The sequence below is a fragment of the Acinetobacter portensis genome, assembly GCF_023158935.1.
Lineage (GTDB): Bacteria > Pseudomonadota > Gammaproteobacteria > Pseudomonadales > Moraxellaceae > Acinetobacter > Acinetobacter faecalis.
Genome location: NZ_CP096121.1, coordinates 57,672 through 173,014 on the forward strand (window position 1 = coordinate 57,672; position 115,343 = coordinate 173,014).

105 protein-coding genes and 9 pseudogenes (2 of these 114 cut by a window edge) are annotated in these 115,343 nt (G+C 37.6%); 49 read left to right on the top strand and 65 right to left on the bottom strand.

Annotated elements, in window-relative coordinates; translation table 11 throughout:
- Nucleotides 1-1,076 (bottom strand): IS3 family transposase gene (locus MZO21_RS13085; protein ID WP_089024817.1). Its coding sequence is split into 2 segments (ribosomal slippage): nt 1-824 and nt 824-1,076, totalling 1,131 coding nucleotides; it reaches 54 nt to the left of the window's first position; the frame shifts between segments, so codons are not numbered across the junction.
- An 80-nt stretch (nt 1,077-1,156) separates the two neighbouring features.
- Nucleotides 1,157-1,965 (bottom strand): annotated as a pseudogene (locus MZO21_RS13090) (IS3 family transposase); the annotation flags it as partial.
- A 130-nt stretch (nt 1,966-2,095) separates the two neighbouring features.
- Between MZO21_RS13090 and MZO21_RS15150 the strand changes: the two are divergent.
- Complete coding sequence (locus tag MZO21_RS15150) at nt 2,096-2,242, top strand: hypothetical protein (RefSeq protein ID WP_348984808.1); 147 nt, start codon at nt 2,096-2,098, stop codon at nt 2,240-2,242.
- A 66-nt stretch (nt 2,243-2,308) separates the two neighbouring features.
- Here MZO21_RS15150 and MZO21_RS13095 read toward each other — a convergent pair whose 3' ends face one another.
- Nucleotides 2,309-2,623 (bottom strand): BrnA antitoxin family protein, encoded by a 315-nt coding sequence (locus tag MZO21_RS13095; RefSeq protein WP_004728120.1) that lies wholly within the window; start codon nt 2,621-2,623, stop codon nt 2,309-2,311.
- On the bottom strand, nt 2,610-2,897 hold the full coding sequence (locus MZO21_RS13100) for a BrnT family toxin (RefSeq protein WP_000438825.1): 288 nt from the start codon (nt 2,895-2,897) through the stop codon (nt 2,610-2,612). Before MZO21_RS13100 ends, MZO21_RS13095 begins: the two co-directional genes overlap by 14 nt.
- A 520-nt stretch (nt 2,898-3,417) precedes the next feature.
- On the opposite strand from MZO21_RS13100, the gene MZO21_RS13105 reads away from it, so the two are divergent.
- A protein-coding gene (locus MZO21_RS13105) for an IS3 family transposase (protein ID WP_089024817.1) occupies nt 3,418-4,547 on the top strand; the annotation gives its coding sequence in 2 pieces (ribosomal slippage) (nt 3,418-3,670 and nt 3,670-4,547; 1,131 coding nt in all).
- 27 nt (nt 4,548-4,574) lie between these two features.
- Here the strand turns inward: MZO21_RS13105 and MZO21_RS13110 are convergent.
- Nucleotides 4,575-4,988 (bottom strand): hypothetical protein, encoded by a 414-nt coding sequence (locus MZO21_RS13110; RefSeq protein ID WP_248104159.1) that lies wholly within the window; start codon nt 4,986-4,988, stop codon nt 4,575-4,577.
- A 274-nt stretch (nt 4,989-5,262) separates the two neighbouring features.
- Between MZO21_RS13110 and MZO21_RS13115 the strand changes: the two genes are divergently transcribed.
- Entirely contained in the window at nt 5,263-5,574 is a 312-nt protein-coding gene (locus tag MZO21_RS13115) for a BrnT family toxin (RefSeq protein WP_038350243.1), read from the top strand.
- Nucleotides 5,537-5,851: a BrnA antitoxin family protein gene (locus MZO21_RS13120; protein ID WP_038350244.1), complete on the top strand. Its 315-nt coding sequence runs from the start codon at nt 5,537-5,539 to the stop codon at nt 5,849-5,851. The genes MZO21_RS13115 and MZO21_RS13120 overlap by 38 nt, the downstream gene beginning before the upstream one ends.
- A gap of 216 nt (nt 5,852-6,067) precedes the next feature.
- Here MZO21_RS13120 and MZO21_RS13125 read toward each other — a convergent pair whose 3' ends face one another.
- Nucleotides 6,068-7,348, bottom strand: a complete 1,281-nt coding sequence (locus tag MZO21_RS13125; protein WP_248104157.1) for a cation diffusion facilitator family transporter — start codon at nt 7,346-7,348, stop codon at nt 6,068-6,070.
- A gap of 89 nt (nt 7,349-7,437) precedes the next feature.
- Here MZO21_RS13125 and cadR point away from each other — a divergent pair, with 89 nt between their 5' ends.
- Together cadR and MZO21_RS13135 are read left to right on the top strand one after the other, a co-directional pair.
- The gene (cadR, locus tag MZO21_RS13130; RefSeq protein ID WP_000550240.1) at nt 7,438-7,830 is read left to right on the top strand and encodes a Cd(II)/Pb(II)-responsive transcriptional regulator; all 393 of its coding nucleotides are present in this window, start codon (nt 7,438-7,440) and stop codon (nt 7,828-7,830) included.
- Between the two features lie 93 nt (nt 7,831-7,923).
- Nucleotides 7,924-8,307 (top strand): annotated as a pseudogene (locus MZO21_RS13135) (IS6 family transposase); the annotation flags it as partial.
- Between the two features lie 70 nt (nt 8,308-8,377).
- Here the strand turns inward: MZO21_RS13135 and istB are convergent.
- The 6 genes and pseudogenes from istB to msr(E) form a co-directional block, all read right to left on the bottom strand.
- Nucleotides 8,378-9,151: an IS21-like element ISAba8 family helper ATPase IstB gene (istB, locus tag MZO21_RS13140; RefSeq protein WP_001053379.1), complete on the bottom strand. Its 774-nt coding sequence runs from the start codon at nt 9,149-9,151 to the stop codon at nt 8,378-8,380.
- A complete protein-coding gene (istA, locus tag MZO21_RS13145; RefSeq protein WP_130128030.1) occupies nt 9,151-10,170 on the bottom strand; it encodes an IS21 family transposase in 1,020 nt (339 codons plus the stop codon). The genes istB and istA overlap by 1 nt, the downstream gene beginning before the upstream one ends.
- Nucleotides 10,171-10,294: 124 nt before the next feature.
- A complete protein-coding gene (locus tag MZO21_RS13150) occupies nt 10,295-10,999 on the bottom strand; it encodes an IS6 family transposase (RefSeq protein WP_005028420.1) in 705 nt (234 codons plus the stop codon).
- A gap of 64 nt (nt 11,000-11,063) precedes the next feature.
- A pseudogene (locus MZO21_RS13155) lies at nt 11,064-12,053 on the bottom strand (ISNCY family transposase); the annotation flags it as partial.
- A 252-nt stretch (nt 12,054-12,305) separates the two neighbouring features.
- Nucleotides 12,306-13,190 (bottom strand): Mph(E) family macrolide 2'-phosphotransferase, encoded by an 885-nt coding sequence (locus tag MZO21_RS13160; RefSeq protein WP_000155092.1) that lies wholly within the window; start codon nt 13,188-13,190, stop codon nt 12,306-12,308.
- Nucleotides 13,191-13,245: 55 nt separating this feature from the next.
- Complete coding sequence (gene msr(E), locus MZO21_RS13165; RefSeq protein WP_000052512.1) at nt 13,246-14,721, bottom strand: ABC-F type ribosomal protection protein Msr(E); 1,476 nt, start codon at nt 14,719-14,721, stop codon at nt 13,246-13,248.
- A gap of 472 nt (nt 14,722-15,193) precedes the next feature.
- On the opposite strand from msr(E), the gene MZO21_RS13170 reads away from it, so the two are divergent.
- The 3 genes from MZO21_RS13170 to tnpC (MZO21_RS13180) all read left to right on the top strand — a co-directional run bounded on the left by MZO21_RS13170 (nt 15,194) and on the right by tnpC (MZO21_RS13180) (nt 17,588).
- Nucleotides 15,194-15,577, top strand: a complete 384-nt coding sequence (locus tag MZO21_RS13170) for a transposase (RefSeq protein WP_019836977.1) — start codon at nt 15,194-15,196, stop codon at nt 15,575-15,577.
- On the top strand, nt 15,574-15,909 hold the full coding sequence (gene tnpB, locus MZO21_RS13175) for an IS66 family insertion sequence element accessory protein TnpB (protein WP_004780063.1): 336 nt from the start codon (nt 15,574-15,576) through the stop codon (nt 15,907-15,909). The genes MZO21_RS13170 and tnpB (MZO21_RS13175) overlap by 4 nt, the downstream gene beginning before the upstream one ends.
- 74 nt (nt 15,910-15,983) lie before the next feature.
- Nucleotides 15,984-17,588, top strand: a complete 1,605-nt coding sequence (gene tnpC / locus MZO21_RS13180) for an IS66 family transposase (RefSeq protein WP_248129700.1) — start codon at nt 15,984-15,986, stop codon at nt 17,586-17,588.
- A 145-nt stretch (nt 17,589-17,733) separates the two neighbouring features.
- On the opposite strand, the gene nadS is transcribed toward tnpC (MZO21_RS13180), so the two are convergent.
- From nadS to MZO21_RS13195, 3 genes are all read right to left on the bottom strand, one after another.
- Nucleotides 17,734-18,006, bottom strand: coding sequence for a NadS family protein (nadS, locus tag MZO21_RS13185; RefSeq protein WP_000369781.1), 273 nt, complete (start codon nt 18,004-18,006; stop codon nt 17,734-17,736).
- Nucleotides 17,999-18,319, bottom strand: a complete 321-nt coding sequence (locus MZO21_RS13190; protein WP_000897307.1) for a type II toxin-antitoxin system RelE/ParE family toxin — start codon at nt 18,317-18,319, stop codon at nt 17,999-18,001. Before MZO21_RS13190 ends, nadS begins: the two co-directional genes overlap by 8 nt.
- Nucleotides 18,320-18,442: 123 nt before the next feature.
- On the bottom strand, nt 18,443-19,768 hold the full coding sequence (locus MZO21_RS13195) for an ISNCY family transposase (RefSeq protein WP_139850444.1): 1,326 nt from the start codon (nt 19,766-19,768) through the stop codon (nt 18,443-18,445).
- 177 nt (nt 19,769-19,945) lie between these two features.
- Here MZO21_RS13195 and MZO21_RS13200 point away from each other — a divergent pair, with 177 nt between their 5' ends.
- Nucleotides 19,946-20,365 carry an SMI1/KNR4 family protein gene (locus tag MZO21_RS13200; RefSeq protein ID WP_248104014.1) on the top strand — a complete coding sequence of 140 codons (420 nt, stop codon included), beginning with the start codon at nt 19,946-19,948 and terminating at the stop codon, nt 20,363-20,365.
- A gap of 79 nt (nt 20,366-20,444) precedes the next feature.
- On the opposite strand, the gene MZO21_RS13205 is transcribed toward MZO21_RS13200, so the two are convergent.
- The 3 genes from MZO21_RS13205 to MZO21_RS13215 form a co-directional block, all read right to left on the bottom strand.
- Nucleotides 20,445-20,726, bottom strand: a complete 282-nt coding sequence (locus MZO21_RS13205) for an addiction module antidote protein (RefSeq protein ID WP_000985609.1) — start codon at nt 20,724-20,726, stop codon at nt 20,445-20,447.
- Nucleotides 20,727-21,029 carry a type II toxin-antitoxin system RelE/ParE family toxin gene (locus MZO21_RS13210; RefSeq protein ID WP_000286964.1) on the bottom strand — a complete coding sequence of 101 codons (303 nt, stop codon included), beginning with the start codon at nt 21,027-21,029 and terminating at the stop codon, nt 20,727-20,729. It abuts the gene before it with no gap.
- A 96-nt stretch (nt 21,030-21,125) separates the two neighbouring features.
- Nucleotides 21,126-22,201, bottom strand: a protein-coding gene (locus tag MZO21_RS13215) for an IS3 family transposase (protein WP_085946061.1) whose coding sequence is annotated in 2 segments (ribosomal slippage) — nt 21,126-21,949 and nt 21,949-22,201 — 1,077 coding nt in all. Because the reading frame shifts where the segments join, the coding sequence is not laid out codon by codon here.
- A 272-nt stretch (nt 22,202-22,473) separates the two neighbouring features.
- Here MZO21_RS13215 and adeR point away from each other — a divergent pair.
- Nucleotides 22,474-23,202: an efflux system response regulator transcription factor AdeR gene (adeR, locus tag MZO21_RS13220; protein ID WP_032073130.1), complete on the top strand. Its 729-nt coding sequence runs from the start codon at nt 22,474-22,476 to the stop codon at nt 23,200-23,202.
- Nucleotides 23,192-24,298, top strand: coding sequence for a two-component sensor histidine kinase AdeS (gene adeS / locus MZO21_RS13225; protein WP_032073131.1), 1,107 nt, complete (start codon nt 23,192-23,194; stop codon nt 24,296-24,298). Before adeR ends, adeS begins: the two co-directional genes overlap by 11 nt.
- Nucleotides 24,299-24,401: 103 nt before the next feature.
- Here the strand turns inward: adeS and MZO21_RS13230 are convergent, their stop codons facing one another.
- The 3 genes from MZO21_RS13230 to MZO21_RS13240 all read right to left on the bottom strand — a co-directional run bounded on the left by MZO21_RS13230 (nt 24,402) and on the right by MZO21_RS13240 (nt 30,294).
- Nucleotides 24,402-25,916: an MFS transporter gene (locus MZO21_RS13230; RefSeq protein ID WP_032073148.1), complete on the bottom strand. Its 1,515-nt coding sequence runs from the start codon at nt 25,914-25,916 to the stop codon at nt 24,402-24,404.
- Nucleotides 25,917-26,029: 113 nt separating this feature from the next.
- Complete coding sequence (locus MZO21_RS13235) at nt 26,030-29,131, bottom strand: multidrug efflux RND transporter permease subunit (RefSeq protein WP_032073149.1); 3,102 nt, start codon at nt 29,129-29,131, stop codon at nt 26,030-26,032.
- Nucleotides 29,131-30,294 (bottom strand): efflux RND transporter periplasmic adaptor subunit, encoded by a 1,164-nt coding sequence (locus MZO21_RS13240; protein ID WP_032073150.1) that lies wholly within the window; start codon nt 30,292-30,294, stop codon nt 29,131-29,133. The genes MZO21_RS13235 and MZO21_RS13240 overlap by 1 nt, the downstream gene beginning before the upstream one ends.
- Nucleotides 30,295-30,720: 426 nt before the next feature.
- Here MZO21_RS13240 and MZO21_RS13245 point away from each other — a divergent pair.
- Together MZO21_RS13245 and MZO21_RS13250 are read left to right on the top strand one after the other, a co-directional pair.
- Nucleotides 30,721-30,924, top strand: a pseudogene (locus MZO21_RS13245) (LysE family translocator); the annotation flags it as partial.
- Between the two features lie 63 nt (nt 30,925-30,987).
- Entirely contained in the window at nt 30,988-31,692 is a 705-nt protein-coding gene (locus MZO21_RS13250) for an IS6-like element IS26 family transposase (RefSeq protein ID WP_001067858.1), read from the top strand.
- 211 nt (nt 31,693-31,903) lie between these two features.
- Here the strand turns inward: MZO21_RS13250 and MZO21_RS13255 are convergent, their stop codons facing one another.
- The 5 genes from MZO21_RS13255 to MZO21_RS13275 form a co-directional block, all read right to left on the bottom strand.
- Nucleotides 31,904-32,197, bottom strand: coding sequence for a type II toxin-antitoxin system RelE family toxin (locus MZO21_RS13255; protein WP_000221358.1), 294 nt, complete (start codon nt 32,195-32,197; stop codon nt 31,904-31,906).
- Nucleotides 32,187-32,432 carry a type II toxin-antitoxin system RelB/DinJ family antitoxin gene (locus MZO21_RS13260; RefSeq protein ID WP_000246755.1) on the bottom strand — a complete coding sequence of 82 codons (246 nt, stop codon included), beginning with the start codon at nt 32,430-32,432 and terminating at the stop codon, nt 32,187-32,189. Before MZO21_RS13260 ends, MZO21_RS13255 begins: the two co-directional genes overlap by 11 nt.
- Nucleotides 32,433-32,628: 196 nt before the next feature.
- Nucleotides 32,629-33,978 (bottom strand): chromate efflux transporter, encoded by a 1,350-nt coding sequence (gene chrA / locus MZO21_RS13265; protein WP_001060713.1) that lies wholly within the window; start codon nt 33,976-33,978, stop codon nt 32,629-32,631.
- On the bottom strand, nt 33,975-34,901 hold the full coding sequence (locus MZO21_RS13270; RefSeq protein WP_026055779.1) for a chromate resistance protein ChrB domain-containing protein: 927 nt from the start codon (nt 34,899-34,901) through the stop codon (nt 33,975-33,977). The genes chrA and MZO21_RS13270 overlap by 4 nt, the downstream gene beginning before the upstream one ends.
- A 114-nt stretch (nt 34,902-35,015) precedes the next feature.
- Nucleotides 35,016-35,582, bottom strand: coding sequence for a recombinase family protein (locus MZO21_RS13275; RefSeq protein WP_000678311.1), 567 nt, complete (start codon nt 35,580-35,582; stop codon nt 35,016-35,018).
- Between the two features lie 731 nt (nt 35,583-36,313).
- Here MZO21_RS13275 and MZO21_RS13280 point away from each other — a divergent pair.
- The 4 genes from MZO21_RS13280 to MZO21_RS13295 are packed head-to-tail and all read left to right on the top strand — an operon-like array spanning nt 36,314 to nt 41,108.
- The gene (locus tag MZO21_RS13280) at nt 36,314-37,327 is read left to right on the top strand and encodes a nucleotidyltransferase domain-containing protein (protein ID WP_005006358.1); all 1,014 of its coding nucleotides are present in this window, start codon (nt 36,314-36,316) and stop codon (nt 37,325-37,327) included.
- Between the two features lie 9 nt (nt 37,328-37,336).
- Nucleotides 37,337-38,995: a ThiF family adenylyltransferase gene (locus tag MZO21_RS13285; RefSeq protein WP_005006360.1), complete on the top strand. Its 1,659-nt coding sequence runs from the start codon at nt 37,337-37,339 to the stop codon at nt 38,993-38,995.
- Entirely contained in the window at nt 38,980-39,480 is a 501-nt protein-coding gene (locus MZO21_RS13290; RefSeq protein WP_005006362.1) for a Mov34/MPN/PAD-1 family protein, read from the top strand. Before MZO21_RS13285 ends, MZO21_RS13290 begins: the two co-directional genes overlap by 16 nt.
- A gap of 2 nt (nt 39,481-39,482) precedes the next feature.
- On the top strand, nt 39,483-41,108 hold the full coding sequence (locus MZO21_RS13295) for an SAVED domain-containing protein (RefSeq protein ID WP_005006366.1): 1,626 nt from the start codon (nt 39,483-39,485) through the stop codon (nt 41,106-41,108).
- 146 nt (nt 41,109-41,254) lie between these two features.
- Here the strand turns inward: MZO21_RS13295 and MZO21_RS13300 are convergent, their stop codons facing one another.
- Entirely contained in the window at nt 41,255-41,581 is a 327-nt protein-coding gene (locus tag MZO21_RS13300) for a hypothetical protein (RefSeq protein ID WP_005028412.1), read from the bottom strand.
- Between the two features lie 145 nt (nt 41,582-41,726).
- Here MZO21_RS13300 and MZO21_RS13305 point away from each other — a divergent pair.
- The 4 genes and pseudogenes from MZO21_RS13305 to tnpC (MZO21_RS13320) all read left to right on the top strand — a co-directional run bounded on the left by MZO21_RS13305 (nt 41,727) and on the right by tnpC (MZO21_RS13320) (nt 45,231).
- Nucleotides 41,727-42,649 (top strand): annotated as a pseudogene (locus MZO21_RS13305) (IS5 family transposase).
- Between the two features lie 121 nt (nt 42,650-42,770).
- A complete protein-coding gene (gene tnpA, locus MZO21_RS13310; RefSeq protein ID WP_000364662.1) occupies nt 42,771-43,199 on the top strand; it encodes an IS66-like element accessory protein TnpA in 429 nt (142 codons plus the stop codon).
- On the top strand, nt 43,196-43,531 hold the full coding sequence (tnpB, locus tag MZO21_RS13315; protein WP_000618090.1) for an IS66 family insertion sequence element accessory protein TnpB: 336 nt from the start codon (nt 43,196-43,198) through the stop codon (nt 43,529-43,531). Before tnpA ends, tnpB (MZO21_RS13315) begins: the two co-directional genes overlap by 4 nt.
- 74 nt (nt 43,532-43,605) lie before the next feature.
- Nucleotides 43,606-45,231: an IS66 family transposase gene (gene tnpC, locus MZO21_RS13320; protein WP_046023745.1), complete on the top strand. Its 1,626-nt coding sequence runs from the start codon at nt 43,606-43,608 to the stop codon at nt 45,229-45,231.
- 144 nt (nt 45,232-45,375) lie between these two features.
- On the opposite strand, the gene MZO21_RS13325 is transcribed toward tnpC (MZO21_RS13320), so the two are convergent.
- The 8 genes from MZO21_RS13325 to MZO21_RS13360 form a co-directional block, all read right to left on the bottom strand.
- Nucleotides 45,376-46,752, bottom strand: coding sequence for a hypothetical protein (locus tag MZO21_RS13325; RefSeq protein ID WP_005005738.1), 1,377 nt, complete (start codon nt 46,750-46,752; stop codon nt 45,376-45,378).
- A gap of 3 nt (nt 46,753-46,755) precedes the next feature.
- Nucleotides 46,756-51,981 (bottom strand): AAA domain-containing protein, encoded by a 5,226-nt coding sequence (locus tag MZO21_RS13330; RefSeq protein WP_005005740.1) that lies wholly within the window; start codon nt 51,979-51,981, stop codon nt 46,756-46,758.
- Nucleotides 51,982-52,875: 894 nt separating this feature from the next.
- On the bottom strand, nt 52,876-53,682 hold the full coding sequence (locus tag MZO21_RS13335; protein ID WP_010591556.1) for a hypothetical protein: 807 nt from the start codon (nt 53,680-53,682) through the stop codon (nt 52,876-52,878).
- 228 nt (nt 53,683-53,910) lie between these two features.
- Complete coding sequence (locus MZO21_RS13340) at nt 53,911-55,551, bottom strand: LPD1 domain-containing protein (RefSeq protein WP_005005743.1); 1,641 nt, start codon at nt 55,549-55,551, stop codon at nt 53,911-53,913.
- An 18-nt stretch (nt 55,552-55,569) separates the two neighbouring features.
- On the bottom strand, nt 55,570-55,953 hold the full coding sequence (locus tag MZO21_RS13345; RefSeq protein ID WP_005005744.1) for a hypothetical protein: 384 nt from the start codon (nt 55,951-55,953) through the stop codon (nt 55,570-55,572).
- 6 nt (nt 55,954-55,959) lie between these two features.
- Complete coding sequence (locus MZO21_RS13350) at nt 55,960-56,727, bottom strand: hypothetical protein (protein ID WP_005005745.1); 768 nt, start codon at nt 56,725-56,727, stop codon at nt 55,960-55,962.
- A gap of 1 nt (nt 56,728) precedes the next feature.
- Nucleotides 56,729-58,021: a hypothetical protein gene (locus MZO21_RS13355; RefSeq protein ID WP_024160812.1), complete on the bottom strand. Its 1,293-nt coding sequence runs from the start codon at nt 58,019-58,021 to the stop codon at nt 56,729-56,731.
- A gap of 120 nt (nt 58,022-58,141) precedes the next feature.
- The gene (locus MZO21_RS13360; protein WP_005005747.1) at nt 58,142-58,660 is read right to left on the bottom strand and encodes a hypothetical protein; all 519 of its coding nucleotides are present in this window, start codon (nt 58,658-58,660) and stop codon (nt 58,142-58,144) included.
- A gap of 74 nt (nt 58,661-58,734) precedes the next feature.
- On the opposite strand from MZO21_RS13360, the gene MZO21_RS13365 reads away from it, so the two are divergent.
- On the top strand, nt 58,735-59,088 hold the full coding sequence (locus MZO21_RS13365; RefSeq protein WP_005005748.1) for a hypothetical protein: 354 nt from the start codon (nt 58,735-58,737) through the stop codon (nt 59,086-59,088).
- 99 nt (nt 59,089-59,187) lie between these two features.
- Here MZO21_RS13365 and MZO21_RS13370 read toward each other — a convergent pair whose 3' ends face one another.
- On the bottom strand, nt 59,188-59,934 hold the full coding sequence (locus tag MZO21_RS13370) for a hypothetical protein (protein WP_005005749.1): 747 nt from the start codon (nt 59,932-59,934) through the stop codon (nt 59,188-59,190).
- Between the two features lie 60 nt (nt 59,935-59,994).
- On the opposite strand from MZO21_RS13370, the gene MZO21_RS13375 reads away from it, so the two are divergent.
- Nucleotides 59,995-60,357, top strand: coding sequence for a hypothetical protein (locus MZO21_RS13375; protein ID WP_005005750.1), 363 nt, complete (start codon nt 59,995-59,997; stop codon nt 60,355-60,357).
- 313 nt (nt 60,358-60,670) lie between these two features.
- Here the strand turns inward: MZO21_RS13375 and MZO21_RS13380 are convergent.
- Both MZO21_RS13380 and MZO21_RS13385 read right to left on the bottom strand, forming a co-directional pair.
- Nucleotides 60,671-61,803 (bottom strand): IS3-like element ISAba14 family transposase gene (locus MZO21_RS13380; RefSeq protein ID WP_223155595.1). Its coding sequence is split into 2 segments (ribosomal slippage): nt 60,671-61,551 and nt 61,551-61,803, totalling 1,134 coding nucleotides; the frame shifts between segments, so codons are not numbered across the junction.
- 53 nt (nt 61,804-61,856) lie between these two features.
- On the bottom strand, nt 61,857-62,117 hold the full coding sequence (locus tag MZO21_RS13385; protein WP_248104228.1) for a hypothetical protein: 261 nt from the start codon (nt 62,115-62,117) through the stop codon (nt 61,857-61,859).
- Nucleotides 62,118-62,319: 202 nt separating this feature from the next.
- Here MZO21_RS13385 and MZO21_RS13390 point away from each other — a divergent pair, with 202 nt between their 5' ends.
- The gene (locus tag MZO21_RS13390; RefSeq protein ID WP_119065088.1) at nt 62,320-63,171 is read left to right on the top strand and encodes a RepB family plasmid replication initiator protein; all 852 of its coding nucleotides are present in this window, start codon (nt 62,320-62,322) and stop codon (nt 63,169-63,171) included.
- Nucleotides 63,168-63,398, top strand: coding sequence for a hypothetical protein (locus MZO21_RS13395; protein ID WP_005028396.1), 231 nt, complete (start codon nt 63,168-63,170; stop codon nt 63,396-63,398). The genes MZO21_RS13390 and MZO21_RS13395 overlap by 4 nt, the downstream gene beginning before the upstream one ends.
- On the opposite strand, the gene MZO21_RS13400 is transcribed toward MZO21_RS13395, so the two are convergent.
- On the bottom strand, nt 63,399-63,683 hold the full coding sequence (locus tag MZO21_RS13400) for a hypothetical protein (RefSeq protein ID WP_034619196.1): 285 nt from the start codon (nt 63,681-63,683) through the stop codon (nt 63,399-63,401).
- A gap of 232 nt (nt 63,684-63,915) precedes the next feature.
- Between MZO21_RS13400 and aph(3'')-Ib the strand changes: the two genes are divergently transcribed.
- The 4 genes from aph(3'')-Ib (at nt 63,916) to MZO21_RS13420 (ending at nt 67,807) form a co-directional block, all read left to right on the top strand.
- Nucleotides 63,916-64,719 carry an aminoglycoside O-phosphotransferase APH(3'')-Ib gene (aph(3'')-Ib, locus tag MZO21_RS13405; protein WP_001082319.1) on the top strand — a complete coding sequence of 268 codons (804 nt, stop codon included), beginning with the start codon at nt 63,916-63,918 and terminating at the stop codon, nt 64,717-64,719.
- Nucleotides 64,719-65,555, top strand: coding sequence for an aminoglycoside O-phosphotransferase APH(6)-Id (locus tag MZO21_RS13410; RefSeq protein WP_000480968.1), 837 nt, complete (start codon nt 64,719-64,721; stop codon nt 65,553-65,555). The genes aph(3'')-Ib and MZO21_RS13410 overlap by 1 nt, the downstream gene beginning before the upstream one ends.
- A complete protein-coding gene (locus MZO21_RS13415) occupies nt 65,459-67,003 on the top strand; it encodes a MobA/MobL family protein (RefSeq protein ID WP_005028401.1) in 1,545 nt (514 codons plus the stop codon). Before MZO21_RS13410 ends, MZO21_RS13415 begins: the two co-directional genes overlap by 97 nt.
- Nucleotides 67,004-67,609: 606 nt before the next feature.
- Nucleotides 67,610-67,807 carry a RepB family plasmid replication initiator protein gene (locus tag MZO21_RS13420; RefSeq protein WP_248104226.1) on the top strand — a complete coding sequence of 66 codons (198 nt, stop codon included), beginning with the start codon at nt 67,610-67,612 and terminating at the stop codon, nt 67,805-67,807.
- A gap of 17 nt (nt 67,808-67,824) precedes the next feature.
- Here the strand turns inward: MZO21_RS13420 and MZO21_RS13425 are convergent.
- Nucleotides 67,825-68,409, bottom strand: a pseudogene (locus MZO21_RS13425) (IS3-like element ISAba14 family transposase); the annotation flags it as partial.
- 100 nt (nt 68,410-68,509) lie between these two features.
- On the opposite strand from MZO21_RS13425, the gene MZO21_RS13430 reads away from it, so the two are divergent.
- The 8 genes from MZO21_RS13430 (at nt 68,510) to MZO21_RS15175 (ending at nt 76,546) form a co-directional block, all read left to right on the top strand.
- Complete coding sequence (locus MZO21_RS13430; RefSeq protein WP_248103612.1) at nt 68,510-70,297, top strand: hypothetical protein; 1,788 nt, start codon at nt 68,510-68,512, stop codon at nt 70,295-70,297.
- Nucleotides 70,298-70,603: 306 nt separating this feature from the next.
- A complete protein-coding gene (locus tag MZO21_RS13435) occupies nt 70,604-72,091 on the top strand; it encodes a SulP family inorganic anion transporter (protein ID WP_248103615.1) in 1,488 nt (495 codons plus the stop codon).
- A gap of 14 nt (nt 72,092-72,105) precedes the next feature.
- Nucleotides 72,106-72,957, top strand: a complete 852-nt coding sequence (locus tag MZO21_RS13440) for a universal stress protein (RefSeq protein ID WP_248103617.1) — start codon at nt 72,106-72,108, stop codon at nt 72,955-72,957.
- 286 nt (nt 72,958-73,243) lie between these two features.
- On the top strand, nt 73,244-74,107 hold the full coding sequence (locus MZO21_RS13445; protein ID WP_248103620.1) for an AraC family transcriptional regulator: 864 nt from the start codon (nt 73,244-73,246) through the stop codon (nt 74,105-74,107).
- A gap of 101 nt (nt 74,108-74,208) precedes the next feature.
- Nucleotides 74,209-74,775 carry a carboxymuconolactone decarboxylase family protein gene (locus tag MZO21_RS13450; RefSeq protein WP_248103622.1) on the top strand — a complete coding sequence of 189 codons (567 nt, stop codon included), beginning with the start codon at nt 74,209-74,211 and terminating at the stop codon, nt 74,773-74,775.
- Nucleotides 74,776-74,845: 70 nt separating this feature from the next.
- Nucleotides 74,846-75,625: a haloacid dehalogenase type II gene (locus tag MZO21_RS13455; RefSeq protein WP_248103624.1), complete on the top strand. Its 780-nt coding sequence runs from the start codon at nt 74,846-74,848 to the stop codon at nt 75,623-75,625.
- A 121-nt stretch (nt 75,626-75,746) separates the two neighbouring features.
- A complete protein-coding gene (locus tag MZO21_RS13460) occupies nt 75,747-76,349 on the top strand; it encodes an RNA polymerase factor sigma-70 (protein ID WP_248103626.1) in 603 nt (200 codons plus the stop codon).
- Nucleotides 76,350-76,384: 35 nt separating this feature from the next.
- On the top strand, nt 76,385-76,546 hold the full coding sequence (locus MZO21_RS15175; protein WP_432613363.1) for a zf-HC2 domain-containing protein: 162 nt from the start codon (nt 76,385-76,387) through the stop codon (nt 76,544-76,546).
- Nucleotides 76,547-76,596: 50 nt separating this feature from the next.
- Here the strand turns inward: MZO21_RS15175 and MZO21_RS13465 are convergent, their stop codons facing one another.
- Together MZO21_RS13465 and MZO21_RS13470 are read right to left on the bottom strand one after the other, a co-directional pair.
- Nucleotides 76,597-77,307 (bottom strand): cytochrome c biogenesis CcdA family protein, encoded by a 711-nt coding sequence (locus MZO21_RS13465; RefSeq protein ID WP_248103627.1) that lies wholly within the window; start codon nt 77,305-77,307, stop codon nt 76,597-76,599.
- Nucleotide 77,308: 1 nt separating this feature from the next.
- Entirely contained in the window at nt 77,309-77,722 is a 414-nt protein-coding gene (locus tag MZO21_RS13470; RefSeq protein ID WP_248103630.1) for a thioredoxin family protein, read from the bottom strand.
- A gap of 213 nt (nt 77,723-77,935) precedes the next feature.
- Here MZO21_RS13470 and MZO21_RS13475 point away from each other — a divergent pair, with 213 nt between their 5' ends.
- Nucleotides 77,936-78,472 (top strand): peroxiredoxin-like family protein, encoded by a 537-nt coding sequence (locus MZO21_RS13475; RefSeq protein WP_248103633.1) that lies wholly within the window; start codon nt 77,936-77,938, stop codon nt 78,470-78,472.
- Between the two features lie 10 nt (nt 78,473-78,482).
- Here the strand turns inward: MZO21_RS13475 and MZO21_RS13480 are convergent, their stop codons facing one another.
- The gene (locus MZO21_RS13480; protein WP_248103635.1) at nt 78,483-79,238 is read right to left on the bottom strand and encodes a YiiX/YebB-like N1pC/P60 family cysteine hydrolase; all 756 of its coding nucleotides are present in this window, start codon (nt 79,236-79,238) and stop codon (nt 78,483-78,485) included.
- A 160-nt stretch (nt 79,239-79,398) separates the two neighbouring features.
- On the opposite strand from MZO21_RS13480, the gene arsS reads away from it, so the two are divergent.
- The 7 genes from arsS (at nt 79,399) to MZO21_RS13515 (ending at nt 86,832) form a co-directional block, all read left to right on the top strand.
- On the top strand, nt 79,399-80,367 hold the full coding sequence (gene arsS, locus MZO21_RS13485) for an arsenosugar biosynthesis radical SAM (seleno)protein ArsS (protein ID WP_248103636.1): 969 nt from the start codon (nt 79,399-79,401) through the stop codon (nt 80,365-80,367).
- 1 nt (nt 80,368) lies between these two features.
- Nucleotides 80,369-82,519, top strand: a complete 2,151-nt coding sequence (locus MZO21_RS13490; protein ID WP_248103638.1) for an FAD-dependent oxidoreductase — start codon at nt 80,369-80,371, stop codon at nt 82,517-82,519.
- The gene (locus MZO21_RS13495; protein WP_248103640.1) at nt 82,516-83,310 is read left to right on the top strand and encodes a DUF547 domain-containing protein; all 795 of its coding nucleotides are present in this window, start codon (nt 82,516-82,518) and stop codon (nt 83,308-83,310) included. Before MZO21_RS13490 ends, MZO21_RS13495 begins: the two co-directional genes overlap by 4 nt.
- The gene (locus MZO21_RS13500) at nt 83,307-83,978 is read left to right on the top strand and encodes a TIGR04283 family arsenosugar biosynthesis glycosyltransferase (RefSeq protein WP_248103642.1); all 672 of its coding nucleotides are present in this window, start codon (nt 83,307-83,309) and stop codon (nt 83,976-83,978) included. The genes MZO21_RS13495 and MZO21_RS13500 overlap by 4 nt, the downstream gene beginning before the upstream one ends.
- Nucleotides 83,971-84,594, top strand: a complete 624-nt coding sequence (locus tag MZO21_RS13505) for a TIGR04282 family arsenosugar biosynthesis glycosyltransferase (RefSeq protein ID WP_248103643.1) — start codon at nt 83,971-83,973, stop codon at nt 84,592-84,594. Before MZO21_RS13500 ends, MZO21_RS13505 begins: the two co-directional genes overlap by 8 nt.
- Before the next feature lie 65 nt (nt 84,595-84,659).
- The gene (locus MZO21_RS13510; protein WP_248103645.1) at nt 84,660-85,697 is read left to right on the top strand and encodes a methyltransferase domain-containing protein; all 1,038 of its coding nucleotides are present in this window, start codon (nt 84,660-84,662) and stop codon (nt 85,695-85,697) included.
- Nucleotides 85,698-85,719: 22 nt separating this feature from the next.
- Entirely contained in the window at nt 85,720-86,832 is a 1,113-nt protein-coding gene (locus tag MZO21_RS13515) for an inorganic phosphate transporter (RefSeq protein ID WP_248103648.1), read from the top strand.
- Here the strand turns inward: MZO21_RS13515 and mtnP are convergent.
- From mtnP to MZO21_RS13595, 16 genes and pseudogenes are all read right to left on the bottom strand, one after another.
- Nucleotides 86,827-87,690, bottom strand: coding sequence for an S-methyl-5'-thioadenosine phosphorylase (gene mtnP / locus MZO21_RS13520; RefSeq protein WP_248103651.1), 864 nt, complete (start codon nt 87,688-87,690; stop codon nt 86,827-86,829). The genes MZO21_RS13515 and mtnP overlap by 6 nt on opposite strands.
- 106 nt (nt 87,691-87,796) lie before the next feature.
- Entirely contained in the window at nt 87,797-88,456 is a 660-nt protein-coding gene (locus MZO21_RS13525) for a sterol desaturase family protein (RefSeq protein ID WP_248129702.1), read from the bottom strand.
- 121 nt (nt 88,457-88,577) lie between these two features.
- Nucleotides 88,578-88,829 carry a DUF3330 domain-containing protein gene (locus tag MZO21_RS13530; RefSeq protein ID WP_248103657.1) on the bottom strand — a complete coding sequence of 84 codons (252 nt, stop codon included), beginning with the start codon at nt 88,827-88,829 and terminating at the stop codon, nt 88,578-88,580.
- A 102-nt stretch (nt 88,830-88,931) separates the two neighbouring features.
- A pseudogene (locus MZO21_RS13535) lies at nt 88,932-89,552 on the bottom strand (hypothetical protein); the annotation flags it as partial.
- 70 nt (nt 89,553-89,622) lie between these two features.
- Nucleotides 89,623-90,752 (bottom strand): IS3 family transposase gene (locus MZO21_RS13540; protein WP_089024817.1). Its coding sequence is split into 2 segments (ribosomal slippage): nt 89,623-90,500 and nt 90,500-90,752, totalling 1,131 coding nucleotides; the frame shifts between segments, so codons are not numbered across the junction.
- Nucleotides 90,753-90,843: 91 nt separating this feature from the next.
- Nucleotides 90,844-91,656 (bottom strand): annotated as a pseudogene (locus MZO21_RS13545) (transposase); the annotation flags it as partial.
- Nucleotides 91,649-92,764 (bottom strand): TniQ family protein, encoded by a 1,116-nt coding sequence (locus MZO21_RS13550; RefSeq protein ID WP_248104148.1) that lies wholly within the window; start codon nt 92,762-92,764, stop codon nt 91,649-91,651. The pseudogene MZO21_RS13545 and the gene MZO21_RS13550, both read right to left, overlap by 8 nt.
- A 29-nt stretch (nt 92,765-92,793) precedes the next feature.
- Nucleotides 92,794-93,714 (bottom strand): TniB family NTP-binding protein, encoded by a 921-nt coding sequence (locus MZO21_RS13555; protein WP_000417085.1) that lies wholly within the window; start codon nt 93,712-93,714, stop codon nt 92,794-92,796.
- 4 nt (nt 93,715-93,718) lie between these two features.
- Nucleotides 93,719-95,629 carry a Mu transposase C-terminal domain-containing protein gene (locus MZO21_RS13560; RefSeq protein ID WP_248104146.1) on the bottom strand — a complete coding sequence of 637 codons (1,911 nt, stop codon included), beginning with the start codon at nt 95,627-95,629 and terminating at the stop codon, nt 93,719-93,721.
- A complete protein-coding gene (locus MZO21_RS13565) occupies nt 95,630-96,340 on the bottom strand; it encodes a TnsA endonuclease N-terminal domain-containing protein (protein ID WP_248104144.1) in 711 nt (236 codons plus the stop codon).
- A 151-nt stretch (nt 96,341-96,491) separates the two neighbouring features.
- Nucleotides 96,492-97,060: pseudogene (locus tag MZO21_RS13570) on the bottom strand (IS3-like element ISAba14 family transposase); the annotation flags it as partial.
- A gap of 37 nt (nt 97,061-97,097) precedes the next feature.
- Complete coding sequence (locus tag MZO21_RS13575) at nt 97,098-98,033, bottom strand: hypothetical protein (RefSeq protein WP_005028393.1); 936 nt, start codon at nt 98,031-98,033, stop codon at nt 97,098-97,100.
- Between the two features lie 15 nt (nt 98,034-98,048).
- Nucleotides 98,049-98,828, bottom strand: a complete 780-nt coding sequence (locus MZO21_RS13580) for a M48 family metallopeptidase (RefSeq protein WP_005005756.1) — start codon at nt 98,826-98,828, stop codon at nt 98,049-98,051.
- Nucleotides 98,821-99,309 (bottom strand): hypothetical protein, encoded by a 489-nt coding sequence (locus MZO21_RS13585; RefSeq protein WP_005005757.1) that lies wholly within the window; start codon nt 99,307-99,309, stop codon nt 98,821-98,823. The genes MZO21_RS13580 and MZO21_RS13585 overlap by 8 nt, the downstream gene beginning before the upstream one ends.
- A 9-nt stretch (nt 99,310-99,318) precedes the next feature.
- A complete protein-coding gene (locus tag MZO21_RS13590) occupies nt 99,319-99,828 on the bottom strand; it encodes a hypothetical protein (RefSeq protein ID WP_005005759.1) in 510 nt (169 codons plus the stop codon).
- 5 nt (nt 99,829-99,833) lie between these two features.
- A complete protein-coding gene (locus tag MZO21_RS13595) occupies nt 99,834-100,256 on the bottom strand; it encodes a hypothetical protein (RefSeq protein WP_005005760.1) in 423 nt (140 codons plus the stop codon).
- Between the two features lie 164 nt (nt 100,257-100,420).
- On the opposite strand from MZO21_RS13595, the gene MZO21_RS13600 reads away from it, so the two are divergent.
- Entirely contained in the window at nt 100,421-101,074 is a 654-nt protein-coding gene (locus MZO21_RS13600) for a hypothetical protein (RefSeq protein ID WP_005005764.1), read from the top strand.
- 65 nt (nt 101,075-101,139) lie between these two features.
- On the opposite strand, the gene MZO21_RS13605 is transcribed toward MZO21_RS13600, so the two are convergent.
- The 6 genes from MZO21_RS13605 to MZO21_RS13630 form a co-directional block, all read right to left on the bottom strand.
- A complete protein-coding gene (locus tag MZO21_RS13605; protein ID WP_005005767.1) occupies nt 101,140-101,652 on the bottom strand; it encodes a hypothetical protein in 513 nt (170 codons plus the stop codon).
- 7 nt (nt 101,653-101,659) lie between these two features.
- A complete protein-coding gene (locus tag MZO21_RS13610) occupies nt 101,660-102,790 on the bottom strand; it encodes a hypothetical protein (protein WP_005005771.1) in 1,131 nt (376 codons plus the stop codon).
- Nucleotides 102,791-103,475: 685 nt separating this feature from the next.
- Nucleotides 103,476-104,285: a hypothetical protein gene (locus MZO21_RS13615; RefSeq protein WP_248104030.1), complete on the bottom strand. Its 810-nt coding sequence runs from the start codon at nt 104,283-104,285 to the stop codon at nt 103,476-103,478.
- Between the two features lie 161 nt (nt 104,286-104,446).
- Nucleotides 104,447-105,049: a hypothetical protein gene (locus tag MZO21_RS13620; protein ID WP_005005776.1), complete on the bottom strand. Its 603-nt coding sequence runs from the start codon at nt 105,047-105,049 to the stop codon at nt 104,447-104,449.
- Entirely contained in the window at nt 105,042-106,832 is a 1,791-nt protein-coding gene (locus MZO21_RS13625) for a hypothetical protein (protein WP_005005779.1), read from the bottom strand. Before MZO21_RS13625 ends, MZO21_RS13620 begins: the two co-directional genes overlap by 8 nt.
- Before the next feature lie 167 nt (nt 106,833-106,999).
- Entirely contained in the window at nt 107,000-107,476 is a 477-nt protein-coding gene (locus tag MZO21_RS13630) for a hypothetical protein (protein ID WP_005005780.1), read from the bottom strand.
- Between the two features lie 1,692 nt (nt 107,477-109,168).
- Here MZO21_RS13630 and MZO21_RS13635 point away from each other — a divergent pair.
- Both MZO21_RS13635 and MZO21_RS13640 read left to right on the top strand, forming a co-directional pair.
- Entirely contained in the window at nt 109,169-110,803 is a 1,635-nt protein-coding gene (locus MZO21_RS13635) for a hypothetical protein (protein WP_005005782.1), read from the top strand.
- Between the two features lie 31 nt (nt 110,804-110,834).
- On the top strand, nt 110,835-115,343 hold the 5' portion of the coding sequence (locus tag MZO21_RS13640) for a strawberry notch C-terminal domain-containing protein (protein ID WP_005028698.1). Its footprint extends 2,124 nt past the window's final position; 4,509 of the gene's 6,633 nt are visible here — the first part of the coding sequence; its start codon is at nt 110,835-110,837; the stop codon falls past the right edge of the window.

Consider the following 115,343-nt stretch of genomic DNA (forward strand, 5'->3'; position numbering starts at 1 on the left):
CTTATTCAAGCTTGAATGAGGACGTATCGTGTTATAAAAATCCAAATATTCAGCAATTGATTGTTTTGCTTGTTTAACCGTATCGTAAGCCTTCAAATAGACTTCCTCATGCTTCACACTGCGCCATAAACGCTCAATCATTACATTATCCATCCATCGTCCTTTCCCATCCATACTGATACGGATATTTCGCAATTTTAACTCATTCAAAAATGCCTCGCTTGTGAATTGACTGCCTTGGTCTGTATTAAACACCTCTGGACAACCATATTTCACAATTGCTTCTTGCAACGCATCTATGCAAAAGTCTGTTTCCATACTGATCGATACACGATGAGCCAGTACTTTACGACTATGCCAATCTATAATTGCACACAGATAGACAAAGCCTTTAGCCATAGGAATGTACGTGATATCTGTACACCAGACTTGATTAGAGTGATCGATGACCATGTTTTTCAACAGATATGGGAAAATACGGTGTGCAAGATTAGGCTTACTGGTATTGGGTTTTGGATACAAGGCATGTATTCCCATCAAGCGCATTAAACGTCGGACTTTACGCCGACCTATTTTATGTCCTTGACGCTGTAGCATATCTCTTATCATTCGACTGCCCATAAATGGGTAGTCGAGATGAATTTCATCGATTAGACGCATCAAACTCAAATCAGTTGATGAAATCTCTTTGGGCTTGTAATACAACGTACTGCGATTGATTTGAATCAATTGCGATTGTTGTCGTACCGAAAGTTGATGGGTCTTATCGATCATTTTTTGCCGCTCAGCTGCCCTATTTTTCTGAGCGCACCTTCTAAAAAATCAATTTGCAATGCCTGATGTCCTATCTTGGCATGTAGAGCTTTGAGGTCAATCTCAGGTTCTTGTTGTGCTGTTGGTCGTGAAAAAATATTGATTGATTGCTCAAGCAGTTGATTTTTCCAATCAATTATTTGGTTTTGATGTAAGTCGAATTGAGTAGAAAGTTCAGCGAGTGTGTGGTCGCCTTTAATTGCTGCGAGAGCAACTTTAACTTTAAACTCTGCTGAATGATTACGACGTTTTCTTCGTGTCATGGTTGACTCCAAAAACAAGCATTTCCCATGCTTATTGGGGAGTAGATTATCACTTATAGGCGTGGTCTAAAATCCTAGAACCACATCACAATTGCTTCTTGCAACGCATCTATGCAAAAGTCTGTTTCCATACTGATCGATACACGATGAGCCAGTACTTTACGACTATGCCAATCTATAATTGCACACAGATAGACAAAGCCTTTAGCCATAGGAATGTACGTGATATCTGTACACCAGACTTGATTAGAGTGATCGATGACCATGTTTTTCAACAGATATGGGAAAATACGGTGTGCAAGATTAGGCTTACTGGTATTGGGTTTTGGATACAAGGCATGTATTCCCATCAAGCGCATTAAACGTCGGACTTTACGCCGACCTATTTTATGTCCTTGACGCTGTAGCATATCTCTTATCATTCGACTGCCCATAAATGGGTAGTCGAGATGAATTTCATCGATTAGACGCATCAAACTCAAATCAGTTGATGAAATCTCTTTGGGCTTGTAATACAACGTACTGCGATTGATTTGAATCAATTGCGATTGTTGTCGTACCGAAAGTTGATGGGTCTTATCGATCATTTTTTGCCGCTCAGCTGCCCTATTTTTCTGAGCGCACCTTCTAAAAAATCAATTTGCAATGCCTGATGTCCTATCTTGGCATGTAGAGCTTTGAGGTCAATCTCAGGTTCTTGTTGTGCTGTTGGTCGTGAAAAAATATTGATTGATTGCTCAAGCAGTTGATTTTTCCAATCAATTATTTGGTTTTGATGTAAGTCGAATTGAGTAGAAAGTTCAGCGAGTGTGTGGTCGCCTTTAATTGCTGCGAGAGCAACTTTAACTTTAAACTCTGCTGAATGATTACGACGTTTTCTTCGTGTCATGGTTGACTCCAAAAACAAGCATTTCCCATGCTTATTGGGGAGTAGATTATCACTTATAGGCGTGGTCTAAAATCCTAGAACCACATCATTAGAAACTCCTAATCAAAATTGTACTAAAGTAAATAACCTTATAAAAAAACATACAAAAGAATTAGATAATAGAATTAAGCAATTAACCTCCTTCAAGAAACAATTAGATGACTTAGAAAATCTTTGTGGGGATAATCGTAAAATTGAGAACTGTTATATCATCAAAAAATTAGAAATGAATAGCTGAAATTCCCCTCAATTTAACATAATGGGCGTTATGCGAAGTCAAAAATGGGAGCTTAAGCTCCCATTTTTATTGATGATTTTTTAATTCTTTCAGCATAGCATCCCGTAAAATTTCATTCATTCGTGTTTGATAACCTTTGCCTTGTGCTTTGAACCAAGCAAGTACATCAGCATCTAACCGAATTGAAGTTTGTTGCTTCACTGGGCGGTAAAATTGATTTTGGCGTACAGCACTGCTCCAATCGGTAATTTCAGGAATATCTGATAGATCTAGCTGATCATCAGGAACCGTGCCTTTAGCAAGCAAGCGTTGAATTTCAGCATCTTGCTTCTCACCAAATTTCTCATTCAGCTCTTTGCGTGAGTATCTAACCATGCTCATATTTGTTTCGCTCCGCTTTAGTCACTTGCCTTGCACTAATGATTCGTATGATTTCACAGTCATCTTCATCAAAAATGGTGTGAGCCACCAATAACATTAGTACGCCTTTAACTCGTCCAATGGTTTGCCAACGTTCTTCACCATCGGTATGTCTGTCTTGGATTGAGATCCGTAATGGATCTTCAAAAACAAGGCTTGCAGTTTCGAAAGAGATATCATGCTTTTTCTGATTCTTTCGATTCTTAGCCTCATCCCATTCAAAATACTGTTCCATAAAAAACATTCAAATTTGTATATACAATAATGTATCACAAAATTGTATAACTCAAGTTGAGAAGCGTAATTTTTAGTCAAATTTATTGGCAAGAACTATCAAAACTGCTCATAAAAAAGCCGACTTGTTTCCAAGTCGGCTTTTGAACATCATCGAGCAAATAATTTATATCATAAGTTTTTGATTTTTATATTTTTCAATTTGTGCATTTCGTATAACGCCCATTATGTTAATTTTAGTTTTCCTTAATACGACAAAAATATCTACTTCATTTCACGAGAATTTCTTTTGCTAAAAGTTCTTCTTTCGTTACACCGAAATATCTTATTTCTAATTTAGGCCTGCCTAACATCTTTAAAAGATTGTTTTCATCATTTATATTTTTTATAGCTTTGCTTACACAATCAATTACGTCATTAGTTTTAGAAATAGTGATGTGGTTCTAGGATTTTAGACCACGCCTATAAGTGATAATCTACTCCCCAATAAGCATGGGAAATGCTTGTTTTTGGAGTCAACCATGACACGAAGAAAACGTCGTAATCATTCAGCAGAGTTTAAAGTTAAAGTTGCTCTCGCAGCAATTAAAGGCGACCACACACTCGCTGAACTTTCTACTCAATTCGACTTACATCAAAACCAAATAATTGATTGGAAAAATCAACTGCTTGAGCAATCAATCAATATTTTTTCACGACCAACAGCACAACAAGAACCTGAGATTGACCTCAAAGCTCTACATGCCAAGATAGGACATCAGGCATTGCAAATTGATTTTTTAGAAGGTGCGCTCAGAAAAATAGGGCAGCTGAGCGGCAAAAAATGATCGATAAGACCCATCAACTTTCGGTACGACAACAATCGCAATTGATTCAAATCAATCGCAGTACGTTGTATTACAAGCCCAAAGAGATTTCATCAACTGATTTGAGTTTGATGCGTCTAATCGATGAAATTCATCTCGACTACCCATTTATGGGCAGTCGAATGATAAGAGATATGCTACAGCGTCAAGGACATAAAATAGGTCGGCGTAAAGTCCGACGTTTAATGCGCTTGATGGGAATACATGCCTTGTATCCAAAACCCAATACCAGTAAGCCTAATCTTGCACACCGTATTTTCCCATATCTGTTGAAAAACATGGTCATCGATCACTCTAATCAAGTCTGGTGTACAGATATCACGTACATTCCTATGGCTAAAGGCTTTGTCTATCTGTGTGCAATTATAGATTGGCATAGTCGTAAAGTACTGGCTCATCGTGTATCGATCAGTATGGAAACAGACTTTTGCATAGATGCGTTGCAAGAAGCAATTGTGAAATATGGTTGTCCAGAGGTGTTTAATACAGACCAAGGCAGTCAATTCACAAGCGAGGCATTTTTGAATGAGTTAAAATTGCGAAATATCCGTATCAGTATGGATGGGAAAGGACGATGGATGGATAATGTAATGATTGAGCGTTTATGGCGCAGTGTGAAGCATGAGGAAGTCTATTTGAAGGCTTACGATACGGTTAAACAAGCAAAACAATCAATTGCTGAATATTTGGATTTTTATAACACGATACGTCCTCATTCAAGCTTGAATAAGGCAACACCAAATGAATTTTATGATCGACATTTACCAAAAGTAATGGCAGCATAATTTAAATATTTAGAGCGGATTTATCACTTATAAAACTAGATTGAGTGGTCTAATTAACGGAACCACATCAATAGCTTCTTTTTCAGATACTTGATCGCTTACTTTTCGAGATATTAAGTCATCAAAATATATCCTATATTCTTCACAAACTAGATAAAAATAAGGGTCTAATCTATCTAAATCATATTCAGATTCAAAGGGTTTACGATCTAATAAATCTTTTTCAGGATAAATAATCAATTGTCCTGCATCGAACCAAAACTCCACAGAAAAATTATCAAACTCAATTCCATTTAAATCATTACTAAAATTTTGAAAATACTGTAATAAAAGATTTTCTATATCCTCTAAAAACTCTTTATTCTTAATATCAAATATTAAAGATTCATTAGAAATAGCTTTGATACAATCTTCTTGAATATCTAACCCCTTTAAAGTCATTTTTACTCCATTTAAATTTTTAGGTTTTGGTGCATTAAGAATTTTGATTAACTTAACATAATGGCGGTTATACGCAATACACTTGTATATTAATATAAATATCAGATACTTAATAAAAACTTAAAAAGCCAAAAATGCCCAAAAAGCCGATTTTGAAACAAAGCGGCTTTTTTATGTTCGATTCTGTAATATTTTGCCAATAAAAAATGGAACAACTTTGCAAAATTTACAATTTTGTATTAACATTTTTGTATTAACAAAAAGCGATGCAACTATGGAAATTGAGTTTTCATGGGATGAGCATAAAGCAGAAACAAACCTCAAAAAACATGGTGTAGCTTTTGAAGATGCAACCTTAGTTTTTTATGATGCTCATGCCGTCTTCAAACAGGATCGCTTTGAAAATGGTGAATATCGTTGGCAAGCGATAGGTCTCGTACACGGGCAGACAGTTTTATTGGTGGCTCATACTGTACAAGATCATAATGGGATTGATCATATCCGTATTATTTCAGCACGACAGGCAGAGAAAAAAGAGAGGAAACAATATGAGCAAAACCGTTACCTACAAAATGGATTTGAATAATCCTCCTGTTTTGTCTGAAGAACAAAAGGCAAGACTGGAAGCGTTAGCTAAACGTCCAGACAGTGAAATCGATTTTTCAGATATTCCTGAACTTGATGACAGCTTCTGGAAAAATGCAGTGCAAAATCCATTTTACAAGCCGACTAAACAAGTAACTACGGTTCGCATCGATGCAGATGTCATGCAGTGGCTAAAAGCCCAAGGCAAAGGCTATCAAACACGAATGAATAAAATTTTACGGGATGCCATGCTTAAAGAATTAAAAAATCATCAATAAAAATGGGAGCTTAGGCTCCCATTTTTGTGTTGTTGTTGTGTTTCGCATAAGAGATTTTATGTTAAATAGCCCTCAACAGAGGGCTATTTTTAATACTAAAAATTACATGCTTTTAAGACATAAGGATTCATATGCTGCACCTTTAGCTAAAACAGTCTTCAGCTTACCATTCGTGGTTATTTGCAATAGTGCCAAATAGATTCATTTTCGATACTCTTACTTCAAAGCCAAAATCTTTCGGGCACCATTAAGTACGAATAAAGAAACCAGTATGCCAATGATTAAGTCTGGATAAGCTGATCCCGTCCACGCCACGAGTACACCGGCAAATATAACGCCCATATTTACGACAACGTCATTCGCCGAGAAAATCCAACTGGCTTTCATATGTGCGCCATCTTCTCGATGACCAGAAATAAGATATAAGCATGTCACGTTAGCTATAAGTGCGAGCAGGCCAATAACAATCATGAGCGTTGATTCTGGCTCGCTTCCAAACATGAATCGTCTAATGACATCAACAATCACGATAACAGCAAGTAATAACTGAATCCAACCTGCGAAATGGGCTGCTTTTATTTGATATTTCGCAGCTTTTCCGACGGCATATAGCGCAATACCATAAACGGCTGCATCGGCAAACATATCTAGAGAATCAGCAATCAATCCTGTAGACGCAGCAATAATACCGCTGATGAATTCTATAAAGAAAAGTAGAGCATTAATACCTAATAACAGTTTAAGTACTTTAGCTTGTCTCACAGGATCAGGTTCATTAGGTATATCGCCTGAAGAAAGCTGTGTTTCATCAAGTTTCGCCCCAAAACCCAGTCCTTCGAGTTTAGCCGTAATTTGCTGAATCCCTTCATTATGGAAGACTTTCAGTTTTCGATTGGGAAGATCAAAAGTAAGACCTTTAACTGCTTCAATATCTGCAAGAGCCATACGGACCATTTGCTCTTCAGCAGAGCAATCCATTTTAGGAATGGTGTAGGTACTTGTTTGCTTAGCCTGTTGATTGCTTATATAAGTTTCAGTCTTCACAAGCTTTGCACCAAAACCCAAAGCTTCAAGTTTGGTGGTTATATTTTCATCTTTTTGATTATGTAGAACCTTTAAATAACGGTTAGGTAAATCAAAGATGAGTTTTTGAACACCATCAATTGAAGATAGCGCCATACGAACCATCTGTTCTTCCGCAGAACAATCCATTTTGGGAACTAAGTATTCACTCATGTAGTGCGAATTTTTTAAAACGTCTTCAGTGCTTAAATTTTCTTTGGGATCAGAACCACAACAGGATTGAGCGGTATCTTCACAACTGTTTGAAGTGTTACAGCAAGGAGATGAAGATTTTTTTTCTTCCTCTTCACCACAACAGCTAAGCGTATTATCACAATTCTTTGAATTGTTTGCTTCTGCAATTGATGGATGATTTTCTTGTTGAGATTTCTTATCTTCGCATGGTGTTTCTTTACTACATCCACAACCACTCATAATTATACCCATTAAAAAAATTATAAACTTTGAATATTAGAATCCCTATAGTTACTATAGAGTCAAGAATCTTTGGAAATACTAACTCAATGCATTTAAAAATTGGTGAACTCTCTAAAAAAACCTCATGTTCAGTATTAACAATTAGGTTTTATGAAAAGGAAGGTTTAATTCCGGAACCGGAAAGAACGGAAGGAAATTACCGCCTTTACGATGTAGGCTATGTTGAGCGAATTAAATTTATTTTGAATTGCCGAACTTTAAATATGAGTTTGAATGAAATTCGTCAATTACTTACCTATAAAGACAAACCTGAGAAAAATTGTTCAGATGTGAATGAATTAATTGACTTACATGTCAGTGCTATCAGAGAAAATATAATCAAGCAACAAAAGCTTATTGAACAACTATCTGATTTAAGAGGTACTTGTGATGGTTTATGTACAATTGACCAATGTGGAGTTTTAAAAAATCTAGCTTGATTATCTAGACCTATGCTTTTTTCAAAAAATCGGCACTGTTGCAAATAACCACGAATGGTAAGCTGAAGACTGTTTTAGCTAAAGGTGCAGCATATGAATCCTTTCCATGGTCGGCATTTTCAGGGCGAAATCATTCTTTGGGCTGTGCGCTGGTATTGGCGTAATCCTACAGATCTGAGCTCGTGGCATATTGATGAAACCTATGTAAAAGTGAATGGACGATGGTCTTATCTGTATCGTGCAGTCGATCAACGTGGCGATACCATTGATTTTTATCTTTCTTCTAGACGTAATACCAAATCAGCATATTGTTTTCTTGGAAAAATTTTAAATAATGTGAAGAAGTGGCAAATTCCACAAGTGATCAACACGGATAAAGCACCCACATATGGACGTGCTTTATCACGGTTAAAACGGGAAGGTAAATGTCCACCAGACCTTGAGCACAGGCAGATTAAGTATAAAAATAACGTTGTCAACGGCATTCTAAAATTGACCCCTTTCACCTTACAAATGGCAAAGTAAAATTGACCCCTTTGATCGCGTATTAAGTTTCAACCTGGGGCTGAATCCCAATTCTTTTTTTATCCTTCAAACGATAACTCTCACCCGATATTTGTACCACATGACAGTGATGTAATAACCGATCTAACATCGCAGCGGTCAACGTGACATCATCTGCAAAGGATTTGGACCACTGGCTAAAGGGTAAGTTACTCGTCAATATCGTACTGCCTTTTTCATAACGCTTGGCAATCACGTTAAAGAACAGATTCGCTTCTTCACGTCCAAACGGTAAATAACCAATTTCATCGATAATCAGTAACTTTGGTCCCAGTACCGCACGTTGCATATAGGTTTTCAGTTTACCTTGCTGATAGGCTGTACTCAGTTGCAGCATGAGATCGGCGGCGGTAATGAACTTGATCTTAATGTTGTTCATGATGGCCTTATAGCCTAATGCCATAGATAAGTGCGTTTTTCCTACTCCGCTAGCCCCCAGAAACACCACATTTTCTGCTCTAGCAATAAAGCTCAGATTGAACAGTTCAATCACCTGTGATTTAGGGGCCCCTAGGGCATAATTAAAATCATAGTCTTCCAGGGTTTTGACTTGAGGCAGGCCTGAGAGTTTCATCAGTACCTGCTGGCTGCGCTGTTGCCTGGCAGCATATTCATGCGTCAAGATAGCTTCAACAAAGTCGGCATAACTTCCATCTTGACCTAATGTTTGTTGTGCATGATGTGACCATTGTGATGCGATGGCAGGCAGATTGAGCTTTTGGCAAAGCTGCTCTATACGGTCGTATTGCAGATTCATCAGGAAACTCCCAGCAACTGGTCATATACAGATAAGGGATGCTGCAAACTCTCGTAGGGCATGACATGCTGTGCTGCTGCAACAGGTACAGTGCTGGAACCTGTATCTGATTGCGGTAATGGCGTAAATTTTTGCTGCTCCTGTTGCAGTCGAACAGCCGGTTTTTCTTGCGTGGTGGCATGAATCCGCTGATTGGCGGTTTCATGCAGCCACCGGCCAATGTGGGCATTGGCGACATCAACATCTAACAGTAAACCCGAAGTCTTCAGGCTTGCTTTCAATGGCACAATAAAGCTTGATTTGAGGTATCCATTAAAGCGTTCAACTTTGCCTTTGGTCTGTGCACGGTAGGGCTTACATACGCGAGGACGAAAGCTGTATTTCTTGGCGCAGTCGAGCAGTTTGGGATTCCATTTATGCTGCCCCTCCTGATAGGCATCCCGTTCAATCATGATCGTTTTAGCGTTATCAAACAGGATTTCCTGAGGTACTCCTGCAAAGAACTGAAATGCATTTTCCAGACCATCGATCCATGCATCGGTACGTTCATGATCATAAAATTTCACGAAAGTCGCTCTGGAATACCCTAATGTTGCGACAAAGGCTTTTAAAGTCGAGTTGTTGCGTCGAATCGTGGTGAAATCTACCTGCATTTGTTGGCCAGGTTGGGTTTCAAAACGAATGATCGGTTCCGGTTTAGCAACTGGTTTTAATGTTGCAAGATATTCCCTCAAGATCCTGATCTTTCCTGGATATCCCAACCTTAAAATTTCCTGGTAGAGCACAACAGCAGGAATCCATTCAGGATGAGCTGCGTTTACACGTTTGAGTAAATAGGGTTTATATGGATCAAGAATACTTGTTCTAGGTTGTGTACGCCGATACTGAGGTGTTTCCTTCTGCCGTAAATATTTACGTACGGTATTTCGGGACACCCCCAGTTCACGACTAATGGCTTTAATAGATTTACCTTGTTGATGAAGTATTTGGATTGTCACTGCTTGCTCCAAAGTTAACATGTTGAGCAGTCCAAAATGACCGCTATATTAACCAAGGGGGTCAGTTTTTAAATGCCATTAGGGGGTCATTTTGGCACTGTTGCAAATAGAGATTTGAGTCGATGATGTTCCCTTTAAAAAGTACTTAGAGACCGAAAACCCTGTTGATTAGACACACTTCACCCTGAGGCTGACCATAATAAAATGACGATGCTTGTCCTTTACGTAGTGCACGCATGACTTCAATACCTTTAATTGTGGCATAAGCCGTCTTCATAGATTTGAATCCTAATGTGGCCCTGATGATCCGCTTTAGCTTGCCATGATCACATTCAATCACGTTATTTTTATACTTAATCTGCCTGTGCTCAAGGTCTGGTGGACATTTACCTTCCCGTTTTAACCGTGATAAAGCACGTCCATATGTGGGTGCTTTATCCGTGTTGATCACTTGTGGAATTTGCCACTTCTTCACATTATTTAAAATTTTTCCAAGAAAACAATAAGCTGAATGGGTATTTCGTCTAGCAGAAAGATAGAAATCAAGAGTATGGCCACGTTGGTCAACTGCACGGTATAGATATGCCCATTTGCCATTCACTTTTACGTAAGTTTCATCCAGATGCCATAAATGTCGATCTGTAGGATTACGCCAATACCAACGTAAACGTTTTTCCATTTCTGGAGCATAACGCTGAACCCAGCGATAAATTGTGGTGTGATCAACATTCACTCCACGTTCGGCCAGCATTTCCTGAAGTTCACGATAGCTGATGCCATATTTACAATACCAACGAACAGCCCAAAGAATGATTTCACCTTGAAAGTGCCGACCGTGGAAGGGATTCATCTGCTGTATCTCGAAATAAATAAGATATTTAGCTTATCATGTCAGCCTATTTGCAACAGTGCCATTTATCATAAGTAATCGTCAGACTATTCGTGACTCTGCGGGGTTCACGCCAAGTAAAAATATCATCTAATTCTTCGGCTGTTTCAGTGATAGACCGATGTAGATTCTTAGGATTAAAAGCCATCTTGGCGAACTTCTGATTGAACTCCTCAATGAAGCAGGGTAGCCAGACATTAGCTTGCTCAATCGAACAGATGCCTTTCAGGCGCATCTCCTTGATCAGACGGTCCTGAAGGGTTCTGTTGGCCCGTTCCACACGGCCTTTGGCCTGCGGTGAATTAGCGAAGATGATATCGATATTCAGGGTGCTGAGTACACGTCCAAACTGGGTAATCTTGGTGTCTTTCTTGCTGCTTTGATTCACTCTAAAGACTGAATGTTTGTCGCTGTAAAACGCTAAAGGCTTACCGTGCTGTTCGACATATAAGCGTGTTGAAATCATATAGTCAAAGGTTGATTCTGACTCACAGAAGCGTAAATGCTGCAATTTTCCTGTAGCATCATCGATAAACACCAGCAGACAGCATTTAGCAGCGCGTCCTTCAAACCAGTCATGGTGTGAGCCATCAATTTGGATCAGTTCACCAAAGCAATCCCGGTTGTAACGAGGCTGATACGGTCGTTTCAGGCGCTTGGATCTAGGCATCCATAAGTCAGCTGCAATCATCCAAGAACGCAGGGTTTCTACTGAAAGATCGAATCCATGTACGGTGGTAAGCTTTTCATGCGCTAAAGTGGGTCCGAAACCATGCAGTTGGTCAGAAACAATATTGAGGCACTTGAGTCTGAGTTCTTCAGGAAGTTTAGAATTGCTGATTTGGCCACGACCGGCATGGGCTAATGCAGATGGACCTTGAGCTTTGTATTTCTGCAGTAAGCGTCTGATCTGACGTTCTGAAATATGAAGTAGCTGAGCAGCCTGGGATTGAGTTATGCGTTGATCGCAGATTTCCTGCAAGACCGACAATCGTTTAAGTTCTTTATCCGACATAGACACCAACATATCAAACCGTCCGCTAAGGAAATTGCAGAAGTGCATATTCTAAAAGCGGACATTTTTACTTTGGAGAAACCGGACATTTCTATTTTGGAGTTACATATGTAATTTCGCATAAGAAATTTTATGTTAAATGATTGTTAGAAATGCCCCTTGATCGAGGCATTTTCTATAAAGAATACTAAAAACTAATTAAAGCCAACCAAGTTTCAAAACAAGGCAGTTCTCAGCAATCATATTTTTAAATTATATAACTCCCAACTGAGCTTTTGCTCCAACGATAAGGCTTTCATTTTGAGTTTCTAAGGCAAATAAACCATACATCAAAGGAGAGGCCGCTGCTCTTTCTAAAGTCTGTTCATATAGTTTATTCCAAACTTTACCCCCTAGTTTTTCATACTCGATGATTAGAGTTTTGAGGCTTTCTTCTCCAAACAAAGTTACATGCCCAGCAAAATCAATCGCTGGGTCATCTATATGGGCTGTTGACCAATCAATAACGCCTGAAACAGCTCCATCCTTTGAAGCTAGTACATGCCCAGCATATAAATCGCCATGTATAAATTGGGTGAAATCTGCCCATAGAACATCATTATCCAACCATTTTCTGTAGCGGGTTTCCAATTGCTCACTTATACCAATTTCAGATTTTACTAACTGCAAATTGTTTGCTATTTCAGGTCTTAAATCTGAAGGTTTCATAATTTTCAAATCATTTTCCCGAACTTCTTTTTCAGGAATACTATGGATTTCAAATAAGGTTTTTGCCAAAGATGTTATGTATTTCGGGCTATCTTTGTCCATATTCCAAATTATTTCATAGGTTTCAGCATCCAAATTTAAAACAGGATTATCTTTAAGTATGGGATAAGCCACTAATTCTGTAGATGAAATTCTCCAATCAGGAACCTCTACAGAAAGATGTTTTTTTACCAATTCTAAAATGCGTTTTTCTTTCTTGATTTGTTCCCTCATGCCATCACGACGAGGAATACGCAGCAACCATTGTTGCCCCTTTGTATCAAGAGCAAAAACGACCTTAAAATCAATGCCCATTTCATTGAAATTCATTTTGTCCGTAAGCAACAAGCCGTGTGCTTCAGCAAGTGATTGAATATCTTGAATTGTCATTTTTAATTTCCTTTAAAGAGTTCAATAATTAATGTTCGGATTAGATTGGCTATCATTAACAATCTCTCTCAAAAGTCTTGATGATTTTGTGGTCTTTGATCTCGTAGATAATGTCAGCAATATTATCGACCAATTGCTTGTCATGAGATACGAAGATAATAGTTCCTGCATAGGACTTCATCATTGTTTCTAATGCGGCAATACTTTTTAGGTCAAGATAGTTTCCTGGTTCATCCATAAGCAAAATATTATATTTTCCTAAAAGCATTTTGGATAAAAGCAGTTTGATGATTTCACCTCCCGATAAGTCGGATAAGTTTTTTTGAATATCATTCGCTCCGATCCCCATTGAAGCCAATACTGCACGAATTTCCGCAACTGTGTACTCGCACTCTTCCTGCATAAAGGAGAGCACAGATTTATGCGTGTTAAATTTATATCCTGTTTGTGTAAAGTAGCCAATTTCAGCTTTTGGAGATATGGTTAATCCATCAGCACGTTCTGATATCATTTTTAACAAGGACGTTTTCCCTGTTCCATTCGATCCAGTTATAGCGACTTTAGCGCCAAGCGGTATTATAAAGTTAGCGTCATCAAAGATAGTACGGCTACCAAATTTTAAGCTCAGACCATCTGCCGTAATCGGGAACTTATTGTGCAGTTCTAGGGCTGAACTTTGACGAAAACGAATAGAACGCAAATGCTCTGGTGCTTGAATATCTTCTAATGCAGCCAAACGCTTTTCCATACTCTTAGCTGCCTGATACAGTTTTCTTTGCTTGGTGCCAGTCATTTTTGCATGCCCAAGTCGTCCAGCACTTTCGGTAGAGTTTTTGGATTTTTCTCCTTTTTTCTTATTGTCTAATCGATTAGCTTGCTGGCGTTTTTCTTGCACAGCAGATTCTAATCGCTCCCGTTCCTTCATCATCAGCTCATATTCTACGGCTTGGTGTTGTCGCTCTTCTTCTTTTTGACGCAAGTAATCCGAGTAACCACCCCAATATTCCGTAATTTTACCGTCTTTTAACTCCCATATCTTGTCTACAACCATATCAAGAAAATATCGGTCATGACTGATAACAAGTAATGCTCCATCAAATGCTTTAAGTTGACCAATAAGTAGATCTATTCCATTGAGATCAAGGTGGCTGGTTGGTTCATCCGCTAGAATGCCATGTACTTGTTGGGAAAATGCGGCAGCAATTTTTGCACGAGTTTCCTCTCCGCCACTCATTGTGTCGTTTTGTACATTGGAAACACCAAGGCGAGATAACATTGCCCGGTCTTCGACCGTTTCTATTTCGATTCCGCCCAGTTGGCTGATATGTGCAAAATCACCAAAACGCTGTAATGTCGCTTCGGCTAAAACAATTTCGCCATTAAGTACTTTGAGTAAACTACTCTTTCCTGCTCCGTTATCACCCACAAGACCAATACGGTCATAAGAGTGAATTTCCAATTCATCAATATCCAAAACATCACGCCCAGCATAATCCAAGCGTATGTTTCTCGCTTTAATAATTAAACTCATTTTTATTTACTCCTGTTTAGCTCTTGAAATTTTTTATGCAGCAAACAGGATTTAGGTGAAAACAAAAGCTAGCATCACAGTGTCCTCCCAAAAAAAAAGCTATTCATCCACAGGGTGGACAAATAGCTAGTCAATTAAGTTATAACTGGAAACTATGCACTAAAAGCATACTTATAAATTAAGCATACTTTTACTTTATATATCCGCATATATTCTTAAAGACACAACAAAAGCCCACCATTATAAAATAGTGTCACTATGCAAATAGTTGTGTCTTAACGAATGCGGATAGAATGCATAAACTTACCTAAAAAATAAAATTCAGTTTTATGATAACTTTACTGTTAAAAGAAGTCTAGACAACCTTGTTTTATGCTTGGATATAAGTAAGCATCCGGCTAACACAGCCTTACCAAGCGATCCTATAAGCCTTAATTTAGTTCCCACCTAAAAACAAGTGGGGACTTAATCCATGAACATGGATATATATTCAGCAACACCTCCTGTTGCTAAAAAACGCAGAACATACAGCAAAGAATTCAAACTCAGTATTGTCAATGCCTGTAAAAATCCTAATACCTCGATCGCTTCGGTCGCACTGCAACATAGTATTAATGCCAACCTTGTCAGTCGTTGGATCAGGATCTTCAGCCATCATGATGGTGCCGTGCAAGATCCTACTCATGTGAATCCAGCATTTATTGCTTTGCCTTACACTGCTGCAATCAGCCAACCTATTGATGAGAGGATCACGTTGTGTATCACCGTGCCTCATACGAATAATGATATTCAGCTAAAATGGCAGACATCAGAAATACCTGCCTTGGCAGAATTACTCAAGGCACTTGCAACATGATCCGCATTGATGAAATCTGGTTGTCTACTCAGCCCATGGACATGCGTGCAGGTATGGATACGACCATGGCCCAGGTGGTGAGAGCCTTTGGCTACATCAAACCGCATTGTGCTTACCTGTTCTGTAATAAACGTGGCCATCGCATGAAAGTGTTGGTACATGATGGACTGGGCATCTGGCTGTGTGCCCGGCGTTTGGAACAGGGTAAATTTCACTGGGCTCAAGTTCACCAAGGTGAAACCGTGGCCCTCAGTCCGGAACAGTTACAGGCATTAATCCAAGGTTTGCCCTGGCAGAGAATTGGATTGCAGCAAGTGGTGAATATGCTCTAAACCAAGCTCGACCATTCTGCCATCCTCCAAACGTTCTATTTCATTCTCTTCATGACCTCAGGCATACTGCGGTCATGAATACACTGCCTGACTTAAACCAACTGACCCATGAACAACTGCTGGAATTTACCAGACAGTTGGCAATGCAGCATCAGTCTCTGGCACAATCAAATCAAGAATTAGAAAAATCAAACCAGCAATTGGATGCCAAAGTTCAGCATCTTTCTATTCTCAATCAAAAATACGAGCATGAACTGGCGCTGTTTAAAAAGCACAAATTCGCCCAAAAGAATGAACACTTAACGGCAAAACAAATCCATCTGTGGGATGAAGCGGTTGAAGAAGATATTGCCGCGGTTGATCTAGAACTGGAACGGCTAAATGCAGATAAAACCAATGCAGCGACACACAAAGCAACAGTCAACAAACCTAAACGTCGACCACTGCCAGATCATCTACACACCATCCGTATTGAGCATGAACCTGCATCAACCCAATGTGCTTGTGGCTGCCAACTCCGTCGTATCGGCGAAGATGTCAGTGAAAAACTGCATTTCAGACCGGCACAGTTCTATAAGGAACAGCATGTGCGTGGTAAATGGGTCTGTGATCAGTGTGACACTCTGACTCAGCAAGCGATGCCCGCCTATGTGATTGATAAAGGCATTGCTTCACCTGAATTGCTCAGCCATGTGCTGGTATCGAAGTATGCCGATCATTTGCCGCTGTACCGTCAATGTCTGATCTATCAGCGGGCGGGAATCGAACTTTCTAGATCAACTTTATCTGACTGGATAGGTCGCTGCGGTGTAGAACTGGAACCTCTGGCCAATGCCTTAAAAGAGGTGGTACTACAACAGCAGGTGCTGCATGCAGATGAAACACCGGTCACCATCATGCGGATGGGTGAGAATAATAAAAAACCGAAGAAAGGTTATGTCTGGGCCTATGCCACTACACAGTACAATCCAGTTCAGGCGGTGATCTATGACTTTCAGGATAGTCGTTCAGGCCAGCATGCTGAAGAGTTCTTGAAAGGCTGGCAGGGCTATCTAGTCTGTGATGATTACAGTGGTTATAAAGCACGCTTTAAATCAGGCGATGTCATTGAGGTGGGCTGCATGGCGCATGCACGTCGTAAATTCCATGAACTGCATGTAACTGGGAAAAGTCAGGTCGCTGAACAGGCATTAGTGCTGATTCAGAAACTGTATGCGATAGAAGCAGAGCTCAGGAAAAAGACCGATGGTACAGCGGAAGACCGCCGCGAATACCGACAACAGCATAGTCAACCAGTGATGCAACAACTATATGAATGGCTCAACCAACATCATCTGACAGTGCCATCGAGTTCTCCCACCGCCAAGGCCATCAATTACACTCTGAAGCGTTGGCCAGCTTTAAGCCGCTATCTGGATGATGGCAATCTACCGATTTGCAATAATTGGGTCGAGAATCAGATGCGTCCCTGGGCATTGGGCCGTAAGAACTGGTTGTTTGCAGGTTCGCTGCGCAGTGGACAGCGAGCGGCAAACATCATGACGTTAATCCAGTCAGCAAAGCTGAATGGCTTGGATCCGTATGCCTATTTAAGTGATGTGCTGAAAAGGCTGCCGACACATAAAGTGACCCAGATTGAAGAATTGCTGCCGCACTGCTGGAAACCTAAATCGAATTAAAAAATAGGTATGGGATTCAGCGGACGCTTACGGATATAAGGCTTATTTTAAAATAATAGTAGTGAAGATTTTCTAAAATTAACATAATACACCTTATACGAAATAAAAATGGGAGCCTTAAGCTCCCATTTTTTAAGTAATTTTTTCAAATAAGGCTTGGGTGAGCATCTAAAATTCGAATCAATGTAGCTGCTGGTCCAGTTGGATAGCGTCGTCCCTGTTCCCAATTTTGCAGGGTACGGGGGCTAATATGTAGACGTGCAGCAAATTCATTTTGGCTCAAGCCAGTTTTTTCACGTACTTCTTTAATATCAGGCAATTCGAGTTCTGTAACTCGGCTTGCTTTAACTTCTTTACGTTTGATAGCTCCAGCTTCTTTGATTGAAGCAACCAAGTCATCAAATAAGTTGTTATCCATGAAATTGCTCCTTCACGAGTTGGTGCAGAATGGCGGTTTCCTTATCTGTTAAATTATCTTTTACTGATTTTGGATAAGCCACTAAGAAAAAGATCTGATCATCCTCGGTGACCCAATAATAAATCACCCGTATCCCACCACTTTTCCCTTTGTTACCTTGAGCACAACGTACTTTGCGAATACCACCGCCATTCTTGATTAGGTCACCTCTATCAGGCTGTACCAAAAGATCTTGCTGAAGTTGACGATATTCCTCATCAGATACAAGGTCTTTAATTTGCTTGGTAAAGATGCTGGTTTCAATAAATAACATGGACTCTTTATACGTCAATGGCGTATTTGAATTTTAGCAGTTTCCATAACAAAAAACGAGAGCTGGTAGATCTCTGTTATTCCCAAGTAGAAATGTCCTACCTAATAACCAAATAGAAATGTCCTATATGGACATTTCCAAGTCAAGCACAGGATTCAGATTTCGTTGTTGAATTGCTGTTTTCTGTGCACGTCTGCTTGGCATCTTTTGAGAACGATTGCGTTTGTTTTGTTGTTCCAGTTCTTCATGCTGTTGTTGGATATGATTCAGAACAGCACCCAACCGTTTATTCTCAACAATCTCTCGCTGGTTGAGCTGACTTAATTTATCGAAGATGCTGTAATTGATCTTCCGGCCTTCATGCATGATGGCTACAGTACCATCCGGGTATTCTAGAAACTCAAGATATTTACCAATCAGCCTCTGGTTTTCTTCTGTACTCTCCAGGAGATATACACATTTATCATAAGTAATGGTCAGGCTATTGGTGACTCTACGTGGCTCTCGCCAGGTAAAAATATCATCTAATTGCTCAGCTGTTTCGGTGGCAGAGCGGTGTAAGTTCTTAGGATTAAAGGCCATCTTTGCAAACTTGAGATTGAACTGCTCAATAAAGCAGGGTAACCACTTATTCGCATCTGCAATCGAACTGATACCTTCCAGGCGCATCTCCTTGATCAGACGGTCCTGAAGGGTTCTGTTGGCCCGTTCCACCCGTCCTTTGGCCTGAGGGGAGTTAGCGAAGATGATATCGATATTGAGGGTACTGAGTACGCGTCCAAACTGGGTAATCTTGCTGTCTTTCTTGCTGCTTTGATTCACCCTAAAGACTGAATGTTTGTCGCTGTAAAACGCTAAAGGCTTACCATGCTGTTCAACATACAAGCGTGTCGAAATCATATAGTCAAAGGCTGATTCTGATTCACAGAAGCGTAAATGCTGCAATTTGCCTGTGGCATCATCGATAAAGACTAGCAGACAGCATTTAGCGGCTCTTCCTTCAAACCAGTCATGGTGTGAGCCATCGATTTGTACCAGTTCACCATAACAATCTCGGTTATATCGAGGCTGATATGGGCGTTTCAGGCGCTTGGAGCGAGGAATCCATAAATCGGCTGCAATCATCCAGCAACGCAGGGTTTCCACTGAAAGATCGAATCCATGAACGGTAGTGAGCTTTTCATGCGCTAAAGTGGGTCCGAAACCATGGAGTTGATCCGAAACAATATTGAGGCACTTGAGTCTGAGTTCTTCAGGAAGTTTGCAGTTGCTGGTTTGGCCACGACCAGCATGGGCTAATGCAGCTGGGCCTTGAGCTTTGTATTTCTGCAGTAAGCGTCTGATCTGACGTTCTGAAATATGAAGTAGCTGAGCAGCCTGGGATTGAGTTATGCGTTGATCGCAGATTTCCTGCAAGACCGACAATCGTTTAAGTTCTTTATCCGACATAGACACCAACATATCAAACCGTCCGCTTCAATAATCGCAAAAGTGCATATTCTAAAAGCGGACATTTTTACTTTGGAGAAACCGGACATTTCTATTTTGGGCTTACAATCTCGTTTCGCATAACAGCCATTATGTTAAATTGTAGTAAGAACTTTAATGCGATAGAGCAGAATGTATATGCAAAATAAGCTTGATAACATTATTCAAGAATTAAAAGAACTATCTGGGAATAGTCGTCTAAACATAGAACTACCTGATGATATTTTCATATCTGCTTATGAACGAAAAATAGGTTTTATTTTTCCAAAAGATTATAAAAAAGTTTTGAAAGAGATTAGCAATATCTTTTATGGAAAAATTGAATTAGCGTCTCTTACAGATGAGAAAGAATGCTATCGAGGGCTATCTCAGATATTAAATGATGCTAGGGAGCAAGGTCTGCCAGAAGATTGGCTACCTATTTGTGAAGATAATGGTAGTTATTATTGCCTATCTCCTAATCATAAAATTAGATATTGGACAGCAGATGGATATAGCGATGAGCAGTGGGAAGATTTAGCAGATTGGATCAAGCAAGTTTGGATAGATGGAAATTAAGAATTTCTAAAATTAACATAATACACCTTATACGAAATTAAAAAATGGAGCCTAAAGCTCCATTTTTTAATAACTTTTTTTAAATTGCTAAGCGTAAATTCAGTGCTTTTACAACTTTAATCACAGTATCAAAACTAGGGTTAACATCACCAGAAAGTGCTTTATAAAGACTTTCTCGGCCTAAGCCTGTATCTCGTGATAATTGAGCCATTCCTTTAGCTTTTGCAATGTTACCTAAAGCCTTTGCAATGAATGCGGCATCGCCATTAGATTCTTCAATACATGCTTGTAAGTAAGCCTGCATATCATCCTCTGTTTTAAGATGCTCAGCACTGTCCCATTTGCGAAGTTTAATAGCCATTTATAGCTCCTCCTCTAAATCTTGTGCCAATTGCAGGGCAAGTTTTATATCTTTACTTTGCGTAGACTTATCTCCGCCTGCTAAAAGAATAACAACCCTTTGCCCTTGCTTGCAGTAATAAATCCTATAGCCTGGCCCAAAGAAGAAACGTAATTCAGAAACACCTTCACCGACCGGCTCAGTATCTCCAAAGTTTCCATCTTCAACCCGATCAATTCGGACTTGTATGCGTCTTTTTGCCTGCTGGTCTTTTAACTTGGTGAACCAGTCATCAAAGACTTCAGTGGTATATATTGAGTACATAAGTAGAATGTATCCTATAGGATACATTTATGCAAGAAATAAACTTGATATTTGGGGGGTAATCCTCCCATAAATAACCGAAGTTAAAAGTAGAGGTTAAGCAGCCATTAGAGGTGGCTTTCCTTTGTTAGCTTGATGTGGTCTTTCATGGTTGTAATGCCACAACCAGTTTGTTGCATAATCTTGTACTTCATCCAAAGTATCAAATAAATGCTTGCTCAGCCAACTATAACGTATGGTCCGATTATAGCGTTCAATATACGCATTCTGCTGTGGCTTACCCGGTTGAATATATTCAATACGAATACCGTGCTCAGTAGCCCAGCGCACAAATTCGTGACTGATAAACTCCGGGCCATTGTCACACCGAATAACTAACGGCTTTTCTCGCCACTCCAGCAATTGATTCAACGTACGAATAACCCTGATTGTGGGCAATGAGAACCCTGCTTCAATGGCTAGGCCTTCGCGGCGGTAATCATCAATCACATTCAATAATCGAAACTTGCGACCATCGGAAAGCTGATCATGCATAAAATCTAATGACCAAACCTGATTTTCTCGGATTGGTTCTTTCAATGGTTCAGGCGCATGCCGTTTTAGTCTTCTTCTCGGTTTAATACGCAGATTCAGTGCCAACTCACAGTAAATGCGGTAAACCCGCTTGTGATTCCAGCAGCAACTCTCAACATGCCGTAAATACGAGAAGCACAAACCAAAGCCCCAATCGGAATTTTCCTCAGTGAGTTCAATGAGCTGTTCAGCAATGAGTGCATTGTCATCGCTGAGATTGGCTTGATAGCGGTAGCAGGTTTCACTAATACCAAATGCTTTACAAGCCAAACGAATACTAATGGCATGCTGGGCAACTGCCTGTTGTGCCATCTTACGCCGGCAAGATGGCTTTACCACTTTTTTGCCATCGCTTCCTGGATGATTTCGGCCTTTAATCGCTCTTCCGCATACATCTTTTTAAGTCTGGTATTTTCGGCTTCTAGCTCTTTCAGTCGAGCCATTAATGATGTATCCATACCACCATATTTGGCACGCCATTTATAAAAGGTAGCATTACTCATGCCGTGTTCACGGCAAAGGGTCGCTACAGGTGTGCCAGATTCTGCCTGTTTCAAGATGGACATGATCTGACTGTCAGTAAATTTAGATGTTTTCATGCAGAATCTCCTGCTCGTATCTTAAGAGAAAATTCTACTTTTAGATCCTATTATTTTTAGGGGGGATTACCGGGGCTCGAAACGGTGAATTTCGTATAACCGCCATTATGTTAAATGAATGATAATTGACATTTTGTTCATTAATACTGATATGCAACGAATTTTATTATATGTCACCCCTCAATTACAAATATAAATGACTGCTCGTCTAATCATCTCCATTACACAATTAAATGTTAAAATGCATAGCTACTTCATCTAAGATAAAATATATGTATCCAAATCTACAGCACAGCTTCGAAAACAGCGTCATTCTCGTTGTAGAAGATGATTATGATATTGGTGACATTCTTGAAAAATACATAAAAAATGAAAACATGCAGGTCATCCGTGCATTGGATGGACAACAAGCTTTAGAGTGCCTAAAAGCCAACTCTATCGACCTGATTCTCCTTGATATTAAATTACCCAAACTAAATGGCTGGGAAATTCTACAAATCATCCGTCAAACAAGTCATTTACCTGTCATTATGCTGACTGCCTTAGATGATCAAGTGAATAAGATCATGGGGCTAAAAATGGGTGCTGATGACTTTATTATTAAGCCATTTAACCCAAACGAAGTGATTGCACGAATACAAGCCGTACTTAGACGAAGTACAAGCCAAAATATGGAAATAACTAATATTATTCGTTATAGAAATATTGAAATTAATCCAGATCATCATCAAGTTTACATTTCAAATGGTCAAAGAAATCAGTTGCTCAACCTTACGTTAACTGAGTATAAGATACTGTTTTTGATGGCAAAAACACCGAATAAAGTCTTTACACGTAATGAATTGATCCAAAACTGTATGCCTGAAAGTGATGCTTTAGATCGCACTGTAGATAGCCATATCAGCAAATTACGCAAAAAACTTGAAGAAAATGATGTAAATGGCTTATTAATCAATGTCCGTGGCGTGGGGTATCGCTTAGATCAAAATCATGAAATTTAACTTTTTTAAAAATTCTGTTGGAATTAACTTCCAGTTTATTATCATGATGAGCCTATTCAATTTAGGCATTACGCTGTTATCTTTCATGATTGGCTATTTTGTTTATAGCTGGGCGATAAAAATAGGTTTTCTAAATACACAAGTTATTAATTCAAATGAATTTTCAGTTACCTCCGTTGACTTTATCTGGCTGTTTTTAGTGCTATTAACAGGCTTTTTTCTTTCTACTATCCTCGCCTTTAAATATGGAAAACGCTATACACAGCCAATTAGTGATTTAGCAGATGTTATTCAACAAATTCAACAAGGCAATTTAGCACTCAGAATTAAACAGCCACATCATGATATTCCACATGAAATCAAGTCTCTTATTGAGAACTTCAATGAAATGGCAAACCAACTTGAAGTATCAGTTAAGAATTCAACTGTTTGGAATGCTGCAATTGCACATGAATTACGAACACCTGTGACAATATTACAAGGTCGCTTGCAAGGTATTGTCGATGGTATATTTATTGCCGATAAAGCTTTACACCTAAGCTTATTGAACCAAGTCGAAGGCTTATCTTACCTTGTGGAAGATTTACGGACACTGACACTTATTGAAAATAAACAATTACGATTAGAACTAGAAAAGACCAATTTAAAAAATAGTATTGAAAAATGTCTGCAGATGTTTAATGAACGGTTTCATGTTAAAGGTTTAACTATTGTTTTAAATTTGACGGATAAATTGGTTTGCGTTGATATAAGAAGGATGGAACAGGTCTTTATTGCATTGTTCTCTAACTTTCTAAGATATTCGAATGCTGGAAAAATAAATATTACATCTGTAACCACAGCAGAACATTGGGTATTGACGTTTGAAGATGAAGGTCCTGGTATTGATGAATCGCATCTTAAACACCTGTTCAAACCCTTCTATCGACTGGAAGACTCTAGATCATGTCTAGATGGCGGTACTGGATTAGGCTTGGCAGTGATTGATGCAATTATTGAAGCACACCAAGGTCATATTTATTATTCTAAATCCAAAAACTTAGGTGGCAGCTGTTTTACTATTCAACTAAATCGTAAGACATCAACTCATTTATAATGTGTTAAGTTCAGATTAATACGGCTTAATTTAAACCATAAATTTAAGATAAATTGATGTCTGAACTTAACCATTCTGTTTGATGATCCTCAAATAAATTTCATCACAATGAATTCTCATCTCGATATTTAGCTAGCATAAAAAATACCACAATGGAGAGTATCCCGATGATAATCCCTGCTGTTAATAATAAATTAACATGAGCTGAACTGAAGGCAATTTTACCTGCGTTAATCAATGCTGTACCTTGTTCAACGGGTAACTGGCTCGCCACTAAATAGGTATCACCAATCGAAAGTCTGGCTTTTTCTGCTAAAACAGCAGTTAAATCTGACGGCACTTGAAGATGACTGCCAAATATATAGGCCATGAAAACACCAAATAAAGTAATACCTAGTCCTGTACCCAGTTCATAACCTGTACTTTCAAGTGAACCTGCCGCACCGCCCTTTTCTGCAGGTACTGAGCCCATGATCGCAATGGATGAAGCTGTTAAACCAATACTCAGTGTTAATCCAATCGAAGCTAAAATAAAGGGAACGATGATTCCCGGATGATGAAAATCTGAATAACTCAAACTGACCAACGCAATTGCTGCCAATATTAATGACATGGTCGCAACCAGACGGAGTCCAAATTTATTGGATAAAAAACCAGCAATAGGCCCGCCAATAGCGGCCGCAACCATAATCGGAACCATAAAAAGACCGGCTTGCAGCGGTGTTAAACGAATGACATATTGCAGCTCCATTGCCAAAGTTAACTCAACCCCTGCCAAAGCGCCTGCAGCAACCATTGCCATAATAATGCCGGCTAAAATAGCAGGACGTGAAAATAGCGAAAGATCTAGCATCGGCTGAGGAGAATTCAGCTGTTTGCGTACAAATATGGTTAATAAGCCGATAGATAAAACGACCAAAGGCAAGACAATCAACAACGACTGTTTACCGCCTAAGCCTGCTTTTAGTGCATATACAAACGAAATCAAACCGACAATCAGCAATAGCGCTTGACCAAATGCCCAATGTCCAGGGGTTATAGCTTCTTTTCGGGACAATAAGAAATAGCACATTGGTGCGACAACCAGCATGATTGGGACGTTAATCAGGAAAACTGAACCCCACCAGAAATATTCTAACAATCCCCCACCAATGAGCGGTCCAATGGCGGCACCGGCTGATCCGATTGTGCCCCAAATACCCAGCGCAATGGCACGTTCGCGACTGTCTTCGAAGGTTCTGCGAATAATACCCAATACACAGGGCATAATCATGGCACCGCCTAATGCTAATAAAGCACGTGCGGCAATCAGCATAGAAGCCGTTTGGGAAAATGCCGCAAGGACTGAGGCAATTCCAAATATAACCAAGCCAATCAGCAGAATCTTACGATTGCCGACACGATCAGCCAAAGTTCCCATCGGAACTAAAAGTCCAGCCATAAGTAATGGATAAATATCAATAATCCATAAGACTTGGTTACTTGTGGCACTCAGCGATTGGGTTAATGAGGGAACCGCAACATGCAGTACAGTCATATCAATCACAATCGGCAGAAATGCAAGCACGACAGCGAGCAATATCCACCAGCGTTTCGGATCAAGATTGGTAGCTTTCATGATTAAACCTATATTGATGGTTTATTAAATCAATTCTGAAATAAAGATGTAAATGAAAGATTTGTTGTGGGCTAAACTCGTTAACCCACAGCTTTTATTCTCAGTTTTGATGCTTAATGTGCCGCTTTACGTTTCGAGAATTTCTCAACCATGCTCATGACGACAATAAAGAAAATCGGTACAAAAATAACAGCTAGAATTGTTGCGCTGATCATGCCGCCAAAGACGCCTGTACCAATCGCTTTTTGAGTTTCAGAACTAGCGCCACTGGCAATGACTAAAGGAATAACGCCACAGGTAAATGCCAAAGATGTCATTAGGATTGGACGTAAGCGCAATTTAGCGGCTGCAACGGTTGCCTCCACTAAACCCATTCCTTCTTCTCTTAGTGCTTTTGCAAACTCAACAATCAAAATAGCATTCTTTGCAGATAGACCAATAATCGTGATCATGCCGACCTTAAAGAAAATATCATTTGGCATACCACGTAACATTACTGCTAAAAAGGCGCCAATCAACCCTAGAGGGACAACTAGCATCACAGAGAATGGAATTGACCAGCTTTCATAAAGCGCTGCCAAGACAAGGAAAACGACTAACATCGACAACAGTAATAAAAACAAGGTTTGTGATTCCGACTGTTTTTCTTCTAGAGAAATCCCAGTCCACTCATAACCCACACCTTTCGGAAGTTGTTCAATCAAATTTTCCATCTCAGTCATGGCTTGTCCTGAAGATATACCTGCTGCTGGACTGCCAGAAATACTCAATGATGGACGACCGTTGTAACGATTGTATTGTTGTGGGGAATGTTGCCAAATTGGAGTAATTATTTCAGACATTGAAACCAATTTACCGCTTTGACTGTTCACCTTAATCTGAAGAATATCTTCAATACTCATGCGTGATTTGGCATCAAGTTGCACAATGACTTGCTGCATACGGTCATGATTTGGAAAATCATTGATATACATCGAACCCATTGAGGTTGAAATAATATCGGTCACATCACTGAAATTAACACCTAATGCCTGCAATTTATCTCTATCAATTTTAAGCTGTACAGAACTGCCATCTGGCAAACCTTCAGGATAGACCTCCGCCACGATTTTACTTTGTGCTGCTAATGCTAAAAGCTGATCTTGTGCTTCTCTTAAAGCAGGCATGCCAATATTGCCACGATCTAATAATCTCAGTGAAAAACCAGATGAGTTACCCAATTCATCAATTGCTGGTGGTAACACAGACATGGTTTGACCTTCTGAACTTTCAGCCATCGCTATATTGGCATTATTCACGACTTCTTGTGCCGTAATAGTACGCTCTTCGAATGGCAATAGATTGGTAAAATACATCGCTGTATTCTGACCAGATCCACTAAAACCAAAACCTAAGACCGCCATATTGTCTTTAATCCCCGTTTCTTGGTCTAAATAATTTTGAAACTCAGCAACGACTTTACGGGTACGTTCTTGAGTTGCATCCGCAGGAAGTTGAATCGAAGTCATAAACCACCCCTGATCTTCTTCTGGCATAAACGCAGTCGGAACGTGTTTAAAACTAAAAATCAGCACAATGACAATGCCTAAGAAACATAACATTGCGAGGGTTTTATGTTTAATTACTTTAAATAAACTGCGTTCATAGCGATTGTTCAGCTTCTCAAAACTGCGATCAAACGATGCAAAAACACCCTTTTTCTGATGGTCTTGATCAATCGGTTTTAACATCGTTGCACATAACGCAGGGGTTAATGTCAGTGCAAGGAAAGCTGAGAATAAAATTGAAACCGACATGGTAATGGTGAACTGACGATAGATAATCCCCACTGAGCCTGACGCCAATGCCATCGGCAAGAATACAGCGGCTAACACTAAGGTGATGCCAATAATCGGATTGGTAATTTCCTTCATGGCTTTAGATGTGGCTTCAACTGGAGATAAGCCTTCTGTCGCCATAATGCGTTCAACATTCTCAATGACCACAATCGCATCATCGACAATAATCCCGATCGCAAGCACCATACCGAACATGGTCAGCACATTAATCGAAAAACCAGCAAGCAGCATGACTGAGAATGTGCCAAGCAATGCAATCGGTGCAACAATCGCCGGAATTAAGGTGTATCGAACATTGTGTAAAAAGATAAACATGACAATAAAAACTAATGCCATAGCTTCAAGCAATGTCATGATTACTTTTTCAATCGAGATTTTTACAAAAGGTGCAGTGTCGTAAGGTATAGAGAATTTCATACCATCAGGCAGTGCTGAACCTAACTGTTCAATTTTCGCTTTAACACCTTCTGCAGTCTTGACAGCGTTGGCACCAGGACTCATTTGTATCGCCACAGCTGTAGAGGCTTTGCCATTTTCTAAAATCGCAAAGTTATACATCTGTGCCCCGATTTCGACACGAGCGACATCCGACAGTCGAACATTGGCGCCATTTTGTTGAGCACGTAAACTAATTTTCTTGAATTGCTCTACAGTTTCTAATTGACCTTGAGCAGTTAAAGGAATAGTAATTTGTTGCCCCGTCAAAGCAGGAACATCACCAATACGACCTGGTGATATCGGCAAGTTTTGGTTTTGGATGGCTGTATTCACATCTTGAATACTCAATCCATAAGAAACCAAACGATCTGGATCGACCCAAATCCGCATGGCTTTTTCAGCACCAAAATTTTGGACTTTACCAACACCGTCAACCCGCTTTAATTCTTCAATCACATAGCGAGTCATATAGTCACTGACATCAATTTCACTATATTTGCCATTCGGTGAACTTAAGCCCACCATCATTAAAAAACCAGACGACGCAGCATCGACCATCAGCCCTTGTTGTCGCACTGTTTGAGGTAAGCGTGACTCAATGGCTTTAATTTTGTTTTGCACATCAATTTGTGCAAGTTCTACATCTGTACCTGGTTTAAATGTTGCGGTGATTGTTGCTGTTCCAGAACTATCTGAACTTGAACTGTAATAAAGTAAGTTTTTGACACCTGACATTTCCCGCTCAATCAAGGTCACAACACTATCATTCAATGTTTTTGGCGTAGCACCTGGATAGATTGCCGTAATACTAATCTGTGGTGGCGCAACACTTGGGAATCGTGCAATAGGTAACTTGGGGATGCTTAGTACACCCAACAGAATAATAAATAAAGCAATCACCCATGCAAAAATAGGACGCCTAATGAAAAATTGGGACATTATTGCTGTCCTCCATTTTCCTTAATATTTGTAGGTTGCCACTGCTTAATTTTTAATTTTTGCTCAGGCTGTATACGATCAGCCCCTTCAACAATGACTTTCTCACCTGCTTGTAACCCTTGTTTGATCACATAGTTATTTTGATAACGTTGACCAAGCTGAACAGGCTTGCTTTGCGCTAAACCTTTTTGATTAACAATCGTAACATTGGCTTTACCACTAATATCATGTTGAATCGCTTGTTCTGGAACTAGGAGCGCATTTTCAACTTGAGCTCGGCTCATATTGACTCGAACATACATGCCTGGCAAAAGTTTTTGATTTTCATTATTGGCTAAAATACGGATTGTGACATCACCCGTATCAGGATCAACTTTAGTATCCGAAAATAGGATTTCACCTGTAACGTTATAAGGTTTACCCTGACTATTTAGGATTTCAACCGTATGTTTGGTATTTGACACGTCACCTTGCTGTAAAGCTTCCTGTAGTTTTTCATAATCACTAATTGATTGCTTTACATCAACATAGACTTTATTAATCTGTTGTATTACGGCCATTGCATTAGTATCACCTTGACCAACTAATGCACCCTCAGTCACTAAGATTTCACCAATCGTTCCCGAGATAGGGGCTGTAACAGTCGCATATTTAAGATTAAGTTGTTGTCTGCTTAACATGGCTTGCATTTGCGCCACATCGGCTTTTGCTTTTTGATAATCTGCTTCGGTATTGTTGTATTCCTGCTGACTAACCGCATTTACTTTTACTAATTCAGTGTAGCGTTTTAACAGCACCTGCAAACGTGTCACCTCAGCTTGTGCACGGTTTAAAGTGGCTTGATTGCTTTTTACATCTGCCTGAAATATTTCAGAATTCAATTTAAAAAGCGGTTGACCTGCTTGCACATAAGAGCCTTGCTTAAAAAGTACTTTATCAACAATTCCACCTACTTGCGGGCGAATTTCAGCAATACGGTAAGCGACAACACGGCCTGGAAGATTTTCAATTAAATTCATGGAATGCGGTAATACCGTGATGGTACTGACAACCGCTGGTGGCATTTCTGTTGGGGACTGTTCAGCATCTTTGGCTTGTGTACAGCCGATTAAAAGTACAGTTGTAATAAGTATTGAACCTATTAAATGATAATGTGTTGACATGCTTTTTCAGAGGGGGGGTTTTAGATACTACTATTTTGAAATAGCAGTGTTTATGAATTGCTGATGTTGTGTGGAGATTGTGTGGAGATTGTGTGGAGAGATTAAAAGATTTATTTTTTAATGACACGCTTAAACAGCGTGGCTTGTAAATTAGTATAAATAATTTTGTTGTTCTACAATTTTGATCGTATCTTAGTTTTTTCTCATAGTTCATGAACTTTAAAATTCTAAACCAAGACTAATATTTATATAAGCAATTGAAAATACAATACATAGTTTCTTTATACACTTATGAAGTGAACTTTAGGTGAACATAAGTTAAATAGAAATTTTTAATTAGTTCAGCACAAACGTACAATCTTTAAGGCCTATAACTCGATACCGTTCTCTCTTTGATGTTTATTGCTATCTAATTGAGTGAACTCTGTGGAAATATTTCTTTATACATTAAGCGTTATGTATAGCCCAGGCCCTGTAAATTTTATGGGGCTAAATTCTGGCCTTACAGGTCAATTAAAAAAGACTATAGGATTTTACCTAGGCATTGGTTTCGCCATGTTGATCTTATTCGTATTGTTTGGCTATATAGGTGAAGCTGTTATTCCACATGGATTGATTCATTATATTGCTGGCACTGTTGCAAATAGTCGGTGGTGATAAACTTATCATCCCCTTTTGCTGATGGAGCTGCACATGAACCCATTCAAAGGCCGGCATTTTCAGCGTGACATCATTCTGTGGGCCGTACGCTGGTACTGCAAATACGGCATCAGTTACCGTGAGCTGCAGGAGATGCTGGCTGAACGCGGAGTGAATGTCGATCACTCCACGATTTACCGCTGGGTTCAGCGTTATGCGCCTGAAATGGAAAAACGGCTGCGCTGGTACTGGCGTAACCCTTCCGATCTTTGCCCGTGGCACATGGATGAAACCTACGTGAAGGTCAATGGCCGCTGGGCGTATCTGTACCGGGCCGTCGACAGCCGGGGCCGCACTGTCGATTTTTATCTCTCCTCCCGTCGTAACAGCAAAGCTGCATACCGGTTTCTGGGTAAAATCCTCAACAACGTGAAGAAGTGGCAGATCCCACGATTCATCAACACGGATAAAGCGCCCGCCTATGGTCGCGCGCTTGCTCTGCTCAAACGCGAAGGCCGGTGCCCGTCTGACGTTGAACACCGACAGATTAAGTACCGGAACAACGTGATTGAATGCGATCATGGCAAACTGAAACGGATAATCAACGCCACGCTGGGATTTAAATCCATGAAGACGGCTTACGCCACCATCAAAGGTATTGAGGTGATGCGTGCACTACGCAAAGGCCAGGCCTCAGCATTTTATTATGGTGATCCCCTGGGCGAAATGCGCCTGGTAAGCAGAGTTTTTGAAATGTAAGGCCTTTGAATAAGACAAAAGGCTGCCTCATCGCTAACTTTGCAACAGTGCCTTTTTATCTTGTGCAATATAACATGGGTTAACTTCATCCAAAGTAAAAAACTGCGCTGAATGGGCCAGAGCAGAATCCCGGGATGGTTAACTGAGTTCTGATCAAAACAGCATAATCTTGCTGCCTCTACACAAAAATGGGAGCTATAAGCTCCCATTTTTAGTCTTTAATTCGCTTTTTCGCTTCGTCATAAACTATGCTATCAGCTCGTTTTCCGACGGTAATGAGCAGGATAACTACCTGATCATCTTTAACTTGATAGACAAGTCGGACACCAGCTTTTAATAATTTGATTTTATAGCAACCTGCAAGATCGCCTCTAAGCATATTCTTTGGAATATGTGGCTGCTCTATGACTTTGGCTAGTTTCTTTTTAAATTGATCTCGTATAGCAACAGGGAGTTTTTCCCATTCTGCTGTAAAGTCCTTGTGACGTAAAAGCTTATAAGTCATCTAATGTGACTTCCTCAAACATCTCTTTAGGATCATTAATGCGCTTACGGACAAGAGCTAATAATTCTTCATCTTCTTCCGAAAGCAAAGCTTTTTTGACAGGCAGTTTCCCAGTCGTAGCAACATACTCAAGAATACTAGTGAAGAAATCAGTAGGTGCAATACCTTGCTCTTTAAGGATTGAATAAGATTTTTCTTTAAGGGCTTCATCGATCCTGAAGTTAACAGTAGCCATCATATTTCCCAAGTATTTAATGTACTAGGAATATTGTAATGCAAATTGCATTACAAGTCGACTTCGCATAACCACCATTATGTTAAATGGTGAGTGATTTAGTGGAATATTCTTTAATTTTTTATATGAAAGAAGATACCTTGAATCGTGTCAAAAGAAGCATAGATTTTTTATCCATACCTCTAGTGTTCATTCTTTATAGTAAAATTTTAATCGTTAAACCCACTAAAGCAGAACCGATGATGACTCTGAGCACACTTTGATTAAATTTAAATAATGCGACTACAGCTAAAATTGCAATAATGGCAGAGATATAATCAAAATTCCCTTCAAAACCCTGTGGCCAAAGCACGTGGTAACATAAAAAGAGTGCCAAATTTAAAATTACGCCCACCACGGCAGCGGTAATGGCGGTTAAAGGGGCAGTAAATTTAATTTGATTGTGTGTGGACTCTATAACAGGTGCTCCGGCTAAGATAAAGAAAAATGAGAAAATAAAAGTAAACCACGTGACGATGATTGCACCTAATGCACCTGCAATAAATTGATATTCAGCACCCAACAGCGAATGGTTATAAGCTGCTAAGAAGCCGACAAAAGCCACCACCATGATCAATGGGCCGGGAGTACTTTCACCTAGGGCTAAACCATCGATCATTTGAGTTGGGGTGAGCCAGTGATAAAAACCGACAGCGCCTTGATAAACGTAAGGCAGAACAGCATAAGCACCACCAAATGTCAGAAGTGCAGCTTTAGTAAAGAACCAAGCCAGTTGAGTATAAGAATGACTCCATCCCAAAACTGCTGTTAAAGAGATGAGTGGAATTGCCCATAAAAGTGCTGAAATTACAGTTATTTTGATCAGATGAGACCATTTAAAAACAGCATGTTCAGGTGTAGGGGTATCATCATCAATAATTGCACGTCCATAGGATTTTTGACTGGACTGATGTGCATTTAGCTTAAATAAATCAGGATACTTTTTACCGACCAAATAACCCGATATCGCTGCACATAAAACGATTAAAGGGAAAGGAATATTAAAAATAAATATTGCAAGAAAAGCGATAACTGCAATCGCCCATAGAAATTTATTCTTTAATGAACGACTGCCAATACGATACGTGGCATGAAATACAATTGCGGCAACTGCGGGCTTAATGCCATAAAACAAACCGGCAATGATCGGGACGTTGCCATATTTCACATAGACCCAAGACAGCCCAATGAGGATAAAAAGAGAAGGTAGAATAAATAAAACCCCTGCAACGATGCCACCTTTGGTTTTATGCATTAACCAGCCAATATAAGTTGCAAGTTGTTGAGCTTCGGGGCCGGGTAAGAGCATGCAATAATTCAATGCGTGCATAAAACGCTGTTCTGAAATCCATTTTTTTTCTTCAACTAACTCTTGGTGCATAACAGCGATTTGCCCGGCAGGACCACCAAAGCTAATGAATCCCAGTTTTAACCAAAATTTGAATGCTTGCCAAAAGCTGATAGATTCAATTTCTGTTTCATCTATTAAAGATGGCTTATTATTCATGTTAAATTCCTTTGAAAGTCTGCATATAAGCCATCAAAAATATGGTTTGAAAGATGGAGTAATTGATCATCATCTGTGATCGTGCTTCTTAAGCCTTGCAAGATTTTTTCAATGCCTAAGGCTTCGGCAGGCTCATTTCCCCCAACATCTAAAAAATGAACAATTTCAGCGATTTTATTTAAAGCAGGGTTTTGTAATTCAAAGCTATGCATTAACACTTCAAAAGTGACTAGATGATTGATATGGGTAAATTGGGCATCATCAAAATCAAAACCTAAGGTATCTTTGGGGCAATCATTGGGATGCTCTAACCAAATAAATTTTGCCTGAGGGTCTACAAATTTCTGAATGATCCATGCCGATGCCAAACGGTCAACCCAAGGACGCTTTCTGGTTGCCCAGATTTTATTTTGAAAATCTTGCTTGCATAGGACTTTTAATTGCTGTTCAAAATTATTGGGTTCATCGTATTCACCTAACCGGGCAATAACTTGTTCTAATCGGGTGAGTTCATTCAGTGTTTTGCTTTGATGAGTATTTGGGAAAAAATCTATTTCTATCAGTGAATTGAGGTTTTTTCTTAATTTTCGAATCTGTTTGAGATGTTCTTTTTTCTTATTTTCCTCAAGCGTATTTTGTATTTGTGAAATTTCAGTTCTCAGTTCTTCATATTCTCCAGTTCTGTCGAAAAGTTGAGCAAGGTCTAAATGTGCAGGAGGTTCAGTCTGAAAGATATAGGCATGCCCATGTTCATTAAGATGATCATGAACAACAGACTCAAATTTTTCAGAATGTGCTTCGGGTAAGAGGTAAACACCATCTCTTAAAGTTGCTGCACCATTTGACTTTAATGAACGCCAAATTCGCATTCTTGCGGTTGTGCTTTGACTGGGAAGTGATGAGATCAGTAATGATATTTTCATGTTATAAAATCAACAAATTTTGTTTATCTTATAACTATTTTAAAAGATTAAAAATAGTTTTCCTTTAATAAGAATATATGTAAAAGTCATAAAAGATTTGCTAATCCCAATAAGCTATTCACTAACTTGTAAATATCGGTATACCGCCTGACGACTAATCCCAAAAGCTTTCCCTAATGCCATTTTCGATGGATACTTCCCCTCCTTCCATGCTTGTCGTAAAGCTTCAGCTTGGTCAGGCTTTAGTTTATGCACCCGACCTTTGTACTTCCCCTGAGCAGAGGCGAGTTTTATTCCTTCCTTTTGCCGCTCTAAAATGATCTCACGTTCGAACTGTGCAAAAGCACCCATCATTTGAAGCATCAAATTATCCATCGGGGTGGATTCGGCTGTAAAAGTAATATTTTCTTTTACAAACTGGATGGCGATCCCTCGTTTGACCAGTTTATCTACTTCAGTGACCAAATCTTTTAGGCTTCGCGCAAAACGATCCATTGAATGTACAATCACCCTGTCCCCTTCCCGGACATAGTTCAACATTTCCTGAAATTTAGGTCGGTCAGTATTTTTACCTGAAGCACGGTCAACAAAAATCCGGTCGACCTCAATTCCTTCAAGTTGACGTCCAGTGTTTTGCTCGACAGAACTTACCCGGACATACCCTACTTTTTGGCCTTTCACTTTTTCACGCCCCAATTGGATAAAAATGAACAATTTCGTAAATTATAATTCTTTAACACTAAAGTTACATGTTACTTATGATTAAAAATCATTTAAATGATACATAATTTCATGAACTTTCAGATTGTAACTTTAGGGTATAGTCTAAAGTAACAGAATGAATATTCTACCCCCGATAGAAACAGCCGTACTCTGGGGGGAGATTTTTTTGATGTGCAGGTGCCGACCCTTACCAGAAGGCACTGTTGAAAATAACCACGAATCGTAAGCTGAATACTCTTTTAGCTAAAGGAGCAGCATATGAATTCTTTCCATAAAATTTAGGCTTGTATACCCAGAAAAATGTGGAACTTCTTAGGTTTCATACATGAGGATTTTGATAGGCTCACTGACTATTTTAAATTGTGTGCCTTAACTCTCTGTTCTAAAAGGCTATTCAGAATTTTTAGACTGTTTATTTTGAACATTCTTTTTACTCTGTGGTGGCGATGCCGTAATTGGACCTTGCAAGATGCATGGTCGTGTATGGGCGATGTCCAGAAAGAATTTGACTCAAAACTATTTTAGTTGGGAAGGAATGCTAAAAATTGGAGATTGATACATCTCATCGTTTGTTTAAATATTTTTTGATTAAATTTTCCCTTTAAAAATTCTATTTTTTTTAATGTCTTAACTTGTATTTAATATAGGAGATCCCCATAACAACAAAAGCACTACAGGAATACAACAATATGGCGAATCCACAAAAACACTATGCTAAGTTCCACACAAATATTCGATTAGGTCGTTATGACGAAGAAAGTACATTACGTGAAAAACGTGACCTTTTGATTAGCACCTTAAAAGATGAACTCAAAAAGGATCCAAATGGTCCTCAATTTGTTGAATACTTTAATCAAGGTAGTTATGCCTTGGGCACAGGGATTAAGCCTAAGAATGGAGATTATGATATTGATGTAGGAGTTTTATTAGATTGTGACAAAGAGGAATATGGCTCAGTAGAAATTAAAAAAATTGTTAGAGATGCTTTAACTCATTCAAATAGAACTGTAACGATCAAACGACCTTGCGTAACTGTCACTTATCTCAAAAATGGTAGTCCCGATTATCATGTAGATCTGCCCATCTACGCTGAAGACGACAAAGGCAATATGTATCTAGCTCGAGGTAAGGAATTCTCCTCTGAAGACCTTAAGACTTGGGATATTTCAAATCCTACTGAACTTACCGATACAATTTTGGGAAAATTTGAAGATGATTCAGATTTACGTCATCAGTTTAGACGATGTACTCGCTACTTGAAACAATGGCGAAATGAGAAAGGTCTAGATTTTTTTAAGAGTATTGCTATCACTACAGCTGTATATGAGCATATAACAGCTGAAGATTATGAGAATGATAATAAGGTATTACTTTCTATAGTAAATAATGTATTAGATCAATTCACTACCTTTAGCATTGATCCAGAAAATAACGAGTATTACTTCAGACTCGTAATTAATTTACCTGCACATCAAGGTGTAGACTTACTCGAAAAATTGACCCGAAAACAAATGGAGCACTTAAAATCAAAACTTGAAGATTTAAAATCATCTTTAGAAGCTGTAAATGAGGAAACTGATACAGTAGAAGCTTGCAAAATTTTAAATAAAACTTTTGGAAGACAATTCCCTATCCCTGAAATACAAGAAGTGTCCGAACCAGTAGTACAAACTTATTACACTCAAGAAGGAAAATCTGCTTAGGAAAACTCAATGTTTTTTGATAACCCAAAGTTAGACAATATTGAAAAGCTATTAAGTGAACATGGAGCTCAAAATATCCATGTCACTTCTATTACTAAGGATTGGGTTAATCTAAAATTTGATTTTCTCATTAATACACAACAGGTTTGCCTTGGTCTAATTTTTCAAAATAGAGCTAATTGGACGATACCTCCCATTTTTAGAATATTGACACGACCAATGTCTGCCTTAGATCATGTGAGTCAAAGTGGGGAAATTTGTACTACGGATCATCAAGGTGAAAACTTTGAAGGCTATAGACATAAAGAACTTATTACTGAATTCTTTGAAAGGGCTATAGATATACTCAAGCAATCTTTTATTAATTTTCAATTAAACAACCGAGTAAGCTTGTATAACGAACTAGAAGGATATTTAGGCAGCACTCAAAATATAAATGAGGATGTAATATTACATTGCGACCCTACTTCTACATTTAATTTATATGGTTGGTTAAGAAAATCATCAAAAGGGAATCATCAAATATTAGAGCATATTGATGATGGCGATAGTTCTTACATAAACCACAACCAGCTCACAAAAGTAAAAATTCATAAGATATTATTAGAAGATGCTTCTGTTTTCCCCATACCAGATATAGGAGATTATTTTAATGAGGACTATTTTCTAAAAATTGTTAATACCCTCTCTAATGAGAACAAACGATCTTTGTTAAAACAAGGCAATCATTATGCCCTAGTGGGAATTCCAAATGAACATGGATTTGCTTATGTGATTTTTTATTATGCCATTTGGTATTCTTTCAAAGAAAAAGTATCCTTCAAAGGCTTTAAAGTCTCTTTAACACAAAGAGCGTGGATAGATTATTTATTAAATAGAACGGGGCAAGAGAAAAAAACAAGACATATAGCGATTATCGGATGTGGGGCTTTAGGCTCAAAGATTGCAGAGATATTAGCTCAAACAGGCGTAAATAAATTTTCTTTCATAGATCCAGAGCTTTTAAAAACAGATAATATTTATCGTCATTCTTTAGGTTTGCAGTATGTTAATACCTATAAATCTACTTCTTTAGCTAATAAGTTTTTAATAGAAAGGCCCGGATTAACTATTTTTCCATTCGTAAGCCATGGTGAAAGCTGGATAAAATCAAAAATTACTGAAGATATTGATACTATCATCATAGCAATTGGCCATACTCCTACTGAGATTTCTCTCGTAAAAACTATTTATGAAATAAGTGCAAACATTCAAGTAATAATAGGCTGGTTAGAACCTTATGATTTAGGTGGACATTTTATTTCTTTCAATAATAAACATGTAGGATGTTTAAACTGCTTATATTTTGATGAAAAATCAAATAAAAGTCTTACCCCTATGTATAAATATGTACAATCTGGACAGCTAATTGCTAAAAATATTACAGGGTGTGCTGGTGCATTTACCCCCTTCTCTTCTTTAAATTGCATGAAGCTAGCAAGCTATATTTCTGAATATGTCCTGAATCAACAATTAGGATTTGTTTCTATTTCTGGCGACAATCAGAATGCAAATAAAAATGGAATAATTACTACCCCTTTTTATAATTCAGTAAATAATTCAAATGGAATTAATATATTGAATTTAAAAGAAATTTATAAAGAAGTATGCCCATGTTGCAATACATAACTCAAGGGAGGATTAAATGTGACACACCTACAGGCCAAGTCTTTATTATTCAAGCAAATGTTTTAAAGAGTTTAAAGCAATTTATACAATTAGAATCAGATTCTCCAGAATCGGGTGGCATTCTAATTGGAAGAACAGACATAGAAACTAAAGCTAAAATCATTGAAAGCTTTACCTCTCCTATGGAAGGAGACTGTCAAACACGTATGTCTTTCTTTAGGTCAAAGTCCCACCAATATGCTTTAATACAAGCTTGGAACGAATCTAAAAAATTCTATAATTTTCAAGGCCTATGGCATACACATCCTGAAGATGTACCAACACCCTCTCCAACCGATTTAAGGGATATAGATACTGTTCTAAATGGCATTACCAATCTTAATGACCCAGTTTTATATTTAATAATCGGAAGAGTAAAAACTGGAATCTGGATTGGTAGAAAAAATTTTAAAATCAAACTGTTAGGTTATATTGAGTTAAATTGAAAATGCAACTAGACCCATCCCTAAGTTTACAGACTTCTTTATCAGCAATAGATGATTTATCAAATGCAAATAAATATATAGAAGAAATTTTAAAGCATATTTGTATAGATTCATTAGGTGTATTAGTTGATGAAGAACGTAAAAATATAATTTTTGTCTTATTGAAAAATAAAAGCCCTGAAAGTTTTTTCCGTATAATTCTCAATTATGATGATACTTTAACTTTTGTCCGAAGATTGCTTGCCAAAAAAATTTCCATTTATGCACGCTTTCTTCAAGGTCACATAATTGATGCCCACACTCTACATGATTTTGAAAAGTTAAAAGAAACATGGAATTTAACCTCCTCTCAAGAGAGCGAAGTTAAAGATGTAGATTTTGTTCCTAGAAAGATTCCTAAACAAAAACCAAACCCTGTAAACCAATTAGAATATTTCATAAAAAGAATTTTTGATTTTGAGCATCTTACAGGTAGGGGTAACGATTTATCTGAAAAAGATAAAAACCAGATTTATCTCTCAAGTCATGGCCGATGTATGTTTAAAGGATGTGGTGCAAAATTAAACATAGATGAAATAACTGGATTTGAAGGTACATATGGCGTTTTAGCTCATAATGTTGCAGCATCAGAAAATTCTACTCGCGGTATCCCCTTCTTCTCATATCAACTATCAGATGATCCAACGAATATTTTATTATTATGTGAAAAACATCATAGGTTAATTGATAAAGTTGCTGGCGCAGAATATACAGCTTCAAGACTCTCGCAAATGAGAAGTAATTTCACAGCACAATGCGAAGATTTATTAGATTCTTTAAGCTTTACTCCTATGCCAGTGTATTTATTTTTCTGGCCCGTGAATCGCAATATTCCTCAGTCTCCTTCACGACGTGATATTGCAAGCTGCCTTCTCCCATTAAAATCTATTTTGCATAAAGATAAGACACTAATTCATGAACCATTACCAGCTCATTTAAGAGCTTCAGCTGATGAGTTCTATAAAAAGTATTTTTTAGAAGAATTTGAAGTTCAAACAGAACAATTACTTAGGGAAACTAAATTTGATGATAAGAGAGTAGCTATTTTTGGCTTCGGCCCTATGCCATGCCTAATAGCATTAGGAAGTAAATTAGGAAATAAAGGGAAATTTATACCTATGCTTATGTATAGGGATGGAAGTTGTTGGATGTGGCCTGATCTTATATGTACAACCAAAGCGTATGAAATTAATAATTTCAGTGAAATAGAAGATTGTACTGAAATTACTATTAGATTGAATCTCACTGCTGATCCAGAAACCTCTAAAAATAAGGCTGTTGAATTAGGACATCCGGTAATTAATATTACTGCTAAACCAGAATATATGGGGAATGGAGCAATAAGAAATCCTGAACGAGGACTAAGTTTCATGCAAGATATTCATGCGTTATTTCATAGTCTAACAGATAAAGGAATTACCAAAATTCATGTCTTACCATGTGCATCCAATGCTGCTTGTATATGGTTTGGACAAGCATTTGATCTGCATCATCCTGAAATGGTTATTTATGATTACTTAAATAATTCAATGGTTCCAAGACTTCAAATTCGAAATAATGGAAGCAAGAATGAAATCGCTGTAATTTAAACAGTATATTTGATAGTACTTTCATACCATTAGATTTAAATATGACATTAGTAAATGGAGTTTAGCTCTAATGGGGCTTTGTTGCATAAATATCTAAGACTATGATTTTGTTTAATTTATTTTTGGATTAAAATTTAAACAAATCCTTAAAAATCAGTATCTTGAAGAATGTTTATACAACAAAGCCGTTTTAAACTAAAAAATGTTTGTAATACTATTTTATTTAAATCACTCTGCGATCTAGGTATTAAATTTAAGACTTTCCATGGTTTTAAATAATCTTGCAGATTTTTTTGTGGTTCGAGAATATTTAAATCTTTATTAATATCAAAATTTGAGGGAATTCCATTTGTATTTTTTGCTAATAATTCCTTAACTAAATTTGTTGGAATAGCTCCATTTAAATGAACGTGTAAATCACCCTTAGGAAGATTCACTATCATATCTTCATTAATTTTTTGTAGTGCAGACATAAGTGTAGAAATTAATATAGCTGATTGAATTTTATCATAAAATCTATTTCCAAGTTATTTATTTTTAAATTTTTCTATTTCAATTCTGAATGGCTTTGTTGCACAAACCTATCTGTAAAGGGTTTTTCAGCGATATAATTTTCAAATGAAGAAGCCTACACACAAAATCTACCGCACAACCAATTGGCCCGCATATAACCGAGCACTCATGAGTCGAGGAAATATTGCCATTTGGTTTGATCCTGCTACGCAATGATATGCTCCATCAAAAGGCAAACAAGGGCGAAATCAAATCTACTCCGACGCAGCCATCCAATGCTGCTTAATGATTAAATCCTTATTCCGTCTGTCTTTACGTATGGTCACTGGCTTTGTGCAAAGTCTGATTAAACTTTGCGGATTAAATTGGATAGCTCCAGATTACACCACGCTTTGTAGAAGACAAAAGCATATTGATATTGTAATCAGTTACCAAAAAAGTAGCGATGGGCTGCATCTACTCATGGACTCTACAGGCATGAAGTTTCTAGGTGAGGGCGAATGGAAACGCAAGAAACATGGACCTGAATATCGTCGCCAATGGCGTAAACTTCATATTGGTATAGATGCTAAAACCCTACAAATACGAGCAGTTCAGCTTACAACCAATAATGTCAGTGATTCACAGGTGCTTGGTGATTTACTTAATCAGATTCCACAAGATGAGCGGATTGACTCTGTTTATACCGATGGGGCTTATGACACCAAGCAATGCCGTCAGGTCATTGCAGATCGGCAAGCGCATGCGGTGATTCCACCTAGAAAAAATGGAAAGATACAAAGAGTAGCTCGCTAGAGCGAAATGAATTACTTCGAACAATTAAACGTTTAGGCAGGACACTATGGAAAAAATGGTCAGGCTATCATCGGCGAAGTTTGGTTGAAACTAAGATGCATTGCATCAAATTATTAGGAGATAAACTCAGTGCAAGGAGTTTTGATAGCCAAGTGAATGAGATCCATGCACGTGTAGCAGTCCTTAACAGATTTACGGAATTAGGTCGACCACTTACCCAAGTTACGCCTTAAATTTGGCTCAATTAGGGGCGCTTTGCATTTCAAATCTTTGGTAAGCGTCCGCTGAACCCCACTTTTTCTAACTCATTAATACCGCGATAGTGTCCACTTAAATTTAAGTGGACACCTATTTATGGATTTAAAGACAGTTATAGACAGTGCACCAACGCTAAAAAAGCCCCGTCGAACCTTCACAGCTGAATTTAAACATCAACTTATTCAGCAATGCCAGCAGCCAGATACATCAGTGGCCAAGGTAGCAATGCAACATCAGATCAATGCCAATCTGCTACATAAATGGATTCGTCAGTCCAGATCAATGCCCCCTGCATTAAAAACCCCATCCATTCCACAGACTGACTTTCTTCCGGTCATTCTTCACCCGACTCCAGTCAAACAAGAAGCACCTCTACCACCTGTGCCAGAGAAGAAAGCTGTCGCTCATATCAGGATTCCATTACATGAGGCACCAAGTTCCGCAAGGGATCAGATGATCGAGATCGACTGGCCGGTGGAGTCAGTAACTGAATTACTGTTGCTGATCCAGGGTTTGACTCAATGATTCGTATTGATGAGATCTGGTTGTCTACCCAGCCGATGGACATGCGTGCAGGGATGGATACAGCCATGGCTCAGGTGCTGAGAGCCTTTGGCTACATCAAACCGCATTGCGCTTACCTGTTCTGTAATAAGCGTGGCCATCGTATGAAAGTGCTGGTGCATGATGGACTGGGTATCTGGCTGTGTGCCCGGCGGCTGGAACAGGGGAAATTCCACTGGGCTAAAGTTCACCAGGGTGAAAGTATGGCGATCAGCCCGGAGCAGTTACAGGCACTGATCCAGGGTTTGCCCTGGCAAAGAATCGGACTGCAGCAAGTGGTAACAATGCTCTAAACCAGGCTCATCCATTCTGCTATTCTCCAAACGTTCTATTTCCTCTGCATCATGACCTCAGGCATACTGCGGTCATGAATACGCTGCCTGACTTAAGCCAACTGACCCATGAACAACTGCTGGAATTTACCCGGCAGTTGGCGATGCAGCATCAGTCTCTAGCACAATCAAACCAGCAATTAGATGCCAGAGTTCAACATCTTGAAGTCACCAATCAGCAATTAGATTCTAAAGTTCAACATCTTTCTATTCTCAATCAAAAATACGAGCATGAACTGGCGCTGTTTAAAAAGCACAAATTCGCCCAAAAGAATGAACACTTAACGGCAAAACAAATCCATCTGTGGGATGAAGCGGTTGAAGAAGATATTGCCGCGGTTGATCTAGAACTGGAACGGCTAAATGCAGATAAAACCAATGCAGCGACACACAAAGCCAAAACCAATAAACCTAAACGTCGACCACTGCCAGATCATCTACACACCATCCGTATTGAGCATGAACCTGCATCAACCCAATGTGCTTGTGGATGCCAACTCCGGCGTATCGGCGAAGATGTCAGTGAAAAACTGCATTTCAGACCGGCACAGTTCTATAAGGAACAGCATGTGCGTGGTAAATGGGTCTGTGATCAGTGTGACACCCTGACTCAGCAAGCGATGCCCGCCTATGTGATTGATAAAGGCATTGCTTCACCTGAACTGCTCAGCCATGTTTTGGTATCGAAATATGCCGATCATTTGCCGCTGTACCGTCAACGTCTGATCTATCAGCGGGCGGGAATCGAACTTTCTAGATCAACTTTATCTGACTGGATAGGTCGCTGCGGTGTAGAACTGGAACCTCTGGCCAATGCCTTAAAAGAGGTGGTACTACAACAGCAGGTGCTGCATGCAGATGAAACACCGGTCACCATCATGCGGATGGGTGAGAATGATAAAAAACCGAAGAAAGGTTATGTCTGGGCCTATGCCACTACACAGTACAATCCAGTTCAGGCGGTGATCTATGACTTTCAGGATAGTCGTTCAGGCCAGCATGCTGCAGAGTTCTTGAAAGGCTGGCAGGGTTATCTAGTCTGTGATGATTACAGTGGTTATAAAGCACGCTTTAAATCAGGCCAGGTCATAGAGGTGGGCTGCATGGCCCATGCACGTCGTAAATTCCATGAACTGCATGTAACTGGGAAAAGTCAGGTCGCTGAACAGGCATTAGTGCTGATTCAGAAATTATATGCGATAGAAGCAGAATTAAGAAAAAAGACGGATGGTACAGCGGAAGACCGCTGCGAATACCGACAACAGCATAGTCAACCGGTCATGCAACAACTATATGAATGGCTCAACCAACATCAGCTGACGGTGCCATCGAGTTCTCCAACCGCCCGGGCGATCAATTACAGCCTAAAACGTTGGACTGCTTTAAGCCGCTATCTGGATGATGGCAATCTACCCATTGACAATAATTGGATAGAGAACCAAATGCGTCCCTGGGCCTTGGGGCGTAAGAACTGGCTATTTGCAGGTTCGCTGCGCAGTGGTCAACGAGCTGCCAATATCATGACTTTAATCCAGTCAGCAAAGCTGAATGGCTTGGATCCGTATGCCTATTTAAGTGATGTGCTGAAAAGGTTGCCAACACATAAAGTGCCCCAAATAGAAGAATTACTACCTCACCGCTGGAAACCTGAACCCCGTTAAAACTTGGCGATGGCGTTCAGCGGATGCTTACAATCTTTGTGCAACAAAGCCACTTCAAAGTAGAAATGTCTGGTCTGGATTGTTGCCACTCTAATTTGAGTTTAAAAAAGCTAGCAAATCTGCTAGCTTTTTAAGATGATTATTCTATTTTTTAGAATTTAATAAACCAAAGAAGTTCTCTCCATCGTTCTCTAAGTCTTCAAAAAACTTATAAAACGATTGGGCAATAGCCTTATTTTTGACAATAATACCCACAGGCACTGTTGTTAAAATATTTGTGGATGAATCACTAACGTGAATAATCAAAACACAAAAAGAGTCTTTCATAACCAAAAGCTCAAAATTACCGTCAAAAACTACACTACTTTCCTTAAACGTTAGAAAGTGCTTGGCTCCTGCCTCAGCTGTGATTAGTTTTTTATAACTTGCGATTGATTGTTTATCATTTCTGTATGCCACTGGTAAGAAGCATTTAAAGTTTTTGGTAATTGTGGTTGTCGATAAACGATCAATAAAATCACTAAATCTATCTGACTTACCCCAAAATTCATCTGATGGAGCTAACCAATACAGCTGTTTATCATCATTATTCTGGTCTTGATATTGTTTGATTGTTTTGAAAAACAGGTCTGAATTTTCCTTAGAATATATTGGCCCGATAAAGTATTCATTGGATTTGTGTTCTAGCTTAAATAAGCGATCTAAATTAAGCTTATTCTCGCTAAAAATAGATTCAACTGAAAAAGTATCCTCCATATCTAATTCATGGAGTACCTTTAGAATATCCTCAATATTTTGTGGCTTCTTAGCTGATCTAAGAGCAGCGTAAAGAGAATCTTCGATTTTGTTAAGATTTTCCATGTGATTAAAATCACTAATCTCTGTAGGTGTATAATTCTCATCAAGCGTCAATGGTAATGTAAAACGACGAGAATGGTCTCGCAATTTTTCCACTTGGCTCATTTTATACAGTTGCAGCTTCTTTTCATCCACTGATGGATTCAACTTAACTAATCCTTGGCTGAAATAAAATCGAAAATTTTTCTGAAACTCCTTACTAACCAAAGACTCACCATTTGAAAGGTATTGGTTAGAAGCATCTAATTTAATTGAATTTGCCCCATTGTCAGATGCGTTGGGATTAACTGGCTCAGGATTCAAGCCAATCATCTCAAAACTCATCTTTTGAATATTGTCCTCAATCTTATTTACATAAGGAATTGCACAAACATCCGAGAATGCTTTCTCAAGTCGCTGAGTCAGAGCAAATCGATCATCTTCAAGATGTTTTATCTGCATTTGTTTTAATAATTTAGTTAATAGCACATCTGTTTCATGATTAGATAACCCTAAGAACCGCGCTATTTTTTCAGCAGAAAGTGGTGCAATTACCAATAGGCGCAATACCATAGAATCAATAAAATCTAAGGTATCTGTTGTGGTATAGCTAAATGCCACATTGAATAGTTGTGATGGCAATGTAACATCTACGTCATGATAGCTTCTTAGTGAATTTTCCATGAGTTATACCCCTGCCTTTCTATATTTTTTTGATCTATTTTTATTAATGTGCGGATTGTTTTGTACTATTTTGACAATGGCGCGTTTTGAAATATATCGATATTCTAAAGTCTGATTTTCACGGCACTTGATGTAATTTAATACGCGTCCTAAAGGTAAGTTACTGTTGACTCCTTGCCACATTTCTGACGCACCAAAGATTACAAGACGATCCATTGCGCGAGATAAAGCCACGTTCACACGATTTGGTGACTTCAAAAATGCAGGAAACTTAGTTGGATCATTTCGCGTAACTGAGAGAATGATGATCTTATTCTGTTTACCTTGATAACTATCCACCGTATCAATACGCACAATTGATCTCAATGCATCTGACACTTCACACAAAGAGAAGGCTTTTCTTAACCGGTTTTTTTGCTCAGCATAGGTACAAATTACACCAATAGCAGGCTCTTTAAGGGAATCAGGCTCTGGCACTAATTTATTTAACAAGAGTTTGTCTTGGTCAATCCGCTGAAGAAAATCGATAATTTCATTAATTTCATGTGGGTTATAAATACTACTACCTTTCTCCATTTTGAAATGCTCAGCATTCCCAGTATCCACCCAAGTAACTGTTGAATTCAATTCTATTACGATGTCGGATGCATAGTTATCAGGCACAATCCGCTTTAACTTAATTTCTTTCAGCTCTTCATCACTTAAACCACGAGAATCGACAACTTCAGTTTCAAGTTTTCCTTCATAAAAACAGTCTGAAACTAATTCGCCGATGCTCGGACTCATTCGGTACTGTGACAAGAGTTCTGAACTAGCCTTTAGTCCATAATGTGAATTAAAGATACGGCCAAAGTCGCTTTGTAATTTATCTTCCAAATCATCATCTGATATCTTAAGTTGCTTAGCTAAAGCCTTTATATGATCGCTCGAATATAGTGGAGGAAGTTGGTCTTGATCCCCAACTAATAAAATACGTGCACCTGACTGCATTGCAATTGCCAATTCTGAAGCGATTGAACGTGCTGCTTCATCAATAATCACCCAATCAAATACGTGATTGGCGATTCCAATACTTTGTTGGCCAACACCAACGCATGTGCCACAGACTAATTGCCTTGTTTTGACCAGAAAACTTTCATAATTAGCATTTTGGCTTTCAATTAATGGTTCATAATCTAGGGCAATATTGATCAAGGCTTTCGCTTTAAGTCCTTCCTCATTAGATACCCCGTAGTATTGATTAAGTGCTGCGAACGTAATCATGTCGATCTTATTTAACTGGTTTAATACTGTTATCTCTTTATCATTGATACAGTCTTCCAGTTGATCCCAAAAGTCTTGATTTCCGTCAAACATGCTCTTCAGCTTATGCATTGCTGATTTGAAAGCCTGGGTATACTCTTCTAATGAGAAACTAAACTTTTGATCAAGATCATCTTGGTCGATTGACTGATACGCAGATTTAAGACTATTTAAAATAGTGACTCTGATTTCATAAAGATCGCTCAAGTATTCAGCTTCAAGTGATAAATCTTTTGCAAGCTCAAGCACTCTTTCTTTAATATTAGACTTAAACAGCTCTATCTGGCTCGTAATAATTGAGCCTGTATAGACATCTTTTAATTCAGGAGACACAGCACTCTCTTTATTGCTTATTCGAGCAATACTTAATGGTGTGTCATACTCTGTGCATAGCTGACGTATACGCTCAACACTTGTATTTACAGCTTCGTGCGACTGACTAACAATTAAGATGTTAGATACATTTTGTTTATCATAGAGATAGTGAGCCAGTATAGAGATAAATTCAGTTTTGCCGGTTCCTGGTGGTCCCTTTAATAGTGATACAGGTCCATACTTAAGCACATTACGGAACGCTTTACGTTGTAATGGATTGAGGGCTTTAACCAATTCCCCATTTTTGTATTTGTTATAGTGATCTAGATCTTCATCAGGCACTTCAATCTCATAATCTTTTGCTTCAATCACTAATGATGGTTCAAAGTAATCTACGAGATTTTCAATGACAGCCTTATTACTCAGAATATTTGTCAGAGCATCTGCACGTTTCCGATTAGATGACTTATCTGCCTTGCTTTGTAGAAACAGTGTTGCTTCTTCAGGAACTTCATTTGTTTTTTTACAAAAATCGATCCACAATTCTCCGACTTTTGATTGCGCAATATTCACCGTACCTATGCAGAAAGTGTAATCACCTCCCGCCCCAGTTTCTTTAGTGCACATTACATCGACTTTATCGGTCTTTGAAAATTTAGCTGAAACATCTTCTGCAGAGTCATAGTATGCAATAGCACTCTTTGAATCTTTAAAATGTTTGCTCGAAACTATCTTTAACGGCTCAGACAGAGTGATTGTAGGATGTGCATGACGCTCAGTCGCCATGACTTTTTTCCACAACTCTTTCGTTTCAATATCAATTAAGTGGCTATGTGTAGGCAGATGACTCATTGGCTGTGCCATAAGCTCATCAGTAGCTATAACATCGCCTATCTCTTCTTGTAATGCTTTTTGTTCACGCAGAGCCCGTAATGTTTCCTCTTTCTCTTGAGTCCTTTTGAGCTGTGCTTGCTTAAACTGTTCAATAGCATCCTTAAAGTTTTGATCTTTTGCTAAGAAGTCATTTAACTCTACAATGTTGTCACGCTTACTCATCCCAGATATCGGGTGGACTTCAATGCTAACATCAATAGTCAGATCTGCATCCCTACTAGCCTTCCACCACAGGTCTTGTTTTTTGACAAAATCAAGGAAACTTAATTGATTTTCATGGGGCTTATAAAACCCTTTTAACATGCCATTGATTCCGCTAAGTGTAAATCGAAAATCCCCCTCACTTGCTGCCTCAAGTTGGATATAAACTTTGCCGTTTTCGGGATAAATCGTAAAGGGCGTCTCAACCTTACTTGTATAAATACTAATCTGAGGAGCTTCTTTTACAATAGCACCCTTACATTCAAATGCCTCTATAAAGCGAGAATTATCAATATAGCGTACACTTGGATCTTCCATTCCTTCTATGCTCAAGGCTGTATTTAGCCAGGATAAAGTAGGATCCATTGAAGCCACATCATCCACAGCCAAGTCTATATCGTATAGATCTGCGATTAATTTCAATGCAGTAAAGTTGTCACACTGAATGACTGTTGGATCTTCAATATCAGATGGGAAATAAGCATTAGAAGAATCAGGTTGTGGTACTTCAGGATGGAAGCAATCATTAAAACTAACTTTCAAGTTTGTTTTATCTACTAGAATCTTTTCATCATCCAAGTTTCCATGTTGAAAGCCATGCTCATGAAATTTTTTCAGAGAATGCAATAACTGAAGTGAAAGTTCATTTTTTTCATCCTCAGTTAAGCCCTCAATAACCGTTGACCAAGCTTCACCCTTTACCATTTCAGTTACTAGATACACACATGCTGTGCTAGTTGATAAACCAAAATCAATAATCTTAGGAAGGTATGGCAAATTGAGAGCCTGCGTCATTTTAAGTTCTTCAAAGAATCGCTTAAAACAACTCTTTTGATAAGTTGTCATTGCAGATGCAACTTTACCCATCCATGTTTTGACTAACATGTTGCCTGATGCATAGAGTGTAAAATTTTGGTTAGCATCAATAGGCGCGCCAAATATCGGGTAACTGATATAGGTATTTGTCTGATTTAAATATGGATTCAGTACATCTGCATCAAGTTCATAACTAACTTGTTCAGCAGGTTTTTGAGCTAAGAAATCTTGGAATACTGCACATGCATTATCATATTTCCCTGTCAAAGCTCGTGTTAAAATACGCTCTAACCAGTGGTTCTGATCTCGCTCCTCAAGACTAAATTTTTTCAATGAACGTGGGCTCAGTCGAGCATTCTTCCAAATATGAAGGATTAACTGCCCTAACCAATACACATCCTTTTGTGCAGCTGTCAGCGCAAGATTCGGAAGATGAGCTGTTGTATTCAAAAATGGGAGTTCGTTAGCCAGTTCAGGGTCAATTTTCGAGGGCTGTGTTTGATCATTTGCTGCCGAAAAATTGGATAGCAATATCTCCTTTTTATAAGAGATCCACACACTATGATCACCCACATCACCATGAGTAATTCCCATTTGATGTAGGTGATTAAATTTACCAAGCAAAATCTGGAATAAATCCAATTTCTCAGATTCAGACATTTTCTCAGCATAAGCGCCGATGAATTCGTTGACTCGATAGCTGTTCTCAGGCAACTCATACAACTCATTATATTTTGATGTCATGTCATCAAGACTTGGGTTTGTAATCGGGTGCAAACAACTTTGATAAAGATCAGGCTTTTCTGTTTTAATTTTTTGGAAAACCCGGCGCTCATTGCAGATCAAGTTGAATCGATGTTGAGGCTGACTCATTCTTGAGTTACTCAACTTGAATTCATTAAAATCCCAACAACGCATTAAAGATTTTTCACCAACGATGGTCAATGAATGCGCTTTATACTCGCTATAAATCTTTTTAGGATGCGGTAAGATCAAGTCACCTCGTTCATGATTATTAATAATCAAAGAGCGTGGTTGAATTTGGTCAGGCGCAAAAATTTCATCAATAATGGCGTGATATTCTTTTTTAATATCATATATGCGACCATCACGTTCCAGATGCTTGCGGAACATATTATTAAAATTCTTCTGTTGAGCTAATTGTATAAACTCATCTATCGAAAGAATGTGCTCTAAATCTTCTGGAGGCAGGCGCGAATAATCTGCTTTACCACACATGACAACAAAGTGAGAAACACTTTGGTAATGAAATGTAATGCCCTTAGCTTTCTTTTCTGAAACTTTATCCTTTAGTTTATTAACTATAATTTGCATTTTTTTTACATTTTTAGCTACAGGGCATGAATCTTGCTCTTTATTACCTACGTACCATTTTCCTGCAACTTTTGTAATTTCCTTACCGTTCCAGTCCTTGAATTCAATGACCAAAATGTTTGCATGAGTAATAATTAGGAGATCATATTCAAATTTCTCAGAACTACCTTTCGCTACTGCTTTTTTTCCATTTTTATGCATAAATTCAAAACCAGCATATGCTCGCCAGTTTTTAGTTTTTTCGCCACGATCAAAGACCTTTTTAATCTTATCAATTGCTTTGAGTTCGTGCTCGTATATACCTGTCTCTGGATATGTAACTTTCATATTAAAAGATTCTTTATTTAAAATGTCTTGCTTTTGCACATACAACAAATAAGCGTCAAAAATGATGCTAAATTTTTATTAACATAAAGTAATGCTATATGTACGGTGTCTTTTAGAAAAAATACTTAGCGTAAGAATTTAGTTTTTTCAGGTTGATGGTTAGTTTGGCCAAATAAGCCCTCCGAAGGTTTTTTATATTCAGTTTAGGATTGTATTTAAAATAAAGTCTGCCAAATATTTTGGTGTAAAACCTGAGTCTTCTAGCACGATCATCATTTAGATGATCTAACTCAATCATTCGTTTAAGCAAAACGTATTTCACTTAACGGTTCATAATGTGACTTATATTACATTTAATTTTTGAGTATTCAAAATTATTTTATTGAATTATAAGAAAAAAACTTAAGGAATTCCTTAAAATTTGATGACAATGGTCATATCTCTAATCACTAAAAAGACCAAAAATAGATATCTACCCATATCTCTCGGACAAATTAACTCTATTTTATAAAAGTATCAATAAATTCATTAGGTTCATGAACCAAAAATTTATAATTATTTTTTTATTTATATAAGTTATTGAAAATAATAAATAAAATTATTAAAAGTTTTATTAACTAGACTTCAGGTGAACATAAGTTAAAGTTCGAATTAAAATGAATAGGGTAGTCGCAATTTCCAAAAAATGACAGCTCATGTGTCGTTTAGATACTAACAATTTGTTTATTATAACAAATCTTAAGCATGTTAGCTGTCGTCATTCTTTGATACGGTCTACGTACTACCGTACAATCATCAGCTATATTCATGGTGTTACTTTGCATAATTTACATTTTCTGCATTCAAACCAATCAATCCAAAATTACGTGCACGTTCGAGACACATAAGCTGTCATTGACGACACATGTAATGTCACTGGTTGCGTTCGTGCGTCTATTTCCGTTGAACTATGCTATACCTTGAATAGCCAGCTACTCGGTTCACTGAAATACTGACCGACACGTTAGATTTCAGTTTTAAATCAAAATAGCGATCAATCGTCACAATTAGATGTTTTACATAATCAAAAACTACATATGTTAAATCCTTTAAATCATTGTTCTGGTGTGCAACTTCAATAAATTCTGAAAACAACGCTACACCTGTTTCGTTGGCCAGATTCGCTAACTGATTATCCAATCCGGCAATTGCCGTTAATTCTGATGCAATCACCACTTTATGCATTGCTGTTTCCGCTTCAATGCCTTTGTACTCAATCCCCTTGTATATATAGACATCGTTTTCTCGTTTGCCTTGGTTCCAAGGGTTATCCGTACCATCCAGTCTAGGCATGCTGTACGGTCGTTTTAGTTTTGCTGGAGGTGTTTGTTTAGCGGTGACTTCATAAAGGTTAAATACGCAATCTGTGTAGCGTTTAAGGCTATGGTATGTCAAAGCTTGCTGTTTGGCGGTCAACTCCCGTGGTGATACATGATTCACCAAGGTTTTGAACATTTCTAATGATTCTGGTGTGAACGATCCATCTTTTTTTGCATTGTCCATCAGGTCTTTTTTAGCCCATTTATGCTTTAGTTTTTCCGCTTCAGCATCAGATATTTTCTCTCCCCGATACACGTATCCACGCGCTGCGTTTGAATACTCAAAATCTGCTCGTTTTACTGCCTTGTAGACCATTGTTTTTGTCATTTGTTTTGCACCAGTTTTTCCCATAGTTGTGGCGACCGCTTGAGGGCTTAACACGTACCCATTCTTTTTCGCTTCGGTCGTAACACCAAAACTCGTACCCTAAACAACAACGTTTATTCACGACATAGCGGTAGGTGTTGCAGATCGTAAGCATATTCTCAGTGGCGTTAACTTCCCAAGGTTTAAACGCAATAAGCTCTGTTATTGCTTCCCTGTAAAGTCGTGTTGCTTTGGGATTATTGAATAAGATCCGTTCTTTTTTTGAGGTCTTAGTGATTGCATTCATTTCGTCCACGACCTCACTAATGCTTTTAGCCAATCATCCATCAAATCAACTAAAATTGCCCGTTCTCTGCCTGTTGGATATGCGCTTAACTTCATATTCCAACTATTTGCCGACTCTTCTGTGCCGTGCACCAAAAACCCATTTTGTTGATCATTTTCAGCCAGCTTATCCGTCACCCAACATTCAAACAGTCTGGCAAAGATTTCTGTTGGCTGTGACCAATACATTGACCGTGATTGATCTAGGTGCATGGCGTTATTCATAAAGCCCGTACCGCCTTGTCTTTCTTCGTAATCAAGGTATTTGGTTGACTTAAAAGTAAGATAATTAACCAGCTTGATAAACTTATCTGCAGTCTGGCCATCTTTAAGATGTTTGTATGCTGACTCTTGATGATTCTGTACTGAGTAACGCCCTTTACTGGTGTAAAGAAAGTATTCGCTAAAAAAGTTATTATTGAGTCCGTTTCGTTTTGCCAAAACACAATCAAATCCGTGCGCGAACTCATGGGCTAGTGCTCCAACACCTTGCGTCTTGGTCAAATGAATAAGCATATTACCTGGTTCAAAGTGAGCTGCTGCGCTATCAACGCCTGTGCCACGCGAACCGAATGCTATTCCTAGCTTACCGCCTAAAGATGCGAACGTAACGGGTAGACCTAGAAGTTCGACAAGATCCATTAGTGAGTCATACGTGCAATTCAGAAACCATGCACGTTCCTTTTGATTTACCCAATTGCCGAACTCGACTCCAGAAAATTTGAAATAGTCCATAAGCAACTGGCTATCGATGTTTTCACCCTTTCGATGGTCCTTACCCTCGCGCACTTCAACTCTGTCGTAGCGCGGTCTTTTGGGTGGTTTTGCGCGTCCTTTTTTGGGTTCTATGACTCGTTCATCTAAAATTGGCTGAAAAAATGTTTTTACTTTTTCTAGTGCTGCATTGAATGTGTCGTATTCCGTCCAATCATCTAGTGTTTGAAACCGCTTTGCTGAAATGGATTTAACGGCATACCACTTATGTTGACCAGTCTCAGTGTTTAATAATTTTTTGGCACCATAATTATCCGTATCAAGTACACGATCGTCTGGCCATCCTAAAGGGATTAAGTTTTTTAAGCGTAAACGTGTGTCTGAACTAAATGATAGTGGGTGTTTAACTCTGCGATTGGTATGTCGTCCAGCTGAGTAGCGTTCTAAAATATCTTTTTCACTTCGTCCAGCACCAAACTTAACGGTCATGTACGCATTAAAGTCGTCTGTCAGTTGTTCTAAACGTTCGTAGTGTGAGCTTTCATATTTGTTTTTTAAGAAGTGTAGCGTAGCAATGTAGGCATCATCCCATTGCTTTTGACCTATGCTAAACCAACCGCCCCCTAAAGGCTTGTTGGTTAAGTTTGCATAGACCAAAGAAAATAATAGTGCATGTTTTACAGGTTTATGGCCAGATTGGGCATCAGCTCTAAAATCAGGCTTTTGCCAATATTCCTTTTTAGTCACTAGGCTGTCAGACTTAATTCCATTCATGTTGCCTGAGAAGTCTGGTGATGGGTTGTCTTTACGTGCACCAGCAAACTTTTTACCTACATCCGTAATAGGACCATCTTTTTTTTCATTACTATTTATTTCTTCAGTCATAGCTAAACCACATAATTGTTAGTTGCGTATATCGTCCAAGATTTCTGACAGATCAAACAGATTAATATCTTTGAGTTTTGCTTCAGCATTGATGCACTCAAGTAAATTCATAAAACCAACAAAAATAATGTGTGGTATTGGTCTATTGTTGATATGCACGGGTGTTGACCAAGTGCGTACACGCGTTTCGCATATTTCAAGCCCTTGTTCTTCAAAAAGCTTGATCAATGTCGGGATGTCTTTGTCTAGTTGAGTAAGGGCTAATAACGACCGAAATACATCATTTAAGCTAATAGAGTGGTGACGATGGTTCGGATTGTGCTGTTTTCTATTGTCGCCCTGTTGTTGATTAAAGTAATGATGTTTTTCGCGATCTTGAGATGTTCTGTTTAAATATTTCATTTGGTATTAAGCTCCAAAGAGATAGCTGTAAATCAGGTACAAAATAAAAGTTATTGTTAATCCCGACACCAATAGAGAATTGATCGGGTAATTTTCTAAGTTAAAAGGTTTTCTGTGATAGCTCACTCCCCAATCTGAAACAGATCCTCGCTCTACGGCACTATAAAAGTTAGTTTGTGAGGCGTTTAAACGGTTGTTGTCTACTGATATGAATTCCAGTTTGCACAGCAATTCGTCACTCAGGTAGTTAAAGAAAGTCGTTGGTGTACCATTTGATAGGATGTGTATATAACCGACCTGTTTTTGGGTATAACCCATTCGCTCATACGCTTTTTGAAATTCGTGCGTTAAAGTCGCACTAAACTTATCCCCCTTATTTTTGGCAATCAGTTCAATTGGTGGCTCAGCTCCAGCCTGAATAAGCTTGGTGAATTTAGGACTACCACAACCCCAATTTTGAGAGATCCAAACACCGCGTTTTGTGTCGTGAATCAAACCATCAACAATGACCACGGCTGCATCACCGATGTCGCCGTTTTCTTTTTCTGTAAATTCGGTGTTATCAACGTCTTTTCTGAATTCTTCAGGCATTGGCCTTAAAACTTCTAAAAGATTGGTACTGTCACTTTGTACATGACCAGTAGCCAAAATCATCGACTCAATTTTTTTTAGGGCATGTTCAGGTACTATCAATACTGAATGTACACGCTGGTCATACGCATCAGATTGAATGTCTTGAGCTTCGGTATTCTTTTCAATAGTGCTTAATTCCATATTATTTCTCTGCCTGGGCTTTCTGGTATTCAACTGCAGTCTTCATTGAATATTCGGTATCATCTTCGTGCTCTGTACCAACCATGCTTTGCTGACCTTGGTATATACCTTTAACAGCATTGACGAATGCGTTATGCGCCGTAGCGTTGTAATACGTTAAGTTTCCAGCACTGGTCGAATCATTGAATGTCAAAGTATTAGGAACATGCCAAACTGCTGAATAAGCCTTGCCATCGATAACAACAATAGGTTCAAACTCGACCGCTTCACGGTGCTTGGTTTCATTCCATGGTGTATAGAAAACAGTATTGTTTTTGAGGTTGTAGACCTTGAATACGATCTGGCCAAGATTCCGTATTTTGGCCTCTTTGTTGTATGCCTCTAAAACCTTGTCTTTTTGGAAGTCTGTAATTTCAAGCTCAGGGTTCTTCGTAATCACCAGTGTTTCATCAGTCGTTTTAATCTCAGATGGAACGTAGATTTTTGAACCTTTAGGGAAACGTCCTGATTTCTCCAATGCGGATCTAAACTTGTTATTTGCATCCAAGAAGTTGCCAAACTCACTACTGAAGTAGCTGTAAAAATTTGATGCACTGGTGAACATGCCAAACTGATTCACCCGAACAATTTGCTCAGATACAGTGGATGCTAAACTTGCATATGGTTTGCCCGACACATCAATTTCGCGCCATTTGTAGTTACGTACACCTACTTCTTTGTCGCATGCATCATTAAACATAGATGTAGAAACAATATCGCCGTCCAAGCGCTTCACATAAGCAACCGGGTAACTGCGGATAGGTGCCATACGAACAGCTTTGTTTGAATTGGTGTAAAAGCCAGATGACGAAATGATATTTTGTTCAGATGATTTAATTTGATAACTTCGTAATGTATTTAACTGTCGATCAAAGCTATCAATTTCAGATTCATATAAAACATCACCCTCAACAGATGTCGCGATTGAATAAGGGGCATACATCACATCGCCCTGAACTTTATCCATGATCTGCTCAGCTTCAATACGATATAACGGCTGTGAGAACATGCCATTTGATGCCAAAGCTGGTAGATCTCCCCCTACACCAAAATTACACGCTACTTTGTGGCTGGTGGTAGAAAGGCTTGATTGAGGTAATTTGTAGTTAGATGGATTGTAAGTGGTAACACGTTCATCATATTTGCGAACTTGTTCCTCAACTTTCTTTTCAATGGGATCTATTTGTTCTTCTTGAGATGCAGTATCAGTATTTGAAGGCTTTAACTTATCACAACCAAATAGCAAAACTGACAATATCGCTATGGTAAGGGTTTTCTTATTCACTAATTAATGACCTAACTTAAAACTACTAATACCCCACATTATAATTAAAAATAAGTATTAATGAAGTGGTATTTAATAGTTTAAGGACTTTTAAGCGAAAAACCCAATATCATTAATTAGTTTTAACGAACATTCTTTTAATGCAACTTCATAACCGCCGTTATTATTAAATGTAAAAGCAAATGGTAGCATTTTATCAATCGCAAATATCTTCTCTAATAAGTCGTTGTTTTCTGCAGATGGCTTATCCTTTAAGGCATATTGCATGGAAAACTTAGCATTTATACCCGTGCTTTTATATAAAGCATTTATTTGTTCTTTAAGGCTTTTTTCCACTTCTTGCACAGTATTGAAAATAAAATTCTGATTAACAGTGAATTTATCAGTTTTCAAAGATCCAAAGGTCCACGCCAGACTCTCCGAAACCACATACCCTAGAACAGTCTGCAATTCTTCATCTTCAAATTTGTGATAATGAACGTATGATTTAGTTTTACCGTTAAAATATAAAATAGAAATGGAGAACAACACCTCTTTGTGAGCATATTTAAAAGGTACTTTAACAAGACTATAAAAGTTTAAGAGCTCAACGTTGGAGGCTTTAGACATATTTTTTAAAAAAATTTTAAAGACATTAAAGTGATTATACTAAAAATATCAAAGAAATGTTAAAGGGTTTTAAAATGGATACAGTTGTTCTAAAAAATAGTTTAATTGCTAGTTTAGTTTTTGTATGTGTGTTCCTGGTGTTCCAAAACATCGACCATAGAGTTTCTGAACGTATACAGCTTGAGTCAACCAGTGCAGCATTCGAGTCGCTTGATAAAGACTTTTCTGCGATCAAAAGAAATGTGGATACTGAATTCAATAAGCTCCCGAAGTACGTGAAGCCAAGCAAAGAGCAATCGATCAATGATGCATTGGAATTCATTAAATTCTCGAAACAGACCTTTACTGACACAATGGCCCAAAATGAAGAACTTTTAGCAGAAGTTAAGGGTTTTGAGAAAAAGGCAAATGATGTTTTAGAAAAATAATAGTTATTTTAAAAAGAAAAATGGGAAGCTATAAGCCTCCCATTCTTTTAATGTCGTAAGAAACATTTAAATTTTGTTCTTAAAAGTATTATAGTAAAACTAATAATTTATGCAAATACTTTTAACAGAAATATCTAAAAGGTCTTTAACACTCAACGAATCCGAATAACTTAGACAGTGTGAATAAATTGTTAAAGTAGTCGAGTGTATATGTAAAACATTGGTATACCCATTAGAGATATGCGAATTATTATATATGTAAAACCTAACATACTTTTTAGTCGTATCTTGCGTAAAACTTACCAGATAATCTTTTGTGTTTTCATTTATGTTATCTTCGTATTGCTCTGTTATGCTCAGGATCTCTTTGCTGTTCAGCCAATAACTGCCTGTTTTATCTTGTTTAATCTGTTCCAAAATCAAATTATTTAATGACTGGTACTCTTTCGTTATTGCTTTGGCATATCGTTTTGATGACTGATGTTCTTTCCAGTCAATTTTTGCTTTCTTAAACAGTTTGAAAGCTGTAACCGCGCACAATATAGCTGAGATGGTACATAATATTATTCTACTACTATCACCTATAATGCCAATCATTCCTAAATGCACATCTTTTGAGAATAAACCGTTCAAAGATAGGTATACGCCAAAGATACAAAAACTTAACGCAAAAACCACAACTAAAATTAAAGTTGCTCTAATTAAAAGCTCATTAAAAGTAATTTTTCTTAAACTTTTGGTATAAAGCTTAATCTTATCTTTTTCAGATTTTAACATTTTAGCCAAGAACTTATGTTCTCTTTTTCCTCTGCTAAAAGGTGGTGTTACAGCATCTTTAAAAGTCATGTATAATCAAAAGTATTTTAACGTTCCATTAAATATACACTACACCTGGGCCTATTTAAAATGAAACATTATAGAATTATCGCTATTTTAATACCTTTAATATTTTCAGGTTGTGCAGCAAGCCACTCAGACAAAGAGCTTGTTGACTCTTATTACAATGACCAACAAAAAACAATAGAAAGCGATGTAGATCAACTCGTTAATTCCTACTCCGCTAAAGTCGTTACTCAGTACTACCCTGAACCATACTTCAATCCAACCAAGCCAATACCGCATTATTACGCTTTAAAGCTTGATGAAATGGGTATCCCTTACCCAAAAGAGCTTGTATACGACAATGCCGACTATAATTTTTATAAAGAGCAGGCTAAGTTTAATGCAAACAATAATGACGTAATTGATACAGATCACCACGATCACTAAAACTTTTTTATCGTAGGTGTTTTGTTGAGGGGCGTTTCTTGCCGAAACCTTTCTTAACCCCTTAGTGTATGAGGGTAAAAGATTCATACTATATTTTAGAAAATACACTTGATGGAGATAAAGACCAAAAAATCAAAGTGTTGAGAGTAAGCCAGTATGATACTTTTTATTACCCTCATACATTATCTTCTGAACTATCTTCACTCCTTTTTTGATTGGCTTCTTTGATAACATTTTCAATAAAACAGATAAAGAGGTGGTCCCACTTGTTTGAACAACTAAAAGCGTATTTATAAGTGATATTCCGCTCTAGTTAAGCCACCTTGTTTTGTTGGGGTAGCTGATCATAGTAAAACTCATTTGGTGTCATTTTGTCTAGACTCGAATGAGGTCGTTTCAAATTATAAAACTCAAAATATGCACTTAATTGCTTTTTCGCATCTGTGACACTGCTATAAGCTTTGAGATACACCTCTTCATATTTAACGCTCCGCCATAATCGTTCAACCATCACATTATCTACCCATCGACCTTTACCATCCATACTGATTTGAATGCCATTTGATTTCAATACATCAATAAATGCATCACTGGTAAACTGGCTGCCTTGGTCTGTATTAAATATTTCAGGTCGACCATATTTTTCAATCGCTTCATTTAAAGCCGAAATACAAAAATCCACCTCCATACTAATCGATACCCTATGCGCAAGTACCTTGCGGCTATGCCAATCAATCACAGCACATAAATAAACAAAGCCTTTTGCCATAGGGATATACGTTATATCCGTAGACCACACTTGATTACTGCGCTGAATAGCCAACCCTTTGAGCAGATATGGATATTTACGGTGAGCTTGATTAGCCTGGCTTAAATTTGGTTTGCAATATAACGCCTGAATACCCATTTTCTTCATTAAAGTACGTGTATGACGTCGTCCTATATGATGTCCTTGACGATTCAACAAATCACGCATCATACGACTGCCTGCAAAAGGATATTGCATATGTAATTCATCAATACATCGCATCAGCTTCAGATCTGATGCACTCACAGGTTTTGGGCGATAGTAATAACAACCACGGGAGACTTTCAGCAGCTTAGCTTGCTTAGATACTGAAATCTGAAGTGAGTCGTCGATTAACTTTTGTGGTTGAAGCGGCCCAGTTTCTTCAACACACCTTCTAAAAAATCAATTTCTAATGCCTGCTCACCGATTTTTGCATGTAGTTTTTTTAGATCGATGGGTGGTTCTGTTGGAGCTTTTGATTGATCGAAAGCTTGCGAGGAAGCTGAGATCAATTGATTTTTCCAGTCAATAATTTGGTTTTGATGAACATCAAACTCAGCACTCAATTCAGCAAGTGTTTTTTCTGCTTTAATCGCAGCAAGTGCTACCTTAGCTTTAAAATCATTTGAATGATTTCTTCTTGGTCTACGTGCCATAAAATACTCCATATATTGATGTTTATAACATCATTTGAGGAGCAGAATATCACTTATAGGAGTTGTTCAAATTTACGGATCCATCTCTTAACTAAATTTAAAGCGATTAAAAATAATACGATATAGCCAATAGTTTTTAGAGTTAGTACAAAGTTATTGAATACATAAGTTGATGCTTTTCCTATTCCTATATAAACCACATAACATGCAAATATAACCAATGCTATTGCACTAATTGAAATTATTGCAAGTCCAGTATTTTTTAAAAATGAGCGCAATAAGTATTTATCGAATTTAGAATTATTCATAGCCATATACTATCCTTCATAAAAATTTCATTTTCTAACATTGAACGAAGCGCAACTATTGCTGCACCACCGCCAACAATAATTATGATAAAGCCGAATAAAAAATTGAGATTCATGTTTGCAGCTATGTTTAATTATTTAGATTTAAGCAACTTAATTAGTAGCATTACAATAGTTATTGTACGAGAGTACTTTAGAACCTAAGAATGTGGCTCGTGAGATTCGTTCTGCTTGTAGTGATTTAATCAAAAGAACAGTAATAATAGAAACACCTATTGGTGACTTGGAAACGCATTGGCTTCACAATGTATTGCACTTTAAAAGCGAAACTTTTGAACGCTTAAAAAAGCAATATCCTGATGCCAAGAATGACGAAGAATTTATTAATGCACTTAGACTGCATAATCTTTTAGATAGCCTGCCAATCGTTGTAAATAGCGATGATAATGTCGTGGCACGAATTGTTTTCCATGAAGATATGATGCCTTATTTGAGTGATCTGAAAAGTCATTTCACACAGTATTTTCTTTCAGACTGCAAAGGTTTTAGTGGTGCTTATAGCTTCCGAATATATCAATTAATGATGCAATTTAAGTCGACAGGTTATTGCAACATTCCCCTTAAAGAATTGCGTAAAATACTTTCTTTAGAAAGTCTATATTCAAATGCTGCTGATTTAAAAAGGCGTGTGATTGATGCTGCATGTACTGAAATTAATGAAAAATCCCCTTATACGGTTAAATATGAGCTAATTAAAAAGGGCAATAAATTTCATAGTCTTGAGCTAAAATTTAAGAAGAAAAATGCAGAAAAAGAGCAATTAAGATGCCCTGACACAATTGATATGTTTGAAGAACAGAAAAATAACTTCCTTAAACTGTCTGATGCTCAGGTTGATAGTTTTGGTAATCAATTATCAGAACTTTCTGAATTAAGTTATTTAGCTAGAGAGGGTGAAAGCTACAAAGATTTAGCATTAAGGCTTAAAACAATGCTTCGAGATCCTGACCAACAACCACAGCTTCTTCCATATTTAAAAAAACTAGGATTTAAACCATGATTGAGTTAGATAATTTTAATTTTGATGAAGAAGTTGCCAAATTCAATGATGTTATTTTCAATCAGAGTAATGAAGTAAAAGCAAAGATATTGACTGGATATTTAAGCTCTATTATTGATGTTGAGATTAAACATTTTGATGATTTCAATGATCATAAAACAGTGCTTAAAGATATTGAAAGCAAAGTAACCTTTGCTATCAATATGCTAAAAACAATACAAAATTAATTATGGCAGATTAAATAATTTTCTATCCCGATCTTCTGTTAAATACTCGTTGATGCCAGCGAGTATTTTTTGTTTCTCTGCTTCATCTTCCATTTTCTTGAGCAAGTAAGAACCCAGTAAAATTTTACGTCTGGTATCGTTTTTTCGATCTTGTTCTTTCTGTTTTGCCTTTTCACGAGCGTCTTTAGCCTGCTTTTGAGCTTTAAGCTGCTTTAAGCGTTCTTCCTGTTGCTTTAAGCGTTCTTCCTGCTTAGCAATTCTCTGTTCTAAAGATTCATTTGTCATTGTAATTCCCATACCTAAAAAACCATTCAAGCATAGGATACCTGCCATTGAGATTCAATGCCTTCCTAAGCTATAATGGTTTTCCAGAATGGCGCACTTTACCAAACTAATTTCATTAAGTTTGGAAGTCCGAAAGGGGATACCCCTTTACCCCATAAAATTATTTTGTTGTTGTTGAGAAAAGACAAATGAGCCACCTCCGCGCTTCATCAGAAAACTGAAGGAACCTCCATTGAATCGAACTAATATTTTTTTTGGTGAATCGCATTCTGACTGGTTGCCTGTCAGAGGCGGAGAATCTGGTGATTTTGTTTTTCGACGTGGTGACGGGCATGCCTTCGCGAAAATCGCACCTGCTTCCCGCCGCGGTGAGCTCGCTGGAGAGCGTGACCGCCTCATTTGGCTCAAAGGTCGAGGTGTGGCTTGCCCCGAGGTGATCAACTGGCAGGAGGAACAGGAGGGTGCATGCTTGGTGATAACGGCAATTCCGGGAGTACCGGCGGCTGATCTGTCTGGAGCGGATTTGCTCAAAGCGTGGCCGTCAATGGGGCAGCAACTTGGCGCTGTTCACAGCCTATCGGTTGATCAATGTCCGTTTGAGCGCAGGCTGTCGCGAATGTTCGGACGCGCCGTTGATGTGGTGTCCCGCAATGCCGTCAATCCCGACTTCTTACCGGACGAGGACAAGAGTACGCCGCAGCTCGATCTTTTGGCTCGTGTCGAACGAGAGCTACCGGTGCGGCTCGACCAAGAGCGCACCGATATGGTTGTTTGCCATGGTGATCCCTGCATGCCGAACTTCATGGTGGACCCTAAAACTCTTCAATGCACGGGTCTGATCGACCTTGGGCGGCTCGGAACAGCAGATCGCTATGCCGATTTGGCACTCATGATTGCTAACGCCGAAGAGAACTGGGCAGCGCCAGATGAAGCAGAGCGCGCCTTCGCTGTCCTATTCAATGTATTGGGGATCGAAGCCCCCGACCGCGAACGCCTTGCCTTCTATCTGCGATTGGACCCTCTGACTTGGGGTTGATGTTCATGCCGCCTGTTTTTCCTGCTCATTGGCACGTTTCGCAACCTGTTCTCATTGCGGACACCTTTTCCAGCCTCGTTTGGAAAGTTTCATTGCCAGACGGGACTCCTGCAATCGTCAAGGGATTGAAACCTATAGAAGACATTGCTGATGAACTGCGCGGGGCCGACTATCTGGTATGGCGCAATGGGAGGGGAGCAGTCCGGTTGCTCGGTCGTGAGAACAATCTGATGTTGCTCGAATATGCCGGGGAGCGAATGCTCTCTCACATCGTTGCCGAGCACGGCGACTACCAGGCGACCGAAATTGCAGCGGAACTAATGGCGAAGCTGTATGCCGCATCTGAGGAACCCCTGCCTTCTGCCCTTCTCCCGATCCGGGATCGCTTTGCAGCTTTGTTTCAGCGGGCGCGCGATGATCAAAACGCAGGTTGTCAAACTGACTACGTCCACGCGGCGATTATAGCCGATCAAATGATGAGCAATGCCTCGGAACTGCGTGGGCTACATGGCGATCTGCATCATGAAAACATCATGTTCTCCAGTCGCGGCTGGCTGGTGATAGATCCCGTCGGTCTGGTCGGTGAAGTGGGCTTTGGCGCCGCCAATATGTTCTACGATCCGGCTGACAGAGACGACCTTTGTCTCGATCCTAGACGCATTGCACAGATGGCGGACGCATTCTCTCGTGCGCTGGACGTCGATCCGCGTCGCCTGCTCGACCAGGCGTACGCTTATGGGTGCCTTTCCGCAGCTTGGAACGCGGATGGAGAAGAGGAGCAACGCGATCTAGCTATCGCGGCCGCGATCAAGCAGGTGCGACAGACGTCATACTAGATATCAAGCGACTTCTCCTATCCCCTGGGAACACATCAATCTTACCGGAGAATATCGTTGGCCAAAGCCTTAGCGTAGGATTTCGCCCTCTCCCGCAAACGACCCCAAGAAAAACAGGCGTAGAGTTTAAAAAAATCTATGCCCCTGACAATGCAAAAGCAGAACTTTTAGACCGTCAAAGCCTTTGGAACATCGTTGAAAAAGTTGAAAACCGTAAAAACTCAGTCCTAGCAAGAGAGTTTGAAATTGCCTTTCCCCAAGAGCTAAACGCAGAACAACGCCAACAGCTCCTAGATGATTTATGCAAAAAGATTGTAGAGCGTCATAACGTCATCGTTGATGCTGTCATTCATGCCCCGCATACAAGGGGTGGAAGTGATGAACGAAACTATCATGCTCATATTCTGTTTACGAGCCGACAGCTAGACAAAGACACAGGCGAGTTTTCTAAAAATAAATTTCGTGATTTCAACAAAGAGAAATCATCCGAAACGGTTGCAGCTTGGCGTAAAGACTTTGCCGATCTTGCAAATCACTACCTAGAAAAAAATAACTTTGATGCCCGTATAGATCACCGCAGCTATGCAGACCGAGGAATTGATTTAGAAGCTACCTTGCATGAAGGAAGCGCAGTTACAGCCATGAAGCGTAAATATGAGCGTGAACAATTAAAACCAGTTGAAGAACGAAATCCAAAAATCATCATGCCGATCATTGCCCTAGAAAATAATGCAATCAAGGCTAGAAACGCTGAAAAACAGCAGATTTTAAAAGGATTAGAGCAAGAAATTGTCCTATCCAAAAAGGTTTTAGATGGTTTAAAGCAACTGGAACGGACTCAAAAAGCAAAAGATCAGCATGAAGCCGAGATTAGAGCCACAAAACAAGCTCATACAGCCACGGAAGCAAAAATACGTACAGAACCACCAAAACCTCAAGAAAATCGCTTAGAGCGCAAATCAGCGCAATCTAGCCCTATTGTTCAAGACACTTCGATAAGTGATAAAAAAATTGCTGTTCGTCTTTTTGAAACTAAAGTTCGCGCTTTAGCTGAAAAAATCCACCATCAGGAACTAGAAAACATCAAACAAAAAATGGGTGAATACATGGAATTGAGTAAAAATTTACTCAATCAGATAGAAACCCATAAAGAAAATAAGCCATTCAACCCCTTTAAAATCAAGGCATGGACAAAAGAATTAGATGATTTAGTCCATAAACATGACAATGGTATCAAAGCCCAGTATGACAACCTGAAAACCGATTATCAGAGAATAAAAAATCTTGGTGTTACACATGAACATTGGAAAAAAGCAGATGCTCAAATGTACCAGCTTGATAAAAACGCATATCAGAAGATCAAAGCGTTTGAGATAGAACTCAATGAGCGTAATTCAGCTATCAACATTAAAAAATCTTTAGAACAAGACAACGATAAGGGTCGTTAAATCTATCCTTTTTGTCTTTTAATTAAGAATATTTAAACAATATCAATATTTTATTAGCGAGTGTCTACGAGCGACACAACGAAAAGTTGCGCCTAGACTCCCTGAAAAACCGTTTTTAAGTGCCTTGAATCCTAGAAAACTCATATTTCCATGCAGACATTAGCACCTAGACCGAGCGAAGCGAGTGAAAAAACTATGAGCGAAGCGAATCCATAGTCGCTTTTGCTTTTTGAAGTCACAAACAGGATTAGAAAATAACTGCCCCCACGACCGAGCAAAGCGAGGTCAAAAAGTACGAGCAAAGCGAGTACATAGGGCAGTTATCCACAGTTTTTTTTAAATTTTTTCTTTTTTTAATATTTTTTAATATTTTTAAATATTTTTAGCTCCTCGCTATGCCTTGCTCTACGTGGCTTTGACGGGGGTAACTATGACAGATTGACGCACAACTATGACAGATTGACGCACAACTATGACAGATTGACGCACTAACTATGACAGATTGACGCACTTTTATGACATTTACAAACTTGTCATAGTATGACAATATAAAACTATGTCATAATTATAAGGTAATGTATAAAAGTGAATAGTGATTTAATCGTGATGGACAATAAGCTGATCAGAGCTTCTTACCGACTTACCACAAATGAATTGCGCTTAATTTACTGCGCTATATCCAAAATGCCCAAGAATGAACCTATCGACCATAAAACGCCTTACTATGTGACCAAAGAGGACTTTATTAAGCTGGGGGTAGAGAGGTGGTCCCACTTGTTTGAACAACTAAAAGCGTATTTATAAGTGATATTCCGCTCTAGTTAAGCCACCTTGTTTTGTTGGGGTAGCTGATCATAGTAAAACTCATTTGGTGTCATTTTGTCTAGACTCGAATGAGGTCGTTTCAAATTATAAAACTCAAAATATGCACTTAATTGCTTTTTCGCATCTGTGACACTGCTATAAGCTTTGAGATACACCTCTTCATATTTAACGCTCCGCCATAATCGTTCAACCATCACATTATCTACCCATCGACCTTTACCATCCATACTGATTTGAATGCCATTTGATTTCAATACATCAATAAATGCATCACTGGTAAACTGGCTGCCTTGGTCTGTATTAAATATTTCAGGTCGACCATATTTTTCAATCGCTTCATTTAAAGCCGAAATACAAAAATCCACCTCCATACTAATCGATACCCTATGCGCAAGTACCTTGCGGCTATGCCAATCAATCACAGCACATAAATAAACAAAGCCTTTTGCCATAGGGATATACGTTATATCCGTAGACCACACTTGATTACTGCGCTGAATAGCCAACCCTTTGAGCAGATATGGATATTTACGGTGAGCTTGATTAGCCTGGCTTAAATTTGGTTTGCAATATAACGCCTGTGTCAGTTCCACAAATAAATCAGAGTTTACACAAATAAACTAGAGCAAGAATCAAAAGTATATTATCTATATGCTTTAATTTTTCCTTTTCTAAAAATATATGCCTGTTAATAATGACAAAATAACGACTATTGATTGCTTCCCAAACGATAATATTAGTCGAGTGGTTTATAGATATGGTGGACTTGTTCGAAATGAAGATAACGACTCAACTAATCCTTTTGTTGAAGTGTTATTAATTGAGATTAGAAAAAGTGATCAATGGTTGTTTTTAGATAAGTGCTCAACATTCCTTGTTCCAGTACTTGATCTTGATGCTGTTCAACATGGCAGTATTTGGGATGGAAATATTTTAACCGATCAATCCTATAGATTTTCAGGAAAACTCATCACAAAACGATTTTCTTTCGACTTAACCAATAATAAACCTAAGAACATAAAACTTACGGACAGAATCCCCAATACGTCAGAGTACTACATTCCATTAAAAAACTATTTTCTCCCCAATAAAGTTGATTATGTTCTACAAGGCTATCCATTCACTAAATACACCAATGACTCATATCGTAAAGTGAATCACTGCTTAATGCATTCTAATGATGGAACTCAAGTCATCACTTCCTCAATTCATGTTTTGCATAGCTTATTCGTCAATCGTAAGGATATTCGCGGACTCTTATTAGGAACTTCAAGCCAATCCATCATTAATCGCTTTTTAGAATCTTATACAACAGAAGTTGAGAATGATAATATTGAATATAAAATAAAAATCAGAAAGCCCTATGAAGATATTGGCGAGACTGCAATTATTTTTCTTGCCAATCTAGCCTTAAATCAGCATGTTCAGACGATAGTTGATAAAATCCAAAGAAGTATGGAGATTACTGAGTTTAATCATCTTCAGCATGGCACAGGCACACGATATCCAATTGTATTTCCGCCACACCCTACAAAGCTTTTTCTTGAAGCAGAAGGAATTTGGCTAGATGACAATAAGACACGCTTTTTTATTACTAGAGTGAAAAAATGTGATCCTATTAACGATCACATGATTGATGTCAATAAAGACCTTACTAATACTATTTCAAAACCTGATGAAAAAAACCCTCGTCCTCGTGAAAAAAGTCAAAATAAAAATGAGCATATCAATACACAAAAACCACCATCAAGAACAAGCGGTGAATACCGTAAGCGTTCTGATGTGGAAACTGGAAATACACAAGATATTTTGAAGTATTCTTTTAATGAACCAAACAATGATCCAATTGAAGTTGGCACACCCAATCATCCATATTCAGATAAATCAGAAGAGGTTGAAACGTCATCTGATAAACCTTATGGCAATAAAAATACTAAGATTAAAAAATCTGAAACTACAGATACACCACCTAGCAGAGATGAGCGCTTTGATATTCAATATATTATTCAATCCCTCCAAGAACTTGCTTCTGAAATGGGTTCTCCTCTAGAACATCTGTCTGCAATTAATGAACATGGTGAAATGATAGCGAGTATTAATTTGCTTCAAATCAAAAAACTTGTGCCTGAACCCAAGCATCCTTCATGGATTGATTATGATAAAGGGCGAAAATTATTGTTCTTAAAATTAGACTTAAAAGATCAAAATGGATTTTCCTATCTCATCGATATACATAAAAATAAAAATCATGAAGCATTTTGTGCATTTCTTATTTTTACTCAGAATAAGTTAACAAGCGAACAAATTAAAAAAATCTGTATTGAACTAGAAAGTGCCAAGGGAATAAAAAAATGGGCACTCTACTGTGATAGTTTCATTCATAAAATGATTGCAATAAAACATTTATACGCAACACCAGATGAATGGAAAAATCGCTTTAAAAACTTGTTCATCAGCTTACAGAAGTAGGTGGTTTTCTAATTAAAGAATATTTTTATACAACCATATATGCATGAAATTACTTGGTATTTACTTTTTTCTATAAATTTGCGAAATAGAAAAGAGTGAAATTGTTGTCTATTTCGCCTATACTAGAAGTTCAGTTTACATTTCCATTCGTATTCACACACTTATGTTTTTGACTCCACCCTAGTTTATTTACCCATTTTTTTGTAAATAACTCATCACTGTCTAGTGATGTGGTGTAGTCGCTTGTGTGTTGTTTATATCACATCACTAGCCTTTATCTAAAACTATATAAATAGGCTATTTTTTATGTTTTCCAATGTACGAGAGCAATGGTTCTCGAATATCCGTGGTGATGTACTTTCGGGTATTGTCGTTGCTTTAGCACTCATTCCAGAGGCAATTGCTTTCTCTATTATTGCAGGTGTCGACCCCAAAGTCGGGCTATATGCTTCATTCTGTATTGCAGTCGTGATCTCATTTGTGGGTGGAAGACCTGGGATGATTTCCGCAGCAACAGGTGCGATGGCATTACTCATGGTCACACTCGTTAAAGAGCACGGACTTGAGTATCTACTTGCTGCAACAATTTTGACTGGTGTTATTCAAATTGTCGCAGGCTTCCTAAAATTAGGCGCTTTGATGCGGTTTGTGTCTAAATCTGTTGTTATTGGATTTGTGAATGCGCTTGCAATTCTCATTTTCATGGCTCAACTACCCGAATTAACCAATGTAACTTGGCATGTCTATGCAATGACTGCTGTTGGTTTGGGTATCATTTATTTATTCCCATTAATTCCTAAAATTGGTTCTTTAATTCCTTCTCCTTTAGTAACTATTGTTGTTCTAACTATTGCAGCAATATTCTTGGGCTTAGATATTCGTACAGTAGGTGATATGGGACAATTGCCTGACACACTTCCAGTATTTTTACTCCCTGATATTCCATTAAACCTTGAAACCTTAACAATTATTTTTCCATATGCAACAGCTTTAGCGGCTGTTGGTTTACTTGAATCAATGATGACAGCAACGATTGTTGATGATTTAACTGATACATCGAGTGATAAAAATCGTGAGTGTAAAGGTCAAGGGGTTGCCAATATTGCTTCAGGATTTATGGGTGGTATGGCTGGTTGCGCCATGATTGGACAATCCATTATTAACGTCAAATCAGGGGGGCGTACCCGATTATCAACGTTTTGTGCAGGAATATTCTTACTCATCATGGTAGTTTTTATCAGTGATTGGTTAAAAGTCATTCCTATGGCTGCTTTAGTTGCTGTGATGATCATGGTGTCAATTGGTACATTTAACTGGGATTCACTCAGAAATATTCGCCAGTATCCTCTCTCAAGTAATATCGTGATGATTGCTACAGTGGTTGTCGTAGTGGCGACACATAACTTAGCTTACGGAGTCTTGATTGGGGTATTGCTTTCAGCTCTATTCTTCGCCAACAAAATCGAACGATATATGGCGGTTCAATCTGTATTGGATGATGCTGAAAATACGAGAACTTACATTGTTAAGGGACAAGTCTTCTTCAGCTCTGCTGATAAATTTACAGCAGCATTTGACTTTAAAGAAGCCATCTCAAAAGTCGTGATTGATGTGAGCCAAGCACATTTTTGGGATGTTTCAGCCGTTGCAGCAGTTGATAAAGTTGTCATTAAGTTTAAACGAGAAGGCACTGACGTTGAATTAATCGGTATGAATGAAGCAAGTCAAACAATGGTTGAAAAGTTTGGTATTCACGATAAACCAGATGCTTTGGATCGCTTGGGTAATCACTAATAGGAGTTGGAACAATGTCAAAAATAATTGCATGCATAGATGGCGCACTCGGTACAAATACCGTATGTGATTATGCAGCTTGGTTTAGTCAAAAACTTAACGCACCTCTTGAACTTTTACACGTAATCGATACCCCCAAAGCTCAAGCACCTCAAGATTTGAGTGGCGCAATTGGCTTAGGTAGCCGCGAAACACTTTTGCAAGAGTTGGTTGAGCTTGAAGAACGCAAGGGCAAAATTGAAATTGAACATGGAAAAATCTTGCTCAGAGAGGCAAAAAAATATGTACTCGACAAGTTCAGTATCGATGCTCATAGTTTTCAACGTCATGGTAGTTTATTAGAAACAGTTATTGCACTAGAAGAAGATATTCGTGTGTTGATTATGGGTAAACACGGCACTCAGACTGAATATCGTTCTGACAAAATTGGTTCGCAGATCGAAAGTGTTGTCCGTGCTATTCATAAACCCGTATTGATTACATCCTCTCCATTCCAAAAGCCACTATCCTTTTTAGTTGCTTTTGATGGTAGTCCAACTGCAAGAAAATGTGTTGAACGAATTGTGTCAAGCCCATTACTTAAAGGTCTTGCAGTACATTTGGTTTATATAGGAAATCCTAATAGTGAAATGCAAAATCAGCTCTCTTGGGCAAAAGAGCAACTTGAATCACAAGGTTTTAATATCACCTTGAATACGTTGGATGGTGAAGTTGATAAAGCAATTATCAATTACGCTGAACAGCATCAAATCGATTTGATTGTGGTTGGGGCTTATGGTCATTCAAAGATACGTCAATTTTTTATTGGTAGTACCACTACAAAAGTGATCACAAGCGCTAATAAGCCTGTCTTATTACTAAGATAGTTAAAGAAGGGAATAGATTCACAATCTATTCTCTAAATTTCTTATAAATTATAAAAAGGAAAAATGATGAATACATTGCTCTTTAATTAAGCTCCAACAATCTCTTCGTTCTTTGGCATAACTCAGGAAAAAGCTGATTGTAAAGGCGCAGATTTACTTTTACAATTAAGAGATAGGTACTTTAGAAAAATGAGTATTCAGATTTCATTAAAACTAATTATCTTCCTATTTTATAACTATGAAATCATAAGATTATTTAAACTTCAGTAGTGGCTCAATTAATTTAATGTACAAACACCAAACTTCAGAAATTCATAAGCATTATTTTGATAATCTCGTTTCAAACATTAAAGTTCAAGCGAGTGTGTATTTCACTGGTGATATTTGTGGTACACATGACTTTGAACAAGATGATAGGGAAAGCCACATTCACCTCATCAAAGATGGAAACGTCAGAGTTACAAATAATCTTGGTAAGGAAATCCCAATTGAAGAACCAAGTCTTGTTTTTTTACCAAGACCGTTTGCTCATCAATTGATTGTAAATGATCATAGCAATGCCACTGTAATATGCGGCACTATCAAATTAGGAATCGGTGGTAAAAACCCAATTACAACTTCACTGCCCGATTTAATTATTGTTAAATTAACTGAATTAAATGGAATAGAAAAGTATATTGATCTTATTTTTTTAGAGTCAATTTTAAATAAAAATGGTAATCAAGCTGTTCAAAATCGGCTATGTGAAATACTCATTATTAAAGTATTAAGCTATTGCTCTCAATATCCACTCACCTCCAAAGGAGTTTTTTCTGGTTTAAATGAACCAAGAATTGCTAAAGCTCTTCATGCAATCCACTCCGATCCTGCTGAACCATGGACTGTTGAACGTTTAGCATACGAGTCAAATTTATCTCGTGCCCATTTTTCCAATTTATTTCATCAAATTGTGGGCAATACCCCCCTCGAATATTTAACCATATGGAGGTTACTTATGGCACAAAAATTCCTTTGTCAGGGTGTAACGCTAGAAAGAATTGCATCAGAGGTTGGATACTCAAGTGCGAGTGCTTTAACACGTGCATTTTCTAAACATTTAGGAATCTCTCCAACCCAATGGCTGAAATTGACAGCAGAAAACTCTCTATAACCATACGCTCAGTATAGATTTCAAGACTATTAGTATAATCATGACGAATGAATCGGGCTAAGCTTTCTCTAACCATTCATTCTTTAATTGAGTACATACTGATGAATTCACCTTATCTAAAAAATCTTGGTCCTATAAACTACGACTCTGCTGAAGGTCAACAAAAGCAACTCTTAGAGAAGGCTCTAAACCAAGTGGGCTTTATTCCAAATATGTATGCCAACATGGTCAATGTCCCTGCGATCCTTAGCACTTATCTACATGGATATGATGCGTTTAGGAGTAATTCTGGTTTTAGTCCTGTCGAGCAAGAAATTATTTTCTTAGCAATCAGCCAAGTAAATGGTTGTAATTATTGTACAGCAGCCCACAGTATGTTGGCGGATAAAGTATCTGGTGTTCCAAAAGACATTTTAAATTCGATCAGAACCAATCAACCAATCCAAGATAAAAAATTGAAAGCATTATTCGAGGTTGCTCAAGATATTGTCACTCACTATGGCCAACCCTCTTCCGATATAGTTAAAGCTTTTTTTGATATAGGTTACTCTGAATTACAGTTATTAAACATTATCTTAGCTACATCAGTGAAAGTGCTTAGTAATTATACTAATCACGCCTTTGCAACTGAGATTGATACACAATTTTCTAAGTACCGTATCGATTGAATGACCAATTTTTGATTTCACACAAAACTTTAATTCGTTGCGTCAGATACTCAATCTATAGGCTACTTAAATGAAAAATTTTATTTTTAAATTAGTTGCTTGCTTAAATATTTTTCTAGTTACGATCGGACAGGTCTCAGCTAAAACACAGGATCACATAATGGAACATACCACTACACCTCGTGTGATCTTTTTTGATGTCAATGAAACTCTTCTTGATTTAGAACCACTTAAAAAATCGGTAAGTAATGTACTCAATAACAATTCTGATCTCATGAAATTGTGGTTTACAACAATGTTGCAATACTCTTTAGTAGAAACCTCGACTAAACAATATCATGACTTTGGTCAGGTTGGCTTAGCATCATTAGTCATGGTAGCTAACAACCAAGGAATTACTCTGTCTGAAGAAAAAGCTCGTCAAGCACTCATACCTATCCTTCATTTGCCAGCTCATCAGGATGTAAGAAGCGGACTTAAACTTCTAAAACAAAAAGGATATAAAATCTATGCTCTAACAAACTCTTCTAAATCCTCAGTTGAGAAACAATTAACTAATGCGAATATAATTGACCTATTTGATGGATACCTGAGCGCTGGGGAATTGGAAAGCTATAAACCTAATTTAAAGGTCTATCAATGGGCTGCTCAGAAGGTACAAACACCAATAGAAAATTCCATGTTAGTCGCCGCACATGGTTGGGATATTACTGGTGCGCAAAATGCTAATATGAAAACCGCATTCATTTCAAGAAAAGGACAATCCTTATACCCATTGGCGCAAAAACCTAATTATATTTTTGCAAATATTGTAGATTTAGCAAATGCGTTACCCAGTATAAAGCATTAAGTATAAATGTTATATTCTTCAGCAAGATGAATATAACATTTAAATTAACCTCCCCAGAGTTCTACAAACGGCCTCAATATTATTTTAGAAATAAATATTAAGTGAAAATGGAATAAAGATCATGACTTTTCAAAACACATCGGTCTTTGACGATCCTAAATTTATTGCTCATTTACGATCTCAGATGCTTCATTTTGCGACTTTACAACTTTCTGACTTCCATTTAGCAGAAGATGCCGTTCAAGATGCACTGATCAGTGCTTATGAATATGCTGATTCTTTTTCTGGTCGATCGGCCTATAGAACGTGGGTATTTGCAATTCTTAAAAATAAAATAATTGATCTGCTTCGGAAGCATAAAAGAACCACTTCTATTTCAAGCCTATGTGATGATGATGAATCAGAACAACTTTTTTTAGACAGGCTATTTGATCATAAAGGACTATGGCACATCAACCAAAGACCAGTTTCTTGGAGACTACCTGATGAAAGCATTGAAGATCAGGATTTTTGGAAAATATTTGAAGCCTGTTTAGAACACTTACCTGCTAAACAAGCACAAGTGTTTATGATGAGAGAATTTTTAGAATTAGAATCTGTTGAGATCTGTAATCAGTTAACAATGACTGTTAGCAATTTAAATGTACTCATTTATCGTGCTCGTCTAAAACTACGTGAATGTTTTGAAAATAAATGGGTAATGGAAGGAGAATGTGAATGCTAAATTGCCATCAAACGACTCAAATTCTTTCTGAAAAAATGGATAGACCTCTGAGTATGAAGGAAAAAATGTCAGTATTTATGCACACATCTATGTGCTCTGCATGTCGTAATTTTGAAAAGCAAATGGGGGAAATCAGGCACTTATCTAAGGAATTTCTAAAACAAGATTTTGTAGATGATAAGGAAAATAGAAAATAGCTAAATCTACTCAAGAACGAATCTTGAGTAGATAATTTGATTTTAAACAATCAGATCATAATTGCCCAATCAGGCAATAATCCTAATGCCATGATTTCAAGTTGCTTATCTAACCCTGTTAAAACAAGCAAGCCTAGAATAAGAATGATCCATCCCAAGATTTTTTTTACTTTAACAGCATTTTGCAATGAATCAGGCTTCACTTTTTTTAGTACTTTAGCAGATAACATACCTGCAACTAAGAGGACTAAAGCTGTACCCAAACCAAAACTCAACATAATCATAAAAGCTAATGACATTTGTTGCCCCATAGAGGCTAGGGCAATTGCAGCGCCTAAAGTTGGCCCAACACACGGCAACCAAACTAATCCCAATAACAAACCAAGGTTAAACTGACCCAGCCAGCCTCCGTGCCCACTATCTTGAGGATTAAAACGAGAAGTCAGCATAGATAGTTTTACACTTAGCCATTCTCCTAGCTGATGATGAATGAGCAAAATCGCAGTGAAGATCAATAGAATAGCGGCAAAATAACGAAATAACTCCGGATCAAGACCAGTATTAACTAAAATGAAACTGAGTAGTGTTCCTGCTACCGCAAATGAAATACTTAAACCTAAAGCAAGCGCATAAGGTCCAAATTTACTTTTACCTGCTGCGGAACCCATCACTATAGGTATTAATGGCCAAACGCAGGGTGAAAGAACTCCTAAAACACCTGCTATAAATGCTAAAGGAATTGCAGCTAATTCTAAAGCCATTTTATTTACTCACCACCTTGACTGCATCAAGTTGTTTAAAAATGGCTTCAGACTTGGTTTCTGCTACAGCAAACCAGATTTGCTTATTTCCTTTATAAAGTGCGAACGTCGACTGACGTGGTGCTTTAAAATATTTCACCCATTGCTTTTGTTTATCAAAATCAACTTCTAGCACTGTTATTCCACTGTTAGGATTTAGCGTTTGATAGTCTTTTAATATCTCATGTTGTTTTTTACATGTTGGACACCAATCTGCCCTTACATCAATTAGAAAAGCACTATTACTCTTTTTAAGCGTATTAAACTTTGCTTCAGTAAAAGGTTCAAATGTTAAAGCATAAACTGAACTTAATGAGCCCAACAAAGATAAAGTTGCAATTGCAACAGATTTTTTTAAGACATTGGCCATCAACATAAAAATTACCTCACAAATATTATAGAATTGCTATGCTCGATCAATATCTAGCATTTAATTTTATAGACGAGGTAGTATCTAGATCCCTTACACTTCTAGTGTAAACAATTGTAAATTTCACGTATGTCAGAATTAATGAAATTAAATACTTAATTATTGTAATAATTAGAGGTTCATCTATGTCTAAGCAATTATTTAACTGAGTAACTAATCGTGAGACTGAAACAAGGAAATAAGGGGCCAAACTTTGAACTACCTGATATCACAGGCATACAAGTAAATTTAGATGACTACAAGGGACAAAAAATCTTAGTTTCGTTTCAACGCTTTGCTGGCTGCCCATTTTGCAACTTAAGACTGCATCAAATGATTACTCGCTTTCCTCAGTGGCAGGAAGATTTAGCTGTGCTTGTCATCTTTGATTCTACTTTAGAAAACTTGCAACAGCATGCAAATGAACATAAACCACCATTCCCTGTTCTAGCGGATGAAAAGAATACTGCTTATCAAGATTATGGAGTTGAATACTCTTGGTTGGGTGTTTTGAAAGGGTCAATATGTCGCTTCCCAACAATGATCAAAGCTCTTGCTAAAGGCTATGTACCGAAATCAATGAGTGGAAAAAAGGATACAATGCCTGCAAGCTTTCTAATTGACGAAGATGGCATCATCCAAGTCAGTTATTATGGCCAAGATGAAGGCGACTATATTCCATTTGATATTATTGAAAGTTTTATTCAAAATAAATGAAAATGAGGAGCTATGACTCCTCATGCCATTTTATACTCCTATAATCCAAATTCAAGTCACTTTCCCATTTAATAATTTGAAAATACGGTGATAAATCAAAGTCTCTAGGTACAAAAAGACTATAATGTCTGACTTTGAAAATTTCGTTAACACAACCTAGACAATAGTGCTCGGTATGTGAGTGAATGATAGGTAATATTGGATATTTAATAGATTGAAATGCTTGAGCAATCAAAGTTGAACATATCGCTTTCGTTGGCTCACCACTCCCTAAAAATAGAGTCCTACTCTTTGAAATAAAGGGTGCAATCAAACTTACTGGAAATAAATATCTCGCTAAATCAATAATATTTTTTAGATCATATTCAATTCCGACACGTTCTAATGCAAATTGTACAACTTGCAGGCATTCTTGGTCAGTTAAAGCTATCGGACGACAAATTCTTAGATTATGGTTAAGATAATGGTCGAGTGAAATAAGTCTTACCCCCTCCTCAATATCTGCTTCAACTAATGCATGCATATCCACACCATTAATTTTTTTGATACCGATATAAAGCGCTGCATGAGACCAATTGGATTGTGTTAAGTATTTAATATAATTACTAATCCGACTATCACCTTCAACAAGTAGAACATCTGCTACTCTCAAACTTGAAATCAATTTAGCTTTTGAATCGGGCAAATTCGGTCGATGCTGATGGCTTGGTTTAGCTAAAACTTTTACAATACATTTACTCAGAGATACGAGTATTCCATGTCCCATTTTATACTCCCAATTTTTTAGAACTTAATTTAATTATTTTAGTCTTGGCTATTAATTAGACGTACACTCCAATATTTATATTACAACTATTTTTTTCATCAAATGTAAGATAAAAACAGGTCAAACCGACTAAACAATAACGACAACAATGGGATAAAAAATGAAATCTACAATTGAAATGCTTGAAATAACAGATTTCCCCATCATTCAACGTGATCAGCTCCTAACACTTCAAGTAAATTTAGGGTATCGATGTAATTTATCTTGCGTACATTGTCACGTCGCAGCTGGCCCACATCGCACTGAAATGATGTCAGAAGAATTAGTCGAACTCGTTATAGAAGTTTTAAAGAAAAAAAATATTCAGAGCTTAGACTTAACAGGGGGGGCACCAGAAATGCATCCTCAGTTTAAACGACTCGTAAAAGTTGCTAGATCATTAGATGTCACTGTCATAGATCGATGTAACCTCACAATCTTGATGGAGCCAGACTATATTGATATGGCTGAATTTTTAGCAGATCAAAGTGTTGAGATCGTTGCATCACTACCTTGTTATTCAGCAACAAATGTCGATAAACAACGCGGTAAAGGCGTTTTCGAGCATAGTATTGATGCTCTTAAACAACTCAATCGCTTGGGCTATGGTCATCATAATTCAAATCTCATCTTAAATCTCGTTTATAACCCTTTGGGGGCAACACTTCCTCCTGACCAAAAAAAACTTGAGCAACAGTATAAAAAAGAATTATTTGATCAGTTTGGTATTGAGTTTAATCAATTATTTACGATTACCAATATGCCTATTCAGCGATTCGGAGCCATCCTGCTCGCAAAAAATGAATTTTCATCCTATATGACTTTATTAAAACAAAATTATTCGGCTGCAAACCTAGAACATGTGATGTGTAAATCAACGATTAGTGTCGATTGGCAAGGAAATTTATATGATTGTGATTTTAATCAACAGCTTAAGTTAAAGACACTCAATCCAAAACTTAGATACCTTAAAGATCTTCTTCACTCAACTTTAAGTCATTCAGATATTCATATTGCTGATCATTGCTATGGATGTACAGCAGGTCAAGGTAGTAGTTGTGGCGGTGCTTTGAGTGAAAAGGAGCAATAAAATGAAAAAAATGATAATTATAGCCGTTATTATTTCTGCGATTTTTGCATTCTTTGCGTTTAATGGTCAGCAATATTTCAATCTAGAGTATATTCAAAGCCAATTACAGCTTTTCCATTCGTGGCGAGATGAAAATCCAATTCTTTCTGCATCCATATTTTTCCTCATATATGTCCTAGTGGCGGCTTTGTCTCTACCCGGAGCAGCTGTAATGACACTGCTTGCTGGTGCGTTATTTGGCATTTTGTGGGGCACAATTCTCGTTTCATTTGCTTCTAGTATCGGTGCATTATTTGCATTCTTAATCGCGCGATTTGTTCTGCGTGATTATATTGAACAACGCTTCCCGAGCTATCTTAAAAAGATCAATAAAGGGATTGAGAAAGATGGTGCAATGTATTTATTCACCTTACGTCTTGTTCCAGTGATTGCTTTTTTTATTATTAACCTTGTGATGGGGATTACTCGCATTAAAGCACGTACATTTTATATTGTCAGTCAAATAGGGATGCTGGCTGGAACGATAGTCTATGTAAATGCGGGTACACAACTCGCTAAAATTGAGGACCTTTCTGATATTGTTTCTTTACCTATTTTACTGTCTTTTGCATTATTAGCCACTTTTCCATGGATTATTAAAATAATACTTTCAATTTTTCAAAAAAGAAAAATATATCAGAAATGGAGCAAACCAAAGCATTTTGATCGTAACTTGATTGTTATTGGTGCTGGTGCTGCTGGGTTAGTATCCTCGTATATTGCTGCAACTGTAAAAGCAAAAGTGACTTTAGTCGAAGCACATAAAATGGGAGGTGATTGCCTAAACTATGGCTGCGTCCCAAGTAAGGCATTGATTAGTTGTGCGAAAACAGTCAAAACAATTAAAGATGCCGAAATAAATGATATTAGTTGCTCAAAGTTTTCGGTGAATTTCAAAGCCGTCATGAATCGTGTTCATCAAGCTATAAAAAAAATTGAGCCTCACGACAGTATTGATAGATACACACAGCTTGGCGTAGATGTCAAAACAGGTTATGCCACAATAATTTCTCCTTGGGAGGTAGAAATTAAAGATGAAAAAGGCATTGTCGAACGATTAACGACAAGAAGTATTATCATTGCGACGGGTGCTCATCCTTTTGTTCCTCCCTTATCTGGACTTGAAGATGTTGGTTATCTAACGAGTGATACATTATGGGACAAATTTTCTACCTACGAACAAGCTCCTTCACGTTTGATTGTGCTTGGTGGAGGACCAATCGGATGTGAACTATCACAAGCTTTTTCAAGATTGGGATCAACAGTATTTCAAATTGAAATGTCTAATCTCATTCTTTCTCGTGAAGATAGCGAAGTATCTCAATATATCAAACAAAATCTTGAACAAGACGGTGTTCAAGTCTTAACACAACATAAAGCAATTCGTTGTGAATGCAAAAATGGAGTTAAACAACTTTGGGTAGAACATCAAAACCAAGAATATGCGATTGAATTCGATGAAATTATTGTCGCTGTAGGCCGTAGTGCGCGATTAACTGGATATGGCCTAGAACAACTAGGCATCGAAACACAGCGAACCGTAATCACTAACGACTACCTAGAAACATTATATCCCAATATTTTTGCAGCAGGTGATGTGGCTGGCCCTTATCAGTTTACACACACCGCGGCACATCAAGCATGGTATGCCACTGTTAATGCTTTATTTGGAACGTTCAAAAAATTTAAAACTGATTATCGTGTTATTCCATGGATCACTTTTGTCGATCCAGAAGTTGCTCGTGTAGGTTTAAATGAACAAGAAGCCAAAGAAAAAAATATCCCGTATGAAGTGACAACATATGGCATTGATGATCTCGATCGCGCAATCACGGATGGACATGATGCTGGCTGGATAAAAGTACTGACTGTACCCAATAAAGATAAAATCTTAGGTGTCACTATCGTTGGGTATCATGGTGGCGAACTTCTCGCTGAATTTGTTCTGGCGATGAAGCATGGTTTAGGACTTAACAAAATACTTGGCACGATACACCCTTATCCAACCTTAAATGAAGCAAATAAATATGTTGCAGGTGAATGGAAACGTGCGCATGCACCGCAAAAGCTTTTAAAGCTGGCTGAGCGATATCATGCGTGGAGAAGAAAATGAACCTTATTTTATCACGCCTTTTCGTAGGTTTCTTTGGCTTATCTGTGACCCTCAGTTTTGCTAACGTTGATCATCAAGCATTTGATCAATTACTTAAGAAAAATGTACTTAGTTTAAAAGGCGGTCAAGTTACACAAGTAAAGTATGATCAGCTTAAATTATCTACCGAACATCAACAGCTTCGTTCGTATTTAAAAAGAATAGAGCAAATTAGAAAATCAGAGTTTGATGCATGGTCCAAAGCAGAGCAAATGACTTTTTTGATTAATGCATACAATGCTTGGACGATTGAACTCATTTTAAGCAAATACCCTGATTTATCTTCAATTCGTGACTTAGGATCATTAATACAAACACCATGGAAAAAGAAATTCATACCATTGCTTGATAAGAAATATTCATTGGATGAAATCGAAGATCAGTTAAGAAAGTACAATGATCCTCGAATTCATTTTGCAGTAAATTGTGCCAGCATTGGCTGTCCAGCTTTACGCCCTGAAGCATATCAATCATCAAAATTAGATCAACAATTAGAACAAGCCACCTATTTATTTCTTTCAGATAAGAAACGTAACTATATTGAAAATGATACGATTTATATCTCTAGTATTTTTAAATGGTACAAAAAAGACTTTGAGTTGGGATGGAAACAAACTCATAGCGTATCTCAATTCTTAAGTATGTACCCCAAAGCTTTAAGCCTAAATTCAGTTCAAACAAATGCATTAAAACAGCAAAAAATTAAAATCAAATATTTAGAATATGATTGGAGGCTTAACAAAACACCATGAAGATAGCAATCATTATTCCCATTTTAAATGAAGCAGAAAATTTGCATGACTTAGCTGCCAACCTACATGCCCTATCACCTCCCGCTGATGAAGTCATCATCATAGATGGTGGCAGTACTGATATGAGTGTTTCGATTGCCCAATATTTCGGATTCAAAGTCACCCAGAGTGCTTCAGGTCGAGCACAGCAGATGAATCAAGGTGCATCTATCAGTACAGCGGATACATTTTTGTTTTTACATGCTGATACACGCTTACCTTCCAATGCACTAAGCAAAATTCGGCAGGTAAACCCACCATTTTGGGGGCGCTTCGATGTACAAATTGATCGCCCTCGATTTATTTTCCGACTGATCAGCTTCATGATGAATCTTCGCTCTCGTATCACTGGTATCGCAACAGGAGATCAAGCCATTTTCATCTCACGACAATTATTTGAAAAGATCGGTGGCTATCCAGATCAACCATTAATGGAAGATATTGAACTGTCTAAACAGCTCAAATCAGATCACCCACCACTTTGTTTAAAAAATAGAGTGATGACCTCAGCAAGACGATGGGAAAAATATGGGGTATGGAGGACGATTTGGTTGATGTGGCGGTTACGATTTTTATATTGGCGAGGCGTACCTACTCATAAATTGATAGGGGAATATCACTATGACTAACGCCACACGAATCATTATTTTTGCCAAGTATCCTCAAGCTGGAAATGTAAAAACACGCTTAATTCCCGAATTAGGTGCTGATCGTGCAGCACTTTTAGCACTTCAACTTCTCAATCATGCCGTTCATGAGGCTTTAAAAACAAATTTAGAAGTTGAGCTGTGTGTCTCCCCCAATCATGATCATCCTTGCTGGGAAGCACTGGATATTTGCCATAATTCAAGATTGATTTGGTCCAATCAAAGTTCTGGTGACTTAGGCGAACGCATGGCAACGGCTGTCCGTAACAACCTTATATCTCAGCCGAATCGTCATGTCATTTTGATTGGTACAGATTGTCCAGCTTTAGATCAAGATAAACTTCTTCAAGCTGCTGAGCAATTGAACTTTCATGACTCTGTACTCACTCCTGCTTTGGATGGAGGCTATGTCTTGATGGGAGTCAAAGCCTACAGCATCACTTTATTTGAAGGCATTGAATGGAGTACTTCTACTGTTTACAAAAGTACAAAAAATAAAATCCAGCAACTCGGTTGGTCTTGTTATCACTTCCCACAAGAGGCTGATATTGATACATCAGCGGATTTACACTATTTACCCGCGACTTGGATTTACTAAACTTTGTAAGATTTTGACTGGATTAACGTCTAAAGAGAATAAATCATATTTTGGAGCTAAATATAATGCATGACATTGTACAAGATTATTATGGAAAACAATTACAAAATTCTACTGATTTAAAAACCAGTGCCTGCTGTGATATCAGCCAGATACCTGAGTGGTTAAAGCCAATTTTAAGCAATATTCATGATGAGGTACAAAGTCGATACTATGGTTGCGGACTTGTTTGCCCACAACAACTCGAAGGTTGTCGTGTGCTCGATCTTGGCTGTGGTGCAGGTCGAGATGTCTACGCTTTAGCTCAATTGGTGGGTCCTACCGGTCATGTCACTGGTATTGATATGACCAAAGAACAACTTGCCGTTGCTCAGAAATATCAGCCTTATCATGCCGAAAAATTCGGATTCGATAATGTGAGCTTTATAGAAGGTTACATTGAGAAATTAGATGAGTTAAATCTAGAACCCAATAGCTTTGATGTGATTGTCTCAAATTGTGTGATCAATTTGTCACCAGATAAAGCATCTGTACTAAAAGAACTTTATAAGTTACTCAAAGTTGGCGGTGAGTTTTATTTTTCGGATGTCTATGCCAATCGACGTATTCCGTCACCACTACGAACAGATCCTGTACTCTACGGTGAATGTTTAGCTGGCGCGTTGTACTGGAATGACTTTATCCATTTGGCGCATCAAACAGGATTTATTGATCCACGTTTAGTGACTGATCGTCCTTTGGAAATAACTGATTCGGCTTTGGCTAATAAGATCGAAAATATTCAATTTTACTCAGCAACTTATCGCTTATTTAAATTACCAGTATTAGAGCATGCTTGTGAGGATTATGGTCAAGCTGTCATTTATCGTGGTGGTATTCAGCATGCACCGCAACGATTTAGCTTAGATAAGCATCATCACATCGAAAAAAATAAAGTTTTTCCTGTCTGTGGTAATACTTGGCACATGCTACACGATAGTCGTTTCGCTCCTTATTTTGAATTTATTGGTAACTTTGATCAGCACTTTGGAATTTTTGATGGATGTGGTAGTTCAATACCATTTTCACAAAATAATAATGAACAATCAGGTGATTGTTGCTAAATAAGAATAAGGACGAAAAAACATGGAGTTTATTGTTTTTATTGCTGCCCTATCTGTGGCATTCAGTAATGGTGCTAATGACAACTTTAAAGGTTTTGCAACAGTCTGGGGAGCTGGTTTATTATCTTATCGATCAGCACTTATGCTTGCAACTTTTGCGACTTTAGCAGGAAGCTTAGCATCCTTACTACTTTCTCAGACTTTAGTTCAGCAATTCTCTGGAAAAGGATTAGTTCCTGATGTAATTGTGAGTAATTTATCATTTATTGCGAGTGTTGCTAGTGCTGGGGCAATAACAGTTTTCTTGGCTACTCGGCTTGGTTTTCCTGTATCAACTACACATGCATTGTTGGGTGGATTGATTGGCTCAGGGCTATTTTACGGCTTCGATCATGTAAACCTCACACAACTTTTAAATTCATTTTTATTACCAATGCTGGTCAGTCCAATACTAGCTGTGCTACTAGGTATCGTGTTATTCAAATTATTTCATTTTTTACGGTTAGACAATAAACAACTTAACAAGGACTGTATTTGTGGACCTGTATTCAAGCCTATCGTACAGGTAGAACAAACTCATTCCCTAGGTTCAAATCTTGTTCAACAACCCAACTTGACTAGTACGATGTATATAGATACTCAGGAAAATTGCCAAAATCTAGTTACTCCTATTCACTTGTCTATATCAAAATCATTAGACCGATTACATATTGGATCAGCAATAGCAATCTGTTTTGCCCGTGGTTTAAATGATACACCGAAACTGGTTGCACTCCTCATTGCCGCTAAGATGTTAGATCAGTCTCATGCTGTTGTATTCATTGCAATCATCATGGGAGTAGGCGGTCTTTTGTTTGCTCGTAAAGTCGCACAAACCATGAGCCAACGCATTACTCAAATAGACCATGCTTCTGGCTTGGTCGCAAATCTGATCACAGCTTCTTTAGTTTTGTTTGCCAGTAAATTTGGTTTACCTGTATCAACAACCCATGTTGCAGTTGGTGCAATTGCTGGGGTAGGTGCAAGCTCAAAGCGTATTGATTGGTCTGCTTTGCGAAATGTATTGCTCTCTTGGGTGGTCACCCTGCCTTTCGCAGCAGGGATTGCATGGTTAAGTATGTGGGTTTTCTTATGATATCGGTAAAATCGCTTTTAAGCGTTTATAGGTCTCATCACTCATTTGCTCAATTGGCGTAACCAGTGCTGATGCTAAGGCCTGATGGGCAATCGACGCAGGTTGCTGTATCGCAAGTAATGCAACCGCATGCTGAATCACTTTTGCCGCATTGGTAACATTCCGTTTTAAATTTTGAATCGCATAATCAGCACTCACATCTTGTTCATGTGGATGCCAACAATCGAAATCAGTGACTAATGCTAATGTAGCATATGCGATACTTGCTTCCCGCGCCAATTTTGCCTCAGGCATATTTGTCATTCCCACAATATCTGCCATTTGTCGATACCAATTTGATTCAGCCCGACTCGAAAACTGAGGGCCTTCAATACAAACATATGTTGCTTGTGGATGGCATGTGTGTTCAGGTAAAGCTTGCTCACAAGCCGTACTTAGAATATGCGCTAAAGCTGGGCAAACAGGGTCAGCCATAGATACATGTGCAACTGCACCTTGACCAAAAAATGTTCCTGCTCGCTGTTTAGTTAAGTCAATAAATTGATTTGGAATCACTAGATCAAGTGGTTTAAGTTGTTCTTGCAAAGAACCAACAGCTGAAATCGAAATAATATATTTAACCCCTAGTGATTTGAGCGCATATATATTGGCACAATACGGTACTTCTGATGGAAGGAATTGATGTCCCTGACCATGTCGAGCTAGAAAGGCAATATGTACACTATTTATTTCACCAACCACAATTTCATCTGAAGGGAGACCATAAGGTGTCTCTATACGAAGACGTTCAACCTGTTGTAAATCTGTGAGCTGATATAAGCCACTACCACCAATGACTGCAATATCTATTTTTTTCATGTTTTCTTCCATTCGTATAGTCAAATTATTCTGTTAGACGTTATTGATTTAAAATTATTACATTTTAAAGAATTTATCACATCGAGAATAAGCTTTACGTATTATGTTATTTTTTCTTATTGAAAGGCATGAGCAACATATGTGTTAAGGATATCGTTTGTTCTGGCTGTTGATGCGACAAACCAATTTCCATCCTTTCATGGCCCAATTTCGGTTGATCAATATAAGTGCCGAACAACCGATCCCAACAAGACAAATTAAAACCAAAATTTCGATTCATTTCTGAATAATCTGTTGAATGATGCACTCGATGCATATCTGGTGTGATAATGAACCAACGTACCCATTTATCGACAGTACACGGCAATCTAATGTTACTATGATTAAACATAGCTGTCGCATTTAATAAAATTTCAAATATTAATACTGCTATGGCAGGTATACCCAATAAGACAATAACAGCGAACTTGATCAACATAGAAAGTAAAATTTCAATAGGATGAAATCTAATACCCGTAGACACATCAAAATCAGGATCAGCGTGATGCACACGATGAAATTTCCATAACCATGGTACAGCATGAAAAATCACATGCTGTGCATAAATTGCAACGTCTAATAGAGCAATACCTAAAATGACTGACACAGCTTGGTTCAAATGTAAAAAATTGAATAAACCTACACCATACTGATGACTTAGATAAGCAATACCTGTAGCACTGATCGGCAATAGCAAACGCACAAATACACTACCCAATAAAGCCATGCTTAGGTTGGTAGCCCAGCGTTTATGCTTATTAAACCGCAACTGTCGACGACTCCAGTATTTTTCTCCTATATATATAAGAAATAAGATGCTAAGGAAGCACCCCAATCGTAATATCGATTCATGCTGAAAGACTGAAATATTCATCATTTGCTATTTTTCTTATCCTTAAAAAAGTATTCTGAATTTTAATCGACATATTATTTTTCTGTTCTGCTTGGTTTTGAAAAAAAAATTGATAACATTCTAATCCACAGGAATTTAAAAGATATTCACCACCTTCATCCGTCAATGCAATGTCTAATGAAATGCTCTTTTGGCACTCATACAGAGCTTTATTGTTATCATACCTTAATATTCTTTCTATACGCATATTTATTAGGTGATAGTCATGCAGCACAATCTGACAGTCAAAAAAATGTTTATCATCTCTTTACTAATTGATTTAATTACCAAATATATTTTTTAAAGCTCGCTATAATCTATTTTTGGGTAACCAATAAGACTGTCCATTGAATACAACAGTGAAACCATCCTCGATCTCAGTAATCATTTCCGTTTTAATCTTTAGGGCATCAATGTAAGGAAGTTGATGAAAATATCTAAGTCCACTTCTGACCCAACTTAGAATAAATTCACTGTCTCTTAAATCAGTTTGGGTAAGTGCAATAAGTTCCATTTCTAGTTTTTTCTTTTGTTTAGTCTTTAAAAAATCAGATTTTTTCAATTTTAAATAATCAATGGAAGCACCGTAATTCTCATTTAAAAAGTTAATGAATCCAGTGAGTGCAGCAGCTTGACCCGAATAGTCAGCCAAATACGCTTTGATATGCTCCAAATTTGGTAATTGGGTACTTTCTTGCCCCATTGATAACATCAACGCCACAGCAGGCTTTACTGCCAACCGAGCTGAACGTATTGAAGTCTCACCTCGTTTGATTTTTTCTTCTAATTTATTCTTGTATTCCAGTACAACATCATAAGCCAAAGATGGTTGAAAAATACTTTGCACAAGCTTTTCCATCTGATCTCGTTCTGAACAACTTTTTTTGATATCCATATCTATTTGAATGTCATGAACTTCTTTAAGCCATTGTGATGTGGTTCCGTTAATTAGACCACTCAATCTAGTTTTATAAGTGATAAATCCGCTCTAAATATTTAAATTATGCTGCCATTACTTTTGGTAAATGTCGATCATAAAATTCATTTGGTGTTGCCTTATTCAAGCTTGAATGAGGACGTATCGTGTTATAAAAATCCAAATATTCAGCAATTGATTGTTTTGCTTGTTTAACCGTATCGTAAGCCTTCAAATAGACTTCCTCATGCTTCACACTGCGCCATAAACGCTCAATCATTACATTATCCATCCATCGTCCTTTCCCATCCATACTGATACGGATATTTCGCAATTTTAACTCATTCAAAAATGCCTCGCTTGTGAATTGACTGCCTTGGTCTGTATTAAACACCTCTGGACAACCATATTTCACAATTGCTTCTTGCAACGCATCTATGCAAAAGTCTGTTTCCATACTGATCGATACACGATGAGCCAGTACTTTACGACTATGCCAATCTATAATTGCACACAGATAGACAAAGCCTTTAGCCATAGGAATGTACGTGATATCTGTACACCAGACTTGATTAGAGTGATCGATGACCATGTTTTTCAACAGATATGGGAAAATACGGTGTGCAAGATTAGGCTTACTGGTATTGGGTTTTGGATACAAGGCATGTATTCCCATCAAGCGCATTAAACGTCGGACTTTACGCCGACCTATTTTATGTCCTTGACGCTGTAGCATATCTCTTATCATTCGACTGCCCATAAATGGGTAGTCGAGATGAATTTCATCGATTAGACGCATCAAACTCAAATCAGTTGATGAAATCTCTTTGGGCTTGTAATACAACGTACTGCGATTGATTTGAATCAATTGCGATTGTTGTCGTACCGAAAGTTGATGGGTCTTATCGATCATTTTTTGCCGCTCAGCTGCCCTATTTTTCTGAGCGCACCTTCTAAAAAATCAATTTGCAATGCCTGATGTCCTATCTTGGCATGTAGAGCTTTGAGGTCAATCTCAGGTTCTTGTTGTGCTGTTGGTCGTGAAAAAATATTGATTGATTGCTCAAGCAGTTGATTTTTCCAATCAATTATTTGGTTTTGATGTAAGTCGAATTGAGTAGAAAGTTCAGCGAGTGTGTGGTCGCCTTTAATTGCTGCGAGAGCAACTTTAACTTTAAACTCTGCTGAATGATTACGACGTTTTCTTCGTGTCATGGTTGACTCCAAAAACAAGCATTTCCCATGCTTATTGGGGAGTAGATTATCACTTATAGGCGTGGTCTAAAATCCTAGAACCACATCATAGCATCACCAATTCAAATTTTCTAAGTCCACTACTTCGTAACCTTACTAATAACTGCTTTGGGGTAGGCACAGATTGATTCCAATCTATTTCGGTTTTCATAAAGAAATGGGTATGTTTATTTATATATAATGCAGCTTTATGTGATCCAACTTTCTTTTCTAACCAGCCTATATAGTTTTCATACTGCTGTTTTAAGTCACTAGACTCAAATACTTTCTGATTTTGATCAAATTTATTCCATAAATTTTGATGCCAATAACAATCATCGCATAAATCAGCACAACCTGCTGCAATCATACAATGACATGCTTTACAGGATTTCTGAGGCTTATCTCTACATTTTTTACACGTTCTTTGTCCTGATGTATCAGACTCCAATAAACGATGCTTCTGGCACGATGGACATGTCTCATAATCTCGTGTCGCACATTTTGGACATACCCGTAGATCATCATTAAATCGTGAAATTCGGGTCAATTTTTGTGATGGTGTACCACATCGCTCACAAGGCTCAATAGGTCTAAAATACACGGAACAACTATTACAGACCACACCATACTCTGTTAGCTTACCTATTGGTTTATTTGTCTGATTACATCGAATACAGGGTTGTTTCTTAATACATTCATTACAAATGGCTTGTTCATCATCTCTAGGGAGTCGGGCAAAGTCACCACAACTTGGGCATAATCGTTTTTTAAAGTTACGAGCATAACAAGTCGAACAATATTTCTTGCCTTTATATCGTTTTTTTATGAAAGAAACAGACTGGTTGCATCCATGACAGTCATGTTCAATAACATTTTCAGTCAATATGCCTCGCTCCACTATTATTGCTTCTTCTTAATAAATTTAACCATTGACGTTGTACACTTGCTTTAGATTTTGGCTTAGTAACAGTTATTGCTGCACGAGAGACAGGATAATGTCTTGTAGGCTTAATCATTAAATCTTTCATCTGTTGGAGCTGAACAGGCAGCTTCTTACGCTTATCCCAAAAGTTTGCATGACTAATTCCGTATTCCTTTGAACGCTGTATTAGTAAATTACAGGGAATATCCATAATCTGATCCAATATTGAAAGCAAAACTATTCGCTCTTGAGTATTCAGATATTCAAATGCCAAAGGAGTAATTGGATTTGGAAGATGTAAATTTACGTCAAAACTTTCAAACAATTGAATCACATTTTTATTTGGCGTATTGACCAAAAATCTGATCTCACTGAGCCATGCACGAGCAATTTCAAACCATACTTGAGAAGTTACACGTGATTGATTATAAAAACCAAATTTTTGATTTAAGACTTGCTCTGCTTTATCTTGGAAGTTTAAAGCGTTTAAATTGATATTTTTGCTTCCCTCAAAATACCTTAAATCAAAACCACATACTGTACAGATCGCCAAGCAACCATGTTCTAAATCCGCTTTAAATGGTTGAATCGTCGCACCACATTCAAGGCAATGGTCAATTAAATAGACTCGATGTCGATCACAATGATAATGCCACCCCATACGCCACATTAAACGCAAATAAGGCGGATTTTCACGACTTTTCAAGCATTCAACACACACTTGTCGACCTGATATATTTGAACGGTTTCGTGTGCCCAAGGATAAAACCCAAGGGATATTTTGCTTTGGATCATAATTTGGGTGTATCTGAGAAACAATGCTACTCAACATCGATTGCTGTATATTCTGTTTTGACTCAATACTATGAGATAACAGAGCATCGAACCTTTCTGCATCTACTCCTTTATCTAAATCAATTGTTAAAGCTCTCCATTTCCCCCATAAAGCCTCAACGAGAACCATAGGTGAGCATCCTACATCTAATGCAGAACGGATCAGCCACGATGAAAATATTTCCCCCTGTTGAATGGGAGTTCTGATATACCAACATTGTTCAGGTTGACTCATCTCTACCTCCCTATAATGATTTCGCAGAATTAACTCAGGCTGAGATTTATATTTCTAATATTTCTTAAACCCTCCGTAGGTTTAAGCCATTTAAACTTATGTACGATGTCATAGGTAATTTCTTCATCACCTTGTAAAATGGCTTCTTTGGCACACTCCACTAGTAATCGATTTAAATCTCCCAGATTTCCACCTGACACTTCAAAAATCAACGTAGCAATCTCTTTGGATGCAAGATTAGACTGTTTTTTTAATGGCAATAGTCGAACATAGCTGACTAATAATCTTAAAAAATCTTGATTGAGTTCCCATTTAGGTAAATTCACCACATCAAAGCGACTGGCATATTGCGGATCAGTATGCAGTATGGTGATTGCTTCACGAGTACCGACACCTACGATATTCAGACTCAATTCATTGCTGAGGTTCTTGAGCGTATTCATGACTTCGGGAAGCAATTTGGCTGAACCTGTCAGACAATTATGAATTTCATCGATAATCAACATTTTTGTTTCATACTTACGCATCAAGTGTACGGCTTGATTTCGTAATTTGGCTTCAGGATCACTTGCCCGAAATGGCACAAAGAAGTGATTTAAAATATTAATATAGAGTTCTTTAACATTCGCTTTTGCTGGAGCAAGTATCGGCAAAACAGGCTTGGTCACGGACAACAAATCCATGTCGGCATCACTTACGGTTTTTGTATAATACTGTCTAGCAAACTCATGAATGATGGTTGTTTTGCCCATATTGGAGTCGCCAACAATCAACAAGCATTCTGGTCTTAGTTTCCTAGGGCGATTCAGAATATCAGTCAATGTATTCATGATGGTAATAGCTTTCTTATAGCCAATCCATCGATCAGTAAATAATGTCTCAATCCGTTCACTATCGCTTAATTGCATGATTTCAAGTACATGCTCTGCAAGATGTTCATATTTTTCCATCACATCACCTCAAATCATCAAATGCAGTTAAAGGGGTACTCCACAAATCATCACTTGTCTGAATGCTTTCAGAAACTACAGCCTTTTTAGACTGATTCTGTTCGGAAAGCTGAGTGATGGCTTTTTCATTTTCCTTTTTTCTTTGGTTTGAGCGACGTTGCTTTCGAGTCAAGCTTCGAGCCTGATTAAGCTGTTCACGTAGATGTAAAATCGCCTTGTAAATCTCATCTTGATTCTGAACATCCTGACGCTCACTTTTGAGATAGTTCTGAACCTGCTTATATTCAAATAAGCTAATCGGTGGTATCTCTCGCTTTGCAGTAGGTACTTTAAAATAGGTATTAGAAAATGGCTCATAAAACCAAATCTGTGAAATATCCCTCGGATCACGTTTAAACAAGAATTTTCTTTTACGCTTTCGATTATTGTCCTCTGGATCAATAGAATTAACCCATTGTCTTAAACAGTCGGCAAAATAGAATAAGTTATCTTTTTGCACCCCTGTACGCTGAATAGTCGCTTCAAATTCAGGTAGAAAGTCAATAAACAAGGTATCTTCATCTGATACACGTTCTTTCAAACCTGTACCTGCTGTCGTCTTCGTCCCCCAAATACCTTCTTCCCATTTAACTATTGGGGATGTTCCTAAAGCGGAATGTTTCTTCTGGTGATAAACTTTAGTAATCCAATAAACGATATAGTATTCAAGCTCTTTTAATGTCATACAGGCTTGTTTCGCGGAATCATAAGTTCCACGCTGCTGCACATTTGAAAAAGTTGTACCATCCAAGACATGCATTTCAAGATTGACGATACCAAGCATACGCTCGATGTGACCGCCAAACCTTGCCCCACCAATTGGTCGGTATTCCCAATGAATCCCATACTTTAGACAAGCTTTACTGATGTGATTGGTTCTAAAATCGGGTCCATTATCTGTATGCACCGAGTCCATGATCCCTTCGACCTGCCATTCAGCATCAATATCTAGTTCGATTAACTTACGTTTTTTTGACAAAATACAAGATGCTATACACATCGCCACTGAAGTCGTACTTGGCGCTTCTAGTGATAGGTAATACCCTACGATCATCCGACTGAAAACATCGATTGCCAAGGTTAAGTGAGGTTTTCCAATCGCTTCTCTGAACTCGTCATCCACGATTTCAATATCTAGAGGTGTATGATCAATCTGCACATATGCCAAAGGGTAATCAGCATTTGGAAATGAACCCGCAGCAGCCTTAAATTTATCTATTGCAGCTTTAGATCCAAGACGTGCTTTCGTTACTTGGTAATCATTTAAAGCCTCGATTCTTCTACGAATAGAGTTTTCATGTGGTGCTTCAAGCTGAAGTCGTGAACACTCTGCTTTTACAATTTCAATCGTTTTGGAAATACTGGGTTTCTTCGCATTCAAATATTCATCATTGATAGCTTGTTTAATGATATTGCTCACTTGAGGTGACAACCTTGATTTTTCAGTTGTCCAACCTCGTTTTTTGGGAATCAACGCCATTAGAGAATTATTTTCTCGATAATCTTTAAGCCACTTCCACAATGTTGAACGATTTACATCATATTCATTCGCCCTATTTTCGACCAGTTCAGTGGTTGAATACTCAATCAAAGGCTTAATAATCTCATAACGTTGTAAAGCAATCTGCCAAGCTTCATTACTGATATCCTTATCACCTTTGTTTAGGTTTTCAGTTAGCGTATTTTCCCCATCAAAAACGGTCAAACTTTTAGCATTGACCTGTAAACTACGTACCGAATCAAGACTTGATATAACAATGTCATTGGCATTTAAAACATTAACAATTTTATAAGGTTTTCCCTCATAACCAACAACCACATTGGGTTTTAGAATGATACGACTACGATCAATACTGACAGCATTAGATTCAATCATTTAGATATTCCTCACAAACGCATCATTTTGGTTCACCCATATCACTGTTTTAGCCGTTAAAGGGCAATACAAGTCACAAGCAATCATTCGCTTTGCCACTAGTGCCCAAACTTGGTGAATCCCTTTTAAAACATTGGTTTTATCTTTAAAAAGATGAGCAGGTAACTGATTAATTGTTGATTGACCTAATTTTTGCAGAGTATCGAGTAATAATTGTTGATCAACGGCATCTACATGAGAGCGTCTAAATTTTTTTAAGAAATTAATATTTTCCCAATACTGATCATATAATCTTGTTTCACTGATAATCTTAAATTTCCACCCTTTATCAACAGCAAAACGATGGGCTGCTCTAAATTTTGGTTTTAACTTATCCCAGTCCTCAACAAGCTTTTTCTTAGGTTTAATTTCGATGAGCATTGGTACTGGAAAATCCTCAAAATCATCACAATTCGAGCTTAAAAACTGCACTAAAAAGTCAGGGGTGTAGGTTGATTGATTACCCAATTCAGTGATGTAGGGGATAACTACAGGTTGACCTATAACATCAATCACATTGTTATTAAATTCTTGCTTAAGTATGAAATCACGCTCAAGTGTGGATTCAAACCATATGGTTTTTTCACCTCTAAAAGCATAATTGCCTGAAATACTCCCGTAAACAGTTTGGGCTTTTCTAACAGGTGAGTATTCATCACTCAATTTTTTCATAAAAAATTCACCATTCAGCCAATCGTGCGTATTAATGTAATTTTGTAAGCCACTCTTATCTATTTGTATAAATAATCTAATTTAATTGTGTGAAATTAGAGTGACAACCTATTGATTATCTATAATGCCACTCTATTATATTGCTGTAAATGACAGCCTGAATACCCATTTTCTTCATTAAAGTACGTGTATGACGTCGTCCTATATGATGTCCTTGACGATTCAACAAATCACGCATCATACGACTGCCTGCAAAAGGATATTGCATATGTAATTCATCAATACATCGCATCAGCTTCAGATCTGATGCACTCACAGGTTTTGGGCGATAGTAATAACAACCACGGGAGACTTTCAGCAGCTTAGCTTGCTTAGATACTGAAATCTGAAGTGAGTCGTCGATTAACTTTTGTGGTTGAAGCGGCCCAGTTTCTTCAACACACCTTCTAAAAAATCAATTTCTAATGCCTGCTCACCGATTTTTGCATGTAGTTTTTTTAGATCGATGGGTGGTTCTGTTGGAGCTTTTGATTGATCGAAAGCTTGCGAGGAAGCTGAGATCAATTGATTTTTCCAGTCAATAATTTGGTTTTGATGAACATCAAACTCAGCACTCAATTCAGCAAGTGTTTTTTCTGCTTTAATCGCAGCAAGTGCTACCTTAGCTTTAAAATCATTTGAATGATTTCTTCTTGGTCTACGTGCCATAAAATACTCCATATATTGATGTTTATAACATCATTTGAGGAGCAGAATATCACTTATAGGAGTTGTTCAAATTTACGGATCCATCTCTCTCTCGTACACTTAGAAGATAAGCATCTGGATTCGTTTTTAATTCTTTATCTAACATTATTAGCTTATTCAACATATCTTGGTTTGTCGTCTTGGGAATGATCCAACCGCCAAAACTAATATTGTTTAATTTGATGTTAGGTAGTGGATCTTGTCTATTTTGTTCCAGTAACCAAAGATAGTTTTCACTACAAACAAATAAGACTTTTAATTCCTGATCAATGCGCCGTAAATCACAATATCTGAATAGGTTTACGTTACCTGGTGCTTCAGCATTGATAATTGGTTTTTTTCTTGTTTTTTCACCATGTAACTTAAAGTATTTAACACAACTTTCAATGTCACTTTTTAAATTGATTGGTGCAGTTTCTATTGGTGCCTCTGATAATTGTTCTTCAGCATATTCAAAATAGATCCAACATACATCTTGGTCTTTTAGCTTTTCAAAAAGCCAATCTGGAACGTCATGCAATTTTTGTTTTAGTACAAATGGTTTTCCTACATTCGTAATCTTGACGCTTCTTTTCTTGTACGTGTCCAGCTCCCCTATCTTCTTCACGCCACTTTTATATAAATAACGGTTTTTGAGAACTACTTTACTCTTTTTTACCTCTTTTTCAGGTTTAGGATCAGTACTGGATTTTTCAGGCTCAACATTCAAACAAAAGTAATCTATTCCTTTGGTAAACAATTGAAACTTCCCCTCCTTTTCAATTAAGGCAAAATTCCCTCTGATTTCAGCACCTACTATATCTTTAGATATTAGAAATCGATCATCAACGGTTTGTTCATTTAAGAGCAGTAAAGCCGATTTAAAATCTACTTTGTGTTCTGGTATTACAACATAACCGTGGTCAAACAACTTTTTGCTCACTCGGATAACTGTGTAAATATCCATAACCAGCTCCTTATATTATTTCCTGTAATTTTGGTTGATGTATTCTTGGATCGCTACAATTCTTTTTTCTGAAGTAGGATGCGTTGATAAGAAATCAATTTTAGTGCCCTGTTTTTCTTGGGCTACTACTTTATTCCAAAAGCTGACTGCGCCCTGTGGGTTGTAACCAGCACGAACCATAATATCAACACCTAGAAGATCCGCTTCACTTTCAAGTTTGCGCGAACCAGGTAAGTTAACCCCATAATCGCCTAGTAAACTTGTGCCAGATACAACCATGTCACCAAGACCAGCCGAACTAGCTGCAAGCACACCTAAACCAGTTAAAAGCTTTTTACTTACCTTTTCACGCCCATGATCACGTAAAGCATGTGCAATTTCGTGGCCGATCAGTGCAGCCAATTCATCATCAGTTGCATTAATTTTTGTGATAGAACCAGTCAACACACCGATCTTGCCTCCAGATAGACAAAACGCGTTGATTTCATTATCTCGGATTGTATTAACTTCCCAATTCCAATTTGCTGCGTCAGCTCGATAATGTGGAACTTGTGCGATAAGACGTTTTGCTACTCTATTTACTTGAGCGTTATTCACAATCAATCCACGCTGTTTAGCAGTCGTGATGATGTTGTTGTAAGACTGAGTACTTTGCTGAAGATATTCTTTTTCAGAATACAACATGATTTGTTTGCGTTTAGAACCCATTCCATCAATAGTACTAGATACGCAACCAGTTAAAAGAGATCCGGCAACAGCCAAAACACACAAAGATTTCATCTTAAAATCAAACATTTTGTTTTCCTTTATGTTTAAAAACATTTAACAAGTTAAAACTGCGCTTATTAAGCTTGTTTTTATCTTCCAAATCAGTAATACATTTAAACTCTTTTAAGATGTTTTTGTAATGCTCTTTTTGTTCATTTTCTGACTTATTAAAACCTTTCAAAGCTAACTGTTCAATAGTTTTAGGGCTGAATAATTTCAGAAGAACTATATTTAATATTAAAGTACCAGCCAGTAAGCCCAACGCATAAAGCTGAACAACTGAAGTACTGTATTTAGGTTCCATCGGACCAAGTGAACCAAAGCATATAAAGCTAAATACAGATAAAGTAACTGCAGCTATAAAACTAGATACCGTAACTCTAATCTTGAACTTATATCGTGCAATTAAAGCGACAATTAAAAAACCAAAAAGTATGGTACCAATTGCCGTAGCCATTATGACTAAAAAGAGCCCAGGGTTTGTGTTTGATGGATCTAACATTTCCATAGAATATCCTTAAATAAAACCCTTGCTTTCTAATAGGGTGAAACGATCTTTAAACAGTACAAAGAATGTTTTTTTAACGCTTTCGTACTGGTGTTTGATAATGTCTAAAGCACTATCATATGCACCTAGTTTCACGTAATTAACAAAATTGGCATGATCAAAACCTTTAAGTTTGTGACGTTTAATAAAGCCCTTAAAGTCTTGCTCTTTTTCTTTAAATTGATTCTCAAATTCAAAGAAAAGTTTGCCTAATTTCATGCTGTATAGTTTTAAATTGACAATAAATTCGACTAAAGGTGTTTCATTTCCTCTAATCGTAACCAGCATGTCTTTATCTTTTGTGATTTCGAGCGATGGTAAAAAATTAGAAAAATTAACCAGTAGATCACTTAATAAAACTTGTTTATTAAAGTATGTGACCAAAACAGGTGCGCTATCTGGCACATACGCTTTGATACGTTCAAATTTACTTAAAGCTTCTGGAGAAGCATGACCACTAAGGGCTAATTTCACTAACATATAATTCACTCGACATCTAATTCATTTTTTAAAACCAATTTGTATTTTGGATGAACCCCAAGTCTAAGTTGAAGTAATGTCCACGCTTGCTTTGTTATTAACTTTTCGCCACTTTCAAACTTTGACCACTGTATATTGTTGTACAATCCTGTGTGACTAGACATTTTGGTTTTACTTAAACCACTCCAGACTCTTAGTTGTTTTCCTAAGACTGGTATTGGAACCAGCATTAAACCATTGTCCTCTTGTTCCTTTAAAATCTTTAAAGCTGCCTTTTTACCTACTAATTGACCGCCATCTTCACAAATATAAGTAATACGAGCTGTATATTGTTCAGAGTTTAAGCACTCTTCTAACAATGCTAGAACTTCATCCTGAGGATTCGTTAAACCCCCTCCAACCGTATCGCCTGTATCAGTTTTAATCACGAGTTATACCTTTTAAGATAGATATTCTTATAGTATATACGAAAAACATTTAAAAGATTTTTTTAAAAAAACAAAATGTTCATTTTTTGTATTTTAGCTAAAACCACTTATAATATGATTATTGGTATTAACCAAGGTTTAAAACATATTGAAAGGTGTTTAAAATGACTAACTCTAAAACTAACGCTAAAACCAAAGAGAACCGCTTAAACCAAAATGGCAGTTTAAGCAAAACCGACCAACGCAAGCTTAAACCTATTTCTTTTTGCTTATTAGATACAGAACAAGTGACAATGCTGGAGAAAATTGAAAAGTTTCAATATGGCAATTTCTTTAAAAACATTATAGCTTCTATGACTGATGAAGAAGTTGAACAGATCGCGAATAGCAACAAGAAAAGCGATCCAATCATTCCTCAAAAATTACTAGATCTAAACATCACAAAAGGTTTCTTATCTTGTCGTTCAATTGCAAAGGTGCTTTTTAAACACAATAAAGTTGAATCTATGCTGCATGAGCTACGTAACTTTATCTCTGACGAATTCATTTTAAAGTTAGCTGAAGACCGCAACTTAACACTATCTATAAGCGACTCAGAAGTCGATTCTAATACCTCTTCAGGTATGTTTGATGATCGCTATGCGATGGCTGATACTGGCTATAAGAGCCGTACAACACCTGTTTTCAATCAGCAAAATATTGAATCTATAAAATCCATTGTTCGTGAACATGAGAAGCTTCCAAAACATGTCGAATTAGACAATGATTTCATTGAACAGTTTATGAATGACAATCCTGAAGTATTCGCAAAATTATAAAAACACAAACAAAAAAAACCATCTAATTTTTAGATGGTTTTTTTATGTCTTAATTATTTCTAGAATCAGCTATAAAGCTTCGCTGGCTCGTCTGCAACTGGTATCACTGGCTGTACTTCTTGCATAAGAATTTTAGTCACTTCATCCAGTGGTGCAATGTTGGAAGGTAAAAACTCTATTGCTTCAGGAAATTGTGATTTAAGGTAAGCATCTATGGCTTTGTGAATAGCTCGGTACCATTCTCGCGATTCGCTCTCTAAATTAAACATGCTTGAAATTGAAGCTTCTAGATCCGCAATATATTTACTTGGTAGTAAAGCTTTACGCTCCATATAAGCTTGATGTGCCATAGCAAGCCAGATAAAGCGATTTAATTCCTTACTACTTCCCTCTACGCTATTATCTTTAAAGTTCAACGTTCTAAATTTGCAAATGTGAAAATGTTGCTCACTAAAATATTTAAAGAAATCTTCATACTCAATTACAGAAATGGATTTTTGTAGCACCAATGGTATATCTAATGCGAGATCCACTTCGACTTTACGTGTACCAATGCCATTTTTAATAACAAATTTCATATTCACCTCAAAATAAATTAAATTGTTTAAAGGTGTCTTTATCATTAAAAGTAACCAGGTGATGCGATTCAATTAACGATTTAAGGTCCTTAGCCTGAGCAACTGGCTGTATTTCAATGCTGGCGATTTGTGCAGCTTCATGAATTAACCCTATGATTTGAGCACGGCTTTCTAAATATGCAGATAGATCGCGAGTTTCTTTGAATGAAGAAATGACAAAGTTAATATTCTTTTCTAAATTCTCACTCAAACTGCTTAGTGTTTGGTTAATTGGTGCATACTTTTCTATATGCTCTAAGACTGTTGCATGATCTAGAAAAAAACTAACTTCCAGCAATAATGAATTGTAAAAATCAATAAAGTTCGTTTCTTTTTCAAAGATGAAAATTTCTTGGCCATCTTCGTCATTAGGTATCTCAATTGAACCTTTTGAGATCTCAAAACTTTCATCCCCCAACAATGTATGCAGAATTCGGCCTAAGTGTTCTGCATGTGGTTTGCTGTTAGTAAAGTTGATTTTCAAGTTTTCATTTGAATCAGCAATACGGACTAAAATATAGTTTGTTGTGTGAAATAATTCATCTGCATTGTCAGTAAAATTTAACATTGAAATCTGATTATCTGTTCCAGCATCAGAATCAAGTTGCTTATCCAAAAATTCATGGTTATCAATAAAAAGCTTAGCTACACCGTTTGTAATAATGCTTTCGTATTCACCAAAGTTTTGTGCAAGGTATTCGCTCATTAAATTTGGCAGAACTTCTAATAAACTTTTTTTAAGATCCGATAATTCAATAGCAGAATTGAATAACGAATCTGGCACAAGGTTCTCTACCTCTTCATCAAGTGCTTCATCGTTTGGTGACAACCCTTTTTGCTGTGCAATTGCATTACGGAAGGAAGCCATAATTGAGATTGTCAAAATTGAAAGTGTTACCGTTTTAACCCATTCACTTTTCACATCGTTAGGCACGTAAAAAGCGCAATTACTAACCCACTGGTGGTTATGATTAAGAATCCGCTTTAAAGGGGTTTTAGTGGCTGGAAAAATTTCAAAGACAGTATTTAAGATTGGGTTTTTACCCAATTTGATGCTTTTATTATTACCGTAAAAATAGATGCTGCGAATATCAGACATAATATACTTTCTTAAACTTAACGTTGGTTACATATTATCACTGATTTAGTTTTAAAAAATATTTTTTAAAACTATTAATTTTATTTTTTTGTGTTTTAATTCTGCCCTTGTTCACTGCTTTTAAAACCCAAAAAAACAGGTAACTTTTGCTTAGGCTACGGTGGGAACTTGGTATTACAGTGTTATTTGGTAGCTAAAAAATTAAACATTGATAAACTATTGATAGTAAAAGAGATAAGGAATAGATAGATTTCTTTGCGTGTAGGGATATACTTTTCATCAAACATTTTGTTTATCGCATACAGAAGTGAAGAAAAACATAAAATGAATATGATGATTTGCAATATATATGATGGAGTATTGAGGGTTTCTGGTAGATATTTAATCTTGTATATCGTTGTATTTAAAAACATTTCAAACACAAAGAATACAACTACAAAGATGTAGCAAATATTGAAAATGGCAACTAAGTTGTATGCCGATTTGAGTACCAGGCCTGTCATCGATTGTTCACTTGAATCAATCTCACCCGTTTTTGGAATTTTAAAAAGCACAACGCATTCCAGTTTTAAGAGTGTATCTATTATACTTTTAGAATACCTTTTATCAACTATAAAACTTTGTTATTAAAATAAAAAAATGGCCTTTTAAGACCATTTTAAAACACCCTACCCTCCTTTTAAGACTAGCCGTTGTGCTTATCTTTAGAATCACGGTAAGTAGAGATATGGTAGAAGAAAAAGCACGATAAAAGTGAGAAAAGCACCACCCCGAACGTGTTCCAAAATCTGCTATTTGATAGTTCAGAAATACGTTTATTGATTTCTGAGATAACACATGGATTCGCTTTTGCAACTTCAACATTTACATTGCAGACTTCAGCATATTGGAATAGGAATGTTTTATGGCCAATATCATACATTTCTTGGATCTGGTTAATATTGGTCGTATTCAGAAGAACCATAACAAGAGAGATCAGTGCTACAAATATAGAGATAACAAGAAAGCACTTCACAATGATTTCACGAGCCACATCATCAACACCACTTAAATATCTTTCGAGCAATATATTTAGCTTAGTTCGACCATCAAGGATAATGTTATAGTCATGTTTTACTTCATTATTTCCTGTATGGTTTTGATTTGTTGGTTCAACAGGAATGTCAGATAATTCGGCTGGTAAAGTGACTGCAATTACATCTTTTTGTTCTTCAGGTGCTAAACTTTTATTGCTGCTGTTTGATACAAAATCTTTTAATAAGGGTACTGGCTCACTTTTAAGGTGTTCTGTTTTTACAACCTCGTGAGCCGACTCATTTGCATCGAATAAGATCTTGTCTGTTCTTTCTGGATGCTTGAGATGTATATATTGATAAATAAAATAATTGATCTTTTGCTGTAAGACCGGGCTTTTATCAACTTCACTTTCCACATCTGCACCAAAAGTCTCAGTTATAGATGATTTTAATTCTTGTACTTCGGATTGATTCAGCAATTGATATAGTTCATATATTGTTTTAGAACTGATCATGATAAAACCCACATTAATATTCATTAAACTGTTAGTAGTATATAGAATGTGGTTTTAAAATAAATAGGTATGTTTTAAGAATAAAAAAAACCGCCTTTTAAGGACGGTTTTAAAAGGGGGTTTAATTAGTATAAACAGTTGCCGTTTGCACCAATAGAGCGTCCATTCTGGCTTAAATACCGTTGTACGGTGTTAGCAACATCTCTTGGGAGTTGATTATTCACTTTTTGTATAACATCGACTTTGTATTTATTCTGACAACTCACAATACCAGCCAACATGTTATTGATCAGTGATGTATTGTCTTTACCATCCAATTTACGTGTTTCTTCGTTTATCACTATGAATTGAACAATATTTAGATAGTTATTCGTGAGGTTGTCACCACTTTTTGATGACTTGTTTAGATTCTCAATGGTCGAATTCAAGTTATTCATTCGTGCTTCAAGGCCAGAATCACCAGTGACATTTGCATTATTGTTTTGGTAACGCGTAGCTGTGGTGTTCCGATTAGAATTATATTGTCTTTGCTGTATCGGCTGTTGCTGAACCTGAACTGGTGCTTGCTGTTGAATTTGACCAGGTGCTTGCTGTTGTTGAGCTGGCACTTGCTGAGTTGAATCTTCATTTGAAGTTGCTTTTTTATACCAATCACTAAAATCGGCATTTGCACTACTACTCAATATAGTAGCCGTAAAAATTGCACATAAATAAAGTTTATTATTCATTGTCTGAACTCTCTTTACCGTTGTAGTTCGCTGGACTAATAGCTTTTAAACTGAACTCATTTGCAAGTTTCCACAACCGCATAAATGTCTTTTGCTTTTCTTGTACCCAATAGTCCTTATCTTTTTTTAGAAGATTCTTTAATACATCTGAGTTCAAGTGGAAATTATCATCAAAAAAATGTTCAAACAGGAGTTCTGTTAAATAGTTTTGAGTTAACGTTTTTTTATTTTCATTACCCGTACCAAAGAATATTTGGCAAAGCTTTGTGCTTTCACACACGAGATCTATGTATTTTTTCTCGTCTGCATTTCGCTGGTGGCGCAAATGAGGATGTGTAATAAAAATAGAATTACGTATGAAAGCATAATCAATAATTACAGTAGCTTCCGTTTTCTTTGAAATGTACTCAGCGTTTGTAAGAATTTCACAAGTGGTAACATCAACTTTGTCGCGAATATTAATGAATTCGCTTGAGAAAGTAGATGCACTTTTGTTTTCGATCTCAACTTTCTTATCACGATTTCTCAGATAAAGTAAATTATCTGCTTGCTTCATATCGTTTAGGAATCTTTCAAAGAAGTGATTACTTTTATATAGATCTTCTAGAGCTCGCGTAACATAAGACGCAACCAAATTAAGATTTTTAGCTAAATATGATGGTCCATTCTTAGTTGTATAAGCAGCTAAACGATCCTTAACAAGTTCTATTACTTTTTCAGGTTCACCATTATTCAATCGAATTGCTGAAGTGAAGAGCGCATTACTGATTTTAAGCTCATTGCCCTGTTCATCCTGAACCTTTGCACACATTTCATTTAATGTATTAAGCGCTTTACGATAGTTGGACTTCAACTGAATCTGAAAACGATAATTGCAAAAATTGTCACGATCTGGTGTACGCTTATTGCATGGTTCATACTTAACAGAAATAAATAATTCAATAGATGGATTGTTATTCAGTCTTTCTAATGAAACAAGAAGTCGTTTACGGTAAAAATCACTTGCTTTGTATTTAAATTCTACTGAAAACTCGGTTAATGCTTTGAAGTCAATGTAAGGAATAACCACTTCGCCACGAAACTCATTGATCTTCATCAAGTTATACATATAAAGATCAAAACGGTCCTTAAATCCAAGAACCGTTAAAGTGTCGAGAACTGTGTAGCGCCCCTTTTTATCAAAATCTAATTCAGATAGATTGGCAATCAACGTTTCTTCAAGCTGATAGCAAATAAACGCATTGTTATCTAATTCAAAATAGCCCGTACTGGCAAACATTCTTTTATGAGTTACGCTGTCTACGTCATTTCTTGAAAATGGTTCGCTGTCCATTTGGCGTAAAGAGCTCATTGGTAGCATCACTTTACCAACACTATTTAGCGTATTCCATGCCAAAGATTTGATACGGCCATTGCTAAGGTAATTAGCTTTATTTTTGAATAAAAGAATTTGACGGATGTATTCAAAATTCAGAACAAAGTTGTTCGCTAGTTGTAATGCTTCAATTTGGGATAATTCAGGTTTTTCAGCGATAACGCGCTGCAGCTGATGTGCATACTTATTTTTGGCATTCACCAACATTAAGTAAAAAATGAATTGATCAACAACTGGAATATCTAGATAACATTCGACTATGAAATTACTGATTTTGTTGCCGTAACCCAAGAGATCCATGGTTTTTGTTTCGGCATTAATAATTGAGTCTTTGATTGACTGCGATAGTCCAAAAATTTCATCTTCTGAAATTCCTTTACTTATGCAGACTTGTGAAGAATCTTGCATAACTGCTCCACTTTAGACAACGTACAACGTACATTGCCTGAGATTGAATTAAAAAATAAAAATAAAAATATATTTGCAACCCAACTAACGTTGTAGTCTTTTCGCTTTAAAGCTGTGTATATACTAACTAAATTTTAGACAATAAAAAAGCCTCGTCAGAGGCTTAATTACGCAATTAACATTATTTGTTGACCGATCTGCGGTAACTCTAGTTTAGAAGTAGTGAACCTGTATGGTAGCTTCTCATATATGCTTTTAAAACTAAGAGAATTTCTAAAAAAATCAAAGCTTTTAGTGAGTTTAAAAGTAATATCGCCACTTGATAAGATTTGAATTTCGTCAATCATAGGTGCTGCAGCTTGCTTCGCATCTGTATCAATCATAAATGATAAATCACAAGCTTCACGCATGATCTGGTTGATAGTTTTCTTATTAAAATCTAGACCTGTAACGTGGTTAACTTTTTCAGCTGATACAACGTATCTACCGTCTTCTGCAGAATAAAATGCATTTAAATTATCAACTAGAATAAGCAATTCGGCAGATAAAACACCTTTTAGCAAAATATCAGACGAGCCAGAGCTAAACACATTGAAGTCAATGAGTATTTTTTGATGTCTAAGACTAAATGATTGATATTGCATATCTCGAATTCCCATAGGCATTCTGAGTAGACATTATAGCATCAATTCGTTAATTAGACTACGATTAAAAGCATTTTTAACAGTAATTTCTTAATAAATAAGACTATGAAAAACAGTGCCTTATATGAGTAATATTCACAATTACAATGTAAGTTAACCAATGTAATACTTGATCAAATAAATATGTGCTCAAGATAGGCACCCAGCGAAACTTTTTTATAAATGGTTTGTAAACTTTCTTCCGTCCTAATGACGTAAGTTATTGTTTTATAGTGGTGCCAAAATACGAGCGAAACTTTTTTATAAATGGGTTGTAAACTTTCTTCCGTCCTAATGATGTAAGTTGTTGATTTATAGTGCTGGCAAATTTCGAGCGAAACTTTTTTATAAATGGGTTGTAAACTTTCTTCCGTCCTAATGATGTAAGTTGTTGATTTATAGTGCTGGCAAATTTCGAGCGAAAGTTTTTTATAAATGGGTTGTAAACTTTCTTCCGTCCTAATGATGTAAGTTGTTGATTTATATTGCTGGCAAATTTCGAGCGAAAGTTTTTTATAAGTGGGTGTAAACTTTCTTCCGTCCTAATGATGTAAGTTGTTGATTTATAGTGGTGCCAAAATACGAGCGAAAGTTTTTTATAAATGGGTTGTAAACTTTCTTCCGTCCTAATAGCGTAAGTTATTGATTTTACTTTTTTGTCCAGATCCAATAGCTCAACTATCATAGATAGTATGTTTAGTATGTTTTAAGGTTAGGTTATAACTTTTTGGCTGTACCTAACTTCCAGCGAAAGTTTTTTATAAATGGGTTGTAAACTTTCTTCCGTCCTAATGACGTAAGTTATTGATTTATAGTTGTGTCAAAATACGAGCGAAAGTTTTTTATAAGTGGATGTAAACTTTCTTCCGTCCTAATGGCGTAACTCATTGATTTTCTGTTATAGTCTGAACTCAGCGAAAGTTTTTTATAAATGGGTTGTAAACTTTCTTCCGTCCTAATGGCGTAAGTTATTGATTTGTCGTAAAACAAGCTAAATAGCGATCGTTGGGTCATATATAAGGGCTATTCCTCATAAAATCTGAAAGTCTTTATTATCAAGGCTCTCAGGAAATTGGAGAAGTTATCCGCAACGTTTTGAATTTAATTTGCGCTCAAATGAATTTAATTTGCGCTGGAAGTATTTTTTATTCTATTTAATTTTATTATAAACAGCGACTTACAACACTTGCTAGTTTGCAAATTTCCAATATTGCAAAAAGCTAAAAAATGAACAATATTTTACTCATATTTTTAAATTCATTCTAATATACAAGAACTTAATTTGTGGATAGAATTTAATAGGAAAGTGGATAAAAACATCAAAAACCAGCTAAAAACGCCTTATTTTCTAAAAATTCAAATTCAATTTGCGCTCAAATGAATTTGATTTTCGCTCGTACCATTTGTGTTTTTCCGTACTAATCCTGTAATATCATGAAAAATAAGCATAAAAAATGTCCCTAATTAACTTCCCTTAATTAGAAAGATAATAAACAAAAAATTTCTTTTTAAAAATTTACTCTTAAACTTTTTAATATATTTTTTAATTTTTTATTTGCCTCCTTAGTATATACCAATGAGGTTTTGTAGTATTTTATAAATAGCTTGAGTCAATGACCAGCAATCAAAAATATAAAGCGTGGAATTTAAGAAATGAGTAAAAGTGATAATACGATTAAACGTATCGTCATGACTGTAGATCAATTTTACAAACATGATGAACAAGACGAGCTGTATGCATACGGCTTTGATATGTCTACCAATGAACCAGTTCGCATACGAATGAGTTCATCTGAAGAATTCACGAAGATCATTAATAAACTCAACAAGCATCATACTGAGAATGTTTCAGTAGATGAAGTCCACGCAAAATTTGATTCTGGACGTAACCAACGTACTTCATTAGACACACATAATCGCGGTGCTAACCGTGGTCGAATTATCTGTTTTGACAAATGTGTTGACTCACCCTACGAATCTCTTGACGGTTATAAAACTTATGTTGCTCAGTGGTGCAACGTAATGAGTAACAACCCGAATTCACAATTAATCAAAGCAGTCACTTCTATCAATGTGCATCAACAAAAAAACGGCGATTTCTTTGTTAAAGCTCAAATCATTGAAGATGCAGCACATATGCAAGTGCCCAATGTAAAAATTAATTCTCCAGCACTTCATAACGCTATTATTAAAAATAATTTACAGCTTCTTGTTAAATCTTTATCGAATAGTACTGACAACCAACCTGAGCGCATTCCATTTTCAAAAATTGTTGTGCGCTATGAGTCTGGTTCTGTATTAACTACAATCCCATTGATTCCAACCTATGACAGTGCTGATCGTGAAAGTGTTAAGCAATTCGCTAAGCCAGATCCGTTGATGCAACGTGGCGGTATTGATAAAACTAAAAAGTCTTATCGGGTTGCTAAAGATCCGATTGAAAGTATCAAAGATATTTTGAACGGCAATGACTTTCACACCGCAACTTTTGATCCAAATTTTGTACCATCCAACCAGCATGAAAAAGACCAGTTCGATAAACAGGCTCAGAACGTTTATGTTATGGACCAGGCCCGTATTGCCCTGTTTGCATTACTTGGCGATCGACAAATTAAAGTGTTCTACAATGAAGATGTAGACAAAGAAAAAAATCAAAATTTAAAACGTCTTTACGCTGGCTTGGTGAGTCAAAAATTACTGCCTGAGGTTTATCATGGCCAACAACTACAACTAGGTGCGCTTTACAAAGACACGTTCTTAAAGAAATTTTTCAACAATAAAACGCCTCACGCTGGTTTTCGCAAGGTAGATCCAGAAATAGATTTACGTACTGGTGAGGGTGTTCGTGGTGTTGGTGCACCTCCCCTAGTGAATCAATTTACCGATGACTACGGCAATCCAAAACCGCACGACTTAAATCCTCAATTTTTAAGTCAAGTTGATCGTCAGACCATGAATAAATTGACGCATGCAAAACAGCAATTTGCTGAAGCGTTTATTGTTATTCAACCACACCAACGGAACTCGAATAATTGTTTTGTCTCGTTTATCGAGCCTGTTGAACTTACTCAAACCCGTATGAATGCGTTGAACTTTTCAGAAATTACGGTAGAGCATGTACAGCAACATAAAGCTTCAATCGATAGTCCGTTATCTAAGAACTTCAACCACGATCTTTTACCTGATCCACAAGAGTTAATGATGAAAGTCAGACAGCCAGAAATGGATGTTAAGAAAAGCCAAGAAAAGGCTGCGACTTCTGATGTCTATAACGACATGACTTTTTAATCAAATTTAATAATTCTTCTTCAGGTTCGCTATGACTACTCATGATTTAAACGAAAAAATTAAATGGATCGACTTATCACAAGCTGGTGTATATCTCGATGTACGGCGTGTTGGCCAGACGGATAGCCAATTACTCTTATTGGACGTTCAAAAAAAACTATCTAAAGAAAATTTGAATAACATTGGTTTTACACCGATGAAGTTTGAGGCTTATCCTCACTTTGACGGTCACTTGTATCAATACAATTTGAATGAAACGATCAAACCAAGACTGTTTCATGAAGTTTTGGGTATTCCAAAAGAATTTATCCGTAGTGTGCTTGCGACTCGCCAAGAATTGCATGATTTGTTCAATGCCCAAGCAAAAACATTGGTGCCACAACGATTGAACGTTGCGTTGAATAGTGCAACTCCACTCGGTTATAACTCTGATGGCAACAAAATCTATGCTTCAGCTCATAACCGTTTTTACGTGAATGCCCAAGGTACGCAAATACCTGAAGGTCCTAATGATCAGCCGTCTAGTCTGTACTTACGTGCGACCAAGCAAAAAGATTTAAAAGAATGCTTAAGAGGCTATATCTATCAATTAGAACATGAAACAAAGAGCCATAATCACCAGGACTTTTTAAAGTTTTTAGCTCTAATCACGCAAGCCAAAAATGCTGACGTTGATGTATCCAAGGTAACAGATAAACAGATCCATACTGCAGAAGAAGCGCTTGAAACAGTGATGGTCGAAAAGTTAGGTGAGCTTGATTTTACTGAGAGCTCATTTAAAACGAGTTTAGCGTTATACAATCGCATGCCGACTAAGACCATGCGAAACAATACGATTCGTATGTTACAGCAATATTCGACTCCAATCCCGATGTCACTTGTGGCTCAGCGCTTATTGATTGAGGGTGATAACCGAACAAAACAAAACTTTTCCGTGCTCGAGCCAACTGTGGGTAATGGATCTTTAATCGGTTTATTAACCCAAGAGCGTAATGCTTCTGTCTATGCGGTTGAGTTAGATCCCAAACGTGCTGAACGTACAAAAGCACTGACTCAAAATTATGAATGCACGGTTGTTACTGCAGATGCTACACAAATTGATTTTGAGCAAACGTTTAAGCAAAAAGTTGACTATGTGATTGCCAACCCTCCTTTTGGTGCTATGGATAAACTAGAACGTGTTGCACCAATTTTGGTTCAACAGCGTAACGGCGTAGATCCAAACCCATTATTGGTAGATCCATCAGAAAACGTCTGGTTCAGTACGGATAAATTGGACCATGCCATTCTGGTTAAATCACTAAACGCACGAAACGATCAAGGGCGTTCAGTTTTCATTATTGGCTCAGATAAACAGATTTCAGATGGTACGGTTGAGCGTAAATCAAAGAATTTACTTAATTATCTCTATAAGCATTATGAAGTTGAGGCGGTTGTAGAAATCCACGGCAATGCATATGCACGAAACGGCGCTAATCAAAATGTTCGTATGTTAGTGGTAGGCAATCGTAAAAACGAACAAGCGTTACTACAAACTTACCAATCTTCTGTGGTACCAGATAAGTTGAAAGTCATTACGGACTATGACGAACTTTGGGGATGGGCTAATAACGTAATCTATAATCGTTTGAATCCGAATAAGGATCTATACTTCAAGCCAACTACTCCGACTCCAGTTGAGCAACAAGCACAACAAGCACCAGTGGTTGAACCTGTTGTTGAGGTTAAGCCTGTTGAAAAAGAAAATGACGATTTGTTTGCCAGTCTAGGTGATGAACAGCCTGTTTCGCCACTTGAAGATATTGCATCAAGTGTAACGCCTACGTCTGCAGTCACTATGTTTGATGAAGTCGTGGTCGCTAAAGAAGAAGAGATTAAGCAAGAGGAAGCTGTCAAACCAAAACCGATGTTTGGTCGTAAACCTAAATCAAAACCGAATAAAGTTTCTTTTGACTTCGGAACCGTTGAAGTTAGTACGCAAACAACCAGTTCAGATGATGATGTACCTACACCAACTGAAGCTACACCAACGTTTGAAAATGAAAATGACAATGATTTCGTGCCTGAGGTAAAGAATCCGCACGAGAACCAAAATCTGGATGAAGACCTTGACGATGACGTTAATCTTCAAGTAGGTGATACCACGGCGACCAATGAGGGTGAAACACCTGAACAAACACCAGCTGAAGAACCAGCGGTAGAGCAAGTAAAACAGGAACCGGGTTTAACTGCTGAAGAGATTGCTAAGTTAAATTCTGAATTAGCGATCGGTACTGAGCAAAAAGAAGAACCGACTGTTGAATCTGACCAATCAAATTTACAGCCGATTGTTCCTGTTCCTAATGCTGAAAACACAACAGAACCAACTCCGGAAAATATATACCAAGTTAAGTATATACCGATGTCTATGGCATCTGAGCCAATTGCTTTAGTGGCTAAAAACCAGATTAAAGCGATTAATCAGGCAAATGCTCAATTGACTACACACATCCAAAATGTATTAGGTTTTGGGGGTATCAATTTCCAAGCTGAAGTCGATAATGGTAACTACCCTACTCTTGTTGATGCCTATGTCGCTAAGAAATTGCAATATGACAATTTTGATGCACTAAAGTCCGCTTTTGCATGTGAACAGGTCGATGCGGTTGCCCATATCATTTTACGTTTTGACCAAAACTTACCTGTGCTTATTGGCGACCAGACGGGTTTAGGTAAAGGTCGTATTGCAGCTGCGTGTTTACGATATAGTGCGTTAAGAGGAAAGCCCCCTGTTTTCCTTACAGATACAACGCAACTCTTGAACGACATTTGGCGTGATATTGTTGCTACAGACAGTGACAAGTTCTTTAAAGATCCGTTTATCTTTAACTCGGATGCTGTGATTAACCGCTTTGGTACTGAAGAGGTTTTATTCACTGGCCAAGATCTACCTAAGGAAATTGAAGATATTCCAGCGCAACATGACTTGGTATTGGCAACGTATAGCCAATTTAACCGACCAAACCGGAAACGTGCGTTATTGACTCGTTTTATTAATCAAGACACTGTTTTGGTGATGGATGAAACGCACCGTGCAGCATCCTTGAAATCAGCTACAAGTCAATTTTTCTTAGATGTTATTGATCAGACCAATCTAATTAATTTCCAGTCTGCATCGGCAATTAAGAAACCTGAAAATCTTGAATTCTTCCATAAATTGTTCCCTCGATCCGTATCTCGTAATGACTTACAAAAGGTTATCGATAATGCAGATGGTCCAATTTTGGAGTTTATTTCTGAAGGTTTGGTAGACAGCTCTGCCATGATTCGTAGAGAGCAAGATCTCTCGCACATTACCATTCAAACCTTTGTGCCAACTGAAGAGGAAATTAAGAAATTTCACAATTACTCAGATGTTCTTTCTGACATCTTGACGGACATGGTGAAATTTTCTAAAGATATTCGCCTCGATGCGCTAGAAAACATTGCCAATGATGATGATGCTGTTGCCAATTTAGACTTTCATCAGGATTCAGACGATCCGAAAAACCGTTTAAGTTTGAGTGTGATGAACTTTGGATCTCGAATGTACCAGATCCAAAAGCAATTCCTATTGGCATTGAAAACTGACTCTACAAGTGATGCTGTGATTCAGGCATTACATGAGGGTAGAAAGCCCGTGATTGGTTTGGAAAATACGGGTGAGAGTCTATTCAACATTTTGATGCAAAGTCGCATGGAAGCGATTTTAAAAGCAGATACGGCGCAAGACGTTACCGCTGATTCGCCTGAAAAAGAAAAAGCGTTTAATAACTTCAAGTCGGTATCGTCAGAAATTGAATTTCTTGAAAATGAGCTTCAAAAACTCATGATCAAAGAAAACCGTGACGCTGGCGATGAAAAAGCAGCGAAAAATATTCAAAAGGAATTGACTAAGCTTGAATATAAGCGCGGTAGCTATCTGCAAAGTCAAATTTCTGTTTTAGATGAACTCCCACAATTCCGTGACTTGCTTGAAGTGATGTTAGATCGCATCGATGTGGTGAAAGCTGAAGATAACTACGGTAACTCGTTCGTTAAGAAGCTCAGTACGGAAGTGACATTTAATGAAAACGGCGATCCAGTGGTAAGTCCGTATAAAATCATTTTGGATCGTATCAAAGAAAAGATTCAAAAGTTCCCTGACCTACCTTTGATGCCTTTGGACGTACTACGTAACAAGGTGACAAAAGCTGGCTTCAAGATTGATGAAATCTCTGGCCGTCAGATCCACTTAACGGAAACAAGAGACGGCAAATGGAAGGTTAATAAACAAGAGAACAATACGACACAAGGTAAGATTTTGGTTCAATCAAAATTCCAATCTGGTGAAATCGATGTTGTTATTGTGACTCGCTCTGGTTGTACGGGTATTTCTCTACATGCAGCCAAAAACCCTGATCCTACAATTCCATCGGATCACTTGCGCCAACGTGAGTTGTTTTTCTTGCAAAAACCTGAGAACTCTACCGATACGATTCAGATGATCGGTCGTGTGGGTCGCCGTGGTGAAGAATCACAT

What these genes read in the sequence shown, in the direction of transcription:
- MZO21_RS13495 (WP_248103640.1), top strand. Translation starts at nt 82,516, where the DNA reads ATGAACCTTATTTTATCACGCCTTTTCGTAGGTTTCTTTGGCTTATCT.
- istA (WP_130128030.1), bottom strand. Translation starts at nt 10,170, where the DNA reads ATGTTAACTTTGGAGCAAGCAGTGACAATCCAAATACTTCATCAACAA.
- MZO21_RS13095 (WP_004728120.1), bottom strand. Translation starts at nt 2,623, where the DNA reads ATGAGCATGGTTAGATACTCACGCAAAGAGCTGAATGAGAAATTTGGT.
- MZO21_RS13445 (WP_248103620.1), top strand. Translation starts at nt 73,244, where the DNA reads ATGTACAAACACCAAACTTCAGAAATTCATAAGCATTATTTTGATAAT.
- MZO21_RS13630 (WP_005005780.1), bottom strand. Translation starts at nt 107,476, where the DNA reads ATGCAATATCAATCATTTAGTCTTAGACATCAAAAAATACTCATTGAC.
- MZO21_RS13210 (WP_000286964.1), bottom strand. Translation starts at nt 21,029, where the DNA reads ATGTACTCAATATATACCACTGAAGTCTTTGATGACTGGTTCACCAAG.
- nadS (WP_000369781.1), bottom strand. Translation starts at nt 18,006, where the DNA reads ATGGATAACAACTTATTTGATGACTTGGTTGCTTCAATCAAAGAAGCT.
- MZO21_RS13620 (WP_005005776.1), bottom strand. Translation starts at nt 105,049, where the DNA reads ATGAATAATAAACTTTATTTATGTGCAATTTTTACGGCTACTATATTG.
- MZO21_RS13560 (WP_248104146.1), bottom strand. Translation starts at nt 95,629, where the DNA reads ATGATTGAATCTAATGCTGTCAGTATTGATCGTAGTCGTATCATTCTA.
- MZO21_RS13550 (WP_248104148.1), bottom strand. Translation starts at nt 92,764, where the DNA reads ATGAGTCAACCTGAACAATGTTGGTATATCAGAACTCCCATTCAACAG.
- MZO21_RS13500 (WP_248103642.1), top strand. Translation starts at nt 83,307, where the DNA reads ATGAAGATAGCAATCATTATTCCCATTTTAAATGAAGCAGAAAATTTG.
- MZO21_RS13295 (WP_005006366.1), top strand. Translation starts at nt 39,483, where the DNA reads ATGCAACTAGACCCATCCCTAAGTTTACAGACTTCTTTATCAGCAATA.
- MZO21_RS13400 (WP_034619196.1), bottom strand. Translation starts at nt 63,683, where the DNA reads ATGACAAATGAATCTTTAGAACAGAGAATTGCTAAGCAGGAAGAACGC.
- istB (WP_001053379.1), bottom strand. Translation starts at nt 9,151, where the DNA reads ATGAATCTGCAATACGACCGTATAGAGCAGCTTTGCCAAAAGCTCAAT.
- MZO21_RS13285 (WP_005006360.1), top strand. Translation starts at nt 37,337, where the DNA reads ATGTTTTTTGATAACCCAAAGTTAGACAATATTGAAAAGCTATTAAGT.
- MZO21_RS13375 (WP_005005750.1), top strand. Translation starts at nt 59,995, where the DNA reads ATGAAACATTATAGAATTATCGCTATTTTAATACCTTTAATATTTTCA.
- MZO21_RS13460 (WP_248103626.1), top strand. Translation starts at nt 75,747, where the DNA reads ATGACTTTTCAAAACACATCGGTCTTTGACGATCCTAAATTTATTGCT.
- MZO21_RS13430 (WP_248103612.1), top strand. Translation starts at nt 68,510, where the DNA reads ATGCCTGTTAATAATGACAAAATAACGACTATTGATTGCTTCCCAAAC.
- MZO21_RS13470 (WP_248103630.1), bottom strand. Translation starts at nt 77,722, where the DNA reads ATGTTGATGGCCAATGTCTTAAAAAAATCTGTTGCAATTGCAACTTTA.
- MZO21_RS13340 (WP_005005743.1), bottom strand. Translation starts at nt 55,551, where the DNA reads ATGACTGAAGAAATAAATAGTAATGAAAAAAAAGATGGTCCTATTACG.
- MZO21_RS13280 (WP_005006358.1), top strand. Translation starts at nt 36,314, where the DNA reads ATGGCGAATCCACAAAAACACTATGCTAAGTTCCACACAAATATTCGA.
- MZO21_RS13235 (WP_032073149.1), bottom strand. Translation starts at nt 29,131, where the DNA reads ATGTCCCAATTTTTCATTAGGCGTCCTATTTTTGCATGGGTGATTGCT.
- tnpB (WP_000618090.1), top strand. Translation starts at nt 43,196, where the DNA reads ATGATTCGTATTGATGAGATCTGGTTGTCTACCCAGCCGATGGACATG.
- MZO21_RS13250 (WP_001067858.1), top strand. Translation starts at nt 30,988, where the DNA reads ATGAACCCATTCAAAGGCCGGCATTTTCAGCGTGACATCATTCTGTGG.
- MZO21_RS13120 (WP_038350244.1), top strand. Translation starts at nt 5,537, where the DNA reads ATGAGCAAAACCGTTACCTACAAAATGGATTTGAATAATCCTCCTGTT.
- MZO21_RS13575 (WP_005028393.1), bottom strand. Translation starts at nt 98,033, where the DNA reads ATGGATATTTACACAGTTATCCGAGTGAGCAAAAAGTTGTTTGACCAC.
- MZO21_RS13410 (WP_000480968.1), top strand. Translation starts at nt 64,719, where the DNA reads ATGTTCATGCCGCCTGTTTTTCCTGCTCATTGGCACGTTTCGCAACCT.
- MZO21_RS13465 (WP_248103627.1), bottom strand. Translation starts at nt 77,307, where the DNA reads ATGGCTTTAGAATTAGCTGCAATTCCTTTAGCATTTATAGCAGGTGTT.
- adeS (WP_032073131.1), top strand. Translation starts at nt 23,192, where the DNA reads ATGAAATTTAACTTTTTTAAAAATTCTGTTGGAATTAACTTCCAGTTT.
- MZO21_RS13325 (WP_005005738.1), bottom strand. Translation starts at nt 46,752, where the DNA reads ATGGAAAATTCACTAAGAAGCTATCATGACGTAGATGTTACATTGCCA.
- chrA (WP_001060713.1), bottom strand. Translation starts at nt 33,978, where the DNA reads ATGAATAATAAGCCATCTTTAATAGATGAAACAGAAATTGAATCTATC.
- MZO21_RS13125 (WP_248104157.1), bottom strand. Translation starts at nt 7,348, where the DNA reads ATGAGTGGTTGTGGATGTAGTAAAGAAACACCATGCGAAGATAAGAAA.
- MZO21_RS13370 (WP_005005749.1), bottom strand. Translation starts at nt 59,934, where the DNA reads ATGACTTTTAAAGATGCTGTAACACCACCTTTTAGCAGAGGAAAAAGA.
- MZO21_RS13270 (WP_026055779.1), bottom strand. Translation starts at nt 34,901, where the DNA reads ATGAAAATATCATTACTGATCTCATCACTTCCCAGTCAAAGCACAACC.
- MZO21_RS13565 (WP_248104144.1), bottom strand. Translation starts at nt 96,340, where the DNA reads ATGAAAAAATTGAGTGATGAATACTCACCTGTTAGAAAAGCCCAAACT.
- MZO21_RS13345 (WP_005005744.1), bottom strand. Translation starts at nt 55,953, where the DNA reads ATGAAATATTTAAACAGAACATCTCAAGATCGCGAAAAACATCATTAC.
- MZO21_RS13160 (WP_000155092.1), bottom strand. Translation starts at nt 13,190, where the DNA reads ATGACAATTCAAGATATTCAATCACTTGCTGAAGCACACGGCTTGTTG.
- mtnP (WP_248103651.1), bottom strand. Translation starts at nt 87,690, where the DNA reads ATGAAAAAAATAGATATTGCAGTCATTGGTGGTAGTGGCTTATATCAG.
- MZO21_RS13100 (WP_000438825.1), bottom strand. Translation starts at nt 2,897, where the DNA reads ATGGAACAGTATTTTGAATGGGATGAGGCTAAGAATCGAAAGAATCAG.
- cadR (WP_000550240.1), top strand. Translation starts at nt 7,438, where the DNA reads ATGCATTTAAAAATTGGTGAACTCTCTAAAAAAACCTCATGTTCAGTA.
- tnpB (WP_004780063.1), top strand. Translation starts at nt 15,574, where the DNA reads ATGATCCGCATTGATGAAATCTGGTTGTCTACTCAGCCCATGGACATG.
- tnpC (WP_046023745.1), top strand. Translation starts at nt 43,606, where the DNA reads ATGAATACGCTGCCTGACTTAAGCCAACTGACCCATGAACAACTGCTG.
- MZO21_RS13435 (WP_248103615.1), top strand. Translation starts at nt 70,604, where the DNA reads ATGTTTTCCAATGTACGAGAGCAATGGTTCTCGAATATCCGTGGTGAT.
- MZO21_RS13510 (WP_248103645.1), top strand. Translation starts at nt 84,660, where the DNA reads ATGCATGACATTGTACAAGATTATTATGGAAAACAATTACAAAATTCT.
- arsS (WP_248103636.1), top strand. Translation starts at nt 79,399, where the DNA reads ATGAAATCTACAATTGAAATGCTTGAAATAACAGATTTCCCCATCATT.
- MZO21_RS13200 (WP_248104014.1), top strand. Translation starts at nt 19,946, where the DNA reads ATGCAAAATAAGCTTGATAACATTATTCAAGAATTAAAAGAACTATCT.
- MZO21_RS13360 (WP_005005747.1), bottom strand. Translation starts at nt 58,660, where the DNA reads ATGTCTAAAGCCTCCAACGTTGAGCTCTTAAACTTTTATAGTCTTGTT.
- MZO21_RS13300 (WP_005028412.1), bottom strand. Translation starts at nt 41,581, where the DNA reads ATGTCTGCACTACAAAAAATTAATGAAGATATGATAGTGAATCTTCCT.
- MZO21_RS13420 (WP_248104226.1), top strand. Translation starts at nt 67,610, where the DNA reads ATGGACAATAAGCTGATCAGAGCTTCTTACCGACTTACCACAAATGAA.
- tnpA (WP_000364662.1), top strand. Translation starts at nt 42,771, where the DNA reads ATGGATTTAAAGACAGTTATAGACAGTGCACCAACGCTAAAAAAGCCC.
- MZO21_RS13635 (WP_005005782.1), top strand. Translation starts at nt 109,169, where the DNA reads ATGAGTAAAAGTGATAATACGATTAAACGTATCGTCATGACTGTAGAT.
- MZO21_RS13580 (WP_005005756.1), bottom strand. Translation starts at nt 98,828, where the DNA reads ATGTTTGATTTTAAGATGAAATCTTTGTGTGTTTTGGCTGTTGCCGGA.
- MZO21_RS13385 (WP_248104228.1), bottom strand. Translation starts at nt 62,117, where the DNA reads ATGGCTATGAATAATTCTAAATTCGATAAATACTTATTGCGCTCATTT.
- MZO21_RS13240 (WP_032073150.1), bottom strand. Translation starts at nt 30,294, where the DNA reads ATGTCAACACATTATCATTTAATAGGTTCAATACTTATTACAACTGTA.
- MZO21_RS13195 (WP_139850444.1), bottom strand. Translation starts at nt 19,768, where the DNA reads ATGTCGGATAAAGAACTTAAACGATTGTCGGTCTTGCAGGAAATCTGC.
- MZO21_RS13590 (WP_005005759.1), bottom strand. Translation starts at nt 99,828, where the DNA reads ATGTTAGTGAAATTAGCCCTTAGTGGTCATGCTTCTCCAGAAGCTTTA.
- MZO21_RS13110 (WP_248104159.1), bottom strand. Translation starts at nt 4,988, where the DNA reads ATGACTTTAAAGGGGTTAGATATTCAAGAAGATTGTATCAAAGCTATT.
- MZO21_RS13365 (WP_005005748.1), top strand. Translation starts at nt 58,735, where the DNA reads ATGGATACAGTTGTTCTAAAAAATAGTTTAATTGCTAGTTTAGTTTTT.
- MZO21_RS13350 (WP_005005745.1), bottom strand. Translation starts at nt 56,727, where the DNA reads ATGGAATTAAGCACTATTGAAAAGAATACCGAAGCTCAAGACATTCAA.
- MZO21_RS13515 (WP_248103648.1), top strand. Translation starts at nt 85,720, where the DNA reads ATGGAGTTTATTGTTTTTATTGCTGCCCTATCTGTGGCATTCAGTAAT.
- MZO21_RS13505 (WP_248103643.1), top strand. Translation starts at nt 83,971, where the DNA reads ATGACTAACGCCACACGAATCATTATTTTTGCCAAGTATCCTCAAGCT.
- MZO21_RS13190 (WP_000897307.1), bottom strand. Translation starts at nt 18,319, where the DNA reads ATGTTATTTATTGAAACCAGCATCTTTACCAAGCAAATTAAAGACCTT.
- MZO21_RS13260 (WP_000246755.1), bottom strand. Translation starts at nt 32,432, where the DNA reads ATGGCTACTGTTAACTTCAGGATCGATGAAGCCCTTAAAGAAAAATCT.
- MZO21_RS13455 (WP_248103624.1), top strand. Translation starts at nt 74,846, where the DNA reads ATGAAAAATTTTATTTTTAAATTAGTTGCTTGCTTAAATATTTTTCTA.
- MZO21_RS13150 (WP_005028420.1), bottom strand. Translation starts at nt 10,999, where the DNA reads ATGAATCCCTTCCACGGTCGGCACTTTCAAGGTGAAATCATTCTTTGG.
- MZO21_RS13290 (WP_005006362.1), top strand. Translation starts at nt 38,980, where the DNA reads ATGTTGCAATACATAACTCAAGGGAGGATTAAATGTGACACACCTACA.
- MZO21_RS13255 (WP_000221358.1), bottom strand. Translation starts at nt 32,197, where the DNA reads ATGACTTATAAGCTTTTACGTCACAAGGACTTTACAGCAGAATGGGAA.
- MZO21_RS13480 (WP_248103635.1), bottom strand. Translation starts at nt 79,238, where the DNA reads ATGGGACATGGAATACTCGTATCTCTGAGTAAATGTATTGTAAAAGTT.
- MZO21_RS15175 (WP_432613363.1), top strand. Translation starts at nt 76,385, where the DNA reads ATGGATAGACCTCTGAGTATGAAGGAAAAAATGTCAGTATTTATGCAC.
- MZO21_RS13610 (WP_005005771.1), bottom strand. Translation starts at nt 102,790, where the DNA reads ATGTCTGATATTCGCAGCATCTATTTTTACGGTAATAATAAAAGCATC.
- MZO21_RS13170 (WP_019836977.1), top strand. Translation starts at nt 15,194, where the DNA reads ATGAACATGGATATATATTCAGCAACACCTCCTGTTGCTAAAAAACGC.
- MZO21_RS13585 (WP_005005757.1), bottom strand. Translation starts at nt 99,309, where the DNA reads ATGGAAATGTTAGATCCATCAAACACAAACCCTGGGCTCTTTTTAGTC.
- MZO21_RS13490 (WP_248103638.1), top strand. Translation starts at nt 80,369, where the DNA reads ATGAAAAAAATGATAATTATAGCCGTTATTATTTCTGCGATTTTTGCA.
- adeR (WP_032073130.1), top strand. Translation starts at nt 22,474, where the DNA reads ATGTATCCAAATCTACAGCACAGCTTCGAAAACAGCGTCATTCTCGTT.
- MZO21_RS13605 (WP_005005767.1), bottom strand. Translation starts at nt 101,652, where the DNA reads ATGAAATTTGTTATTAAAAATGGCATTGGTACACGTAAAGTCGAAGTG.
- MZO21_RS13555 (WP_000417085.1), bottom strand. Translation starts at nt 93,714, where the DNA reads ATGGAAAAATATGAACATCTTGCAGAGCATGTACTTGAAATCATGCAA.
- MZO21_RS13600 (WP_005005764.1), top strand. Translation starts at nt 100,421, where the DNA reads ATGACTAACTCTAAAACTAACGCTAAAACCAAAGAGAACCGCTTAAAC.
- MZO21_RS13450 (WP_248103622.1), top strand. Translation starts at nt 74,209, where the DNA reads ATGAATTCACCTTATCTAAAAAATCTTGGTCCTATAAACTACGACTCT.
- MZO21_RS13115 (WP_038350243.1), top strand. Translation starts at nt 5,263, where the DNA reads ATGGAAATTGAGTTTTCATGGGATGAGCATAAAGCAGAAACAAACCTC.
- MZO21_RS13230 (WP_032073148.1), bottom strand. Translation starts at nt 25,916, where the DNA reads ATGAAAGCTACCAATCTTGATCCGAAACGCTGGTGGATATTGCTCGCT.
- MZO21_RS13205 (WP_000985609.1), bottom strand. Translation starts at nt 20,726, where the DNA reads ATGGCTATTAAACTTCGCAAATGGGACAGTGCTGAGCATCTTAAAACA.
- tnpC (WP_248129700.1), top strand. Translation starts at nt 15,984, where the DNA reads ATGAATACACTGCCTGACTTAAACCAACTGACCCATGAACAACTGCTG.
- MZO21_RS13625 (WP_005005779.1), bottom strand. Translation starts at nt 106,832, where the DNA reads ATGCAAGATTCTTCACAAGTCTGCATAAGTAAAGGAATTTCAGAAGAT.
- MZO21_RS13525 (WP_248129702.1), bottom strand. Translation starts at nt 88,456, where the DNA reads ATGGCTTTATTGGGTAGTGTATTTGTGCGTTTGCTATTGCCGATCAGT.
- MZO21_RS13530 (WP_248103657.1), bottom strand. Translation starts at nt 88,829, where the DNA reads ATGCGTATAGAAAGAATATTAAGGTATGATAACAATAAAGCTCTGTAT.
- MZO21_RS13395 (WP_005028396.1), top strand. Translation starts at nt 63,168, where the DNA reads ATGATTGAGTTAGATAATTTTAATTTTGATGAAGAAGTTGCCAAATTC.
- MZO21_RS13440 (WP_248103617.1), top strand. Translation starts at nt 72,106, where the DNA reads ATGTCAAAAATAATTGCATGCATAGATGGCGCACTCGGTACAAATACC.